At 39.0% G+C, this 115,343-nt stretch carries 110 protein-coding genes and 2 tRNA genes (1 of these 112 running past the window's edge); 74 read left to right on the top strand and 38 right to left on the bottom strand.

Annotation, left to right across the window (positions count from 1 at the left end; genetic code table 11):
• Nucleotides 1-535 carry the 3' portion of a sodium-dependent transporter gene (locus AC1M9C_RS11790; RefSeq protein ID WP_481953766.1) on the top strand. The gene continues 950 nt to the left of window position 1, outside the view, so the window shows 535 of its 1,485 coding nt (coding positions 951-1,485); the start codon falls outside the window, past its left edge; its stop codon occupies nt 533-535.
• A gap of 1 nt (nt 536) precedes the next feature.
• Nucleotides 537-647 (top strand): methionine/alanine import family NSS transporter small subunit, encoded by a 111-nt coding sequence (locus AC1M9C_RS11785; protein WP_081403317.1) that lies wholly within the window; start codon nt 537-539, stop codon nt 645-647.
• Between the two features lie 94 nt (nt 648-741).
• On the opposite strand, the gene rsmB is transcribed toward AC1M9C_RS11785, so the two are convergent.
• Nucleotides 742-2,037: a 16S rRNA (cytosine(967)-C(5))-methyltransferase RsmB gene (gene rsmB / locus AC1M9C_RS11780; RefSeq protein WP_481953765.1), complete on the bottom strand. Its 1,296-nt coding sequence runs from the start codon at nt 2,035-2,037 to the stop codon at nt 742-744.
• Nucleotides 2,034-2,996, bottom strand: a complete 963-nt coding sequence (gene fmt / locus AC1M9C_RS11775; RefSeq protein WP_481953764.1) for a methionyl-tRNA formyltransferase — start codon at nt 2,994-2,996, stop codon at nt 2,034-2,036. Before fmt ends, rsmB begins: the two co-directional genes overlap by 4 nt.
• A 381-nt stretch (nt 2,997-3,377) precedes the next feature.
• Here fmt and ilvD point away from each other — a divergent pair, with 381 nt between their 5' ends.
• The 4 genes from ilvD to AC1M9C_RS11755 all read left to right on the top strand — a co-directional run bounded on the left by ilvD (nt 3,378) and on the right by AC1M9C_RS11755 (nt 8,943).
• Nucleotides 3,378-5,207 carry a dihydroxy-acid dehydratase gene (gene ilvD / locus AC1M9C_RS11770; protein WP_180000371.1) on the top strand — a complete coding sequence of 610 codons (1,830 nt, stop codon included), beginning with the start codon at nt 3,378-3,380 and terminating at the stop codon, nt 5,205-5,207.
• A 258-nt stretch (nt 5,208-5,465) separates the two neighbouring features.
• Entirely contained in the window at nt 5,466-6,788 is a 1,323-nt protein-coding gene (locus AC1M9C_RS11765) for a hypothetical protein (RefSeq protein WP_481587757.1), read from the top strand.
• Nucleotides 6,781-7,068 (top strand): chorismate mutase, encoded by a 288-nt coding sequence (locus tag AC1M9C_RS11760; protein WP_481953769.1) that lies wholly within the window; start codon nt 6,781-6,783, stop codon nt 7,066-7,068. Before AC1M9C_RS11765 ends, AC1M9C_RS11760 begins: the two co-directional genes overlap by 8 nt.
• Before the next feature lie 171 nt (nt 7,069-7,239).
• Nucleotides 7,240-8,943 (top strand): putative bifunctional diguanylate cyclase/phosphodiesterase, encoded by a 1,704-nt coding sequence (locus AC1M9C_RS11755; RefSeq protein WP_481953763.1) that lies wholly within the window; start codon nt 7,240-7,242, stop codon nt 8,941-8,943.
• A 56-nt stretch (nt 8,944-8,999) separates the two neighbouring features.
• On the opposite strand, the gene AC1M9C_RS11750 is transcribed toward AC1M9C_RS11755, so the two are convergent.
• The 3 genes from AC1M9C_RS11750 to AC1M9C_RS11740 all read right to left on the bottom strand — a co-directional run bounded on the left by AC1M9C_RS11750 (nt 9,000) and on the right by AC1M9C_RS11740 (nt 14,023).
• Nucleotides 9,000-10,295, bottom strand: coding sequence for a solute carrier family 23 protein (locus tag AC1M9C_RS11750; RefSeq protein ID WP_481587755.1), 1,296 nt, complete (start codon nt 10,293-10,295; stop codon nt 9,000-9,002).
• A gap of 303 nt (nt 10,296-10,598) precedes the next feature.
• Nucleotides 10,599-13,289: a phosphoenolpyruvate carboxylase gene (gene ppc / locus AC1M9C_RS11745; protein ID WP_481953762.1), complete on the bottom strand. Its 2,691-nt coding sequence runs from the start codon at nt 13,287-13,289 to the stop codon at nt 10,599-10,601.
• Between the two features lie 116 nt (nt 13,290-13,405).
• Entirely contained in the window at nt 13,406-14,023 is a 618-nt protein-coding gene (locus tag AC1M9C_RS11740) for a TetR/AcrR family transcriptional regulator (protein WP_481608138.1), read from the bottom strand.
• 142 nt (nt 14,024-14,165) lie between these two features.
• Here AC1M9C_RS11740 and AC1M9C_RS11735 point away from each other — a divergent pair, with 142 nt between their 5' ends.
• The 4 genes from AC1M9C_RS11735 to dnaJ all read left to right on the top strand — a co-directional run bounded on the left by AC1M9C_RS11735 (nt 14,166) and on the right by dnaJ (nt 20,135).
• The gene (locus AC1M9C_RS11735; RefSeq protein ID WP_481953761.1) at nt 14,166-15,281 is read left to right on the top strand and encodes an efflux RND transporter periplasmic adaptor subunit; all 1,116 of its coding nucleotides are present in this window, start codon (nt 14,166-14,168) and stop codon (nt 15,279-15,281) included.
• Nucleotides 15,278-18,412 (top strand): efflux RND transporter permease subunit, encoded by a 3,135-nt coding sequence (locus AC1M9C_RS11730; RefSeq protein WP_481953760.1) that lies wholly within the window; start codon nt 15,278-15,280, stop codon nt 18,410-18,412. The genes AC1M9C_RS11735 and AC1M9C_RS11730 overlap by 4 nt, the downstream gene beginning before the upstream one ends.
• Before the next feature lie 135 nt (nt 18,413-18,547).
• A complete protein-coding gene (locus tag AC1M9C_RS11725) occupies nt 18,548-18,925 on the top strand; it encodes a hypothetical protein (RefSeq protein WP_035268802.1) in 378 nt (125 codons plus the stop codon).
• Between the two features lie 94 nt (nt 18,926-19,019).
• Nucleotides 19,020-20,135 (top strand): molecular chaperone DnaJ, encoded by a 1,116-nt coding sequence (dnaJ, locus tag AC1M9C_RS11720; RefSeq protein WP_035268804.1) that lies wholly within the window; start codon nt 19,020-19,022, stop codon nt 20,133-20,135.
• 248 nt (nt 20,136-20,383) lie between these two features.
• On the opposite strand, the gene AC1M9C_RS11715 is transcribed toward dnaJ, so the two are convergent.
• Genes AC1M9C_RS11715 through ubiG form a run of 3 tightly spaced genes read right to left on the bottom strand, consistent with a single transcriptional unit; the run spans nt 20,384 to nt 22,554 of the window.
• Nucleotides 20,384-21,130 carry a YciK family oxidoreductase gene (locus AC1M9C_RS11715; RefSeq protein ID WP_035268812.1) on the bottom strand — a complete coding sequence of 249 codons (747 nt, stop codon included), beginning with the start codon at nt 21,128-21,130 and terminating at the stop codon, nt 20,384-20,386.
• A 24-nt stretch (nt 21,131-21,154) separates the two neighbouring features.
• Entirely contained in the window at nt 21,155-21,841 is a 687-nt protein-coding gene (locus AC1M9C_RS11710) for an HAD family hydrolase (protein WP_035268813.1), read from the bottom strand.
• The gene (gene ubiG / locus AC1M9C_RS11705) at nt 21,838-22,554 is read right to left on the bottom strand and encodes a bifunctional 2-polyprenyl-6-hydroxyphenol methylase/3-demethylubiquinol 3-O-methyltransferase UbiG (RefSeq protein WP_035268814.1); all 717 of its coding nucleotides are present in this window, start codon (nt 22,552-22,554) and stop codon (nt 21,838-21,840) included. Before ubiG ends, AC1M9C_RS11710 begins: the two co-directional genes overlap by 4 nt.
• Before the next feature lie 182 nt (nt 22,555-22,736).
• Here ubiG and AC1M9C_RS11700 point away from each other — a divergent pair, with 182 nt between their 5' ends.
• A complete protein-coding gene (locus AC1M9C_RS11700; protein WP_180000355.1) occupies nt 22,737-23,354 on the top strand; it encodes a thiol:disulfide interchange protein DsbA/DsbL in 618 nt (205 codons plus the stop codon).
• Nucleotides 23,355-23,381: 27 nt separating this feature from the next.
• Here AC1M9C_RS11700 and AC1M9C_RS11695 read toward each other — a convergent pair whose 3' ends face one another.
• Nucleotides 23,382-24,026 (bottom strand): TetR family transcriptional regulator, encoded by a 645-nt coding sequence (locus AC1M9C_RS11695; RefSeq protein ID WP_180000353.1) that lies wholly within the window; start codon nt 24,024-24,026, stop codon nt 23,382-23,384.
• Between the two features lie 176 nt (nt 24,027-24,202).
• Here AC1M9C_RS11695 and AC1M9C_RS11690 point away from each other — a divergent pair, with 176 nt between their 5' ends.
• Together AC1M9C_RS11690 and AC1M9C_RS11685 are read left to right on the top strand one after the other, a co-directional pair.
• Entirely contained in the window at nt 24,203-25,225 is a 1,023-nt protein-coding gene (locus AC1M9C_RS11690; RefSeq protein WP_481953759.1) for a flavin reductase family protein, read from the top strand.
• 33 nt (nt 25,226-25,258) lie between these two features.
• Nucleotides 25,259-26,401 carry a fatty acid desaturase family protein gene (locus AC1M9C_RS11685; RefSeq protein WP_481953758.1) on the top strand — a complete coding sequence of 381 codons (1,143 nt, stop codon included), beginning with the start codon at nt 25,259-25,261 and terminating at the stop codon, nt 26,399-26,401.
• Nucleotides 26,402-26,416: 15 nt separating this feature from the next.
• Here AC1M9C_RS11685 and AC1M9C_RS11680 read toward each other — a convergent pair whose 3' ends face one another.
• Together AC1M9C_RS11680 and AC1M9C_RS11675 are read right to left on the bottom strand one after the other, a co-directional pair.
• A complete protein-coding gene (locus tag AC1M9C_RS11680) occupies nt 26,417-26,656 on the bottom strand; it encodes a transposase (protein WP_481953757.1) in 240 nt (79 codons plus the stop codon).
• Entirely contained in the window at nt 26,598-26,999 is a 402-nt protein-coding gene (locus AC1M9C_RS11675) for a transposase family protein (protein ID WP_481953756.1), read from the bottom strand. Before AC1M9C_RS11675 ends, AC1M9C_RS11680 begins: the two co-directional genes overlap by 59 nt.
• 142 nt (nt 27,000-27,141) lie before the next feature.
• Between AC1M9C_RS11675 and AC1M9C_RS11670 the strand changes: the two genes are divergently transcribed.
• From AC1M9C_RS11670 to AC1M9C_RS11655, 4 genes are all read left to right on the top strand, one after another.
• Complete coding sequence (locus AC1M9C_RS11670) at nt 27,142-27,720, top strand: DJ-1/PfpI family protein (RefSeq protein ID WP_481953755.1); 579 nt, start codon at nt 27,142-27,144, stop codon at nt 27,718-27,720.
• Between the two features lie 204 nt (nt 27,721-27,924).
• Nucleotides 27,925-28,641: a ribonuclease PH gene (rph, locus tag AC1M9C_RS11665; protein WP_481953754.1), complete on the top strand. Its 717-nt coding sequence runs from the start codon at nt 27,925-27,927 to the stop codon at nt 28,639-28,641.
• A 146-nt stretch (nt 28,642-28,787) separates the two neighbouring features.
• A complete protein-coding gene (locus tag AC1M9C_RS11660; RefSeq protein ID WP_481953753.1) occupies nt 28,788-28,919 on the top strand; it encodes a hypothetical protein in 132 nt (43 codons plus the stop codon).
• A 30-nt stretch (nt 28,920-28,949) separates the two neighbouring features.
• Complete coding sequence (locus AC1M9C_RS11655) at nt 28,950-31,181, top strand: phosphocholine-specific phospholipase C (RefSeq protein ID WP_481953752.1); 2,232 nt, start codon at nt 28,950-28,952, stop codon at nt 31,179-31,181.
• Between the two features lie 61 nt (nt 31,182-31,242).
• Here the strand turns inward: AC1M9C_RS11655 and AC1M9C_RS11650 are convergent, their stop codons facing one another.
• Nucleotides 31,243-33,573: a DUF6351 family protein gene (locus AC1M9C_RS11650; RefSeq protein WP_481953751.1), complete on the bottom strand. Its 2,331-nt coding sequence runs from the start codon at nt 33,571-33,573 to the stop codon at nt 31,243-31,245.
• Between the two features lie 434 nt (nt 33,574-34,007).
• Nucleotides 34,008-34,853 carry a carboxylating nicotinate-nucleotide diphosphorylase gene (gene nadC / locus AC1M9C_RS11645; protein ID WP_092767971.1) on the bottom strand — a complete coding sequence of 282 codons (846 nt, stop codon included), beginning with the start codon at nt 34,851-34,853 and terminating at the stop codon, nt 34,008-34,010.
• Between the two features lie 144 nt (nt 34,854-34,997).
• Between nadC and ampD the strand changes: the two genes are divergently transcribed.
• Both ampD and murJ read left to right on the top strand, forming a co-directional pair.
• Entirely contained in the window at nt 34,998-35,567 is a 570-nt protein-coding gene (ampD, locus tag AC1M9C_RS11640) for a 1,6-anhydro-N-acetylmuramyl-L-alanine amidase AmpD (protein ID WP_481953750.1), read from the top strand.
• Nucleotides 35,568-35,635: 68 nt separating this feature from the next.
• The gene (gene murJ / locus AC1M9C_RS11635; protein WP_481953768.1) at nt 35,636-37,189 is read left to right on the top strand and encodes a murein biosynthesis integral membrane protein MurJ; all 1,554 of its coding nucleotides are present in this window, start codon (nt 35,636-35,638) and stop codon (nt 37,187-37,189) included.
• Nucleotides 37,190-37,263: 74 nt separating this feature from the next.
• Here murJ and bamJ (AC1M9C_RS11630) read toward each other — a convergent pair whose 3' ends face one another.
• From bamJ (AC1M9C_RS11630) to AC1M9C_RS11610, 5 genes are all read right to left on the bottom strand, one after another.
• Nucleotides 37,264-37,953 carry a BamJ family beta-barrel-assembly machinery protein gene (bamJ, locus tag AC1M9C_RS11630; RefSeq protein ID WP_481953749.1) on the bottom strand — a complete coding sequence of 230 codons (690 nt, stop codon included), beginning with the start codon at nt 37,951-37,953 and terminating at the stop codon, nt 37,264-37,266.
• A 47-nt stretch (nt 37,954-38,000) separates the two neighbouring features.
• Nucleotides 38,001-38,708: a BamJ family beta-barrel-assembly machinery protein gene (gene bamJ, locus AC1M9C_RS11625; protein WP_035267750.1), complete on the bottom strand. Its 708-nt coding sequence runs from the start codon at nt 38,706-38,708 to the stop codon at nt 38,001-38,003.
• 182 nt (nt 38,709-38,890) lie between these two features.
• The gene (locus AC1M9C_RS11620) at nt 38,891-41,077 is read right to left on the bottom strand and encodes a polysaccharide biosynthesis tyrosine autokinase (protein WP_481953748.1); all 2,187 of its coding nucleotides are present in this window, start codon (nt 41,075-41,077) and stop codon (nt 38,891-38,893) included.
• Between the two features lie 17 nt (nt 41,078-41,094).
• Nucleotides 41,095-41,523 carry a low molecular weight protein-tyrosine-phosphatase gene (locus AC1M9C_RS11615; protein ID WP_092767959.1) on the bottom strand — a complete coding sequence of 143 codons (429 nt, stop codon included), beginning with the start codon at nt 41,521-41,523 and terminating at the stop codon, nt 41,095-41,097.
• The gene (locus AC1M9C_RS11610) at nt 41,523-42,626 is read right to left on the bottom strand and encodes a polysaccharide biosynthesis/export family protein (RefSeq protein WP_481953747.1); all 1,104 of its coding nucleotides are present in this window, start codon (nt 42,624-42,626) and stop codon (nt 41,523-41,525) included. Before AC1M9C_RS11610 ends, AC1M9C_RS11615 begins: the two co-directional genes overlap by 1 nt.
• A 270-nt stretch (nt 42,627-42,896) precedes the next feature.
• Between AC1M9C_RS11610 and tviB the strand changes: the two genes are divergently transcribed.
• From tviB to galE, 17 genes are all read left to right on the top strand, one after another.
• The gene (tviB, locus tag AC1M9C_RS11605) at nt 42,897-44,195 is read left to right on the top strand and encodes a Vi polysaccharide biosynthesis UDP-N-acetylglucosamine C-6 dehydrogenase TviB (RefSeq protein ID WP_481953746.1); all 1,299 of its coding nucleotides are present in this window, start codon (nt 42,897-42,899) and stop codon (nt 44,193-44,195) included.
• Nucleotides 44,196-44,227: 32 nt separating this feature from the next.
• Complete coding sequence (locus AC1M9C_RS11600) at nt 44,228-45,172, top strand: Gfo/Idh/MocA family protein (RefSeq protein ID WP_092767955.1); 945 nt, start codon at nt 44,228-44,230, stop codon at nt 45,170-45,172.
• A gap of 14 nt (nt 45,173-45,186) precedes the next feature.
• Nucleotides 45,187-45,768 carry a UDP-2-acetamido-3-amino-2,3-dideoxy-D-glucuronate N-acetyltransferase gene (gene wbpD, locus AC1M9C_RS11595; RefSeq protein ID WP_481953745.1) on the top strand — a complete coding sequence of 194 codons (582 nt, stop codon included), beginning with the start codon at nt 45,187-45,189 and terminating at the stop codon, nt 45,766-45,768.
• Nucleotide 45,769: 1 nt separating this feature from the next.
• On the top strand, nt 45,770-46,867 hold the full coding sequence (locus AC1M9C_RS11590; RefSeq protein WP_481953744.1) for a DegT/DnrJ/EryC1/StrS family aminotransferase: 1,098 nt from the start codon (nt 45,770-45,772) through the stop codon (nt 46,865-46,867).
• Complete coding sequence (locus tag AC1M9C_RS11585; protein ID WP_481953743.1) at nt 46,864-48,090, top strand: MATE family efflux transporter; 1,227 nt, start codon at nt 46,864-46,866, stop codon at nt 48,088-48,090. Before AC1M9C_RS11590 ends, AC1M9C_RS11585 begins: the two co-directional genes overlap by 4 nt.
• Nucleotides 48,074-48,616, top strand: a complete 543-nt coding sequence (locus tag AC1M9C_RS11580; protein WP_481953742.1) for a CatB-related O-acetyltransferase — start codon at nt 48,074-48,076, stop codon at nt 48,614-48,616. Before AC1M9C_RS11585 ends, AC1M9C_RS11580 begins: the two co-directional genes overlap by 17 nt.
• Nucleotides 48,617-48,664: 48 nt before the next feature.
• The gene (locus AC1M9C_RS11575) at nt 48,665-50,005 is read left to right on the top strand and encodes an O-antigen polymerase (protein WP_481953741.1); all 1,341 of its coding nucleotides are present in this window, start codon (nt 48,665-48,667) and stop codon (nt 50,003-50,005) included.
• On the top strand, nt 49,998-51,197 hold the full coding sequence (locus AC1M9C_RS11570; protein ID WP_481953740.1) for a glycosyltransferase: 1,200 nt from the start codon (nt 49,998-50,000) through the stop codon (nt 51,195-51,197). The genes AC1M9C_RS11575 and AC1M9C_RS11570 overlap by 8 nt, the downstream gene beginning before the upstream one ends.
• A gap of 99 nt (nt 51,198-51,296) precedes the next feature.
• Nucleotides 51,297-52,523, top strand: coding sequence for a glycosyltransferase family 4 protein (locus tag AC1M9C_RS11565; RefSeq protein ID WP_481953739.1), 1,227 nt, complete (start codon nt 51,297-51,299; stop codon nt 52,521-52,523).
• Between the two features lie 16 nt (nt 52,524-52,539).
• Nucleotides 52,540-53,484, top strand: coding sequence for an NAD-dependent epimerase/dehydratase family protein (locus tag AC1M9C_RS11560; protein WP_481953738.1), 945 nt, complete (start codon nt 52,540-52,542; stop codon nt 53,482-53,484).
• Between the two features lie 7 nt (nt 53,485-53,491).
• Nucleotides 53,492-54,505: an MraY family glycosyltransferase gene (locus tag AC1M9C_RS11555; protein ID WP_481953737.1), complete on the top strand. Its 1,014-nt coding sequence runs from the start codon at nt 53,492-53,494 to the stop codon at nt 54,503-54,505.
• A complete protein-coding gene (locus AC1M9C_RS11550) occupies nt 54,498-55,019 on the top strand; it encodes a PglD-related sugar-binding protein (protein ID WP_481953736.1) in 522 nt (173 codons plus the stop codon). Before AC1M9C_RS11555 ends, AC1M9C_RS11550 begins: the two co-directional genes overlap by 8 nt.
• Nucleotides 55,020-55,083: 64 nt before the next feature.
• Nucleotides 55,084-56,958 carry a polysaccharide biosynthesis protein gene (locus AC1M9C_RS11545; protein WP_481953735.1) on the top strand — a complete coding sequence of 625 codons (1,875 nt, stop codon included), beginning with the start codon at nt 55,084-55,086 and terminating at the stop codon, nt 56,956-56,958.
• A gap of 51 nt (nt 56,959-57,009) precedes the next feature.
• Nucleotides 57,010-57,888, top strand: a complete 879-nt coding sequence (gene galU / locus AC1M9C_RS11540; protein ID WP_481953734.1) for a UTP--glucose-1-phosphate uridylyltransferase GalU — start codon at nt 57,010-57,012, stop codon at nt 57,886-57,888.
• Between the two features lie 13 nt (nt 57,889-57,901).
• Nucleotides 57,902-59,158 carry a nucleotide sugar dehydrogenase gene (locus AC1M9C_RS11535; RefSeq protein WP_481953733.1) on the top strand — a complete coding sequence of 419 codons (1,257 nt, stop codon included), beginning with the start codon at nt 57,902-57,904 and terminating at the stop codon, nt 59,156-59,158.
• Nucleotides 59,158-60,831 carry a glucose-6-phosphate isomerase gene (gene pgi, locus AC1M9C_RS11530; RefSeq protein WP_481587726.1) on the top strand — a complete coding sequence of 558 codons (1,674 nt, stop codon included), beginning with the start codon at nt 59,158-59,160 and terminating at the stop codon, nt 60,829-60,831. The genes AC1M9C_RS11535 and pgi overlap by 1 nt, the downstream gene beginning before the upstream one ends.
• Nucleotides 60,824-61,843: a UDP-glucose 4-epimerase GalE gene (gene galE, locus AC1M9C_RS11525; protein WP_481953732.1), complete on the top strand. Its 1,020-nt coding sequence runs from the start codon at nt 60,824-60,826 to the stop codon at nt 61,841-61,843. Before pgi ends, galE begins: the two co-directional genes overlap by 8 nt.
• A 39-nt stretch (nt 61,844-61,882) precedes the next feature.
• On the opposite strand, the gene AC1M9C_RS11520 is transcribed toward galE, so the two are convergent.
• The 3 genes from AC1M9C_RS11520 to AC1M9C_RS11510 form a co-directional block, all read right to left on the bottom strand.
• Nucleotides 61,883-63,253, bottom strand: a complete 1,371-nt coding sequence (locus AC1M9C_RS11520; protein ID WP_481953731.1) for a phosphohexomutase domain-containing protein — start codon at nt 63,251-63,253, stop codon at nt 61,883-61,885.
• Nucleotides 63,254-63,525: 272 nt separating this feature from the next.
• A tRNA-Gly gene (locus AC1M9C_RS11515) sits at nt 63,526-63,601 on the bottom strand.
• 47 nt (nt 63,602-63,648) lie between these two features.
• Nucleotides 63,649-63,721, bottom strand: a tRNA-Gly gene (locus tag AC1M9C_RS11510).
• 227 nt (nt 63,722-63,948) lie between these two features.
• Between AC1M9C_RS11510 and AC1M9C_RS11505 the strand changes: the two genes are divergently transcribed.
• The 5 genes from AC1M9C_RS11505 (at nt 63,949) to AC1M9C_RS11485 (ending at nt 66,807) form a co-directional block, all read left to right on the top strand.
• Nucleotides 63,949-64,257, top strand: coding sequence for a BolA family protein (locus AC1M9C_RS11505; protein WP_481953730.1), 309 nt, complete (start codon nt 63,949-63,951; stop codon nt 64,255-64,257).
• Between the two features lie 26 nt (nt 64,258-64,283).
• Nucleotides 64,284-64,676, top strand: coding sequence for a SirB2 family protein (locus tag AC1M9C_RS11500; RefSeq protein WP_180028969.1), 393 nt, complete (start codon nt 64,284-64,286; stop codon nt 64,674-64,676).
• Between the two features lie 79 nt (nt 64,677-64,755).
• A complete protein-coding gene (locus tag AC1M9C_RS11495; protein WP_481587765.1) occupies nt 64,756-65,592 on the top strand; it encodes a ParA family protein in 837 nt (278 codons plus the stop codon).
• Between the two features lie 35 nt (nt 65,593-65,627).
• Nucleotides 65,628-66,017, top strand: a complete 390-nt coding sequence (locus tag AC1M9C_RS11490) for a hypothetical protein (RefSeq protein ID WP_481593780.1) — start codon at nt 65,628-65,630, stop codon at nt 66,015-66,017.
• A gap of 199 nt (nt 66,018-66,216) precedes the next feature.
• Complete coding sequence (locus AC1M9C_RS11485; protein WP_092767920.1) at nt 66,217-66,807, top strand: LysE family translocator; 591 nt, start codon at nt 66,217-66,219, stop codon at nt 66,805-66,807.
• Between the two features lie 75 nt (nt 66,808-66,882).
• Here AC1M9C_RS11485 and AC1M9C_RS11480 read toward each other — a convergent pair whose 3' ends face one another.
• On the bottom strand, nt 66,883-67,530 hold the full coding sequence (locus AC1M9C_RS11480; protein WP_035268957.1) for a DedA family protein: 648 nt from the start codon (nt 67,528-67,530) through the stop codon (nt 66,883-66,885).
• A 198-nt stretch (nt 67,531-67,728) separates the two neighbouring features.
• On the opposite strand from AC1M9C_RS11480, the gene AC1M9C_RS11475 reads away from it, so the two are divergent.
• The 7 genes from AC1M9C_RS11475 to AC1M9C_RS11445 all read left to right on the top strand — a co-directional run bounded on the left by AC1M9C_RS11475 (nt 67,729) and on the right by AC1M9C_RS11445 (nt 73,393).
• Nucleotides 67,729-68,145 (top strand): DoxX family protein, encoded by a 417-nt coding sequence (locus tag AC1M9C_RS11475; RefSeq protein WP_481597744.1) that lies wholly within the window; start codon nt 67,729-67,731, stop codon nt 68,143-68,145.
• A 233-nt stretch (nt 68,146-68,378) separates the two neighbouring features.
• Nucleotides 68,379-69,947 (top strand): glutamine-hydrolyzing GMP synthase, encoded by a 1,569-nt coding sequence (guaA, locus tag AC1M9C_RS11470; protein WP_481953729.1) that lies wholly within the window; start codon nt 68,379-68,381, stop codon nt 69,945-69,947.
• Between the two features lie 243 nt (nt 69,948-70,190).
• Nucleotides 70,191-70,520 carry a hypothetical protein gene (locus tag AC1M9C_RS11465; RefSeq protein ID WP_481953728.1) on the top strand — a complete coding sequence of 110 codons (330 nt, stop codon included), beginning with the start codon at nt 70,191-70,193 and terminating at the stop codon, nt 70,518-70,520.
• A 110-nt stretch (nt 70,521-70,630) separates the two neighbouring features.
• Nucleotides 70,631-71,581: a pirin family protein gene (locus AC1M9C_RS11460; protein ID WP_481953727.1), complete on the top strand. Its 951-nt coding sequence runs from the start codon at nt 70,631-70,633 to the stop codon at nt 71,579-71,581.
• Between the two features lie 22 nt (nt 71,582-71,603).
• Complete coding sequence (locus AC1M9C_RS11455; protein ID WP_481953726.1) at nt 71,604-72,002, top strand: OsmC family protein; 399 nt, start codon at nt 71,604-71,606, stop codon at nt 72,000-72,002.
• 136 nt (nt 72,003-72,138) lie between these two features.
• Entirely contained in the window at nt 72,139-72,780 is a 642-nt protein-coding gene (locus tag AC1M9C_RS11450) for a glutathione S-transferase family protein (RefSeq protein ID WP_481953725.1), read from the top strand.
• A gap of 1 nt (nt 72,781) precedes the next feature.
• Complete coding sequence (locus AC1M9C_RS11445) at nt 72,782-73,393, top strand: alpha/beta fold hydrolase (protein WP_481953724.1); 612 nt, start codon at nt 72,782-72,784, stop codon at nt 73,391-73,393.
• Between the two features lie 47 nt (nt 73,394-73,440).
• On the opposite strand, the gene AC1M9C_RS11440 is transcribed toward AC1M9C_RS11445, so the two are convergent.
• The 3 genes from AC1M9C_RS11440 to AC1M9C_RS11430 all read right to left on the bottom strand — a co-directional run bounded on the left by AC1M9C_RS11440 (nt 73,441) and on the right by AC1M9C_RS11430 (nt 76,844).
• Nucleotides 73,441-74,049 (bottom strand): SPOR domain-containing protein, encoded by a 609-nt coding sequence (locus tag AC1M9C_RS11440; RefSeq protein WP_035268975.1) that lies wholly within the window; start codon nt 74,047-74,049, stop codon nt 73,441-73,443.
• A 132-nt stretch (nt 74,050-74,181) separates the two neighbouring features.
• Nucleotides 74,182-75,972, bottom strand: coding sequence for an arginine--tRNA ligase (gene argS / locus AC1M9C_RS11435; protein WP_481610225.1), 1,791 nt, complete (start codon nt 75,970-75,972; stop codon nt 74,182-74,184).
• Nucleotides 75,973-76,241: 269 nt separating this feature from the next.
• On the bottom strand, nt 76,242-76,844 hold the full coding sequence (locus tag AC1M9C_RS11430; RefSeq protein WP_180028962.1) for a hypothetical protein: 603 nt from the start codon (nt 76,842-76,844) through the stop codon (nt 76,242-76,244).
• 297 nt (nt 76,845-77,141) lie between these two features.
• On the opposite strand from AC1M9C_RS11430, the gene AC1M9C_RS11425 reads away from it, so the two are divergent.
• The 4 genes from AC1M9C_RS11425 (at nt 77,142) to AC1M9C_RS11410 (ending at nt 84,051) form a co-directional block, all read left to right on the top strand.
• A complete protein-coding gene (locus AC1M9C_RS11425; RefSeq protein WP_035268988.1) occupies nt 77,142-78,842 on the top strand; it encodes an NAD-dependent malic enzyme in 1,701 nt (566 codons plus the stop codon).
• 157 nt (nt 78,843-78,999) lie between these two features.
• Nucleotides 79,000-81,915 (top strand): type VI secretion system Vgr family protein, encoded by a 2,916-nt coding sequence (locus AC1M9C_RS11420; RefSeq protein ID WP_481953723.1) that lies wholly within the window; start codon nt 79,000-79,002, stop codon nt 81,913-81,915.
• Nucleotides 81,908-83,662, top strand: a complete 1,755-nt coding sequence (locus AC1M9C_RS11415) for a glycoside hydrolase family 19 protein (protein ID WP_481595195.1) — start codon at nt 81,908-81,910, stop codon at nt 83,660-83,662. Before AC1M9C_RS11420 ends, AC1M9C_RS11415 begins: the two co-directional genes overlap by 8 nt.
• Nucleotides 83,659-84,051, top strand: a complete 393-nt coding sequence (locus AC1M9C_RS11410) for a hypothetical protein (protein ID WP_481595194.1) — start codon at nt 83,659-83,661, stop codon at nt 84,049-84,051. The genes AC1M9C_RS11415 and AC1M9C_RS11410 overlap by 4 nt, the downstream gene beginning before the upstream one ends.
• 52 nt (nt 84,052-84,103) lie before the next feature.
• On the opposite strand, the gene AC1M9C_RS11405 is transcribed toward AC1M9C_RS11410, so the two are convergent.
• Nucleotides 84,104-85,024 (bottom strand): Dyp-type peroxidase, encoded by a 921-nt coding sequence (locus AC1M9C_RS11405; protein WP_481953722.1) that lies wholly within the window; start codon nt 85,022-85,024, stop codon nt 84,104-84,106.
• Nucleotides 85,025-85,184: 160 nt separating this feature from the next.
• On the opposite strand from AC1M9C_RS11405, the gene AC1M9C_RS11400 reads away from it, so the two are divergent.
• Nucleotides 85,185-85,805, top strand: a complete 621-nt coding sequence (locus AC1M9C_RS11400) for a LysE family transporter (RefSeq protein WP_481589356.1) — start codon at nt 85,185-85,187, stop codon at nt 85,803-85,805.
• 33 nt (nt 85,806-85,838) lie between these two features.
• Nucleotides 85,839-86,321: a hypothetical protein gene (locus AC1M9C_RS11395; protein WP_481953721.1), complete on the top strand. Its 483-nt coding sequence runs from the start codon at nt 85,839-85,841 to the stop codon at nt 86,319-86,321.
• 17 nt (nt 86,322-86,338) lie between these two features.
• Here AC1M9C_RS11395 and znuB read toward each other — a convergent pair whose 3' ends face one another.
• From znuB to AC1M9C_RS11380, 3 genes are read right to left on the bottom strand one after another with little or no spacing between them, the layout of a single operon-like run.
• Entirely contained in the window at nt 86,339-87,139 is an 801-nt protein-coding gene (gene znuB, locus AC1M9C_RS11390; protein WP_481953720.1) for a zinc ABC transporter permease subunit ZnuB, read from the bottom strand.
• Nucleotides 87,140-87,142: 3 nt separating this feature from the next.
• Complete coding sequence (gene znuC, locus AC1M9C_RS11385) at nt 87,143-87,931, bottom strand: zinc ABC transporter ATP-binding protein ZnuC (protein WP_481953719.1); 789 nt, start codon at nt 87,929-87,931, stop codon at nt 87,143-87,145.
• A complete protein-coding gene (locus tag AC1M9C_RS11380) occupies nt 87,910-88,401 on the bottom strand; it encodes a transcriptional repressor (protein ID WP_481953718.1) in 492 nt (163 codons plus the stop codon). The genes znuC and AC1M9C_RS11380 overlap by 22 nt, the downstream gene beginning before the upstream one ends.
• A gap of 138 nt (nt 88,402-88,539) precedes the next feature.
• On the opposite strand from AC1M9C_RS11380, the gene AC1M9C_RS11375 reads away from it, so the two are divergent.
• The 13 genes from AC1M9C_RS11375 (at nt 88,540) to AC1M9C_RS11315 (ending at nt 99,942) form a co-directional block, all read left to right on the top strand.
• Nucleotides 88,540-89,382, top strand: a complete 843-nt coding sequence (locus AC1M9C_RS11375) for a metal ABC transporter solute-binding protein, Zn/Mn family (RefSeq protein ID WP_481953717.1) — start codon at nt 88,540-88,542, stop codon at nt 89,380-89,382.
• 169 nt (nt 89,383-89,551) lie between these two features.
• Nucleotides 89,552-89,944: an ATP synthase subunit I gene (locus AC1M9C_RS11370; RefSeq protein WP_035268179.1), complete on the top strand. Its 393-nt coding sequence runs from the start codon at nt 89,552-89,554 to the stop codon at nt 89,942-89,944.
• 111 nt (nt 89,945-90,055) lie between these two features.
• Nucleotides 90,056-90,931 carry a F0F1 ATP synthase subunit A gene (gene atpB / locus AC1M9C_RS11365; protein WP_035268181.1) on the top strand — a complete coding sequence of 292 codons (876 nt, stop codon included), beginning with the start codon at nt 90,056-90,058 and terminating at the stop codon, nt 90,929-90,931.
• An 80-nt stretch (nt 90,932-91,011) separates the two neighbouring features.
• Entirely contained in the window at nt 91,012-91,266 is a 255-nt protein-coding gene (gene atpE / locus AC1M9C_RS11360) for a F0F1 ATP synthase subunit C (protein ID WP_035268188.1), read from the top strand.
• Nucleotides 91,267-91,304: 38 nt separating this feature from the next.
• Nucleotides 91,305-91,775 (top strand): F0F1 ATP synthase subunit B, encoded by a 471-nt coding sequence (locus AC1M9C_RS11355; RefSeq protein ID WP_035268191.1) that lies wholly within the window; start codon nt 91,305-91,307, stop codon nt 91,773-91,775.
• Nucleotides 91,776-91,786: 11 nt separating this feature from the next.
• Nucleotides 91,787-92,323 carry a F0F1 ATP synthase subunit delta gene (locus AC1M9C_RS11350; protein WP_035268194.1) on the top strand — a complete coding sequence of 179 codons (537 nt, stop codon included), beginning with the start codon at nt 91,787-91,789 and terminating at the stop codon, nt 92,321-92,323.
• 47 nt (nt 92,324-92,370) lie between these two features.
• The gene (gene atpA, locus AC1M9C_RS11345; RefSeq protein ID WP_035268197.1) at nt 92,371-93,915 is read left to right on the top strand and encodes a F0F1 ATP synthase subunit alpha; all 1,545 of its coding nucleotides are present in this window, start codon (nt 92,371-92,373) and stop codon (nt 93,913-93,915) included.
• Nucleotides 93,916-94,004: 89 nt separating this feature from the next.
• Nucleotides 94,005-94,874 carry a F0F1 ATP synthase subunit gamma gene (gene atpG / locus AC1M9C_RS11340; protein ID WP_035268202.1) on the top strand — a complete coding sequence of 290 codons (870 nt, stop codon included), beginning with the start codon at nt 94,005-94,007 and terminating at the stop codon, nt 94,872-94,874.
• Nucleotides 94,875-94,900: 26 nt separating this feature from the next.
• Nucleotides 94,901-96,295 (top strand): F0F1 ATP synthase subunit beta, encoded by a 1,395-nt coding sequence (gene atpD, locus AC1M9C_RS11335; RefSeq protein WP_035268203.1) that lies wholly within the window; start codon nt 94,901-94,903, stop codon nt 96,293-96,295.
• Between the two features lie 26 nt (nt 96,296-96,321).
• Nucleotides 96,322-96,741, top strand: coding sequence for a F0F1 ATP synthase subunit epsilon (locus tag AC1M9C_RS11330; RefSeq protein ID WP_035268205.1), 420 nt, complete (start codon nt 96,322-96,324; stop codon nt 96,739-96,741).
• A 205-nt stretch (nt 96,742-96,946) separates the two neighbouring features.
• Nucleotides 96,947-97,594, top strand: coding sequence for a hypothetical protein (locus tag AC1M9C_RS11325; protein WP_481953716.1), 648 nt, complete (start codon nt 96,947-96,949; stop codon nt 97,592-97,594).
• Nucleotides 97,578-98,033, top strand: a complete 456-nt coding sequence (locus tag AC1M9C_RS11320) for a hypothetical protein (RefSeq protein ID WP_481953715.1) — start codon at nt 97,578-97,580, stop codon at nt 98,031-98,033. The genes AC1M9C_RS11325 and AC1M9C_RS11320 overlap by 17 nt, the downstream gene beginning before the upstream one ends.
• A gap of 541 nt (nt 98,034-98,574) precedes the next feature.
• The gene (locus AC1M9C_RS11315; protein ID WP_481953714.1) at nt 98,575-99,942 is read left to right on the top strand and encodes an NAD-dependent succinate-semialdehyde dehydrogenase; all 1,368 of its coding nucleotides are present in this window, start codon (nt 98,575-98,577) and stop codon (nt 99,940-99,942) included.
• A gap of 35 nt (nt 99,943-99,977) precedes the next feature.
• Here the strand turns inward: AC1M9C_RS11315 and AC1M9C_RS11310 are convergent, their stop codons facing one another.
• On the bottom strand, nt 99,978-100,424 hold the full coding sequence (locus AC1M9C_RS11310) for an AAA family ATPase (RefSeq protein ID WP_481953713.1): 447 nt from the start codon (nt 100,422-100,424) through the stop codon (nt 99,978-99,980).
• A gap of 93 nt (nt 100,425-100,517) precedes the next feature.
• Between AC1M9C_RS11310 and AC1M9C_RS11305 the strand changes: the two genes are divergently transcribed.
• Nucleotides 100,518-100,967: a hypothetical protein gene (locus tag AC1M9C_RS11305; RefSeq protein WP_035268213.1), complete on the top strand. Its 450-nt coding sequence runs from the start codon at nt 100,518-100,520 to the stop codon at nt 100,965-100,967.
• A 6-nt stretch (nt 100,968-100,973) separates the two neighbouring features.
• Here the strand turns inward: AC1M9C_RS11305 and AC1M9C_RS11300 are convergent, their stop codons facing one another.
• The 4 genes from AC1M9C_RS11300 to AC1M9C_RS11285 form a co-directional block, all read right to left on the bottom strand.
• Nucleotides 100,974-101,987 (bottom strand): pirin family protein, encoded by a 1,014-nt coding sequence (locus tag AC1M9C_RS11300; RefSeq protein ID WP_481953712.1) that lies wholly within the window; start codon nt 101,985-101,987, stop codon nt 100,974-100,976.
• 89 nt (nt 101,988-102,076) lie between these two features.
• On the bottom strand, nt 102,077-102,661 hold the full coding sequence (locus AC1M9C_RS11295) for a hypothetical protein (protein WP_481953711.1): 585 nt from the start codon (nt 102,659-102,661) through the stop codon (nt 102,077-102,079).
• Between the two features lie 194 nt (nt 102,662-102,855).
• On the bottom strand, nt 102,856-103,398 hold the full coding sequence (locus AC1M9C_RS11290; RefSeq protein WP_481953710.1) for a glutathione peroxidase: 543 nt from the start codon (nt 103,396-103,398) through the stop codon (nt 102,856-102,858).
• A 116-nt stretch (nt 103,399-103,514) separates the two neighbouring features.
• Nucleotides 103,515-104,036 carry a hypothetical protein gene (locus AC1M9C_RS11285; RefSeq protein ID WP_092767874.1) on the bottom strand — a complete coding sequence of 174 codons (522 nt, stop codon included), beginning with the start codon at nt 104,034-104,036 and terminating at the stop codon, nt 103,515-103,517.
• Nucleotides 104,037-104,375: 339 nt separating this feature from the next.
• Here AC1M9C_RS11285 and AC1M9C_RS11280 point away from each other — a divergent pair, with 339 nt between their 5' ends.
• A complete protein-coding gene (locus AC1M9C_RS11280) occupies nt 104,376-105,284 on the top strand; it encodes a DMT family transporter (RefSeq protein WP_481953709.1) in 909 nt (302 codons plus the stop codon).
• 385 nt (nt 105,285-105,669) lie between these two features.
• Here AC1M9C_RS11280 and tsaC read toward each other — a convergent pair whose 3' ends face one another.
• From tsaC to AC1M9C_RS11265, 3 genes are read right to left on the bottom strand one after another with little or no spacing between them, the layout of a single operon-like run.
• On the bottom strand, nt 105,670-106,239 hold the full coding sequence (gene tsaC / locus AC1M9C_RS11275) for an L-threonylcarbamoyladenylate synthase type 1 TsaC (RefSeq protein WP_035268223.1): 570 nt from the start codon (nt 106,237-106,239) through the stop codon (nt 105,670-105,672).
• A 47-nt stretch (nt 106,240-106,286) separates the two neighbouring features.
• A complete protein-coding gene (gene dprA, locus AC1M9C_RS11270) occupies nt 106,287-107,483 on the bottom strand; it encodes a DNA-processing protein DprA (protein WP_481587698.1) in 1,197 nt (398 codons plus the stop codon).
• 14 nt (nt 107,484-107,497) lie between these two features.
• Entirely contained in the window at nt 107,498-108,649 is a 1,152-nt protein-coding gene (locus AC1M9C_RS11265) for a LysM peptidoglycan-binding domain-containing protein (RefSeq protein ID WP_179999911.1), read from the bottom strand.
• A 122-nt stretch (nt 108,650-108,771) separates the two neighbouring features.
• Here AC1M9C_RS11265 and def point away from each other — a divergent pair, with 122 nt between their 5' ends.
• The 4 genes from def (at nt 108,772) to AC1M9C_RS11245 (ending at nt 113,058) form a co-directional block, all read left to right on the top strand.
• A complete protein-coding gene (gene def, locus AC1M9C_RS11260; RefSeq protein ID WP_035268228.1) occupies nt 108,772-109,302 on the top strand; it encodes a peptide deformylase in 531 nt (176 codons plus the stop codon).
• 71 nt (nt 109,303-109,373) lie between these two features.
• Nucleotides 109,374-109,844: a DUF2946 domain-containing protein gene (locus AC1M9C_RS11255; protein WP_481587762.1), complete on the top strand. Its 471-nt coding sequence runs from the start codon at nt 109,374-109,376 to the stop codon at nt 109,842-109,844.
• Nucleotides 109,845-109,914: 70 nt separating this feature from the next.
• Nucleotides 109,915-111,960 (top strand): TonB-dependent copper receptor, encoded by a 2,046-nt coding sequence (locus tag AC1M9C_RS11250; RefSeq protein WP_481953708.1) that lies wholly within the window; start codon nt 109,915-109,917, stop codon nt 111,958-111,960.
• 168 nt (nt 111,961-112,128) lie between these two features.
• A complete protein-coding gene (locus AC1M9C_RS11245) occupies nt 112,129-113,058 on the top strand; it encodes a metal-dependent hydrolase (RefSeq protein WP_035268234.1) in 930 nt (309 codons plus the stop codon).
• A 41-nt stretch (nt 113,059-113,099) separates the two neighbouring features.
• Here the strand turns inward: AC1M9C_RS11245 and AC1M9C_RS11240 are convergent, their stop codons facing one another.
• A complete protein-coding gene (locus AC1M9C_RS11240) occupies nt 113,100-114,308 on the bottom strand; it encodes an oxygenase MpaB family protein (RefSeq protein ID WP_035268237.1) in 1,209 nt (402 codons plus the stop codon).
• Nucleotides 114,309-114,392: 84 nt separating this feature from the next.
• Between AC1M9C_RS11240 and AC1M9C_RS11235 the strand changes: the two genes are divergently transcribed.
• Nucleotides 114,393-114,995 carry a TetR/AcrR family transcriptional regulator gene (locus AC1M9C_RS11235; protein ID WP_035268244.1) on the top strand — a complete coding sequence of 201 codons (603 nt, stop codon included), beginning with the start codon at nt 114,393-114,395 and terminating at the stop codon, nt 114,993-114,995.
• The last annotated feature ends 348 nt before the right edge of the window (nt 114,996-115,343 follow it).

Genomic DNA, 115,343 nt, shown 5'->3' with positions numbered 1-115,343 from the left:
CTTCTTGTTCTTTGCATCTTTAACAGTTGCAGGGATTACATCCATGGTCAGTATTCTTCAAGTTCCAATCGCAGGTTTCCAAGACAAGTTAGGATGGTCTCGTAAGAAGGCTGTGACGATTATTGCAGGTGGTTCAGCGATTGTTTCAACATTATTGTTCTCAACTCACAGTGCGATTACGTTTGTCGATATTATTGATTACTTTGCCAATAATATTGGTATTGTCGCGGGTGGCTTATTATCAATCGTATTAGTGTCATGGTTCCGTCGCCCGTTGTTAAAGCAACTTCAAGAACATGTAAATCAATATTCTAGTATTAAGCTAGGTGCTGGTTGGAACTTCATGTTGACTGTAGTTACGCCAATCTCATTGTTAGCTGCGCTATTGATGACCTTGAAGTCAATATTTACTGAAGGTTATGGCGGTTATCCAATTGAAATTCTATTGCCAATTGGTGGCGGTGTAGTTGCAATCTTTGTGTTCTGTGCGGTTGTTTTTAGTCGACTAAAAGACAATGGACCTGAGGAGAAATAAGATGAATACTTCTGCTTTAATGATGCTTATTATCTCAACAGTGCTGTTATGGGGTGGTCTTATTTTAGCCATGATTCATTTGGCAAAAAACCCTGATGAGCTTGAAGATTAAATTACTTCAGATAAATATTAAAAAAGCCATGACATGAGTCATGGCTTTTTTAATATGTAGGTAAATTAGAAATAAACTATCTTAAAAAATAGCATTAAATCTTTTGAATTAAACAATAATAGAATCCATCCCCATGACCTTGTTGTGGCAATAACTGACGGCCGTGAATTTGTTCAATTCCCCAATTTACATTTAATTTGATTTCTTGAGCATCTGCATGCGTGTTGAAGAAATCAATCATTTGGTGTTCATTTTCAGCTTTCAAAATCGAGCAGGTAATATAAAGCATTGACCCGCCAACTTTGAGTTGTTGCCACATATGATTCAGAATCTGTTTTTGAAGAGCAACCGTTTGTTGGATATCGGTAGATTGGCGAAGTAAACGAATATCTGGATGACGTCGTACAACTCCAATAGCAGAACACGGTGCATCAAGAATAATACAGTCAGCCTGTTCAGGTGCAGACCATACCGTAGCATCAGCAGTCAGTATTTCCACTGGTGCATACTGATTAAGAGCAAGACGCTCTAAGTTTTCACTTACGCGGCTTAAACGCTTTGTGTCGTGATCGATCGCATACAGCTTTTTAGGACGATAACACTCTAAAATATGTGCTGTTTTTCCACCTGGAGCCGCACATGCATCAATTACGATCTTATCATCAAGATTCGGCAACAAGGTCGCGCAAAGTTGAGCATGTTCATCCTGAACAGAAAAACCACCTTCTTCAAAGCCAGGGAGATGAGGAATATGCACGGATTGATCTAAGATAATGCCGACATCGGACCATTCACATGGATGAGCATCAATCCCTTCTTCATCAAGAATATCTAAATATTCCTCACGGCTTACCTGTCGTTCATTTACACGTAGTGTCAAAGGCGCAGCCAGTTTAAGCTCAGCTGAAAGCATTTCAAGATACTCTGGCCAATCTTTTTTCAAACGCTTAAATAGCCAACTAGGTAAACCATGGGCTTGGTCTAATGCTTCGCCGAATTCTTCAGTTTCACGTGAAACACGACGTAGAATCGCATTCACGACGCCACTTAAAGCCTCAAAACCAAGTTGTTTGGTGGCTGTTACCGTTTCTGAGATAGCCGCATGTGCTGGAATACGCGTGCAAAGCAGTTGATATAAACCTAAATATAGGCAGCTTTCAACGGTTTCATTGTTGAGCGGTTTAGTCAGAAGAGGGAGAGTAATTGCTTTAAGTGCATGCCATTGGCGTAAAGTGCCTAAAGTCAATTCATGAAATAAGGCCCGATCACGCTCACCAACCAATGAAAGATGTTGGGAAAGAACAGAGGTGAGGGATTGCCCATTCTGAACGGCCAGTAATGTTTTAATCACATGCCCGCGTAAATTTAAATGAGAAGATTGTTGGCTCATGCGAAGATCTGTCCTGGCTGCAATTTTTGACTTTGTAGAATTTGTGCAGCATTGAGCGCTTTACCGCCTGGCCACTGAAGTTGAGTGAGGCAAATCACTTGATGATCACCACACACAACGTGAACACCATCCTGATCGACAGCGATGATTTCACCGATTTGTTGAGTTGATGGAGTAAGTGGAGAAAGTTTCGAATTCCAAATGCGTAAATTGTTGGTTTCATCAATAGGTGTGAAAGCTACGGGCCAAGGATTGAAAGCACGGATATTACGATCAATCGTCACAGCATCATTTGCCCAGTTAATTTGAGCTTCAGCCTTCGACAGTTTATGAGCATACACTGTAAGTGATTCATCTTGAACTTCACGTGTATCTAAATAATGCTTTAAAGTGTCTTCACTTTCTAAAACAGCTAGAGTGGCTTCAGCCCCTTGTTGAGCCAGTTTATCATGTAAGGTTGCGGAAGTATCTTCAGCCGTAATAGGACAGATCGTTTTAAACATCATGTCACCAGTGTCTAGACCAGCTGCCATTTTCATGATCGTAATACCTGTTTCAGTATCACCTGTCGCGATAGCGCGTTGAATAGGGGCTGCACCTCGCCAGCGAGGCAATAAGGAACCATGAATATTCAAGCAGCCGTATTTAGGTGTATCTAAAACGACTTGAGGCAAGATTAAACCGTATGCTGCAACCACCATCACATCAGCACTGAAAGACTTGAGTTCAGCTTGAGCAGCCAAACCTTCCTCAGTCGACGATTTAAAATGTAAAGGTTGGTAAACAGGAATATTGTGCTCAAGCGCCAATTGCTTTACCGCTGACGCTGTTAGTTTTTGTCCACGTCCTGCTTTACGGTCTGGCTGCGTATACACAGCAACAATTTCATGAGAAGTCTTTAGCAAAGCTGCTAATGCACTCGCTGCAAATTCAGGGGTTCCCGCAAAGATGATTTTCACTCAGACACTTCCAAAACAATATAAAGAACATTATATGCCAAAAGCGATTTTCGCCCAAATAAGGTCGTAATTTGAAACGTTTTCATGTGCATTTTGTGCTTAAGGTGTGATTAATAAAATTTATGTATTTTTAAAAAAAGATTCATGAAAGTTTTGTATTACGATTTCAGATAAGGGTTTATAGTAGATCACATCTCTTACATCGATTTAGATCGTTGAGGGCAAATCAGACCTATACGAACAATTGGAAGCAATGGTTAACTGTTAATCAGAAAGCTGTCATAATAGAAGTAAGGTTCAACTGATTTAGCCTTATATTTCAGTATCATTTAGCCAGATTGAATACATATTCATCGAGCTCAGCTTAAGTTGGAAATAAAAATGCCTGACTATCGTTCGAAAACATCAACACACGGAAGAAATATGGCGGGTGCACGTGGCTTATGGCGTGCAACTGGAATGAAAGACGAAGATTTTGGCAAACCAATTATTGCAGTAGTCAACTCATTCACACAATTCGTACCGGGTCATGTGCATCTTAAAGACTTAGGTCAGCTTGTTGCACGTCAGATCGAACAAGCGGGTGGTGTAGCTAAAGAATTTAATACAATCGCAGTAGACGACGGTATTGCAATGGGTCACGACGGAATGTTGTATTCATTACCATCGCGTGACTTGATTGCTGACTCAGTCGAATACATGGTCAATGCTCACTGTGCAGATGCAATGGTTTGTATCTCGAACTGTGACAAAATCACACCAGGGATGTTGATGGCGGCAATGCGCTTAAACATTCCTGTGGTGTTTGTTTCAGGCGGCCCGATGGAAGCTGGTAAAGTCCAAATTCGTGGTGGTGAACAAGCGATTGACCTTGTGGATGCCATGATTGTTGCTGCAGACGACAACTACACAGATGAAGAAGTAAAAGCATACGAACGTTCTGCATGTCCAACTTGTGGTTCATGTTCAGGGATGTTTACTGCAAACTCAATGAACTGTTTAACAGAAGCATTAGGTTTATCTTTACCGGGTAATGGTTCAACACTTGCAACGCATGCCAACCGTAAAAAATTATTTGAGCGTGCGGGTCAGTTGATTGTTGAAATCACAAAACGCCATTACGAACAAAACGATTACAGCGTATTACCTCGCAACATTGCCCCTAAAGCTGCTTATGAAAATGCCATGACTTTAGATATCGCGATGGGTGGTTCTACCAATACAGTACTTCACTTATTAGCGGCTGCGCATGAAGCAGAAGTTGATTTTACAATGGACGATATCGATCGTTTATCACGTAAAGTGCCTGTACTGTGTAAAGTTGCACCTGCGGTTAAAAATGTTCACATGGAAGATGTCCATCGTGCAGGCGGGATCATGTCGATCCTTGGCGAATTAGACCGTGCAGGTTTGTTAGATACTTCTGTACCAACCGTACATGAAAAAACATTGAAAGATGCTTTAGATAAGTGGGACATTATTCGTACTGAAAATGAAGAGGTATATAACTTCTTTAAATCAGCACCGGGCGGTGTACCAACACAAACAGCATTCTCACAAGACCGTTACTACACACGTCTTGATGGCGACCGTGAAAATGGCGTGATTCGTAATGCAGAACATGCTTTCTCTAAAGACGGCGGTTTAGCAGTCCTTTACGGTAACATCGCACTTGATGGTTGTATCGTAAAAACGGCTGGTGTAGATGACTCGATTTTGAAATTTAACGGTACAGCACGCGTATTTGAAAGCCAAGATGATGCAGTAGAAGCAATCTTAGGCGGCAAAATCGTAGCAGGTGACGTGGTTCTGATTCGTTACGAAGGTCCACAAGGTGGTCCGGGTATGCAAGAAATGCTGTATCCAACAAGCTACTTAAAATCAAAAGGTTTAGGTAAAGACTGTGCACTTGTGACTGATGGTCGTTTCTCGGGTGGTTCATCAGGTCTTTCAATTGGTCACGTGTCTCCAGAAGCGGCTGAAGGCGGTGCAATTGCTTTAGTTGAAGATGGCGACCGTATCGAAATTGATATTCCAAACCGTACGATTCACTTAGCAGTTGCTGATGATGTATTGGCAGCGCGCCGTGAAGTGCAAGAAGCTAAAGGTTGGAAGCCTGCGAAAGAGCGTCCACGTAAAGTATCTAAAGCACTGAAAGCGTATGCAATGCATGCAACAAGTGCTGCAAAAGGTGCGGTACGTGACATCTAATCTGCTTATAAACTAGATCGATCATGATTCAAAAGCATCCTTCGGGATGCTTTTTTAATCAAGAAAAGTTTGAATTTCATCTGAAAGCGTCAATTACATTAATGACAATATTTGATAGAAAGGTCATAAATATTGATCAATTCTCTTTGTCTTGATATAAGTTTTGCTCGCGTTCAAACTTTTTTAGTTTTAGAAAAAGCGATGAATTCGATACTTTGAGCACATAATTTACCAGTAAAATCATCTGAGGCACATCTCATGTCATTGTTACGCCGTTGGTTTGATCCGCTACGATCGAGTTGGTTTTATCAGAAACCAAATCGTCAAGAGGTCTTGTCAACTGAGCAGGGTTTAACGATCTATCTTCGTTTAGATGATGTGTATAGTTATCTTGCAGTCCAGCAATTGGCACAATTAAATGACATTTTAAAAGATGAAATTAAGCCGTTAAAAATTGTTATCTCAGATACTGCTGCTGAAGCTCCAAATGATATGAGTCCTGAAGAGTGGCAAGATTACAGTCTACGTGATGCCCAAATTTTAGCGTACCAGCATCGTTTCGGATTCGATAATGAAAAGCCTGAAATACCAAGTGCTGAAGCGATTCAACAGGCAGAAACGATTTTACGAAATACACCATTAACAGGTGAAAATTTTCTCTATTTATTGGAAGATGTCTTCCATATGTTGTGGCAACAGCAATATGGAAAATTACGTACTTTGTATGTCATGGCCAGTCGACATCGAAAAGAACAACAAATCGCTGAGCGAACTTTTGATCACACGCCAGTTTTAGCAAGCTTTTTTGAGCTCGGTGATCGTCGGTATCATGCGGTAGATGATTTATTAAGATTGACCCGCCGTTTAAAACAACAAAAACTCTTGACTGGTAATCCTATTTTTCTCATCAATCATATTGAGTGGCGGGAACACCTAATGAATGATGCTGAGGAATTATCTGAGATTCAGGCGATGAATCCTGAGTTGGACCTCTATATTGCATTAGAAGATCCGATCTCTTGGTTATTGTTAGCTTATATTAAAGAAGAACTTGCCGATTATTACGATATCCAACTTACCGTTTATCCATTGCAATATCAGGGACGAGATTTATTTGATTGGAGTTTGGCAACGCGTTTATCTAAACGAACAGAAGTAAAATTCACGCCGTTTTGCCGACCGACTCAGCAGGCGACATATGAAATAGCACGATTGTTTTACAGTGTGCCTGAGGATCAACGTCTTGATGCAATGTATGAAATCTTGCAGGCTGTTTGGAGTAAAGGTAAAGATCTATCGTATCGACCTCATATTCAAGCCTTAAAACAGAGCTTGAATATCACGACGCTCACTGAAGAGTCGATCAGTCAAAAGCTAGAAGAAAATCAATTACTCTGTGAGATGAAATCACAACCTGATTTACCAGTGCTTGAGCTTCGTATCGATGGAAAGAGTTATGTGTTTAATAGCTTATATCGTGTATGGATGATTGAAAGTATTTTCAGTAATGTGTTAGAACAAAAGTACAAAAGTGAAAATGAATCTGAACACAGGGATACCGAATCAATTGAAAATCAATAAAGAAAAATGCGAAACCCTTCAGCAAGCTCGAGCACAAATAGATTCAATTGATCAAGCTATAACAGAATTAATTGGTTTACGCCAATATTACGTAGATCAGGCAGTGCGATTTAAAAGAACTATCCAAGATGTACAGTCTCCTGAACGTGTTGAAATAGTGATTGAAAAAATACGTGAATTGTCTACAAAGAATGGTGTGGATCCATTAGTCATGGAAAAAATATATCGAGAGATGATTCAACACTTTATTCAAAGAGAGTTAAAAGAAATACGACCATAATAGTCGGAATTCTTAATAAGAATGAGGAACTTAGTTTCCTCTTTTATTCATTGAAATTTACAAAATATATAGCCGATTTGTGAACTGGTTCAACAAAGCTTAGTGTTACAAAAAATAATATTAAGTTAACATTTGGATACATCACTTTTTAGACTGACGGTCGAAGGCGCTATGGATACCCAGTTACAATTAGAAAAAATAGTCAAGGATCTTGAAAACTATAAAGTAGCCATTGATGCACATTCAATTGTTGCCATAACAGATGCACGTGGCGTCATTACTCATGTCAATGAGAAGTTTTGTAATATCTCACAGTATTCTTATGAAGAGCTGGTCGGATCAACACATAAAATTATTAATTCAGGCTATCACCCGAGAAGTTTTTTTAAATATATGTGGAAAGCCATTTCGAGTGGAGAAATTTGGAAAGGCGAAATTTGTAACCGAGCTAAAAATGGTTCTTTATATTGGGTTGAAACAACGATTGTGCCGCTTAAAGATAATAATGGCGTTTTACAAAACTATATCTCCATTCGAACTGATATCACACAGCTAAAAAATTCCGAAGACCATGCACGTTATATGGCATTACATGATGAATTAACGGGATTGCCTAACCGCCGTTTTATGCAAGAACGCATGTTGGAGGTGATTGAATCATGTAAACAAAATGGTACACATAGTGCACTCATGATGTTGGATTTGGATAACTTCAAAAATATTAATGACACGTTAGGACACGATCGTGGAGATGACCTACTCAAAATGGTCTCGGTGCGCCTTATGGAGTGTGTGGCACAGCAGAATGCAATTGTCCGTCTTGGTGGAGACGAGTTTTTAATTATTCTTTCAGATTTAAATCCAGATGAAACGATTGCTAATCAAGCAGTGATGCAAATCGCTGATAAAGTTCGTGCTGCATTAAATGAGCCTTTCGTATTAAAGGATAATAAAATCCATACTAGCTCTAGTATCGGAATTTTTATTTTCCGTAATTCAAAATTGCCAAAAAATGAGTTGCTTAAGTACGCCGACATGGCGCTGTATCAAGCTAAAGAAAATGGTAAAAACTGCATATGTGTTTTTGATCCTGAAATGGAACAAAGTGTTATTGCTAAAGCTGCTTTATTAAATGATTTAAGATTAGCTTTATTACGAGATGAGTTCCAACTTTATTATCAGATTTTAGTAAATCGTGAAGAGGAAGTGATTGGGTATGAGGCCTTGCTACGTTGGAGTCATCCTGAACACGGTTTGATTTTACCAGGTCGATTTATTGAAGAAGTGGAGAAAACTGATCTCATACATGATGTTGGTAATCGTGTATTAGTATTAGCATGCCAACAGTTAAAAGATTGGAGCCAATACCCAGAATCTTCAAACTGGACGATTTCAGTCAATATTAGTGTCGAACAATTCCGTAAGACTGACTTTGATAAAAATGTGCTTCGGATTATTGATGAAGCAGGAATTGATCCAACATTATTACGTTTAGAACTCACTGAAAGTATGTTCTATACCGATATGCATAACTCAATTGAGAAAATGAAAAAGCTCATCGAGCGTGGATTAAGATTCTCTATGGATGATTTTGGAACAGGATATTCTTCATTGAATTACCTCAAAATGCTTCCACTGGATCAACTCAAAATTGATCGTTCATTTGTAGAAAATATTGTCGGTAATCCACGCGATATTGCTATTGTGAAAACGATTATTGATTTAGCACAGATTCTCGATCTGAATGTGGTGGCAGAGGGTGTAGAAACTGAAGAGCAGTTCCAAGTTCTGAAAGAAAATGGCTGTAATACGTTTCAAGGCTATTATTTTGGTCGACCTCAACCGATTGAAAAAAATCTTAAAATACTTAATTAGAATAAAAAATTAAAAAAGAGAGCATTAAGCTCTCTTTTTTTATATGCGATAGATTTTTAGTTAGACTTTCCACCTAAGCTAAAGAACCAATTCAGGAATAATGCAGCAAAGGTAGCCGTTCCAATACCACCTAAATTGAAGCTACCAAATTGAAGCGCAAAGTCACCAGTACCTAAGATCAGCGTGATCGCAGCAATCATGAGGTTTTTATTTTTAGAGAAATCGACACGATGTTCGATCCAAATTTTAGCACCAGCTATGGTAATTAAACCAAACACCACAATTGATGCACCGGCAAGAATCGCAGTTGGAATGGTTTGAATAATTGCACCAAATTTTGGTGATAAGCCAAGGAAAATTGCGAATACACCTGCGATGGCAAAAATAATCGTGGAATAGACACGTGTCACAGCCATCACGCCAATATTTTCACCATAAGTGGTCATGCCTGGAGCACCTACACCACCGGCTAATGATGTTGCAACACCATCGGCTACAAACGCTTTTCCAATATGTGAGTCTAGATTTTCACCAGTCATGGCAGAGACAGCTTTGATGTGACCTAAGTTTTCAGCCACTAAAATCAAAGCTACAGGAGCAATGATGAGCATCGCGTTCGTACTGAACTCAGGAGCATGAAAGTTAGGAAGACCAAACCATGCAGCTTGTGTAATCGGCGCGAAGTTAATTGGAGTACCGTAACCCATGATATTCGTAATAACAAAATATACGATATAAGACAGCACCAAACCTACAAGTAAAAGTAGGCGTTGTAGCATCCCTTTGGTGAATACTGCAATTGAAGCCATACACATGACAGTAATCAATGCCATCCACATATTAAATGGATTACCCGCGACACTTTTTACCGTTACCGGTGCAAGATGCAGACCGATGATCATGACCACAGAACCTGTTACGACAGGAGGCATGAGCTTTTCAATCCATCGAGTACCTGTTGCCATCACCAGAAAACCAATTAAGGCATAAAGTACACCACAGGCAATAATTCCCCCAGCAGCTAATGCAATATTCGCATTTGCTCCAGCACCGGCATAGCCCGTTGCCGTGATGACTACACCAATAAAAGCAAAGCTTGAGCCTAAATAACTGGGCACTCGACCGCCAGTGATGAGGAAAAATAACAGGGTACAAATACCTGACATTAATATAGCAAGATTAGGATCAAAACCCATTAATAATGGTGCTAAAACTGTCGCACCAAACATGGCAAAAGCATGTTGAATGCCAAGAACTACACTTTGCGCAGGAGGTAAATATTCGGTCGTGCCAACAGGACGCGTATCAATATCATCCGTGAAGGGACGCCATTTAGGAAACCAACTGGTCATAAAGTGAGCACTCAATAGTTAAATTGTGCACATCATACGCCTGTTTTATGAGAAATCATCTGTTTCTTGAAAAATTATTAAAACTAATGGTCTGACTTTTATTAAATTTTTACCCATCGGTAAAAAAAATATGTTTTAAAAATAAAGTAAAATCAGCCTATTGCAATTCAGCTATATCAAAAAAATCTATATCCATATTGAGTAAAAAATTTATAGGTGCTTTGTTGTCATTACTGAAAATTAGAATAAAGTCTTTAAATTGCTCAAGCCCATAAAGGTACTTGAGCATAGACAGTCGTGAAATCAACCCGTATTACGTAATCCAGCAGCAATACCTGCAATACTTACCATTAATGCATGGTCAACCTCAGTTTGTTCGACAGTTCGTTCAGCTAAATATTCGCGACGTCTTTTCATGAGTTCTGCTTGTAACAGGTGTAATGGAAGGAGATAGGGTTTACGGATCTTCATGGCTTGATCAAGAACTTCATTAGAACTGAGTAATTTAGATTCACCTTTCATCGCCAATAAAGTTTGTACTGCGTCATGTAAGCGTTGGCGTAGTTCCGCACCCAATACTTTAAGATTTTCATCTTGGGTGAGATGAGATTCATAATACAATGCAACATTGCTATCTGATTTAGATAGCACCATCTCCAACATATCAATTAAAGTTTGGAAATAAGGCCATTGTTCTAACATTTCATCTAGCTCAGCTTTGTGACCTTCTGAAATGACTTGATTGATGGCTGCACCAGTACCTAACCATGCTGGAAGCATTAATCGAATTTGAGTCCATGCAAATACCCATGGAATTGCACGTAAGGATTCAATACCACCGCTGATTTTTCGTTTCGCTGGTCTTGAACCCAAAGGTAGCATCTGTAATTCAAGCTCTGGCGTCACGGTTCTTAAATATTGGACAAAATGAGGGTTTTCGCGGACTGTTTGACGGTAAACATTCACAGAGAGTTCCGTCATTTTGTGCATCAACTCGCGCCATGCTGCCTTGGGTTCTGGTGGTGGCAGTAAAGTCGCTTCAAGGGTAGCTGCGGTATAAATCTCTAAATTTTGCAGTGCGATTTCTTCTAATCCAAATTTGAATCGGATCATTTCGCCTTGTTCGGTCACACGGATTGCACCTGAGATTGAGCCAGGTGGTTGTGAAAATAGTGCTTGTTGGGTTGGAGCACCACCACGACTAATTGAGCCACCACGACCATGGAACAAAGTGAGTTGTATACCATGTTGTTTGGCAATAGCTGTTAACTCTTCTTGTGCACGGTACTGAGCCCAATTCGCAGACATGAAACCTGCATCTTTTGCTGAGTCAGAGTAACCAATCATGACCTCGTGCTTGTTTTGAATATGTTGTTTGTACCAATGCATACTGAATAAAGTATTCATGGTCGAAGCTGCGCCATCTAAATCTTTTAACGTTTCAAATAATGGAACTACACGCAGAGGTTGCTTAATACCTGCTTCTTTTTGGAGTAATAGAACCGCCAAAACGTCACTTGGATATTCCGCCATTGAAATAATATAAGCACCTAGACTTTCAGCAGGTTGTTCTGCCAAAGTTCGCATGGTAGCGAATACTTCTTGAACATCAGGATGCTCAATAAGACTTTGAGCAGATTCATTAAGATGCTTAGGAAGTAAAGGGCGTTTGCTTTGCAGTTCTTGTAATAAGAAGTTTTGACGGGCTTGTTCAGTCCATGTCTCAAAATTGCCAAGTCCAAGATACTCAGTAATCGCTGAAATTGCTTGACGATGACGACCTGACTCTTGGCGAATATCTAGTTTTAATAACTCAATACCGAAACAATTCACGCGATAAATAAAATCGAGTAACTTTCCTTGAGCAATACCGGAAAGGTTTGAATCGACTAATGAGCGATAACATAACAATAATGGCTGCAATAACTCATCTTTGTGATGAATAATCTGGCTACGATCCACATCAGAATGTTGACCTTGTAATTTTGCAGTGAGCCATTCTCTTGTAATTTTTAAGCGTTCACGTGTTGTTCTTAAATATTCACGATAAGGCTCTGGATGAGGCTGACCTAAGGCAGTCTTTAGTTCATCACTGCACGCCTGAACAGAAAGCTCCCAACGTAAATCTTCAATATCTCGGAGGTAGAGATCCGCGGCTTTCCATCGAGATAACCATAAAACTTCTTGAGTCACTTTGTGTGTGACATTTGGGTTTCCATCTCGGTCACCACCCATCCAAGATGCAAACCGCACAGGTGCAATATCTAAAGGTAAAGCTTGAGAACAATGCTCTTGAACCAATTGATTTAATTCACGGACAAACTTAGGAATAGCGTTCCATAAAGTTTGCTCAATGGTAGTAAAACCCCATTTTGCTTCATCAATTGGGGTTGGACGATGTTGGCGAATTTCATCGGTTTGCCATGCTGAACAAACCAATTGTTTTAATTCAGAAAGAACTTGAGCGCGCTGTTTGGGGGTCAGCTTTTGCTGATTAAACTTAGATAAACACTCGTTGATCCCATCATATTTTTGGATCAAGGTGCGACGACTAACTTCCGTAGGATGTGCGGTGAGTACAAGCTCAATATTTAGCTCACAAATTTGTTGATAAAGGGTTTCCGCTGAAATCAGCTGTTGTTGAAATTTTTCAAAAAGGGGAATAAGGACATTCGCTGCAGCGCCGTTTTCATCAAACTCATTTTGGCGACGGCTACGTACCACATGATATTGTTCTGCAATATTGGCAAAGTTCAGAAAATGTGAAAAAGCACGTGTGAGTGGAAGAATCTCATCATCTTTTAAACTTAAAAATAAACTTTCTAATTGTTTTTCAGCTTCGCTATCACCATCACGTGCACCTTTCGCGAGTGCACGAATTTGTTCAACTTGATTAAACAAATCTTGTCCAGCTTGTTCTTTTAAAGTCTCTCCTAAAAGATTACCGAGTAAGCGTACGTCTTCACGTAATGGAGCATCAATTTGTTGAATCATTTTTTTCTCCTTTTCTTGTTCTTTTGACTATACCGCTTATTCATGACATGCCAAGCGATTGCAAAATAATTTAAAGAAAATTAGGTGAAAAATACGCCATTTAAGAATGGAGAGAGCTATTTTTTGTATTTCAGCATAAATAATTCGATGGCTTGATGAATAATTTCATCACATTCTGCTTCACTGGGAACCTGACGAACACCTAACAATACTTCATGATGTCGATGCCCTAAGAGTAAAGAAAGGAGCAAATGTGTTTGCTTTTCAGCATCATCTTTCTGGATAAATCCGTACTCAATCGCTTGAGCAAAAAAATCAGTCCAAACCACAAATAACCGCTTATGAGATGCATTATAAAAAGGTTCAGCCAAAGGATTTTGCTCTGCTGCCAATTCTAATAATAAATGCTCAAGCTTAATGGCTTCAGGAAGATTGACAATTTGCAGCGCTAAACTACATACCTGATAGAAGTCTTCTAAAAAATTGGATTCAGGGTGTAATTGGATTCGCCGAGCATTGATTGATTCTTCGCACGTTTCTGCAATTGCATAGGTAAATAACGATTCTTTATCTTGAAAATGGTTATACACCGTCAGTTTAGTCACGCCAGCTTCTTTGGCAATTTGATTCATGCTTGAACCATGAAAGCCCTGTTTTAGAAACAAACGTTTAGCTGCCTCTAATATTTGTTTCTTTTTAACTAAATCCTTAGGACGTCCAATATTCATTTGCACAAAAAAATCCAAAAAAAACAGTTTAGGTCATACCTTGAAAAATGATTTTTAATTACTGTACCATGCGGTATATTAATTAAAAAATAATCAAATTAATATCCCTAATTTGATTTGCCTAAAAATTGACATAAGAGCAGTGCACATGAGTCCTCAAAAATTTGCCACATACAGTTTAATGCTCATTTGTAGCGTGATACTTACCGCGTGTAGTAAGGATAAACCCACAGAGGAACAAATTCCATTTGTGATGGTTGCCCAGCCGAATACTTCCCAAGATGAACTGAAAAGTTATGCAGGAGAAGTTCAGGCGAGACAGCAAACGGCATTGGCTTTCCGTGTTGGAGGACAAATTACTGAACGCTATGTTGATGTTGGGGATCGAGTCAAAGTCGGGCAAGTCTTAGCAAAATTAGATGTGAAAGATGCTCAACTGCAGTTAAATGCTTCAAAAGCTCAGTTAGAAAGCGCGCAATCTGCAGCCAAAATTGCCGAAGAAGAATACAAACGCTTTAAGCAGTTATTACCTATTAATGCGGTGAGTCGTTCGCAATATGATGCCGTAGAAAATCAATATAAATCGGCCATGTCCAATTTAAAACAAGCACAATCAAATTATGCAGTGAGTAGTAATCAGACGGGATATAACCAACTCATTGCCAATAAAAATGGCGTCATCACTGAGCGTAGTATTGAAGTTGGTCAAGTGATCGCAGCAGGGCAGGCAGCATATCAACTGGCGATAGATGGTGATCGTGAAGTGGTGATTGGTGTGCCAGAACAAGCAGTATCAGAAATTAAAACAGGTCAAAAAGCTTGGGTTACGCTGTGGTCAAAACCAGAGGAGCGTTTCGCCGCATATGTGCGTGAAATTTCACCTGCTGCCGACCAATCTAGAACATTTAGTGTCAAAGTTGCTTTGACTGAAGGGCGTTCAGCAATTCAACTTGGACAAAGTGCGCGAGTATTTTTTTCAAATACCAGTTCAAATGTGATTAATGTTCCTTTGACCAGTGTATCTGCAACAGAAGATCAGCCTTATGTTTGGGTTGTGAATACAGATCACAGTATCCGTAAGGTGAATGTTCAAATAGGTGCTTATGGTCGTGATACGGTACCTGTGACCCAAGGTTTAAAAGCTTCTGATTGGATCGTGGTTGGCGGTGTACACTTACTGCGAGATAAACAAAAAATTAATCCGATTGACCGTCAAAACCGTGCAGTAAATGTGAAAGCAGGACAAGTTGGAGCGAAAATATGAACTTTAACTTGTCAGAATGGGCGTTAAAAAATAAGGGACTGATCCTTTATTTCATGATTTTGATGGGAATATTGGGTGTTTATTCCTACTCAAAACTATCACAAAGTGAAGACCCTCCATTTAGTTTCAAAGTAATGGTGGTTCAAACCTATTGGCCAGGTGCGACAGCGGAAGAAGTTTCATTACAAGTAACTGATCGCATTGAAAAAGAATTAATGAGTACGGGGCTCTATGATCGTATTGCAGCCTATTCTCGTCCTGGTGAATCAATGGTGACCTTTGTTGCCAAAGACTCGCTGCGTTCCCATGAATTACCGAATGTTTGGTATCAGGTTAGAAAAAAAATTGGAGATATCAAACACCAACTTCCTAGCGGTGTTCAAGGTCCATTCTTTAACGATGAATTTGGTGACACCTTTGGGAATATTTATGTCTTAACGGGTGATGATTTTGATTATGCCGTGATGAAGGAATATGCCGATCGCTTACAGCTGCAACTACAACGTGTGCAAGATGTCGGGAAAGTTGATTTAGTCGGCTTGCAAGATCAAAAAATTTGGATAGAAATTTCAAATACGAAAACCGCTCAATTGGGTATTCCAGTTTCTGCAATTCAAGAAGCACTACAAAAACAAAATACCATGGCGAGCGCAGGTTTCTTTGAAACAAGCTCAGATCGTATTCAAGTGCGTGTCAGCGGACAATTGAAATCAGTCGAAGATCTCAAGAACATGCCATTACTGGTTGGTGATAAGACCATTCAATTGGGCGATGTGGCTGAAGTTTACCGTGGCTTTAGTGAGCCAGCTCAACCACGTATGCGCTTTATGGGTAAAAATGGTATTGGTATTGCGGTGTCTATGCGTAAGGGTGGTGACATCATTGCGCTAGGGAAAAATCTAGAAAAGACCTTCAATGATCTACAACAAACTTTACCTTTAGGGATGGAACTTAAAAAAGTTTCAGATCAGCCTGTAGCGGTGCAACGCAGTATTCACGAATTTATCAAAGTGCTCGCAGAGGCCGTGATTATTGTCTTATTGGTCAGCTTCTTCTCTTTAGGTTTCCGTACAGGATTAGTGGTCGCTTTCTCTATTCCCTTGGTCTTGGCAATGACGTTCGCAGGCATGAATTTCTTTGATGTTGGACTGCACAAGATTTCTTTAGGCGCGTTAATTTTAGCACTTGGACTTTTGGTTGATGACGCCATCATTGCAGTTGAAATGATGGCCATTAAAATGGAACAAGGATATAGCAGATTAAAAGCCGCAGGTTTTGCTTGGAAGTCGACTGCATTTCCAATGTTAACGGGGACGCTGATCACTGCAGCTGGATTCTTGCCGATTGCCACTGCTGCGTCGAGTACAGGTGAATACACTCGCTCAATCTTCCAAGTTGTAACCATTGCTTTAGTGGTGTCATGGTTTGCAGCGGTACTGTTTGTTCCTTATTTAGGTGACAAATTACTGCCTGATTTTAATCAAATGAATCAGAAAGCCCCGTGGTATCAACGCTTATGGGCAAGATTACGTCAACAACCAGAGCCACAACCCGTCGTTCAACACCATGGTGAGCATCATGATCCATATCAAACCAAGACGTATCAAAAATTTAGATCTTGGGTTGAGTTATGTATTACTTATCGTAAAACCGTTATTGCTGCTACGGTTGCAATATTTGTCTTGTCAATTTTGATGTTCAAACTTGTTCCACAACAATTTTTCCCACCATCAAACCGTGCCGAAATTTTAGTGGATCTAAAACTAGAGGAAGGCGCTTCTCTAACAGCGACAGAAAATGCGGTTAAAAAAGTAGAAAAATTCTTGTCGACTCAAAAAGGGATCGATAATTACGTCGCTTATGTTGGTACAGGTTCTCCACGTTTCTATTTGCCTCTTGATCAACAATTACCTCAGGCGAGTTTTGCACAATTTGTGGTTTTGGCTTCCTCATTAGATGAGCGAGATGAGATTCGCAAGAATCTGAGTGAAGAAATTAGCAAGTTATTGCCTGAGGTACGGACGCGTGTATCGCTATTGGAAAATGGACCACCAGTCGGTTATCCAATTCAATACCGTGTTTCTGGTGAAGATTTAAATACTGTTCGCCAACGAGCACAATTAGTGTCACAAGCAATCAGTGAAAATCCAAATACCGCCAATGTTCACTTAGATTGGGGTGAGCCGAGTAAAATTATTTCACTTGAAATTGATCAAGATCGTGCGCGTCAGTTAGGCGTATCTAGCTTAGATTTGGCGAATTTCTTAAATAGCTCAATAACAGGGGCTGCGATTAATCAGTATCGTGAGAAACGGGAGTTGATTGATATTCGTTTACGTGGCGATCAAGCGGAACGTGTTGATGTGGCATCGTTACAAAGTCTCGCTGTACCGACGAGTCAGGGGACAACAGTTCCATTGGCACAGATTGCAAATATCCAATATAAGTTTGAAGATGGTCTGATTTGGCATCGTAACCGTTTGCCGACCATTACTGTGCGCGCAGATATTCGGACTAAACTCCAACCAGCTACTGTGGTTGGTGAATTAACTGAATCTATTGAGAAAATTCGTGCCGAACTTCCAAGTGGTTATCTGGTAGAAGTGGGAGGCACTGTGGAGGAATCTGCACGTGGGCAAACTTCAGTAAATGCTGGCATGCCGTTATTTTTGGCTGTGGTCTTTACCTTGCTCATGATTCAGCTCAAGAGTATTTCACGTTCGTTTATTGTTTTCTTGACCGCGCCTTTGGGTTTAATTGGCGTGGTATTGTTCCTGTTAATATTCAATAAGCCTTTCGGGTTTGTGGCGATGCTAGGTACCATTGCTTTATCTGGAATGATTATGCGTAATTCGCTTATCTTGATTGATCAGATCGAGCAAGATATCAAAGCGGGTCATTCTCAATGGGAAGCGATTTTAGAAGCGACAGTACGCCGTGCCCGTCCAATTATTTTGACTGCATTGGCTGCTGTGTTGGCGATGATTCCGCTTTCACGCAGTATCTTCTTTGGTCCAATGGCGGTAGCAATTATGGGTGGACTCATTATCGCAACATTATTAACGCTGTTCTTCTTGCCAGCACTCTATGCGGCATGGTTTAAAGTAAAAAAAGAGTCAAAAACCGCGTAGTTTTATGTGAATACTAGGTGCGAAGCATTGAAAAATTCAATATAGTAGTCCCTAGTTTTTAACACAAAATAACACAGTGGGCTGAGTACATAAAAAAACTGAATGTGCACTCGGTTGAGGTATAAAAAAGCATCCATGGGGCGAGACAATTTAACAAGACATCGTCGATTAATTACGATGTCTTATGTATTCATGTTTCTTGCATTGTTCACTGGTATCAGTGCTGCAATCGCCTATTTTTTAGCGCAAAAAGTGGCTCAAGCGCAAGACGCTGAAGTCTGGATCCATGCTCAAGCATTATGGATTGCACGAAATGTTGTGCTATTCATGATGATGGCCGCATTTGCTGCTCTTTGGTTTATTCCTGCCTGCTTTATCTATTGGGATAGTGTGTTATGGGTGAAAGGGTGTACGGTGATTGGTGTCATTTTTACCACAATTGCATGGCTATTTCTCCTAAATGCATGGCTAAAAGGCTTAGTGAAATATCTCCAGAAAAAAGCCGCTTTTTAAAATAATGATTTAATTTACTTGTAATCTCGGAATATGACCCCAACATATTCCGCAGAGAAGTCATATCAAATTTTTTTGTGGAGCATCGCCAGACATGGCTAAACGTGATTATTATGAGGTTTTAGGGGTTTCTAAAACAGCTAGTGATGATGAAATTAAAAAAGCCTACCGTAAGTTGGCGATGAAATATCATCCAGACCGTAACCCTGATAATGCTGAAGCAGAAGAAAAATTCAAAGAAGCTGCTGAAGCGTATGAAGTTTTATCTGATAGTGAAAAACGCAGCATGTATGACCGCATGGGACATAATGCATTTGAAGGCGGCTTCGGTGGCGGCGGCGGTGGTTTCGGTGGCGGTTTTAGCGCTGAAGACATTTTTAGTCAGTTTGGTGACATTTTCGGTGGCGCGTTTGGTGGCGGCGGTCGCCAACAGCGTCAAAGACGTGGTTCAGACTTACGTTATGTGCTTGAGCTCAGCTTAGAAGAAGCTGTACGTGGCGTAAAAAAAACAATCACTTTTACTGCGCCAGCACCATGTGAAGTGTGTGATGGTAAAGGTTCTAAAAACCCGAATGATGTTGAAACCTGTAAAACTTGTCACGGGGCTGGCCAGGTCCGTATGCAACAAGGTTTCTTCTCAGTTCAGCAAACGTGTAGCACTTGTCGCGGACAAGGTAAGATTATTAAAAATCCTTGTGGCACTTGTCATGGTTCAGGTGTTAAAGATCGTCAACAGACACTTGAAGTTACCATCCCTGCAGGCGTGGATAATGGCGATCGCGTTCGTTTAACTGGAAAAGGTGAAGCGATTCGTGATGGTCAATCAGGTGATCTATACGTAGAAGTTAATGTTCGTGAACATGAAATCTTCCAACGTGATGGCGCGGACTTGTATATGGATGTGCCGATTAGTATCGCTGATGCTGCATTGGGTAAAGAAATTGAGATTCCAACCCTTGATGGTCGTGTGAACTTGAAAGTACCTGAGGGAACACAAACAGGTAAAATGTTCCGTTTACGTGGCAAGGGTGTAAAACCAGTACGCACAAGTATGCAAGGTGATTTACTTTGCCGTATCGTGATTGAAACACCAGTCAACTTAACTGCACGTCAACGTGAACTTTTAAAAGAGTTACAAGAATCTTTAGATGGTGCGGACAGTAAATCTTCACCTAAAAAGAAATCATTCTTCGATCGTTTATTTGACTGATAAGAATGAAATAAAAGCCCGACATTATTGTCGGGTTTTTATTAAGTTATAAATACTTAAGACGCTTAAAGCAAAGTAAGTGATACTACCATTAGATAATTTCTTAGTTTATGGGTGTATTCAAAAGTTGTTGAGACTTATTTGTTTAAGCTTTTAAAATCTAAAGGTAAATTTTTTAATAGGTTTTGTTAGAACTATAATTTAAAAAAAGAGGATCTGAAGATCCTCATCATGTAATTTTGAAAAAACTAATCCTGAGCATCAATACTCTGACCATTCATACCTATACTGTCTTCGCCCATTAAATATAAATAAGCTGGCATGATTTGTTCAGGCGTTGCCAATACTTTCGGATCTTCATCAGGATATGCTTTAGCACGCATAGCTGTTCGTGTTGCACCAGGATTAATGCAGTTATAACGGATATTTGGATAGACATTTTCTTTTGCAAAAATTTGACTGACCGCTTCAATGGCAATTTTTGAGACTGAGTATGCGCCCCATTTCGCACGTGCTTCACGACCGACACCTGAGCTTGCAAAAACAACAGAGGCATTTTGAGATTTTTCTAATAATGGAAGTAAATGTTGAGTAAGAACAAAAGGTGCTCTTAAATTTACAGCCATTACATCATCCCACACTTCAGCAGGGTAGTGGGCCAATTCAACGCGCTCACCTAAAATCCCAGCATTGTGCAAAATACCATCTAAACGACCAAATTGTTGGTCAAGCGTTTCCACAAGACGTTCGTAATCATATGCTGTTGCAGTAGAAAGTTGCAGTGGCAAAATTGCAGGTTGAGGAGCACCTAAACTTTCAATTTCGTCATAGATCACTTCTAACTTGTTCAGCGTTCTACCATGAAGAACGACGGTCGCACCATGTAAAGCATAGCTCAACGCTGCTGCGCGTCCAATGCCATCACCTGCACCCGTAATTAAAATTACTTTATCTTTCAATAAGTCTGGGCGAGGTTGATATTCTGAATATTTCATGTGCGACCTCCTTCATTGTTCTAATTAAGCTGTTTTTTGGTGAGATTCGATCAATTCGATTAAGTGTTGATGTAATTCTTGTACATCATTCACTATACAATCTGCCTGCCAAGAATCTAAGTCATCTTTGTGTTCTAATGGTAAATATCCGTAAGCAGCCAAAATCGTGTACATATTTGCGCTTCGACCTGCATCAATATCACGTGGATGATCACCAACATAAATGCATTGTTCAGCTGGAACATTAATTTGTTGAGCAGCGAGATACATTGGTTCTGGGTCAGGTTTAGTGTGCTTAACATCTTCTGGGCATACGAGAACGGCACAACGTTCAGTTAAGTTTAAGGCTTGAAGTAGTGCCTCACTCAGCCAACGAGGCTTGTTTGTCACAATTCCCCATGGAATATCCCGTTGTTCCAAGTCCTCAATTAAAGGATACATTCCTGCAAAAAGGTCTGTATCCACAGCAATATCAGCACCATAGATATCTAGAAAGCGCTGACGATGTGCAAGGAAAATAGGATCATCAACCTGTAATTCAGGATAAACCAATTTCACCATCGCCCGAGCCCCCTCGGAGACCTGAGTTCGGATCAGGGCTGCATCTACGATCTCTCGACCTTCTTCACGACACATTGCTTGAATAATACGAATAAAATCCGCAGCAGTGTCAATTAAAGTCCCATCTAGGTCGAAAAGTACGGCCTTCATTCATTCACCTCATTATGGGTGTAAACCATATAGTTCACATCGACATTTGGGGCTAACCAATAATGTTTAGTTAATGGGTTGTAATGTAAGCCTGTCATATCTTTAAGTTTTAAACCTGCGTTACGAATATCATGCGCTAATTCAGAAGGTTTAATAAATTTATGATAGTCATGAGTTCCTTTTTTCAAAAGACGTAACACATACTCTGCACCGATAATCGCAAATAAATATGATTTTGGATTACGGTTAATTGTGGAGAAGAATACATGACCGTTTGGTTTCACCAGTTTTTGGCATGCTTGAATGATTGACGCTGGATCTGGTACATGTTCCAACATTTCCATACAAGTTACGACATCGTATTGACCAGCTTGTTCTTCAGCCAATTGCTCAACTGGAATTTGACGATATTCGATATTGGTTACGTTTTCTTGTTCTGCATGCAGACGTGCGACATTTAATGGTGCTGCGCCCATATCGATACCGAGGACATCGGCACCACGGCGTGCCATGCTTTCAGCCAAAATACCGCCGCCACAGCCCACATCTAGGACTTTTTTGCCACTAAGACCACCTGCATGTTCATCAATCCAATTCAATCGTAGTGGATTGATTTGATGGAGAGGGCGAAACTCAGAGTGTTGATCCCACCATACCGCAGCAAGTGCTTCAAATTTAGCAATTTCTTGTGGGTCAACATTCAGTTGAGTCATTACAGCCACCTTAGCAAAGTTCGTTTTAATGGGTAGAATTTATATCAGATCTTAGTGTATCGCTAATTCCAAAAAAAGCGATAAATCTTGTAAAAAAGTTCACAGAATCAAAACGATTTTCTCATATTTGTTTTATAGTGAAACCATATGCTAATCAAAATGATTTAGAGGATAAAAACTTAATGAAAAAGGTTGTTTTTAGTGGCGTTGCCGCTGCGGTGCTGATGGCACTTTCAACTGGTGCAATGGCGAACTTTGTTGAAGGCAAAGATTATACGGTCGTGCAAAACCCAGGAAAGGTTGATGTCGCTGGTAAATTGGAAGTACGTGAGTTCTTTTGGTATGGCTGTGGCCATTGCTTTACTTTAGAACCTCATATGCAATCTTGGTTACGTAAAATTCCAAAAGATGTGAATTTTGTCCGTACACCTGCTGCAATGAACAAAGTGTGGGAACAGAATGCACGTGGCTACTACGTTTCTGAAGCACTTGGTGTTCGTAAACGTACACATTTGCCTTTATTCCACGCGATCCATGACAAGGGTCAGCAGATTTTTGACCAAAAATCACAAGCGCAATTCTTTACGAAGTATGGTATCCCAGAAGCGAAATTCAATAGTTTATATAATTCTTTCGCAATTACTGCCAAAGTCTCTCAAGCGAATAAATTAGCGCAACAATATCAATTGACGGGTGTGCCAGCTGTTGTAGTAAATGGGAAATATGTCGTACAAGGTGATAATGGCCGTGTGTTACAAGTGGTTGATTATCTATTGGATAAAGAGCGCAAAGCTAAATAATAGAAAACCCGCATTGAGCGGGTTTTTTTATGCCTCAGTAGTATTCCAATTCAAAATCCCTTTAAAGATTAATCGTATTTGGGTAATGGACTGTTTTTTGAGTACCAGTTTTTGTAATTCAAGCTCCATACCTGAATATTGACGGCCCAAGCTAATCCAAGACATTGCCCATGTGAAACATAAATTAATTAAAATATTCGACAACATTTTTAGATCATCAGCTTGATGAAAATTTTGTACGATTTCGAATTTTTGTAGGTCATTGGCCAAATCAGAATTTAGAAACTCAATTTCACGAGCAATCGCACGTCTTACCACTTCAGAACCCCCCCAGCGCTCTGCGATCATAAAAATCCAAGGTTGGGTATTTAAATCGATGGCTTCAAAAAAAAGTTCCATGCTGGTTTCGGCTTTCGCATCTGGGTGGGCTAAACCTTGACCGAGCTGATGAAGTACAGTTTTCAAATATAACGCGACTTGATCCACTAATTCTTGGCCTAATTCATCCATATCTTGAAAATGTCGATAAAAGGCTGTTGGGACCAAACCAACCTCACGTGCAACTTCACGCAGACTAATACTGCTAAATGAACGGCCAGATGTGCTTAAGCGCAAAGCGGCATCCAGTAAAGCCTGACGACTTTGTTGTTTACGTTCATCGCGTATAGACATCTTAAAACCTGAGAAGTGAAGTCGAGATGAGTCTATCAAAAAAATATAAAAATTAAACGACGAATGTCAGTGAACATGTGTTGACTCAATTTCAAAATCAATATAGTGTACACATGTTCACTATTAGAACACTTGTTCACTCAATTAAATTGAAATACAAAAGAGGAACGTTTGAGATGAGTAGTTATCTGTCATATCGTCCTGAATGGATTCGAGAAGATTTCGTCGATTTTATCGCTGAAAAAATACATCCCACTTTGGCTTGGAAAAAAGTCAAAGCATCGCTCGTGAGTCGTCAGGCACTTAGTCACGATTTCTATGAAATTCATTTATGTCCAAATCATAATTTCGATTTTCAACAGATTGAGGCAGGGCAAAGTGTTTTAGTGACAGTCGTAGTTGCAGGCGTGCGTCTACAACGTAGTTATTCGATTGTGGAAATTTCTGCGACAGGCAATGTGGTGATTGCTGTCCGAGCTCAAGGATTAGTGTCGAATTGTTTAAGTCAATTAGAGATAGGTTCTGTCGTGGAAATTTCTCAAGCGCAAGGTGAGTTTACGCTTGAGCCGACTCAACAGCCAATTGTGTTATTGGCGTCGGGGAGTGGCATTACCGCGATTTATGCGTTGCTTACGAAGGCTTTAAACACGTTATCTGTGCCTATCGATTTAATTTATTTCTGTCGAGATGACGCGTTCCACGTGAAACTACAACAGCTCGCTTCAAAGCATGATCATTTTAATTATCACTATTTTAATACACGCCAACATAAACAAAATCTGACATTGGAGTTGTTAGAGCAGTTAGTACCAAGTTTTAGGCAAGCACAGATTTATGCATGCGGTGCAACTTCGATGATGCAAGCTGTAAATCAAATTTGTCATGAAGAGGGGATCAGCAATCAGCTCAAACAAGAGTTTTTTCAAATCCGTATAGATGAAGAAATTGAAAAACAATCCGTCACGTTTATCCGTAGTCAGAAATCGTTTGAAGCTCAAAAAAGTTTATTGGTGAGTGCTGAAGAGGCTGGATTAAGACCCGCTCATGGATGCCGAATGGGTATTTGTAATGCATGTGTCTGTAACAAAGTTAGTGGCGCTACTAAAAATATGCTCACAGGTGAAATTGAACATGAGCCAAATCGACAAATTAAATTATGTATTAGTCAGGCAGTAAGCCCTGTTGTGATTAATTTGTAATTTAACGGTATCGTATAAGACTGGAGAAAAATAATGAATATGTCACTTAATACAATATGGCAATCAAAATCTAAACATCTGACCGCTGAGCAAATTGAAGCATTTGGACAACGCGTTGAGCAGATCCGACTCAGTATTATGAATGATTTGGGTGAACAAGATGCCAAATATATTTATAAGATTCGCAACTTTGTTCGCTATAGCGAGATTGGCTCACGTGCATTGCTGATGTTTGGTGGTTGGATTCCACCTGTTTGGTTGGTAGGTACAGGATTACTAGGTGTGTCCAAAATTGTTGAAAATATGGAACTTGGACATAATGTGATGCATGGTCAATTTGACTGGTTGAATGATCCTAGTTTAAACGGTGCGACATATGACTGGGACACCATCTCAACAGGCGATGACTGGAAATATACCCATAACTATGTACATCACACCTATACCAATATTGTGGGGATGGATCATGATGTAGGTTATGGTCTACTTCGTGTTTCAGCATCTCAACCGTGGGAACCAAGATTTTTGTTGAATATTCCATTAGCGATTCAATTGATGGTGTTATTTGAATGGTATGTCGGTGTTCAAAACCTACACTTGGAAGACGCGCTTGTTTATAAAACCAAATCTTGGAAACAAGTGTGGAAAGATGCTGAAAAATTAAGAAAAAAAGTACGACGTCAGGTGGTAAAAGATTATGTCTTTTTCCCCCTTATCGCTGGTCCAAATGCGCTTCCTGTCTTCGTAGGCAATGCAGTTGCAAATGTGATTAGAAGTTTATGGTCATCTGCAGTGATTTTTAATGGTCATTTTACTGAAGATGCAGAAACATTTGAGATGGATAATACCGAAAATGAAACGCGAGCAGAATGGTATTTACGTCAAATTCGAGGTTCAAGTAACTTTACGGGAACATCATGGCTGCATATTTTGAGTGGTAATTTGAGTCATCAAATCGAGCATCATTTATTCCCTGATATGCCTGCAAATCGCTATGCAGAAGCTGCGCCAAAAATTAAAGCATTATGTGAGGAATATGGCATTCACTATAATGAAGCTAACTTTATGAAACAATTCTGGAGCGTTTGGGTTCGTTTAGCTAAATGTTCTTTACCAAATGATAAGACAGCTAAAATTTCTCAATCTATAAGAAAATTAAGAGGAATATTTGCTTGAGTACCACTATTTAGTTTAATTCATGAAAGGCATGGAGCATTGATCTGCAAGAATAAAAGCACCTTTAGGAATCTGATACAGGTTGCGTTTGAAGAGCTCGAAATCATGTACTGCACCACGACTCGTGCATAAACTCAGAACTTGCTGTGTTCTATAATGGATAATGGCTTGTACTTTAAAAGTATGTGCCTTCTTCTTACCACCATAGCTTTTCTTCTGTTTTTTTAGGTCTTTGTATTGGAATTTCTGTGGCATCTACGATCACCACATTCCAGTCGATACCTTCGCCTTCAGGCAAATTATTGGGTAAATTAAATAGATTGGACTTGATCAGGCAATCCTCTACGTGGCGGACGATTCTTGAAGCAGTAGGCTCTGATACACCATAACTCGTTGCGACATGAAACAATTTTCGATATTCACGCCAATAACTTAAGCACAGAAGGATTTGATCTTCTACACTTAACTTAGATGGTCTACCTTTAGCAGGTACAAGCATTTTTAGCTGTTCAGTCATTAAATCAAAGGTTGACCATGAGATGCCTGTATATCGCTTAAACTGTGTTTCAGAAAGCTTCTTTGAGTCGATGTATTTCATTCGCAATTTATGCATGAATATTTAAAATTATTCGGTACAAATAGTCAGCAAGGGATAGATCTTTTTTTGATTTATGAAAGAGATCTAGTATCTTATTTCTGAGTACTATTATTTCGAAAATTAAAAGTATAGATGTGAAAAAATGAATATTGGAATCTTATTATTTGATGAGGTTGAGGTCTTAGATTTTGCAGGGCCCTATGAAGTCTTTGCTATTACTACAGATAATCATAATAAAAAGCTTTTTAATGTGTTTACTGTGGCACAAAAACATGAAATTAAAGCAAGAAATGGTCTTGCAGTAAAAAGTGATTACCTCTTAGACAACTGTCCATCTATAGACATTCTCGTGATCCCTGGAGGATATGGTGCTGAAACAGTCGAGCTATATAATACTCATCTATTGAATTGGATAAAATTAAAACACGAAACGTCAAATATCACATTCTCTATTTGCACGGGAGCATTCATCTTAGCGGAGGCAGGGCTACTAGATGGGCTAAATGCTACTACTCATTGGATGGATATTTCACGTCTAGAGGCAGAATACCCTAAAATTACAGTTATAAAAGATGTTAGGTTTGTAGATGAAAATAAGATAATAACTTCTGCTGGGATATCATCAGGGATCAATGCTTCTCTATATGTCGTATCTAAAGTAACGAATAGAGATGTTGCATTGAATACAGCAAGAAGAATGGAATTTGAAACTGACTTATAGATTTTCTAAAATTAAAATAAGACACCTTATGCGAAGTTGGATTAAATCGCTTTTTCTTTTGCTCTCAATGAGCTTTTAGGTATGACTTAATTCTTTCAAAATTTAAGTTTGTCAGATTTAAAACACGGACTTATAACAAAGTCAGATGCCATCAATCTGCTATAATGTGCCCAATCTTTTTTTAAGTAAAAATTAGGACGTATTATGCGTATTGACCAGCGTGCATTAGACCAGTTACGTGACGTTAAAATTACTCGAAACTATACACGTTATGCAGAAGGTTCAGTTTTAGTTGAATTTGGTCATACCAAAGTTCTTTGTACTGCCAGTGTTGATAATTCAGTACCGCGCTTCTTGAAAGGAAAAGGCCAAGGTTGGGTGACTGCTGAATATGGCATGTTGCCACGTTCAACCCATACACGCAGTGACCGTGAGGCAGCTCGTGGTAAACAAAGTGGACGTACTCAAGAAATTCAACGCTTAATCGGTCGTAGCTTACGTGCTATGGTGGATTTGAAGAAATTGGGTGAAAACACGATTACAATCGACTGTGATGTTATTCAAGCTGATGGTGGTACACGTACTGCGTCTATTACAGGTGCTGCGGTAGCCTTGATTGATGCTATGAATTCATTACTTGAGAAAAAGAAAATCAAACAAGATCCACTCAAAGGTTTGGTGGCTGCAATTTCTGTTGGTATTTATCAAGACGAAGTACTACTCGACTTATGTTATGAAGAAGATTCAAACTGCCAAACAGATTTGAATGTGGTGATGACTCAGGAGGGTGAGTTTATTGAAATTCAAGGTACTGCGGAAGATAAACCGTTCACGCGTACGCAATGTAACGCAATGCTTGAAATGGCTGAGAAAGGCATTCAAGAGTTAATTCAAAAGCAACAACAAGCACTAGGCTGGTAATTCGCATTTGATTGCATGCGTTGATTGTAAAAAAGCACCTTGATAGAGGTGCTTTTTTTATTTCATAGATTTGCAATTGAAGCTTCATTGCAGCGTCACGAAAAAAGCGTATCACTGAGTTCGCATAAAACGAGAAGGATAACTACATGCGAGCTTATTTTTTTATACTCATCCTTACACCAAGTATTTTGTTAACAGCTTGTGGGGGAGATGATGATAACCAAACATCCAAACCGCAACCTTCAGATCCAAGCTGTGAAATCCACTGTGCTCCATAACCATAACAAGAATAAAAACAGGATAATTGTATGAACCGTCGTGACTTTATTTTAAATTCGACCAAGACATTATTGGGTGCATCTGCATTAGCGAGTTTTCCGCTGAGTATTCAAAAAGCTTTAGCAATTGATGCAAAAGTGGAAACTGGCACTATTCAAGATGTGAAACATGTGGTGATTTTGACTCAAGAAAATCGTTCTTTTGATAACTATTTTGGAACATTCAAAGGAGTACGTGGTTTTGGTGATCGATTCACCATTCCATTGAGTGGTAAAAGAGCGGTGTGGGAACAGTATGATGCCAACAAAAATAAAATTTTGCCTTATCACCTAGACAGTTCATTGGGCAATGCTCAACGTGTTTCGGGCACACCTCATTCATGGAAGGATGGTCAAGCCGCTTGGGATTGTGGGCGTATGGGCAATTGGGTGGAACATAAACAACCTCAATCCATGGGTTATTTTAAGAAACAAGAACTCGAGTTCCAGTTTGCGCTGGCGGAAGCATTTACTTTATGTGATGCCTATCATTGTGCCATGCACGCGGGAACTAATCCTAATCGTAAATTTATTTGGACGGGGACCAATGGGCCAACTGCTGCAGGTGTCGCGAGTGTAGTCAATGAGTTTGATAGTATTGGCTCATCAATGATCGGTTACGACTGGACCACGTATCCTGAACGATTACAGCAGGCTGGGATTAGTTGGAAGGTTTATCAAAATATGCCCGATAATTTTACGGATAATCCTTTGGCTGGATTTAAGCAATATCGTAAAGCCAATGAATTATCTGGTAAGCCGGTTAGCCATGCCAATATTTTGTCGCCTGAATATGATGAGCGTATTGATCAACGGCAATCTCTCTATAAGGGTATTGCCAATACGATGCCTAAGGACGGCGGTTTATTAGGAAAATTTAAACAAGATATCTTAGAGGGTAAATTGCCACAGGTGAGCTGGGTGGTCGCACCAGCAGCGTATAGTGAACATCCGGGACCATCAAGTCCTGTTCAAGGCGCGTGGTACATTCAAGAACTGTTAAACACTTTAACGGCAGATCCAGAGTTATGGAGTCAGACGGTTTTACTGGTCAATTTTGATGAAAATGATGGTTTCTTTGATCATGTACCATCGCCATCTGCACCATCAAGAGAAATCAATGAAGCAGGTGATATCGTTAAAGTTCATGGTAAAACCACGTTATCAGAACAAGAGATATCATATGAATATTTCAATCACCCACGTGTATCAGGTTCGACAGCACAGCCTGAATTAAAATTTAAAAATGGTAAGAATGAAAACTTCTGGCATGGTGTGTATGGTCCAGGAGTACGTGTTCCTATGTATATCATTTCACCATGGAGTCGTGGGGGATGGGTCAACTCTCAGGTATTTGATCATACCTCAATTATTCAATTTCTTGAGCAACGTTTTGGCGTGCAAGAGCCTAATATTAGCCCTTATCGTAGAGCGGTCTGTGGTGACCTTACGTCGGCGTTTGACTTTAAGACACCTAACTTTAATATTCTGCCAACACTCAATGGGCAAAGAACAAAACAAGAAGCTGACAATACGCGTCATTCGCAAGAGCAACTGAGCAAGGTTCCAGTCCCAGCAAATCAACAATTTCCTGTGCAAGAATCTGGAATACGTCATTCTCGAGCATTACCTTATTTATTACATACCAGCGCGCGCGTACAGGTTGCAACCCGAAACATACAATTGATTTTCGCAAATGGTGGAGAACAAGGTGCGGTTTTCCATGTCTATGACAAACTAGATTTAAATGCCATTCCTCGACGTTTTATGGTGGAGGCAGGCAAACAGCTTGAGGATGTTTGGGAGCTAGTAGATGATCAATATGATCTTTGGGTACTTGGACCAAACGGTTATCATCGAGCATTTAAAGGAAATCTTCACCATCAAATTGAAAGAAATCATTTGCCAGAAATTCGAATTTGCTATGAAGCTTGTCAACCTAAAATAATTTTAAAAATACGGCATGATGGTACTGAAGCCGTGGAGATGATGGTCAAGGACAATGCGTACTACAATCAAAAAATGTGGACTGTCAAAACTCAATCGAATGAGGCTGAACTTCATCTCGATTTAACGGAGTCTTGGGGATGGTATGATTTTAATGTTGTGATCGCCCAACAGCAGAGAGAGCAGGCTTATGAACGTCGATTTGCTGGACGTATTGAAACAGGGCAGCATACATGTACCGATCCTATGATGGGATTATTGCAACCTAAATCTTAAACACGAAGTAAAAAAAGCCGTGAATGTTCACGGCTTTTTTCACAATTGAAAAATTCAGGTATTAAGACAGTCGAAATGAATTAGAGATCCAACCTTTCGGAAGTTGAGGCATTATAAGCTCCTCAGGGCGATTTGGATCTTCATCCAGTTGCTTACCACCATAAATGACATCATTGATCTGTCCATTTTGATTTTGATAGGTTAACCAAGGATAGGTTTTACCAAACCCAACAGGATCTTGGGTGTAATCACAAACACCATCTGGAAAAACTTTTTGTAATCGAGCCCATTGCTCATCTGTAAAGTTAATATTGGGGTAAAGACGACGTGTGAGTGGTTGTAGTTTACATTTATTGGCGTAGGTACTAATTTGATCACCTGCTACCATTCGCGGTGTTTTATAGACGGGTACACGAAGATTATTGCAGAATCCAGATCTTCGAATCGTTCCTAATGTGATACATGAGTCGTTAAGATTTACTTTATTGCGAGTGAGTTTCTGTGGCAGAGGTAAATTGCTTGTATCATTTTTTACGCGATCTAACCATTGGTTCATATCATCGAAACTGATTTCTAAACATTTAAGATCGCCAATCATAATGGTATCACCTCCATACAGAAGCTGATTGTTATGATGTCCATGTGCTTTGTCTAAACGTGCTCTAATCGCGAATGCTCGGTAAGCATCATGGAAGATCGCTGGATCTGGACCACGACAATCAATAATCGCCACTTGATCTAAATTATTGGCAACATTGATTAAACCAGTTCGATAAGCATTTTTTAAACCTTGCTCCGTGGCATATAACCGTTCGGGAATTGGATTAATATCAATATCAACTCCACCGAGGCGTTCATTTAATAAAACAAATTTTTCAGCATTGATCACACCATCAAATAAGGTTTGAAGCCCGTATTGCACACCGACATTATCAATTGGTAGGTTAGCAAACCCAATATTGCGTTGATTTTCGACGGCACTCCAAATTTGTCTAAGCTGTTGTGTATTTGGATCAACTTCAGTTGGATTTCTGAGACCCAACAAATTTACAGCAGCCTCTTGAATTGAACAGCGTGTCCCATTCGGATTTGAGGTGGCATTGTACAGTTGTGTTTCTGATATTCCGCTACAAATTGTATTTGGTCGAGCAACATCGAATTGCGCAAGTTCACTGACATAACCATTAATCTCAGAAATATGACCTTGAATATGGTTAATTTGATGAGGGAGGAAAGAGCGGCCTTCTGCTGTTTTAAAATAATTGATCATAATATGATAATCAGCAAACTGAGACGCTGTACTCCATGCATCAGGGAAGGAGCACGTTACTAACAAACCTTGGTATACACCTGGATAAGCATTAGCTACCCATTGAGATGCGAGCGCGCCACCTGAACAGCCTTGTCCAATCGTGTAGTCTAAAGTGCCGTATTGTTCGATAAAACGTTCTTTGGCCATAATGATTGATTCAGCTTGAACCGCCAAATTACAGTTATGTCCACTGTTGGATAGCGCCGTAGACATGACGCCATAACCTTTGCCCAAAGCCTTGATGGTAATATCTGGCAAAATAGAACTTGATGTCGCAACCACGGTAGGCGCGGTTGCAGACTGATAATCATTTCCGCAACTTTGCCCATGGGTTACTAACAGCTTATTATTAAATTGGGGTTGTGGATTCAACGCAGTCCAAGGCTGATTAGGATTATACAATACAGCAAACCGATATTCATCACGATTTTGATAGCCGACTTCTTCTCGAATGATAAATGGCACTTCTACGCCTGTATCGGTCTTAATTTTGGAAATTAGACCCGCCGAAGGTGGTTTCTCAGGATTGTAGGTCTGTAAAGTTCCGACCAAATTCCGATAGTAGTAATTATATTGAACAGGTTTACGACAAAATAAATCAGTCGAGCCGTTGGTACAGGTCCATGGATTAATTTGAGGTCCAGATAAAAGAGGGCCTGTGGTACTGAAATTTTTTAAATATAAATTTTGAATTTCATTTGGTGTTTCAATTTTAAGTAGATTTTCCCCTAACCGTAATCCATCTAATAGCACTCTATTCTGAGCATTAGAAAAGCGAGATTTGATGTCCTGTCCATTTAAATGAATGCTTATATTTGAGTCATTAAAATTAATCGATGGGTCTAATTCGATCAATACATCATTATCTGTCACAAGATCGGGGCGAGTTGATAAAACAGTCACGAATTCTTTTTCAAGTTTATTCGTTGGATTGTCAGGATCAGTTGGATTGGTCGGAGTTGGCTGTGATCCATTACCACCGCCTGAATTCCCCCCAGATTCGCTGGAGCTTTTACAACCGACGAGTAAGCTGCTACTAATCGCGACGCTTAAAAGCGTATAGATCATTTGCGTTTTCATGTGATTTCCCTAATGTACAACATGGTGGATGCAATCGATCCGATGACTGCATTTCTTTTTATTTATTCACTGACATTCAGCATGGTCTATGTGTTGACACCCTCCTATTATTTAGACAATGCGAACTCATGGGTTTAATTGTATTTATTGGCTTCACTATGAATGAAAATTAGGCAGCATTCCATGACAGAAAATTGAATAATTGTAAAATTAAGGCAAATAAATAATTGAAATTTAATGATTTACTTTGCATTCTATAGGTTTAGTGTGATTTTGATTAAAAAATAATTTTAAAGCGTGGAAGGTATCAACTAGGACCATATAAATTCAAAATTTTTTGTATTTATGAAATAAAGTTAATGTAGCATCACAGTTTTAAGCAAATAAAAAAAGGAGCAAAGCCCCTTTTTTATTGAGAGATAGGATTGAATCAATTAAGCGTTAAAGCGCATAGATAAATCGATGGCTTTGACATCTTTAGTAAGTACACCCATTGAAATAAAGTCGACGCCTGAAGTAGCAACTTCACGTAAGTTGTCGATGGTAATATTACCTGATGCTTCTAATTTACAACGACCAGCCACATGCTTGACTGCATCAATCATTTGTTGTTGGCTGAAATTGTCCAACATAACGATATCCGCACCAGCATCTAAAGCTTGGTTTAACTCATCCCAAGTTTCAACTTCGACTTCCACAGGTTTACCTGGTGCAATGGCATGTGCTTTGTCGATTGCTTGCTGAATGCCACCTGCAGCCATAATATGGTTTTCTTTAATTAAAAAAGCATCGAATAAACCTAAGCGATGGTTTTGACCACCTCCTACACCCACCGCATATTTTTGCGCAATACGTAAGCCTGGTAATGTTTTACGTGTATCCAGTAGTTTGGTATTTAAACCTTCCAAATGTTTCACATATTCAGCCGTTTTTGTAGCAACAGCAGAAAGGGTTTGTACAAAATTAAGTGCTGGGCGTTCAACGGTTAACAGACTGCGTGCTGAGCCGGCAAGTTTTAAAAATGCCTCATTGGCTTGAACTTGATCGCCATCTTGCTTTAACCAAATCACATCAACGCTTGGATCATAGGCTTTAATTAAAGCATTCACCCACGGTTGACCTGCAAGAATCATCGTTTCGCGACTGATAATGGTTGCTGTTGCTTGTTCATCTTCAGGTGTCAGCAATGCGGTGATATCACGCTCACCAATATCTTCTTGCAATGCTTGTTGGATATTGATTTGAATTGATTGTTCAAGCAAAGATTGCGGTATGCTCATAAAATCCCTATTGTAGGCACCAGAAAAATGAGCAATATATTACCATTGCACCTCAAGTAATGGTGCTGTTTTTTTCGTCCAAGTCTTTTCAAAGATGAGCGTGGATGAATTGTCATAAGTTGCAAACACGGATTGAGATCACACATGTCGAATGTACCCAAGCTTCAAGTGGTAGATGGTGTATTACAAGGTGCAAGATTTATTGCTTCACCAAATTTTAATCAAAGACCAGACGATACTGACATTCAACTGGTGGTCATCCACAATATTAGCTTACCGCCCTCACAGTTTGGAGGAGGCTATATTGAGCAGTTTTTCCAAAATAAATTAGATTGGGATGCACATCCTTATTTTAAAACCATTGAAGGGATGCAGGTCTCAGCACATTTGTTGATTTTAAGGTCAGGCGAAATTTTACAGTTTGTTAATTTTAAAGACCGTGCTTGGCATGCAGGACGCTCTACGTACATGGCAAATCCAGAATGCAATGATTATTCGATTGGCATTGAACTCGAGGGTAGTGATGATCAAGATTTTACGGAACAACAATATCAAGCTTTAGTTGAGGTCGTGGCAACACTTCAACACGCTTATCCTAAAATTAAAAGTCATATCGCAGGGCATTCAGATATTGCACCTGGACGAAAGACCGATCCAGGACCGCATTTTCAATGGGCTTATTTTAGAGATCAATTAAATCAACGAAAAATATGATGCTTTGTCGAATGAAATAACAATTTAAAAGCGAAGTTTTATTACAATATCGTCAATCTTTTTAAGTGGTGAATATGATGGCGCTTTGGCGATCCACCTTTATTGTGAGTGCAATGACCATGTTGTCTCGTGTCATGGGGCTTATTCGAGACATGGTGCTGTTAAATGTGTTCGGGGCAGGTAAAGACTTCGATACTTTTGTTGTAGCGTTTCGTATTCCCAACTTTTTTAGGCGTCTTTTTGCCGAAGGTGCATTTTCCCAAGCATTTATTCCTGTTCTCACAGAATATAAAACCACCAAACTCCATGCTGAAGTTCAGATCCTAATTAGTCGGGTATTCGGATGTTTGCTTACCGTGATGACTGCATTAACTGTGCTGTGTATGATTGTTGCACCTGCGATATTGTATGTTTATGCGCCAGGATTTCATGCCGATGCAGCCAAATTTGATTTATCAGTCGACTTATTCCGTCTCACCATTCCCTACCTGATGTTTATGTCGCTGACGGCATTTGCCAGCAGTATCTTAAACAGCTATGGCTCATTTACCACACCCGCATTTGCGCCAGTGTTGTTGAATATTGCTATGATTGCAGGGGCTTTGTGGTTATCTCCACATATGGAAACACCCATTATGGCATTGGGTTGGGCAGTGGTGTTTGCTGGCATTTTGCAATTAGCCCTACAAATTCCGGAACTGTGGCGCAAAAAACTCCTGATCCCACCTAAAGTTGATTTTAAGCACGAAGGTGTCGAGCGTATTTTAAAATTAATGTTGCCTGCACTGTTTGGGGTTTCAGTCACACAAATTAATTTACTACTCAATACCATTTGGGCGTCTTTTATGCAAAATGGTTCTGTGTCATGGCTTTATACTGCAGAACGGATGACCGAATTGCCTTTGGGCTTAATTGGTGTAGCCATCGGAACGGTGATTCTGCCTGCACTCTCTGCGCGTAAAGCTGAACAGGATCAAACTAAATTTAAGGCCATGTTAGATTGGGCTGCACGTGTCATCGTATTTGCTGGTATCCCAGCCAGTATCGCTTTATTTATGTTGTCTACACCGATTATTCAAGCGCTGTTCCAACACGGTGCTTTTGATGCACGAGCGACAGAAATGACCGCTTTGGCATTACAATGTATGAGTGGTGGTGTCTTGGCATTTATGTTGATTAAAGTCTTTGCTCCTGGATTTTATGCGATTCAAGATACCAAAACCCCAGTACGTGTTGGCCTAATGGCAGTTGCAGCCAATGCCATCCTCAATGTAGTTTTTATTGGTATCTTCAAATGGATGGGCTGGGAAGAACTCCATATGGCATTGGCGTTGTCATCTACAGGTTCTGCTTTAGTCAATGCCGGGATGCTATATTTCTATTTACACAAACGTGAAATATTCCGATTTGGTCCGCATTGGAAAAAATTATTTTTCCAATTTATGGTCGGTAACGCCGTGATGATCGCAGCTTTATGGTATGGTCTAAGCTGGTATAATCCAGATGTAGCACCGTGGATGCGTGTATTTGAAGTGCTTGGTCTCTGTGTATTAGGTGTGGTTGCCTATGTAATGGGTTTATTTGCGACTGGCTTTAGACCAAGACAGTTAAAACACGGCTAATGCTTCAAACAGACTCTCAATAAAAACATAAAAAAACATCGCTTCCGCGATGTTTTTTATAAGTCATGTGAACATTAAGGCAAAACTTTTAAAAGTTCGACATCAAAGATTAAGGTGCTGTTCGGCTCTATCGCATCGCCTGAACCGATCTCACCATAGGCCAAATCAGCAGGAATAAAGAAGCGGTATTTAGCACCTTCCTTCATGAGTTGTAAGCCTTCAGTCCAACCCGGAATGACTTGACTCACTTGGAATTCCACCGCTTGATTACGTGCGATCGAACTATCGAATACCGTCCCATTGATCAAACGCCCTTCATAATGAACTTTCACTTTAGACGTCGCTTTAGGTGTTTTGCCTTGACCTTGCTGAATCACTTGATATTGCAGCCCTGTTGGTCGTGTGACAATACCTGCTTTTTTGGCATTCTCTTGTAAAAATTGCTGCCCAGATTTTAAATTTTCTGCAGCCAATTTTTGAAATTCGATCAGCTGTTTGGATTCACTCTGCTTTTTGTATTTGGTTAAAGCCTGCGCCATTTCTTGATCGGTTAAACTCGATTTTTGACCAGTTGAGCCTTGTTTCAATCCTTCAATAAAGGCATCCAAATTAATATCTTTTAATGTATCCGCATTAGTGCGTCCCATCACATAGCCATAGCTATATCCGAGCTGATCTTTCTCAGTACTTTTATTGCTAATGTTTGCCGCAAATGAGGCAGAGCTGAGGATCAGCAGACTGCTTAATATAGAGATTTTTTTCATCATTCAAATCCAAAAAAGGAGAGCTGAGGGCTCTCCTTTTGATTAACTTATTTGACTTCGATTAATTCAACATCAAAAATGAGCGTGCTGTTTGGTGGAATCGTACCAGGAACACCCTGTTCACCATAAGCCAGATTTGATGGAATATATAAGGTTGCTTTACCGCCTTCCTTCATCAATTGTAGGCCTTCGGTCCAACCAGGGATGACCTGATTCAACGGAAATTCAATCGGTTCACCACGTTCAACCGAGCTATCAAAGACTTTGCCATCAAGTAATTTACCGGTGTAATGCACTTTAACCACGGAGTTTGCAGCAGGTTGTTTGCCTGTACCTTCTTTGCTGACGAGATACTGCAAACCAGAAGCAGTTGTTTTAACATTCGGTTTTTTTGCATTTTCAGCAAGGAAGCTATTGCTTTGTGCATTGGCAGCTTTAGAGTCTTCGACTTTCTTTTCTTCTAATTCTTTTTGTAAAGCCACATAAGCAGTTTGTAGTTCTTCATCGGTATAGGCACGTTCTTTTTTAGCATGCGCTTCACGGACACCGACAATAAACGGATCAATGGCAACTTCAGGAGGAGTTTGGCTGGCAACTTCATAACCCAGTGCATAACTGATTTTATCAATCGGTTTTGCATCAGCAGTCATGCTAGAAACTGTCGCAGATGTCGGATGTTGACTTGCATAATAAACAGGGACGAGCGCAGCACCGCCTAAAACGACAGCAACAGCGATGGGTAAAGCTTTACTCATGAGATTTCCAATTTTTTTCAATTATATGTGCGACATTCTAAAATCGCGGAACCAAAACAGCATAGCGTCAATTCACTTTCAGCGATATAGAATTTCAATGAAATCAACAAAATTTCACAAATATACAGTGTTTGATCGGCATAAAAAAAGCCTGAATAGATCAGGCTTTTATTCAACAATAATTAATCATTGTCCTTTGAGGCTTTATACGCATACGCATAGTTATAACCATAGCCATAACCTGCCGCATTACGTTGAATGTCATTTAGAATAAAGCCATTCACTTTAACACCGGCTTGTTCGAAACGATTGACTGTGATTTCGAGTTCTTTCATTTGTGTCTTCGCATAGCGAGCAATGACCAAATTCACACCTGCATATTGCGAAATGATAATACCGTCAGTCACCGCAAGTACAGGTGGCGTGTCAATGATCACATGATCAAACTGTGTTGAAAGTTGTTCAAGCAACTGTTTGAATTTTTCAGAACTCAACATCTCAGATGGATTGCTCGGACTCTTACCACGAGTGATCACACTTAAACCAGCGACTTCAGTGTCTCGAATAATATTTTGTAGAGAGTGCTGATCTGTCATGTAATCAGTCAAACCTGGCTGTGTTTCAATATTGAAATATTTGTGTAGATAACCACGACGTAAGTCAGCATCAATAATCAAAACACGTTTGTCGGCTTGCGCTAATATTGTTGCTAAATTGGTTGAAATAAATGATTTACCCACTTCAGGTGCAGGACCAGAAATCATAATCACATTATTTCGAGCTGAACTCAGCGCAAAATGAATCGCCGTGCGCATACTGCGTAAACTCTCAATCGCAATATCATCGCTATTCTTAATGGCAAGAATTGGGATTTTCTTATGCTTTTTCAGCATCTTAATGCGGCTTTCTTGCACGGGAGAACGCGGTACTGTTGCATACACTGGCAGATCCAATTCATTTTCAATTTGACTTGAGTCTTTAATGCCTGAACGCATCATATTACGTAACAGCGCCAGAAGTGTCCCGAGAAAACCACCAAGGAAGATCGACAAAATTAAAATCTGTAATTTTTTAGGTTTAATAGGTTCAATTGGTTCTACAGCAGTATCAACAATACGAACATTGCCAATTTCCCCTGCTTTCGCAATGCGAAGTTGCTGGTACGAATTAAGCAATGCTGTATATAACTGTTGCTTGACTTCAACTTCACGGAATAACTGTAGATAGCGACGTTGCAAGTCAGGGAGTTGTTTTAATGTGCCATCCAATTCATTAATTTTTTTATTGATCGCGCCAAGTTGAGCGTTCATTTGTTGCATGATTGGATGTTCATTGGTGTATTTCGCACCCGCTTCAGCGACTTTTTGCTCAAGTTCTGCTTTTTGTGTTTCTAAGGCAACACTTTGCGTAAGATACAATTCAGATTCTTTGGTGACATCAACCGTATTAAAGCCTTGACGGAATTTGTTAAATTCACGTTCGGCGACATCCAGTTGTTGTTTTAGTTCTGGGAGTTGTTCATCCAAGAATTTCAATGTTTGCGCAGTTTCTGCAGAACGACGTTCTACATTTTGCTGACTATACGCATTTAAAATCGTATTCAGGACTTTTGTAATATGTTCTTTATCTTGACCTTGATAGTTTAGCCCTAGAACACCAGTCATTTTCCCTTTTTCAGCCACTGAATAGTTAGCCAAAAGTGATTTCATCGCAGCAGGCAAAGACTGTTTGGTGATGAGATACCGGTCATTCAATTGATCTTGTGTACGAATCTCAACTTTCCATACGCCATCACGGGTAGAGCTTTGATTGAGTTGGTTTACTGAACCTTTTAGCACCACTTCTTCGGTTTTTATATCCGTCAGGGTAAATTGTTTCTCAGTAAAATTAAGTGCCAATGCACGGTCACGAAATTTCTGAGGAACATGGAAATGGGGAATCGCAAAAGATTGTTCGTCATCGTTAAAAATCACAGATTGACGTGAATAATTGGTCGAATAGTCATGTGGTGCAAACAACCGATCGAAAAATGAGTTTTGAGTACCTTCAATTTTTAAATCAAGATTCAATTGATTGATTACTGAACCGAGGACTAATCGAGATTTCAAGATTTCAATTTCTGCTTGAGCGGGTTGTTTCTGCTCAATCATACTTGAGAGATCACCCAAAAGTGCAGCTGATGTACCTTTACTTTCTTCAACTTGGACCAAAGCATCAACAGAGTAGGTATCTGGTGTTGTACGCAAGTAGAGTAGGGCACAGACCAGACTCAAAATCACACACAAGGCAATCAGTTTCCATTGTGCGATTAATGAAAAAAATAATTCTTTTAAATCAATTGTATCTTCGGTATTCGCGGTTTGACTCATAATCTTTATTCAAAATATTAAAGGTGTTTTTTCCAATCAGCGATACAATCCTGAATCAACTGACAGGTGTCATTAAAGAATGCTTGATCGTGTTGGTAAGGATCCGCAATATTTTTTTCACGCCAGTGCCCCAAGCGAAAGGTTTTTCCTTTTGCGTATGGCCATGTTTGTTCGATATGCTTCTGTTGGTTCTGGCTCATGACAAGAATCAAATCCGCATTTTTGACCAATTCAGCATTCAGTTTACGCGCCACATGATCTTGCATATTTATACCGAAATTTTGCATACATTGTAATGCTTTATCATCTGCAGGATGACCAACTAAGCCTGAAATCCCAGCAGAGTGAATTTTTCGATCAGGGTACGCATCTTTTAGGAAATACTCTGCCATGGGGCTTCGACAGATATTTCCAATACAGACCACTAAGATATTTTTAAAATTCATCAATTCCCCAAACGATCTAAATTATATAAAGCATTGGAAAAAGGAATAACCTGGTTGACCACACGTTGCCAGCGCGTTAGACCCGTTGCATCGACATAAACAATATCATTACTTTGCATTTTAAACTGATTAGCGAGACCAAAATTAGCAATACTAGACAGATCCATATGGAAGATTTCAGTCATCGGAGAGTCAGCTTGACTGCGTACTACATAAATACGGCTGCTGCTCGCAGACAATGGATTTAGCCCTAAGCTCTCCCCAATCACATCACTTAAAGTCATGCCTTGATCACGCATTGGAAGAGATTGGTTTTTACCTGACTCACCCATCACATAGATTTTTTGATTTTCGCGTGAGTTCACGTAAATCGTATCATTGGCTTGAACCAAAAGATTGTGTAGCGAAAACCCTGCTTTCTCCAGCTCAATCGAATTTAAATTATAAGTTTGACCATTTCGAACCAGACTAATCGATGTATTTGCACCGAATTGTGTATTGACACCACCGGCTAAACCAAGCGCAGTATAGATACTGGTGGGTTGGTCATTCAGGGAATATTGACCACCTTTCATGACATTGCCTTGTACCGAATAGCGTTGACCTTGATAAGACAAAACTCGAGCAATAACATCTGGGGTTTTCAAATAACGTGCAAGTAATTGACGAAGTTCTTGATTGACTTGATCTAAACTTTTGCCAGCCGCTTTATACCGTCCAATAATTGGAAATTGAATATAGCCACGAGAGTCGATTTGATAGCCGTTAGATTTAATGGCTTCTTCATTATTAATGGTATTGGTGGGCGGTGTAATTTCTGGATATGCCCATAGATAAATGGATAATACGTCACCAGCACTGAGTAGATATTGTTTTTGATTTTGTAGAAACAAATGTCCCAAATCTTGGTGAACATTGACTTGTGCAGGTTGAACAGCAAAAAGGGACTCTTGAGTGAGTTTGATGACATTGACTTGCGTGCCTAAGTCGGTCTGAAAAACACCTTCTTCTGGCAAATCATAGGTTTGCAGACCTGAAGTCACAGCGCAACCTGTAAAACTTAAGCTGAGTGCTAATAATAAACTATAGCGGTAGTAACTCACTCGAATTCCTATCATTTTTTAATTAGTAGAATATTTAAAATAGATTCAAAAATCTAAGCTGATATTTGTTGAGCTATATTATAGGAATAAACCTATAACGCCTAGCGCCAATGTGAATATAAAACCGTTTTTTGTTGCTTGATTGTGATTAAGATCATGGAGTTATGTAATTATTTTTTTCAATTGTGATCATTTTACATCAATATTTAATTTGGGATCTGTTATATTAGGCGCCGTTAAATTGATATTAAATACTATAAGGTATAACGGATGCTTAATGTATCGAACTTAAAAATAGCAGTGATTGGTTTAGGTTATGTAGGCCTGCCATTAGCAGTAGAATTTGGGAAGAAAATACCTGTTGTAGGATTTGATATTCATCATAAACGCGTTGATGAGTTAAAAAGTGGTCAAGATCACACATTGGAAGTTTCACCACAACAATTATCGGAATCAAAACAATTAAGCTTTTCAGCGGATTTAGAAGATTTAAAACAATGTAACTTTTTTATTGTGACAGTCCCAACGCCGGTGGATGAAGCAAACCGTCCTGATTTAACTCCTCTAAAAAAAGCCAGTGCGAGTTTGGGGCAGGTGATTAAAAAGGGGGATATAGTTGTCTATGAATCTACTGTTTATCCAGGAGCTACAGAGGAAGTTTGTATTCCAGTATTAGAGCAAGTGTCTGGCTTGAAATTTAACCAAGACTTCTTTGCTGGTTATAGTCCTGAACGTATTAACCCAGGCGATAAAGTAAATACGCTGACTAAAATTAAAAAGATAACCAGTGGTAGTACACCTGAAGTAGCTGAATTTGTTGATCAAGTCTATTTGTCCATTATCACAGCAGGAACACACAAAGCATCAAGCATTAAAGTAGCTGAAGCAGCGAAAGTCATCGAGAATACACAACGTGATATTAATATTGCTTTAGTGAATGAGCTCTCCGTGATATTTGATCGATTAAATATTGATACTCTAGATGTATTAGAGGCAGCAGGAAGTAAGTGGAATTTCTTACCTTTCCGTCCAGGTCTAGTCGGTGGTCACTGTATTGGTGTTGATCCATATTATTTAACACACAAAGCGGAAGAGGTAGGTTATAACCCGCAGGTGATTTTAGCGGGTCGTCGTATTAATGACGATATGTCTCGTTATGTTGCTCACTCTACGATTAAACGCATGATTCAAAATGGCATTGATGTCACTACAGCAACTGTAGGTGTATTAGGTGTAACTTTTAAAGAAAATTGTCCCGATATTCGTAATAGTAAAATTGCAGATGTTATTAATGAATTTAAACAATGGAATGTTAACGTGGTTGTTTGTGATCCTTGGGCGGATGCAGAAGAAGTTAAGCATGAATACGGTATTGAATTAGGTGTCGTTAACTCTGAAAATCAGGTGGATAGTTTGGTTGTCGCTGTGGGACACAATGAGTTTCGTCATATGACGGCTACTCAACTACGCGAATTTGTCCGTGGAGATAAGCCCGTTTTGGCAGATGTGAAAAGCTTATTTGATCGCGAGCAATTAACTGCTGAAGGCTTTACAGTATTCCGTCTCTAATATTATTTAGATGTTTGAAAGAAGTTTATAGAATGAAGAAATTTGCCCTTATAGGTGCGGCAGGATACATCGCACCACGTCACTTAAAAGCAATTAAAGAAACAGGTAACACTTTGGCTGTTGCAATGGACGTAAATGATTCAGTAGGGATTATGGATAGTCATTTCCCTGAAGCTGAATTCTTTACTGAGTTTGAAGAGTTTGAAGCTTATGTAGAGGATCAAAAGCTCAAAGGTGAAAAACTGGATTATGTTGCGATTTGTTCACCGAACTATTTACATGCGCCCCATATGAAGTATGCCTTAAAAAACGGCATCGATGTAATTTGTGAAAAACCATTGGTTCTTAATTCAGAAGATCTTAATTTATTGTCTGAATATGAAAAACAATATGGTGCTAAAGTAAATTCAATCCTTCAGTTACGTTTACACCCATCCATTATTGCTTTACGCGATAAAGTACAAGCTGCGCCAGCAGATAAAGTATTTGATGTTGATTTAACTTATCTGACTTCACGTGGTAAATGGTACTTAAAATCCTGGAAAGGTGTTGATAATAAATCAGGTGGTGTAGCAACCAATATTGGCGTGCATTTCTATGACATGCTGCATTTTATCTTTGGTAAAATTGTAAAAAATGAAGTTCATTACCGTGATGAAAAAACTGCATCAGGTTATTTAGAATATGAAAGAGCACGTGTTCGTTGGTTCTTGTCTATCGATGCAAATAATTTGCCGTCGAATGCTGTAAAAGGTGAAAAGCTAACTTACCGTAGTATTACGATTGAAAATGAAGAACTCGAGTTTTCAGGTGGCTTTACAGATTTACATACTCAGAGTTATCAACGTATTTTGGAAGGCAAGGGCTACGGTGTGGAAGAAAACCGTGCGGCAATTGAAACAGTGGAAGTCATTCGTGTTGCTCCTATTGTGGAAAATCCTGCGAATCCGCATCCATTATTAGCAAAAGTAAAATAATTCAGGGAATGATTATGAGTTTTTATCAACATGAAACAGCGATTGTTGATGAGGGTGCGCAAATAGGAAGCGATTCGCGAGTTTGGCATTTTGTTCACGTATGTGGCGGTGCTAAAATCGGTCAAGGCGTATCTTTAGGACAAAACGTATTCGTTGGCAATAAAGTCGTGATTGGCGACCATTGTAAAGTTCAAAATAATGTTTCGGTATACGATAACGTGACTTTGGAAGAAGGCGTTTTTTGTGGACCAAGTATGGTGTTTACCAATGTTTATAACCCACGCTCTTTAATTGAACGTAAAGACCAATATCGAAATACATTAGTTAAAAAAGGTGCAACACTAGGTGCAAACTGTACGATTGTTTGTGGTGTAACAATTGGTGAGTACTCGTTTGTTGGTGCTGGTGCGGTCATTAATAAAGACGTACCGGCATATGCATTGATGGTAGGTGTTCCAGCAAAACAAATTGGTTGGATGAGTGAGTTTGGTGAACAATTGGATTTACCTTTAACGGGCAATGCAGAATCTGTGTGTGCACATACAGGTGCGATATACCGTTTGTCTGGTTGCACTGTAACTAAAGAACAGGCATAAAATGATTGAATTTATTGATTTAAAAGCTCAGCAAGCTCGTTTAAAAGATAAGATTGAAGCGGGTATTCAAAATGTTTTAACCCATGGTCAATATATTCTTGGACCAGAGGTTGCAGCGTTAGAAGAAAAACTTGCTGCTTATGTAGGTGCAAAATACTGTATTACATGTGCAAATGGAACCGATGCCTTGCAAATTGCCCAAATGGCGTTTGGTATCGGTCCAGGTGATGAAGTGATTACGCCCGGTTTTACCTATATTGCAACCGCTGAAACAGTTGCAATATTGGGTGCGACTCCCGTATATGTCGATGTCAATCCAAATACATATAATTTGGATGTTGAACAATTAGAGGCAGCGATTACACCACGTACTAAGGCGATTATTCCTGTTAGTCTATATGGTCAATGCGCTGATTTTGATGCAATCAATGTAATTGCTGCGAAATATAATATTCCTGTTATTGAAGATGCTGCGCAAAGCTTTGGTGCAACCTATAAAGGTCGTAAAAGTTGTAACTTAACTACTGTGGCTTGTACAAGTTTCTTCCCAAGTAAGCCTTTAGGTTGCTATGGGGATGGTGGTGCGATCTTTACTAATGATGATGAGCTCGCAAAAGTGATTCGTCAAATTGCACGTCATGGTCAAGACCGTCGTTATCATCACATTCGTGTTGGAGTGAATAGCCGTTTAGATACTTTGCAAGCTGCGATTCTATTACCAAAATTAGAGATTTTGGATGAGGAAAGACAAGCTCGTCAATTTATTGCTGAAACATATAATATGTTGTTTAATGAAGCAGGTATTGAAACTACGCCATTTATTGAGTCATATAATCAAAGTGCTTGGGCACAATATACCATTCAAGTTGAAAACCGTGATGCTGTACAAGAGAAGTTGAAAGAGTTGGGTATCCCCACAGCAGTACATTATCCAATTCCATTGAATAAACAGCCTGCTGTTGCCAACAGAGATGTTTATTTACCAGTTGGAGATGTACTTTCTGAAAAAGTCATTAGTTTACCTATGAATCCCCAAGCAATTCAAATTATAAAAAGTAGTGATGTGCTACAATATTTGGCTAAATCGAAGCATTTATGATTAGGAAAATTGGTTTTTCATTAATAATTCAAACGTTCGGAACCTTAAGCTCTTTGTTTTTGGTATGGTTAATTACCAATAAACATGGTATTGAGCTACAAGGTCAGTTCGTTTTAATTAAATCATGGATTGACTTAGCTGTTGTGGCAGCCTGTTTTGGTTTGCCTCAAAGTTTTATTTATGGTGTTAATCAACTAAATATTTCATTAGAACAACTGGAAAAATTTACATTAAGATATATATTTTTTATTTGCTTTATTTGCTTTATAGCAACTTATACTTGGTTTGAGTATATTCAAAAACAGGAATTTTTAAACATTTGGAGTTATTTTTTTATAGCTGTTAGTGTTTCATGCCTAACTGGCTATAATTTGATGAGGGGGTTATTTTTAACCATTAATGATGGTAATAAGTTTGCATATGTAACTATTGCACCAGCAATAACATTATTTTTGATTTTTGTAATATATTCTTTTTTTTACCGAGATAATATTAATTTCCCTTTAATATATATATTTTCCACACTATTAGCATTTGTTTTTGTAGCAATTAATTTGAAGAAAAATGAAAAAAAAACAGATTCTTTAATTTTTAGGAGGATTCCATGGTCTAAGTTGGTGGATAATGGATTCAGTGTTTTTATTCAATCGTTGGCTAGTACATTACTTCCTTTGGGAATATATTGGTTGATGAGTACATATGGTTTTAGTAAAGGAGAAGTAGGTTTATTTAGTATAGCTTTATATATATATATATTATTTACCTTGCCATTAAATATGGTTGCTCCTCTGTTTTTTAATAAGTGGTCAAGAGTCAGCGATATTGATTTGATTAAAAAAGAATTATTTAAATTTTTTAAGATAAGTTTTTTTCTAATTCCTGTTGTATTAGTATGTTATTGGTTTTTACCTAAAATACTACCTGCTATATTTGGTGATCAGATTGGTGGGGTTATAATGCCTACTAAAATACTTCTTTCTGCAATCATTGCTTTGTATTTAAATAACTTATTGACTTGTTTTTTAATGTCGCAAGGTTACTTTAGAAGTATATCAATAATTTATGTGCTTAAAACATTATCTTGTTTGTGTATTGTTGGCTTGTTAATGTTTTTTGAATACAAAACATTAAATTCTATAGCATTTTCATTAGTTGTAGTCGAGTACATAATATTATTGATATTTTGTTTTATTTCGTGGAGAAAGTGTGCGACTATTCAATAATATTTTTTTGTTATTTTCTTTAAAATTACTTTATATTTGTGGTTTTATTAAAGCTTCATGTCTAGGGGTGAAATTAGGTAAAGGTGCAAAGATACATCCTAAAGCGGAATTAAGAGGTGTCAAATTTATTGGTAATGCTCAAATTGCAAGTAGTGTACATATGGGTAAAGGAAGTTATATAAACTCTGGAATTATATCTAATGCACTAGTAGGTAAATATGTGTCTATTGCATACAATGTGCTAATAGGGCCAACGGAGCATAATATAAATTTACCTTCTATGTCTCCGTATTCACCTAAGTTAAAGGAATTATCTTTATCATCAGATTTGCCTGTTAGAAAGGTTATTATTGAAGATGAAGTCTGGATAGGTGCAAATACTGTTATATTACAAGGAGTGACTATAGGATATGGAGCGGTCATTGCAGCTGGGGCTGTAGTGACAAAAAATGTTCCTTCGATGGAGATTTGGGGGGGAGTTCCAGCTAGAAAAATTAAAAATAGAGTAATTGATCTAACTGAATAGTCCTTAATATTTAGCATTCTCTGTATCTCTCTATAAGTTAAAATTAATATGATAGCATTTACATATTTTATTTTTTTAATATCTATTTTAAGTATATTTTTGATAGATAAATTAATAGTCAATAGAAAATGGCATGATCCTTTATATGTTTTTCTATTGTTGATAGTTTTGTATGTATCACCACTTACATTGCGGTATATATATGATTTACCTATTGAAGGTAATGTGACTCAATATTTTTACGATTTGAAAAATATTTATCCATATTCATTAATAGTTACGACAATTTGTGTTGTGCTTTTTTATAGTTCTTATAGATTAACTTCATCTAGCATACTTGCCAATATAATTAAAAAAAAGACAAATTCAATTGAGAACAAGGTTCTTAATTTTTCATTTTCAGGTTATTTTTTGCTCTCGTTAGGCATGATTTTATTTTTTGTATTATCTATTCCTTACGGAGGGCCTTTGAGTGTTCTTTTGCTGGGATATGGTGTAACTGAGATATTTTCTGTAAACCCTTTGTTAGCTTCTTCTCTTTCTATAATTAGCACATCTTCTATAATGTTTCTTTGTGCTTATGTTAAAAGCAAGCAAAAAAAAGATCTTATTATTTCTATTTTTATCATTGTAAGTACTATTTTGGTACAAATTATATTAGCACGTCGCTCAGAAATTGCGGTGTGGGCTTTAACTTATATAATTTTTTACTCGGTTTTGATTAGACATATTTCTTTAAAAAAAGTATTACCAATAATATTATTAGGATTTATTTTTTTAAATATTTTGGGTTTCGCAAGACAGGCGAATTATGAGTCTATTGAAACGTTTACATCTAGTTTTAGTCAGCAATATGATAATTTAGAAAATGATAAATCAGGTATGTTTTATACTTTGACGACTGGGCAGTTTGTCATACCATACGAGACAGTACCTATGCTTATGGAGAAATTACCATATTCAGAAATGAAATATGGTATGACTTTATTTGATATATTTTTGCAATGGGTGCCTAGAGCAATATGGAGTGACAAGGGTTATGGTAATGGGGTGTGGTATTATCGTACATATTATGATCCAAGTGCATTACCTAACGAAGGAAGACAATTCTTTTTCTTGGCTGAGGGCTATCTTAATTTCGGTTTGGCTGGAATTTTTCTTTGGTCAATTTTATGGGGGTGGTTTTGGAAAAACATTAGTCTATTTATAAGATTTCAAGCTCATGTTTCTATATTTGGAGCTTATTTGTATGGGTCTTATACAGCTAGTATGATTACTTTAATTGCTAGTGACTCCGTTGGAATTTTTGTAGCATTTTTTAAAACTAAACTTATATGGTTTTTTATAGGCTATTGTATTGCATATTTTGGAAGGAAAAAACATGGTTAAAAAAATATTATTTTTAACTTCTTCATACCCGTTTGGTAAAGGAGAAAGTTTTATTAATCCTGAGTTAAATAGTTTTTCAAAATATGCAAAAGTAATTGTTATCCCAACTTATCCTAGAGGGGAGCTGAAAATAGATAAATTATTGGCTAATAATTTAGAGTATTGGAGTTTACAATTATTGAGCTTTAGATATATATTACCATTTGTTTTTTTTCTTATTTCAAATCCTCACGTTTTTTTTAAACTCATATTTAGTTGTATAGATAAGTCTGTATTTAAAACATTAAGAAATTTTTTATTAATTCCAAAGTCCATATATATATATTATCAAATTAGAAAAAAAAATATTGATTTTATATATGCTCATTGGTTGTCAGCACCGACTCAGCTTGCCCTTCTATTACACTTAATGACTAATATTCCTTTTGGTGCAACAGGCCATCGTTGGGATCTTATAGATGCAAACAATTTTGATGTGAAATTTAAGTATGCGGATTTTATCAGGCTAATTTCACGTAAGTCTACAGATTTTATTAACAAAGATATTGTGGAAAAGTATAACAGAAAAATAAAAAATATATATTTAGGATTATCTCTACCTATTTTTTGCGAAAGAAAAATAGATTATAGTGATAACGTAAGAATATTGTGTATTGGTAACCTTATTCCAGTAAAAGGCCATAAATATTTAATTGAAACAATTAGTATTTTACATAAAAAAGGATATAAAGTTTATTTGGACTTAATAGGTTCAGGTGATTTAGAAGAGCAATTAAAAAATCAAATAATATCTTTGCAACTTCAAAGTTATATTAATTTATTAGGAGGTTTACCTTACTCTGAAGTTCAAAATAAATTAAAGATAGAGGGGTATAATCTCTACTGTCAACCTAGTGTTGATTTGGGTAATGGTTGTCATGAAGGCATACCTGTTTCATTAATGGAGGCTATGAGCTTTGGTATTCCTTGTATCGCCACTGATACAGGTTCGATATCTGAATTAATCCAAAATGATGAAACAGGTTTGTTGGTTGAAGATAAAAATTCTATTGCGTTAGCAGATGCAATACTAAGGTTGTTAATGGATCCTAAACTTACAGATACTATTATTGTTAATGCTTTTAAAAAATTATCAACTGATTTTAATCAGGAGCTTAGTAATCAAAAATTATCTAGTTTGATGAATTTGTAATTAAATTATGTTGTTATAATTCTCATTTCCATAGTTAGTAATTTTTTTATCATTTTAAATTATATAGTTGAGATAATTTTTAAAAAGGCATTTGAAAATATGATTCAGAAAAGTACTTTTTGGATAATTAACCAATACGCTTCCACTCCTGGAACAGGAATGGGGGGGCGTCATTATTATTTAGCAGAAGAGCTAGCTAAACAAGGCCATCAAGTTTTTTTAATTGCGAGTAGTTCTAGCCATTTACTTCGTAAACCACCATTGTTTCAAGATGATTTTAAAATTGAAAAAATTTCTGAAAATATGCAGTTTGTTTGGGTTAAATTGCCTGAATATACTGAGGCACATAGCAAACAACGTGTTTTTAATTGGTTTATTTTTTCAAATAAAATTAGACAGCTTCGAACGGTTATTCAAGACAAACCTGATTTAATTTTATTTTCATCACCTTCACCTATAGGGTATCTTGGTTCAAAATGGCTCGCCAATTTTTATAAATCAAAATATTGTTTTGAAGTAAGGGATATTTGGCCTTTAACATTGTTAGAATTAGGTGGATATTCAAAAAAACATCCTTTCATTCGTTTGATGCAATGGATTGAAGATCGTGCATATCAAAAATCCGATTTTGTAATTTCTAATTTATTTAATGCTGTTGAACATATGCAGTGCAGAGGAATGGAGAAGGGGAAATTTCATTGGATTCCGAACGGATTCTCACTAGATGAAGTAGCCAATCCAGAGCCTTTAGATGTTGAAATTAAAGCATTATTACCTAATGATAAATTTATTGTTGGTTATACTGGGACGATTGGTGTTGCAAATGCAATTGATACTCTAATAGATGCTGCGGTTTTTAGTCGCTACGATGAAAATATTCATTATGTTTTAGTTGGTGGTGGGAAAGAGAAACAAAACATGCAAGAAAGAGTGTCGAGTTTAGGCTTAACCAATATCACGTTTATTGATCCTATCCCTAAAAAACAAATTCAATCAATGTTGGCTCTTTTTGATGCATGTTATATTGGTTGGCATAAAAATTCACTTTATCGTTTTGGTATAGCACCAAATAAATTGCCTGAATATCTATATTCTGGGCGTCCAATTATTCATGCTTTTTCTGGTAAAGGTGATCCAGTGATGTTGGCTAAAGCAGGTCTAACGGTTGAGGCTGAAAATCCACAAGCAATTTTTTCATCTATATGCTTCATTAAAAATATGACTCAAGTTGAAAGAGATCAAATGGGGATGAATGGTCATCGTTATGCAACTGAAAATTTACAATATAAAAAATTATCTAGCAAAATTTTAGAATTAATTAAATAGTGTAAGCAGAGAAAATATGAGAGTTTTAGTAACAGGTGCCTCTGGTTTTGTAGGGCAAACATTAATACAAGAACTACATCAGAATAGAAGCTTAGAGTTAATCGTCTTATCAAGAAAAGCGGTAAAGACACTACCTAGTGATGTCCGTCAATTAATTGGTGATGATATTTTTTCAATACAGTGGTCTGAAGATATTGATGTTATTATACATTTAGCAGGTCGTGCGCATATTTTAAATGAAAAAGTGACAGATCCATTGAGCGAATTTCGTAAGGTGAATGTAGAAGGTACTTTGCAATTAGCACGTCAGGCTTTAGATAAAAAAGTAAAACGCTTCATATTTATGAGTTCAATTGGTGTGAATGGTTCTGTGACGCTGCAGGAACCATTTACAGAAGATGCTTTACCACAACCTCATGCAGATTATGCGGTTTCTAAACTAGAAGCTGATCAAGAACTTAAAAAGCTATTTGCTGGTACAGATACAGAGCTCGTTATTATTCGCCCACCTTTAGTTTATGCTGCTGATGCACCAGGTAACTTTGCCCGGTTACTCAAATTGGTTACAAGCAATTTACCTTTACCTTTTGCTGGCACAAAAAATAAACGCAGCTTTATCGCGCTTGAAAATTTGGTAGACTTTATTCCAATCTGTATTGAACATCCGAATGCAGCCAATCAAACATTTCTAGTAGCAGATCAAACACGTATTTCAACACGTGAACTAGTCCAATACTTAAAGCAAGGCATGGGGAAACCCGCACGTTTTATTTATATTCCGCAACCACTTATGAAACTAGGCGCAGCATGTGTTGGGAAATCCAAACTCTACGAGCAGTTATTTGAATCACTAGAGGTCGATACTGCAAAAGCTCAGAAGTTGTTAGGATGGAAAGCCCCTCTGACTACCCAACAAGCCATGCTACAAGCTGGCCGAAACTACTTAAAAATGAAAGAGTAATTAACGTATGTCAATTTTTGCATTGATGATGGTATTTTTTGTACTGACATTATTATTCACAGGTTATATGCGTCATTATGCTCTTAAGAAAAATATTATAGATAATCCTAATGAACGTAGCTCCCACAGTGTACCCACGCCGCGCGGTGGTGGGGTTGCGGTGGTATGTAGTTATTTACTGGCACTCGTAGTGTTAATTTATAGCCAACAAGTGACAGTACATTTGGGCTTAACCCTGATGGCTGCAGGGTTTGTTATCGCTTTACTGGGCTTTCTCGATGACCATGGGCATATCAACTCCATGCTACGTTTAGCAATCCATTTTTTAGTCGCAATTGGTGTTGTGATCAGCTTAGGTGGCTTTGCTGAAGTGACTGTTTTTAATGGTCTAGAACTTGGCTTTATCGCCAATATTATTGCGGTATTATTTTTGGTGTGGTTGCTCAATCTATATAACTTTATGGATGGTATTAATGGTATTGCGAGTATTGAAGCAATCTCAACCACATTAAGTATGGCAATTATATACTATGTTCTTAGCCCATCTTTAAATACTGATATTCTTTTATTACTCGCAGTATCTGTATTTGGCTTTTTATTATGGAATTTTCCCAAAGCTAAGATTTTTATGGGGGATGCATGTAGCGGCTTTTTAGGGCTAACTTTGGGTATTTTGGCCCTTATTGCTTTAAAAGAAAATATAGCTCTGTTTTGTGCATGGATTATTTGCCTGGGTGTTTTTATTGTAGATGCAACATATACACTTGTTAAACGTGTATTGAGTGGCTACAAAATGTATGATGCACATCGAAGTCATGGCTATCAAATTTTATCACGCAAATGGGGAAGTCATACGCCAGTGACCATAAGTGTTGTGTTTATTAATATCTTATGGCTATTCCCAATCGCTTACTTCACAGTTCAAGAATATTTTGTTATGCCTGAACTGGGTGTTTTAATTGCTTATTTACCTTTGGTACTCATAGCAGTTTTCCTAAAAGCAGGGAATCCTAATGCCTGAGCAAAATACAACTTTACCTGAATTACTCATTCTAGGTGCTGGTGGTTATGGTCAAGTATTGGCTGAAGTCGCACAATTGTTAAATCAGTGGTCTAATATCTATTTTGTGGATGATCAATGGCCGAACAAGAGGGTAATCAATGGAATTAAAATTGTTTCGAATATTGTGGGTTTAAAAGAATGGATTGAAAATAAGTATGTTGAGGGCATTGCTGCTGTAGGAAATAATGAAATTAGACGTCAATGGCATGAAATTCTTATAGCGCACGATATACCTTTGGCTACTATCATACATCCAAGCGCAATTATCAGCCCGAGTGTAAAAATTGGAAAGGGAGTTTCAATTATGGCGGGTTGTATATTAAGCTCCAATGTGATTATTAAAAATGGTGTCTTATTAAATTTAGGTGTACTTCTCGACCATGATGTTGTGGTCAGTGAATATGCACATTTAAGTGTTGGCGTTAAATGCGCTGGGGGAGAATTAATTGAAGAGAATGCGATTTTGAAGTAATACATTCATATATTCAAATCATTCATCAATTAATGCATGACGATCAATATGAAAGAAGGTTTATGTGAAAAATTTAATTATAAGCTTGGCAGCGAGTTCTAGAGCATTAAAACAAATATTTTTAGTGGCTTTAGATTTGTTTATTTTTCCTATTCTGATTTGGCTGTGTTACGCCATTCGCCAGTTTGATTTAGGCGTAGAAGTTGTGCCGAATCTGGCTTTTGGATCTCTTTGGGTATCTTTAATTGCAGTCAGTGCGTTAGGCTTAGCACGAATCTATAGTTTTATCGTAAGAGCCTTTAACGAAGCCTTCATTTTTCAGTTGGGTTTAGCGACAACACTCACTGTTTTAGCACTATACGCTTTAGCTTATTTTACTCATGCATTTATTCCGACCTCAATTCCGTTGATGTTTGGATTTATGATGTTTGCATGGATTTGGCTCAGTCGAGGGATCATTAGAGCCCTGGTCAAATATGTATTACATGCTGATATTCCACGAAAAAGAATTGCGATTTATGGGGCTGGTTTTGCGGGTCAACAAGTCGCAGCTATGCTGAACAATTCTGATGAGCATTTACCTGTGCTTTTTTTAGATGATGATGTCACACTTGCCGCAAAAAATATTGGTGGATTAAAAGTCTATCATGCAGCGGATGCACAAAAAGTGCTGAATAAGCATCAAGTGAATGAAATTTTGATTGCTTTGCCTTCGGTGGGTCGTCAACGTAAAACAGAAATTATAAAAAATTTAGAACCCGCACATTTAAAAATTACTGAAATTCCAGGACTTACAAAGCTTGTTGATGGTGAAATACGACTGTCTGATATTCAAGAAGTCGATATTATTGACTTGCTCGGTCGTGATCCTGTACCTCCTGTGAGCCATTTGCTCTCAAAAAATATCACCAGCAAAATTGTGATGGTTACTGGTGCGGGTGGATCGATTGGGTCTGAGCTATGTCGTCAAATTATCAAGAACCAACCTAAGCTGTTGGTGTTATACGAACTGACAGAGTTTGCGCTGTATAGCATCGATAAAGAATTACGTCAAAAAACAGAGTTAACCATTATTCCGATTCTCGGTACGGTTCTAGATCAACAAAAACTCGAGCGTGTCATCGCACAATATCAAGTACAAACTGTTTATCATGCAGCAGCTTACAAACATGTCCCTTTGGTGGAATGTAACCCGATTGCAGGTGTAAAAAATAATGCAGTCGGTACGGCCTTTAGTTTAAATGCCGCTGTACGAAATCAAGTGGAAACATTTGTCCTAATTTCAACGGATAAAGCGGTTCGTCCTACCAATGTCATGGGGGCTACTAAGCGTATGGCGGAGCTCTATTGTCAAGCGATGGCAGAGGCTCAAGATCATACTCAGGTGAGTATTGTGCGTTTTGGAAACGTGCTCGGCTCATCGGGTTCAGTGGTTCCGCTTTTCAAGCAACAGATTGCGAAGGGTGGTCCAATTACAGTGACCCATCCTGACGTCACGCGATACTTTATGACCATTCCAGAAGCTTCTCAGTTGGTGATTCAAGCCGGTGCTTTAGGTGAGGGTGGAGACGTATTCTTGTTGGATATGGGAGAGCCAGTCCGTATTCAAGATTTGGCGCGACAAATGATTTCACTCAGTGGATTAACGGTTCGTGAAGAAGGATCACAAACAGGTGATATTGCGATTCAGTATTCAGGTTTACGTCCGGGTGAAAAGTTATATGAGGAATTGCTAATCGATCAAGAGGATACATTGATTACCGAGCATAGTCGGATTCTAAGATCGTTTGAAAAATCGTATCCTTTAGACGAAATTTTACCCGTATTTGACCGTTTCTATGATTTAACCGCAACACATGAAGATGTTGATTGGGTGTTAACTCAACTAGAATACTATGTAGATGGATATCAACGCGGTGCCGAAATTCGCGTTAACTAAAATAATTGCAAATTGACATTTGCAATTATCAAAATTTTGAAGAGTTGTATTATGTCAATTAAGAAAGCAGTTTTGCCTGTAGCAGGTCTTGGGACACGTTTTTTACCTGCGAGCAAATCGATTCCTAAAGAAATGGTCACTGTGGTTGATCGTCCTGCGATTGAATATGTGGTCAAAGAAGCGATTGCTGCGGGCATTGAACAAATTATTTTAGTCACACACGCTTCAAAAGCATCGATTGAAAATTATTTTGATCGTAGTTTTGAGCTGGAAACCACCTTAGAACAAAAAAAGAAATTTGATTTACTCAAAGAAATTACCGAAATTTTGCCCGCGCATGTGAGCGTGATCAGTGTGCGTCAGCCACAACCCTTAGGTTTAGGGCATGCCGTACTCTGTGCAAAAGATGTGGTAGGTGATGATGATTTTGCCGTACTTCTGCCTGATGTTTTAGTCAAAGATTCGTCAGCGACTAATGACTTGAGCCTAATGATCCAGCGATATAATGAATCACAAGCATCACAAATTATGGTTGAAGCTGTCCCTGACCAGATGGTCGATCAATATGGGATTGTGGATGTGGCTGAGTCACCGCTTGAGGGACAAAGTATCCAAATGCAAGGGATTGTAGAAAAACCTGCAGTGGGTACAGCACCATCGAACTTATCTGTGGTAGGCCGTTATATTTTGCCTGCAAAAATCATGCAATTGCTTGAGCAAACACCAAAAGGGGCGGGCAATGAAATCCAACTCACCGATGCAATCGCGATGCTTCAACAAACAGACGTGGTAGAAGCCTATCGTATGAAAGGTCAAACCTTTGACTGTGGAAGTAAGCTGGGTTATTTAAAAGCGGTATTGCATTACGGTATGGATCACCCAAGTTTAGGCGAAGCTTTTAAAGTCATGATTAAAGATTTAAAAATTTAAAACGAGCATCGCTATGAATATTGCAGTATTTGGTCAAACCTTGTATGCAGGGGTGATGGCAGCATTGTTGGCTGAATACGGCCATCAAGTCTTCTGGTGTGAGCTTTTAAAAAAACCAGCATCTGAACAGGTGTATGCTCAAGATCAATCTGTACAACAGCTGCTTGAGAAATTACATCAGACTGGTGCAATAAAATACTGCACATTTGCAGCGATTCCCCTTGATGTGGATGCCTATTTTTTTAGTTTTAATCCGACCGAGCAATTGCAAGGCATTGAAATACTCAAAGCCCTCAAACAACGCACAATCAGTCATCCTAAATTAATGATTAATGCATCCACATTAGGTTTACATGGAACCCAAAAGTTTGCTGAACTATTGCCTGAAGATGATTGGGTTTATGTACCAGATGTGATCCAAGAGGGTAATGCATTACGTAGCCTGACGCAAACCTCACAACTGGTCGTTGGTTGTGAGAGTGAGCGTGCTAAGCGTGTATTACAAGAGTTATTACGACCGCTTTTTCCACGTGAGCAACAATATTTATTTATGCCGGTTTTAGATGCGGAATTTACCAAGTTAAGCGTATCTGGCATGCTGGCGACCAGAATCAGTTATATCAATGATTTAGCTGTTGTGGCTGAGAAATTGGGGATTGATATTGAGCATGTGCGCCAAGGCTTAGCGGCAGATAGTCGCATTGGTCCTTCTTATTTATATCCAGGTGCAGGGTTTGGTGGGGAAAATTTCTCGCATGATGTACAAACCTTGGCGAGTACTGTTTCTGGTAGTGGGGCTAAGAGTCAGCTCTTAGCACAAGTCTGGGAGATTAACGAACAACAAAAGGAAATCCTCTTTCGAAAATTATGGAATCATTTTCAGGGGGATCTGAAAGACAAAGTCGTGACGATTTGGGGGGCTTCTTTTAAAGAAAATACGGCTCGTATTCAACAATCCCCGATTCATGCCATGTTAAAAGCTTTATGGGCACAAGGGGTGATCGTGAAACTTCATGATCCACAAGCCTTGAGTGAAATTGAAAAGGTATATGGTCAGCGCGATGATTTAATTTATTGCCAAGATCAATATGAAGCAGTAGATGATGCGCATGCGCTTTGTATCCTCACAGCGTGGAAACAGTATTGGTGTCCAAACTATCAAATCCTTAAGAAAATCATGCAACATGCTTTAATTTTAGATGGTCGTAATATTTTAAATCCCGAATATGTGAAGTCGCAGGGCTTTGCTTATAAAGGAGTAGGGCGTTAATGGAACAGCCAAATCAGGAATGTAATTCAGTCGCTGTTGAACAAGCGCTTTCTAATCTCGAGCTTTTAAAAAAACAAATTGCACGTCAACATTTACGTGATTTTTTTCAGCAAGATTCTAATCGCTTTCAAAATTGTGCGATTCATTTCGAGCCACTCATTTTTGATTATAGTAAGCAGCGTGTTGATCGATCTGTGCTGGATGCCTTGGTCAATCTAGCTCAAAGCTGTGACTTATCGGGTTGGATTAAGCGCTTATTTTCTGAAGAGCGAATCAACTACACAGAAAGTCGAGCAGCCATGCATTGGGCATTACGTTTGCCGCAAGATCATGCTGAGCATTCACAGATCGCCAATCAAGTGCATCTGCAACTTGATCGTATGTATGCTTTGGTTGAGAAGATACATATGGGGCAGTATCGTGGTGCATCAGGTGAAGTGATTCAAGATGTTGTCAATATTGGGGTGGGTGGATCAGACCTAGGTCCATTGATGGTCAGCCATGCGCTCTCGGATTTTAAACAAACCACTCAAAAGCCATTGAATGTGCATTTTGTGTCGACTATGGATGGAAGTCAGTTGTCTGACTTGCTGCATAAACTGCGTCCTGAAACCACGCTGTTTATTATTTCTTCCAAGTCATTTGGCACCATTGATACTTTATCCAATGCGCAAACGGCGCGCTTGTGGCTCGAAAAAGCATTGGGTGAAGAGCTTGCTATTCTAAAACACCATTTTATTGGGGTGTCAACCAAGCCTGAGAAAATGACCGAATGGGGAATTTCCCCTGAAAACCAGCTGTTGCTTTGGGATTGGGTGGGTGGTCGTTATTCACTGTGGTCATGTATTGGATTACCAATCGCATTAAGTATTGGCGTAGAGGGGTTCAAGCAACTGCTCGCAGGGGCCTATGCGATTGACCAACATTTTCAAAGCACCGCCTTTTCACATAATATTCCGGTGTTGATGGGATTGCTAGGAGTGTGGAATAGTAACTTTCTAGCAACGAAAACCCATGCAGTTTTACCCTACGATGGACGACTTAAATATTTTGCTGCGTATTTGCAACAATTGGAAATGGAGTCCAATGGTAAATCTGTACAACGCAATGGTGAGAAGACTACGTTAGATACCTGCCCGATTGTATGGGGTGAAGTCGGCCCCAATGCGCAACATGCTTTTTATCAGTTACTGCATCAGGGCACACAAGCGGTCAGCAGTGATTTTATAGCACCCATCAAACGTTATAATGGTGACCAATATACCTATGTGGATAATGCCGAGGCGCTTAAGCAACAGCATTATCTCGCATTATCCAATTGTTTGGCGCAGTCACGATTATTAGCCTTTGGCAATGATGCTTTAAATCCTCAAGAGCTTGAGGATTTACCGCTCTATAAACAATATGAAGGTAATCAGCCCAGCACGACAATATTGATGGATGAGCTCAATCCTTATAGTTTGGGTATGTTGATTGCTTTGTATGAGCATAAAGTGTTTGTGCAATCTGTCATTTGGAATATTAATCCTTTTGATCAATGGGGTGTTGAAAAAGGCAAGGAGATTGCCAATCAACTATTGCCGATTTTAAGTGGAGAACAAACAGATGTATCGAATCTTGATGCGTCGACACAAGGTTTAATTCAGATCTTAATGGGAAAAGACAATGTCTAAAGTTTTAGTGACGGGTGGTGCAGGATATATTGGTTCGCATACCTGTGTTGAATTGTTAAATGCAGGATATGAAGTTGTTGTTCTTGATAATTTATCGAATAGCTCACCGGAATCTTTGAATCGAGTTCAAGCTTTAACGTCTAAATCTTTAGAATTTATCGAGGGTGATATTCTTGATCAAGCCATTTTAGATCAAATTTTCCAAAATCATCAGATTGACGCCGTGATTCATTTCGCAGGCTTGAAAGCGGTAGGTGAAAGTCAGCAAATCCCATTGAAGTATTTCGAGAATAATATTTCTGGCTCGATTAGCTTAGTCAAAGCGATGGAACGCGCCAATGTTTTTAATTTAGTCTTTAGCTCTTCTGCAACGGTGTATGACGAAGCCAATGTATCGCCACTGAATGAAGAGATGCCGACAGGCATGCCAAGTAATAACTATGGTTATACTAAACTCATTGTTGAGCAGTTATTGCAGAAACTCGCACAAGCCGATGCGCGTTGGTCGATTGCTTTACTGCGTTATTTCAACCCTGTCGGTGCGCACAAAAGTGGTCAAATTGGTGAAGATCCACAAGGCATTCCAAACAACTTAATGCCTTATGTGACTCAAGTGGCTGTGGGTCGTCGTGAAAAACTATCAATTTTTGGTAATGATTACGATACCGTCGATGGCACGGGTGTGCGTGACTATATCCATGTGGTGGATTTGGCGAATGCCCATTTATGTGCACTAGAAAATCGTTTAAATGCACAAGGCTGTCGTGCTTGGAATATTGGGACAGGCAATGGCTGTTCGGTGCTGCAAATTAAAAATACCTTTGAAAAAGTGAATGGTATTGAGATTCCTTTCGAATTTTCACCGCGTCGTGCAGGGGATGTCGCAACATCATTTGCAGATAATGCGCGTGCAGTTGCTGAATTGGGTTGGACGCCAAAATTAAATTTGGAAGATATGTTGGCAGATAGTTGGAATTGGCAAAAACAAAATCCAAATGGCTATCGTGAATAAAAAAATGGAGCGTTACAACGCTCCATTTTTTATGCGGTTTTAAGCCTGAATGAGTTGAGTGAGCTCATCGATATAAGCTTGCATCGGCTTTGGATTTTTGTCTTTACGGCTTTCAATATTTAAACGGAGTAAAGGCTCTGTATTTGAAGCACGTACATTTAAACGCCAAGCACCAAAATCTAAACTGACGCCATCCGTTTCATCAATTTTGGGTTTTTGGTCAGCAAAATGATCAAAGATGTTTTGAATGGTTTCTTTTGTGTCCGCAACTTTAAAGTTAATCTCGCCAGAACAAGGGAACTTTTCAATCATTTCCTCAACCAGAGCAGAGAGAGGTTTTGCCGTTTCAGAGACAACTGAGATTGCTAATAACCATGGAATCATGCCACTGTCGCAATAGGCAAAATCACGGAAGTAGTGGTGTGCTGACATTTCACCGCCATACACTGCATTGTGTTCACGCATTTTATCTTTAATGAAGGAATGGCCAGATTTCGATTGCACAGCTTCGCCTTGATATTGTTCAACGATATCGAAGGTATTCCACACCAAGCGCGGATCATGCACAATTTTTTCACCTTTTTGTTTCAGTAAAAAGGCTTGTGCCAAGAGACCGACGATGTAATACCCTTCAATAAATTGACCTTTTTCATCAAAAAGGAAACAACGATCAAAGTCACCATCCCAAGCGATGCCCATGTCAGCATGATGTTGCAGTACAGCATTGGAGGTACTTGCACGGTTTTCGACTAAGATGGGGTTGGGAATACCATTTGGGAAGTTGCCATCTGCTTCATGGTGAATTTTGATGAATTCAACTGGAATATTCAGGGTTTTAAATTTTTCTTCGATCGCATCGATCACATGACCTGCAGCACCATTCCCCGCATTGACCACGAGTTTTAAAGGTTTGATTTTTGTAGGGTCAATATAGGTCATCAAATGATCAATAAATTCGGGCAAGATATTATAATGCTGAGTTGTACCTTTGATTTCGACTTCTTTAAACTGATTTTTTTCAGCAAGAAGTTGGATATCATTTAAACCCGAGTCTGCACCAATCGGACGAGCATTTTCGCGTACAAGCTTCATGCCGTTATAGTCCATTGGGTTATGGCTGGCTGTTATTTCGATCCCGCCTTGCACATCAAGATGGAATGCACCGAAATAAACTTCCTCAGTCCCCGTCATGCCTAAATCTAAAACATCAACGCCGGCATCATTTAGACCACGAATGGTAGCTTGTTTTAGGTCTTCACTGGTTAAGCGAACATCACATCCAACCACTACTTTTTGAGGTTGATAAATTTCGCCATAAGCACGTCCAACACGGTATGCGATATCTTCATTGAGTTCTGTGCCCAATTTTCCGCGGATATCATAGGCTTTGAAACAGGTTAATTTTTCCATGTTAAGGTTCTAATCTATTGAGCAAATTGAATACGAAAATTATAGCGATTTTGATCTAAGTACGGCATGGGTTGAGATGAAAAATTACATTTAAATTCAGTAAATTAATTTACGTTATGATGCTTATTGTTGGTTGTAAATCAAGCAGCGCTCATAAGTGGATGAATTTTTTTGGAAAAAATGTAGTGAAACTTTATTGGATGTAAAAAATTGAATATATAAAAATTTAATAATAAAAAAGCCCTGATTAATATCAGGGCTTTTTTTGAATCTGGAGCGGGAAAGGAGACTCGAACTCCCGACCCCAACCTTGGCAAGGTTATGCTCTACCAACTGAGCTATTCCCGCGGAGTCTATCAATTTTTTAAATGAAAAAACTGAATGAAAAAATTTTGAGCGGGAAAGGAGACTCGAACTCCCGACCCCAACCTTGGCAAGGTTATGCTCTACCAACTGAGCTATTCCCGCATGCCGTGTATAATACAGCATGAAAAATCAGGGTCAACAACTTTATAAAAAAATATCGTGTGATTGAATAAAATTAAAGCATTTCAATGTATTTCGCTTAATTTTTGATTGGTCTTAAGCTCAAGATCAAAGCGAAACTCTCCAATGGCGGTGTAGTTTATTTACTTTTTATTCTAAAACTTCACGGTATACTGCTGGCAACCAATGAATGCGTGTGGAATGTAAGCATGACTTTAGAGCAACAATTAATTGAACGTTTACAACAATTGTCTCCTGTGCACTTGGACGTGGTGAATGAGTCATCAGGTCATGGTGGCTATTTCCCTGGTAAAGAATCGCATTTTAAAGTCACTGTTGTAAGTGAAGTGTTTCAAGGCTTACGTTTAGTACAACGCCATCAAAAAGTATATGCACTGGCGGGTGACCTATTGAGTCCAGGAAAGATTCATGCTTTGGCGATTCATGCTTATGTGCCAACTGAATGGACTGGTCAAGCGCCAAATAGTCCTGAATGTGCATATGCACCGAAAGCTTAAATTTTAAAAGTAGGAGAGTGGCTGAAATGGATACACACTTAGTCATTAAAATCGTGCATATGTCGAGTTTGCTCTTGTTGATCATTGCTGTATTAGCACGTGCGACAACCTTATATTTTGGCGTCGAAAATCAACAACCCAATCCGAAAGGACGTAAGGCTTATGTTGCGCTTCAACATTTGGCATTTACTTTGGTCATTGGGACAGGCTTGATTTTATTGTTTTTGAATAATTTTCAAGTTCAGCCTTGGTTCTATGCCAAAGTGGTCTTAGTGATCGTAATGTTATCTTCATTAATTAAAGCATACCGCCAAGATGCGTCTGTACTGTTAATTCAACGTCGTGCGGGGGTATTGATTAGTTGTGTCGCATTTATGGCCATTATTGGCATTGTGATGATTAAGCCAACTTTCGGTTAATTGTTAGACACAATCGCATAGGCTCTCACCCCTCTAGGTTAAACTTCATCTATAAAGTGAATTGAGCCTAGAGGGAATGATGCGTACACGTGTGGTGTTTAATCAAAAAGGTGGCGTTGGTAAATCCAGTATTACAGTAAACTTGGCTGCACTGAGTGCACATCAGGGTTTTAAGACACTTGTCATTGACCTCGATCCTCAGGCCAATTCCAGTCAGTATCTATTGGGGGATGATGCGACTTATAATGCCGATAAACCTGCACTAGAACCCAATATTGAAAATTTTTTCGAAGATGTATTGGCGAATCAGTCGAGCAAAGGTTTGATTGGTCAAGCCATTGGAAATTTACTCAAAAATAAAAATAAAGGCTTAGAAGCCTATATACATCAGTCACCATTCCCATCTCTCGATGTTTTGCCTGCAAGTCCCTCGCTTGGTGCTTTAGAGCATAGCCTCGAATCCAAACATAAAATTTATAAGCTGCGTGATGCGATTCAGCATCTAGCAGGGACTTATGATCGGATCTATATCGATACACCGCCTGCATTTAATTTTTTTACTTTGTCGGCATTAATTGCAGCAGACCGAGTGTTGATTCCATTTGATTGTGATGTCTTTTCTAAGCGTGCTTTAAACACGTTGATTGAAAACATTATAGAAACTCAAGATGATCATAATGATCGCTTGGAAATTGAAGGTATCGTCGTTAACCAGTTTCAAGCGCAAGCAAAGCTTCCTCGTGAAGTGGTACAGCAGCTTAGAGATGAACAACTACCTGTGCTCAATGCGATGTTGCCACCGTCGGTATTAATGAAAGAGTCTCATCATAAAAATATGCCGTTAATCTATTTAAATACAGATCATAAATTGACGCAGGCCTACCAATCATTGTTCAATGAAATCGAGAATAAATAAGATTTGAGAAGAGTATGAACTCACGCGCGATGAAAATGGTCATGCAACTTAGTGCATTCGGTACGGTTGCTGTATTGATGACTGCTTGTGCGACAACGGTTAAACCGAGTTATGTTTCTCCGACGCAATATCAAGCATTGAACTGTGTACAACTTGGTGCTGAATTCAATCGTATTCAGCAGTACATCAATAATGGTGTACAACCGCCTAAACGTACAGGTGTTGGCGTTGGTCTAGGTGTTGGTGGTGGCTGGGGCCGTGGCGGTTGGGGCTTTGGTCCTTCAGTTTCCGTCAATATGGGACAGTCATCGAATACCAAAAATACTGAATTGTCGCGATTATATGGTGAGCAAGATGCGATCTCACAAGCGGCAACATTTAAAAATTGTCCTTATGTTCCTAAGCGTCAACAGCAAGCTCAGTAATTTAAAAGGGCTGTTCAAACTGAGCTTGAGCAGCTTTTTTTTAGCAAAATGTTTCAATGTAAATTTATTAAAATCAATATTTTATAAAATTATTAACTGAAAATAGACGCGACATTCATCATTCCTTCACTTTAAAAACTTGTCTTTAAATTCGTTTTTCGTTTAAGGTGTGCCTCCTCTAAATCTCTGATTTTAATCTATGGTAGAAAGTTGGCTTTATATTTTTGCAGTGTTCGCGGTATTACTTATTCCCGGTCCAACCAATGCATTATTGGCTAGCGCAGCACATCACCATGGCGTATTAAAAGCATTCTATTTCGTACCTCTTGAATTACTGGGTTATATCTACGGCATTAGCATTTGGGCACTGTTGGTGCATTTAACCCTACCAATTTGGCCGATGCTGATTCATATCTTACATTTGGTGAGTGCAGTTTATGTGATTTGGATGGCTTTTCATTTATGGAAAGCTTCACACCTTAAGCAATTGAGCCAAAAAAACATTCGAATGAGTCGCAGTCATCTTTTTAAATCGACTCTGAAAAATCCAAAATCTATTTTGTTTGCAGTTGGTATTTTTCCAGCATGGACTTGGGATTCTTTTCAAAACTATTTTTTAGTTTTGGGTGTATTCACCTTATGTTTAATTCCATGTGCTTTATTTTGGATGTATTTTGGTCGTAAAGTCTTGGCAGGGAATCAGACGGTGGTCAGCGCAGATCGCTTATACAAAGGTTCTGCCATGTTACTTATGCTCAGTATGTTACCTGTCATTATTGGATTTTTCTAAGCCATTCAATATTTTGTAGTGATAAAAAAAGCAGATTCTTGGTGGGGAATCTGCTTTTTTTGACGTCTAAGATGATTACATCATTTCGGGATTTTTCTTTGGGAAAAACTTGTGGCGAATAAAGCCAATGATCCCCGGCAATACGCTTAGAATAATGATTCCGAAAATTAAATGGGTGAAATTGTCTTTCACGATCGGCATATTACCGAACAAGTAACCCAAGGTGATAAACGAAGAAATCCACAAGAAAGCACCAACGACATTGTAAGTAATGAAGTATTTGTAGTTCATGCTTCCTGCACCAGCGACGAAGGGTGCAAATGTACGCGCGAATGGGACAAAACGCGCAAAAATAATGGTTTTACCGCCGTGTTTTTCGAAGAATTTTTGCGTATAAACCAAATGTTTTTTATTGATAAATCGAGATTCAATCTCAAAAACACGTGGTCCGATATATTTTCCAATATGATAATTTAAGGTATCACCCAATACTGCTGCCGTGAATAACAACACGCCCAAAAGCCACGGATCCATTGCACCTGTTGAGGCTGCTAAAGCACCTGCTGCAAACAGTAAACTGTCCCCGGGTAGAAAAGGCATGACCACTAAGCCCGTTTCTACGAAAATAATCAGGAATAAAATTCCGTAAATCCAAATGCCATAATTGGTAATAAATTCAAGTAGATGATCATCTACATGCAGAATAAAATCGATTAAATCCATGAGGGGTGAACTGAGCAAAAATGTGTTCAAATGCTAACAGCCATCGGCGCTGATGTCAGTAGTCAATTGATTTAAATTATAGGTGAATTATTGTTCTGATTATGCAACGCTGATTCTTTGTATTGATTATTTATCCTAAAAATAAAAGCTACTAGTCTAGGGTCATTACCAAAAACAAAACATAGATAGGTCAACCCAATGTTTAATCCAAATCAAGTGATTCAAAAAATTGTTGCTCAACCCACAGTGCATGCAACTTTAACCTTCGTCGCACGTGTCCTTTTAGCATATATCTTTATCGTGGCGGGGTGGGGCAAACTCGCAGGTTATAGCGCGACAGTTGGATATATGGAAGCGATGGGTGTGCCAGGTGCATTATTGCCAATAACCATTTTGGTTGAACTGGGTGGAGGCTTAGCACTGTTGTTTGGGGTGCAAGCACGATTATTCGCAGCAGCTTTAGCTGGTTTCAGTTTAGTTACCGCATTTCTTTTTCATGGTACACCTGAAGATTCGATACATTTCATGAAAAACTTTGCTATGGCGGGTGGTCTAATCTTTCTCGTATTGCATGGTGCAGGTCAATGGAGTGTTGATCAGCGTTTTGAAAAATAAATGACGAATACGTAATGCAGGTGAAATGAAAGAATTATTCGCCTGCTGCATCGTGATCTGAATGTAACTCCAAGGCTTGCATGATCAGAGCAATCGACTGAAATTGTTGAATAAAAAGACAATATTTAATAATAATGTATTGAAATATAGAGAGATTTGAATAGTGTGCGTAAGCTTAATAAAAATGATAGAATAGCGCGCTAATCCTTCGTTAGCCTTTCATAGTTGTTATCATGACTACCAATACTCAAATTACCGAAGATCGTATCCTGATTTTGGATTTCGGCTCTCAATATAGCCAATTGATCGCACGTCGTGTACGTGAATCAGGCGTATATTCTGAAATGTATGCTTTTGATATGTCGGAAGAGGACATCCGCGCATTTAATCCAAAAGGGATTATTCTTTCAGGTGGTCCTGAGAGTGTTCACGTTGAAGGCAGCCCACGTGCGCCAGGAGTTGTGTTTAACTTAGGCGTACCAGTATTGGGTATCTGTTACGGTTTACAAACGATGTCTGCTCAGTTGGGCGGTAAAGTTGAGCCGGGTACAGTTCATGAGTTTGGCTATGCTGAAGTCGATATTAAAGTACGTGATGCTTTAATTGGCGATCTTGAAGATTCAGCAGACAAATTGAAAGTATGGATGAGTCATGGCGATAAAGTGACTCAAATTCCAGAAGGTTTCCAAATTACTGCAAGTACACCAAGCTGCCCAGTGGCAATGGTGTCTGACGAAGCTCGTCGTTTCTACGGTATCCAGTTCCACCCTGAAGTAACCCATACTGCTAAAGGTAAAGAGTTACTTGAGAACTTTGTACAAAAGATCTGTGGTTGTCGTAGCCTATGGAACTCTGAAAACATCATTGATTTGCGTGTTGAACAATTACGTGAACAGATTGGTGATCAGAAGGTTCTTCTTGGTCTTTCAGGTGGTGTAGATTCATCTGTTGTGGCTGCATTGCTTCACAAAGCAATTGGCGATCAATTGACATGTGTATTCGTTGACAATGGTCTTCTTCGTTTAAATGAAGGGGATCAAGTGATGGAAATGTTTGCGAAAAACATGGGTATCCGTGTGATTCGTGCTGATGCTGAACAACGTTTCCTTGACGCTTTGGCAGGTGAAGTTGATCCTGAAGCAAAACGTAAAATCATTGGTCGTGAGTTCATCGAAGTATTTGCTGAAGAAGCACGTAAGCTTGATGGCGTGAACTTCCTTGCGCAAGGTACGATTTATCCTGATGTGATTGAATCTGCTGCAAGCAAACAAGGTAAAGCACATGTGATTAAATCACACCATAACGTGGGTGGTTTACCCGAAGATCTCGCTTTTGAATTGGTTGAGCCAATTCGTGATTTATTTAAAGATGAAGTACGTCGTTTGGGTACAACTTTAGGTTTACCATTTGAGATGCTTTATCGTCACCCATTCCCAGGACCAGGTCTTGGTGTTCGTATCTTAGGTGAAGTGAAGAAAGAGTATGCTGACATTCTTCGTTTAGCTGATGATATTTTCATGCAAGAACTTCGTGCAAGTGGTTGGTATGACAAAACTGCACAAGCATTCGCTGTATTCCAACCAGTGAAATCTGTGGGTGTAGTCGGTGATGGTCGTCGTTATGCATGGGTGATTGCACTTCGTGCGGTTGAAACAGTTGACTTTATGACGGCTCGTTTTGCGCATCTTCCTTATGATCTTGTTGATAAAATTTCGACGCGTATCATGAACGAGATTGCAGAAGTTTCACGTGTTGTTTATGACGTATCGTCTAAACCACCTGCTACGATTGAATGGGAGTAATTTAGGGCTTTCAAGAAACAACGTTTCTTGCCTAAATTACGCCAAGGGCTGTCCCAGCGGCAGTGGGGGATTTCGGACAGCATGGCTGTCCGCTTGAATTACCCAAGCGCTGCGTGCGCGGCAGTATCTAAATCAAGACATATCCCAATAGAAAGGACGCTTAGGCGTCCTTCCTATTTTTTTATCTAAAATTTAATTTAGAAGAATTCTATATTTTAAGAATTAGTCAAAATACGTAAAGCATTGGAAGTCATTAGCCCAAATAACGTTGTTTTAAGAAATTCCCCAAACTCTTGCTGTGGCAATGCAAGCAATTTGATTGCTACTTACTTAGAATCTAAAGGATATGGTGAATTTCAATATATTTTAGGAAAAAATATAAAGGAAACAGAAAGTTATGCTTGGCTTTTAAATGTAAGAAGTAGATATATAGTTGATCTAACAGCAGATCAATTTGGATTGGATAAAATTATTTATACATTAGAGCATGAGTATCCTTTATCACAGTTATTTCCAAAACAATTAAATCAAGGGCGGGCAAGCATTCTATTTTTAATACATACAAAACTCTAATTGTCCTACCTATAGTATTCAGCGTATTAAGTCTAAGGTGGTTCAATTTGCATGACCTTGTTAATATCTATAACAAAGATAGCCATTTGCCAAACTTTTAGGATAACGACATGACCAATAATACTTATACCGAATTGTCTCATTCAGAAGACTGTGAAAAGCACGCCAACCAATTTATTCAGGAATTTCCACTGCGCCGTGCAGAAATTGGTCAAGGAACAGTGATCAAACGCGCTTTACCAAGTCGCCATAAGCGTATGATTGGCGCATGGTGCTTCTTAGATCATGCAGGTCCTGTGACATTTGAAGCTGGACAAGGTCTAGATGTTGGACCACATCCACACATTGGTCTACAAACCTTTACTTGGATGATTGAAGGGACCATGTTGCATAGCGACAGCTTAGGGACAACAGATCAGCTGATTCAGCCCAAGCAAGTCAATCTCATGACAGCAGGTCGAGGTATTTCACATACTGAAGTCGCGCCAGCGAATGAAACAAAAATGCATGCTGCCCAACTTTGGATTGCATTGCCTGATGACAAACTTACCATCGATCCAGCTTTTAATCACTATCCTGAATTACCCGTGGTTAATCAGTCAGGTATCGAATTTACGGTATTGGTCGGTGAGTATCTAAATACAGTATCACCAGTCAAAGTACATACTGAGCTTTTAGGTGTTGATTTATTTGCGCAAGCAGCCACAAAGGCACGTTTACCTTTAAATCCAAAGTATGAATATGGATTCATGGCGCTTGAAGGTACAGCAACTATTAATGGTCATCATTTAGATGAAGACAATATGGTGATTTTAGAGCCAGGGCTAGAATATGTGGAAGTAGAAATCCATGACAAGAGTCGTGTACTGCTTTTGGGCGGTGAGCCATTTGAGTCGCCAATTTTATTATGGTGGAATTTCGTTGGACGTACGCAAGAAGAAATCAAAATTGCACGTGATCAATGGATAGCAGAAGATCCACGTTTTGGGTCAATTCCATCATACCAAGGCGAGCGTTTGAAAGCTCCGATATTGCCTGATAGCATGCGTCCATCTAAATAATAAGACAAAGAAGGAAAATAAAATGGCAACGATCGCAAATGCAAAGGTCACCACACTACCTGAAAAATGGGGTGGTGAAATTCAATCTAGTCAGCACACATTTCTCACCGATAAACCTGAATCATTCCAAGGTTTAGATCGTGGGCCTGCACCGTATGATTTTATTTGTTCAGGATTAATTTCCTGCACAATGATCACATTACGGATGTATGCAGAGCATAAAGGACTGGATTTAGGCGAATTTACTGTTGAGGCAGATTTTAAAGCCAATAAAGAAGGGCAGGAATGGATTGAGCGTCGTTTAAGTTTTAAAACTAACTTGGATGAAGCACTACAAGAAAAAGTTTTAAATGTGTGCCAAAAAACACCCGTCACTAAAACATTGCTCAGAAGCGTCGAAATTAAAACAACAATTGTTTAAATATAGACAACTTAATAGGCATCAACATTCTGTATTTTTGTAATTTACAGCTAAAAAGAAGACATTTTGTGTAAAGCAGGATGTCTTTTTTTTATTCAAAATGGCTATATAGAGAGAAATAAAATTAGGTGGTCTTATGCTGACATTACATCATTTAGAAAAATCACGTTCTTCAAGAATCATTTGGGCGCTAGAAGAGTTGGGTGCTGAATACCAAATTCAACATTATAAAAGATTGCCAACTTACGCCGCTCCACCAGAATTGAAGAAGGTTCATCCTTTGGGGAAATCACCAGTGATTACTGATGATAATTTAGTAATCGCAGAATCTGCGGTGATTTTAGACTATCTGGCTGATCGCTATGATACACAGCATCAATTTAAACCCCAGTCACAGCCTGATTTAACACAATATCAGTATTGGATGCATTATGCTGAAGGTTCATTAATGCCACTTTTAGTGATGACCTTAGTTCTCTCGTTTGTACCTCCTAAAGTACCTTTTGTGATTCGACCAATTGCCAATAAAATTATTGATGGGGTGAGTGATGGATTTATACAACCGCGTCTCGCTGAACATATTGAATTTTTAGAACAGCATTTGGCGCAACATGAATTTTTTACATCTCAGTTTTCATTTGCAGATATCCAAATGAGTTTTCCCTTGATCGCGATGGATGAACGCTTAAATGGAAAATATCCGAACATTCATGCCTATGTAAAACGCATAAAACAAAGACCTGCTTATCAGCGAGCGGTTATCAAGGGTGGTGATTAAGATGGCGGATCAAGCAGTGAAATTAATCTTCCTGCCCGGAGCATCTGGCAGTACTGCATTTTGGAAACCTGTTCAATCACATTTTGAATCTGAGTACGACACGCATATCATTGCTTATCCCAGTTTTGGTGAATATCCTGATCATCCACATGTAAATTCAATGTCAGATTTACAAGATTATGTATTTGATCATCTTCAACACCCAAGTATTCTGATCGCTCAATCTATGGGTGGGGTCATTGCTGTTCAAGCGGCGTTGAGGTATCCAAAATTGATTCAAGGTTTGGTGTTGGTCGCTACGTCAGGTGGCGTTGATTTAACACCATTTCATGTTAAAGATTGGCGTGCAGAATATCAAAATGAATATGAAGTGCCGCACTGGTTTATTGATGATGAAACCAAATTAGATGAACGGCTTGCTGAAATTGAATGTCCTGTACTATTAATCTGGGGCGGAGATGATGACATTAGTCCTGTCGCAGTAGGTGAGTATTTAAATCACGCTTTTAAGTATTCAGAGCTGAATGTGATCCCGAACGGACAACATGACTTAGCTAAAGTTTATGCGCCAGAGTGTATTTCTTTTATTCAGCGCTACTTAGCAAAATTTTAGGTTTGCTCTAGACTAAAAAGGATGCTAATCGCATCCTTTTTTTATAATTATCGTTTTACAACGATTGAATCAATACCGCTGTGTTGTAGGGTTTGCTGAGCGATGACAGCAGCTTCTTGAGAGTCATAAGGTCCAGAGACAACCCGATACCAGGTTTGACCGCCTTCCGTGGTTTTAATGACATCTGCAGATAAGCCGTTGAGAATAATTTCAGCACGACGTGCATCAGCACTGTCTGGATCTGGATAACTTCTGACTTGTAAAAGGTAGCTACTTGCCACGGGTTGAGGTTCTGCATTTTCAATCAGTTCACCCTCGGTCGTTGTAGCATCAGCAACCACAGGTGCTTCCACGATGACAGGTGCGGTGTTCACTTGCTGATTTTCAGGTACAGCTTGATCGGGGATTGGAGTCACTTGTTGTTGAGGCAATAAATCGTAGAAGCGATAATCTTTATTCGTATCTTCTTGATAATGTTCAGATTGAATATCATTGCTTTTTGGTTGGACTGGCGCCCACGGTTTCCATAGCATTAAGGCTACGGCAAAACTCAGTACAATTAAAATCAGAACAAGCATACCTAACCATTTTGGTATTAATGGTTGTTTGGGTTTGTTAGGTCTTTCTGATACACCACGCTGCGTTTTTCCAAACACTTGGAAACCTCTCTTATTTTAAGATCATGCAATGGAAAATTGGATTACCATCACATGGAATTTTTATCTCATTTTTTTCAATAATAAAAGTCTAAAGAGGTGAATCTTTTAAAAAGATTCACCTTCGATGACTTACATACTTTCAGGTGCAGAAACGCCTAAAAGCTCTAAACCATTTTTCAATACTTGACGAACATTTACCGATAACAACAAACGTGCTTGGGTCAGATCAGCATCATCACCGAGTACTTTATTTTCGTTGTACCAACCATGGAACAATGCTGCAAGTTCTTTTAAGTAGTTACCTACTTGATGCGGTTCATGGCTGTTTGCAGCACGTGCAATAATTTCAGGGTATGCTGCAAGTTTTGCTAAGATTTCAGTTTCAGCTTCTAATTCAAGCTTTGCGGCAAAACCACGCGCAGTGGTCGCATCGAAGTTGATGTTCAAGCTGCTTGCTTTTTCTAGCATACGACAAATACGTGCATGAGCATATTGAATGTAATACACCGCATTGTCTTTACTTTGAGAAACCGCGAGATCTAGATCAAAGTCGATGTGCTGTTCAGACTTACGCATGACATAGTAGAAGCGAGCTGCGTCGTTGCCGACTTCTTTACGTAGATCACGCAATGTGACGAATTGACCTGAACGAGATGACATTTGAACCATCTCACCACCGCGCCATAGGCTGACGAATTGTACTAATAACACAGTCAGTTTTTTTGAGTCATATCCCATCGCATCAATCGCTGCTTTTACACGTGCGATATAACCGTGGTGGTCTGAACCCCAAATATCAATAATGTCAGTATAACCACGCTGAAGTTTATTCAGATGGTAAGCAATGTCAGAAGCGAAGTAAGTGGTTTGACCATTACGACGTTTTACAACACGGTCTTTTTCATCACCAAATTCTGTTGATTTGAACCAAATGTTGCCATCTTTCTCATAGAGGAAGCCGCGTTGATCAAGTGTTTGTAATGCTTCTTCAATTTTTTCAGTCAATGATGCTTCACTAAACCATTGGTTGAAAGTCACACCAAATTCACCAAGATCATCTTTAATATCATCAAGAATTGCTTTTAACGCAGCTTGATGAAAAACGCGATAACCTTCACCTATTAACGTCTGCGAGTTAAAAATTAGACCATCAATGTGTTTTTCTTTATCGCCAGAAATTACAACCTTGTTACCTTCGGCATCAAGTTCTTCAGCATACTGCACATCTTCTGGCACATCTTTATAAACATCAGCTACAGGGCGAACATATACATCGCCGTCTTGATCAATAATGCTTTGTGCGATTTCTTTGACATAGTCGCCTTGGTAAGCATTTTTAGGGAATACTAATGTTTGACCAGTTAACTCAAGGTAACGTAGATAAGTAGACGTCGCTAAAATGTCCATTTGACGACCAGCGTCATTCACATAGTATTCACGATCCACTGTAGCACCAGTTGCTTCAAGTAAATTCGCAACCGTCATGCCATATGCTGCGCCACGACCGTGACCCACATGTAAGCTTGATGTCGGGTTCGCAGAGACAAACTCAACTTGGATTTTTTTCGTAGCATTTACTTGTGTACGACCAAAATCATTAGCTTGTGCCTGAATAGCATCAAGAACAGCAAAACGTTGGTCTGCATTCAAGAAAAAGTTGATAAAACCAGGACCAGCGATTTCCGCTTTACTGATATCCGCAACTTCTGGCAGTGCAGCAAGAATTTTTTCTGCTAAATCACGAGGCTTCATACCTGCAGCTTTAGACGCGATCATTGCGATATTCGAAGCGAAGTCACCATGGCTTCGGTCTTTGGTTCGCGTTAAGTTTCCGCTGTTGTTAAAGTCAGATGGGAGGACCCCTTCAGCTTGAAGAGATTGCACTGCATGATCGAGAGCTGCTTGTATTGCCGTATTCATAATTTATCGAAAAATTAATGTCGCAGAAAAACGACAAATATAGCAAATTTAGCGCTCATTAGCGAAGCAGATTTGCGTTGAATAAAACTTATCCGACATAAAAAATAATAAAATCAGTTTTTTTAATCACTATGCGCTATTTGCAGAATTAACGATGATGAAATTAATCTTTTACATCTAATGCATATCGATGATTGAATTGAGCCTGATTGTCTTTATCTCATTTAATGTGAATTTAAATAGAAATCAGGCAATTTTATGACTCGAAATTAAGCCATACACGTGACAGGCTTATTTAGTAATTCTGCTTTACCATTTTGGAAAGTGTATAACTTAGATGCATGGAAGATTTTAATGGTTTTGGCCTTTTGAGCAGCAGTTTGAAATGTCGCTAATTTTTTTTGATTCGCCAAACTAAAAGGATTTCCGTAATTCTTATTGTCGAGTAGTACTTGGATCGTTCCAACTTCAGGCTGAAGACTATTTAAAATTTCTGATCCTTCCGCATTTTGTATGCTGAGACTTGGTTTTTGGACACTATTCTTACAATTTAAGCGCAGGAACAGCATGTGACCATCAACTGCTTTGTTTTGTAAGTCATAAATTCCTTGAAGGTCATTTTCGATATATACCCACTGACCAATCGGCATATTTTGTTTAAGTTTCTCAATTTGCTCGAGTGTTGTTTTACTAATATCGACAATGCCTTTTTTATCAATTTCAGGGGTCTTATCGGCGCGTGCTAAACCCACCATTGAAAGTGCTTTATCACCGACCTTTGAGGTCGTGTCAGTGATGGTTTGGCAACCCGTTACATTTAGCAGTGAAATAATAGTTAATGGCAAAATGGCAATTTTAGCTGTAATTTTCATGTGGATCTAATAATGAAGTAAAAATACGATTGAATCCGATATTAGCTGAATCGTTCAGATTAGTTTGCAAAAAAAAGTTAATAAACATGAATAATACATTTGAAATGTGACAGTTTTATCTAATTTTCTATCAATAGAATGATGGATTGAAGTTATAAAATTTAAAAATACTGCCAATATTATTATCAATTTTATAAATATACATTTGTCTTCATTTCGGCTTAAGCTATTTCTTAAATAAATGGTAAAAATGAAATGAAAAAGGTCTGAATTTAGGCCTGATCCATGAGATTAGAGATGACAACTGAACACACTGAAGTAAAACACCCTCTTTATACCCCTTATGCTGGCTTTACTTTGCTTGAACTACCTCTTCTTAATAAAGGCTCTGCGTTCACTGAGGAGGAGCGAGCGAGTTTTAATCTAAACGGTTTGCTGCCTCATGTGATTGAAACGATTGAAGAGCAACACCAACGTTCATATCAACAATTTACGTCATTTCATGACGACATTAATAAGCATATTTATCTGAGAAATATACAAGACACCAATGAGACTTTGTTTTATCACCTCATAGAAAATCATTTATCAGAGATGATGCCGATTATTTATACCCCAACGGTAGGTGAGGCTTGCCAACGATTTTCTGATATTTACCGCCGTCATCGTGGTGTATTTATTTCATATCCTGATCGTGCCAACATTGACGATATTTTACAAAATGTGAATAAGAACAACGTCAAAGTCATTGTAATCACAGATGGTGAACGCATTCTTGGTTTAGGTGATCAAGGGATTGGTGGGATGGGAATTCCAATCGGAAAATTATCTCTCTATACCGCATGTGGTGGTATTAGCCCAGCGTATACATTACCCATTACATTGGATGTAGGAACCAATAATGCACAGTTGCTAAATGATCCAATTTATTTAGGTTGGAATCAGCCTCGTATTAGTGGCGATGAATACTATGACTTTGTGGATGACGTACTTCGTGCGATTAAACGCCGTTGGCCAAAAGCTTTGATTCAATTTGAAGATTTTGCTCAAAAAAATGCAATGCCATTGCTGGAAAAATATCGTAATCAATATTGTTGTTTTAATGATGATATTCAAGGCACTGCTGCTGTTGCAGTCGGCAGCTTAATCGCAGCAAGTCGTGCTGCAGGAAAGCAATTACGTGACCAGAAAGTGGCATTCTTGGGTGCTGGTTCAGCGGGCTGTGGTATCGCTGAGCAAATCATTGCGCAAATGGTGGCTGAAGGTTTGAGTGATGCTGAGGCAAGATCAAGAATCTATATGGTCGATCGTTTTGGATTATTGACCGATAATCAACCAAACCTTTTAGATTTTCAGCGTAAACTGGTTCAAAGTTCAGAAAATGTATCCGCGTGGGCTGATGCGGAAGGCATCATTTCATTGCTAGATGTTGTAAAAAATGCACACCCGACTGTGTTGATTGGTGTTTCTGGACAACCGGGTCTGTTCACTGAAGAAATTATTCGAACTATGGCATCCAATTGCGAGCATCCTATTGTATTGCCATTGTCGAATCCAACGTCGCGTGTAGAAGCCGTACCAGCAGATATTATTCAGTGGACGGACGGTCGCGCTTTGATTGCAACTGGTAGTCCATTTATGCCAGTTAATTATCAAGATAAGCTACACAATATTTCTCAGTGTAATAACTCTTATATTTTCCCAGGGATTGGCTTAGGGGTGATTGCTGTGCAGGCAACGCGTGTTACAGATAATATGCTGATGGCATCAAGTATGGCGTTAGCAGATTGCTCTCCAAAATTGCAAAACCCTGACGACGACTTACTTCCTGATCTCAATGATTTGCAGAAAGTCTCCCGAATCATCGCGTTTAAGGTTGCAAAAGCGGCAATTGAGGATGGTGTTGCTTTGCCATTGAGTGATGAGCTGATCGAAAAAAGTATTGAAGATAATTTCTGGAAACCTGAATATCGCCGCTATAAGCGAATTCCATTTTAAAAAACTTGAATTTTCAATATAAATTGATTGGAAATAAATAGGAATCAATGCGTTGGTTCCTATTTTTTTTGTTTAGAATAATTACAATATTTAAAAGCAAGATCGAGCGGAATACGCTACAATTTTCAAAAATCATAATAATAGCTTTAATCATTCTATGCTCAATAATATCAATTCAATTATAGAAGGCTTGGGTCTGAGCCCGCAAAAGCGCGCGTTACATATTAAATTTTCTAATCCAATATTAGATAGCCAAGTTTTCATTCAACGAATTCAGGGTCAACACTTTATTAATCAAGGCTTAAAAGCTGAAGTATTATGCTTATCGACGAATGCGCATTTACAACTTAAGCAATTCATTGGTTGTTTAGTGGCTGTCGATCAAGTTACGGATCTTGGAAAATTAGCTCGGACTACTGGGATCGTGACAGGGGTGAGCCAAGGTCAAAGTGATGGAGCGTTGACCTTATATAAGTTGACTGTTGAAGATGCAACTTCACTTTGGCACAAACGCCGTAACAGTCGCGTATTTATGAATAAATCCGTGGTCGAAGTGATGGAAATCCTCTTTGAAGAATGGCAAAACAAAAGCCCACTCTTTGCCTCTAGCCTCAGCCTAGACCACAGTGGATTACAACAACAATACGACATCCGACCCTTTATCATGCAAAGCAACGAAAGCGACTACGACTTTCTGACTCGCTTACTACGCAGTGAAGGCATTAACTGGCTCATTGATGAAGCCCAACCGATTGTACCGAGCAACAACAGCCCGATCGAAGCACAAAAGCTCCGCCTGATTGATGACAACAGCCAATACCAAGCGCTTAACCGACGCAACATCCGCTACCACCGTAGTGATGCGACAGAACAATTTGATACCATCAACAGTTTTATTGGACAACGCAGCCTACAACCCACCGCAGTCCACCTACAACGCTGGCAAGCCACAGCCCTCGAACAAGAAGAAGGTGCAGGCTCAGTCCAAAGCAAACACCAACACAGTGACCACCAAGACAATGCCAGCCTAGGCCTCGAACAAGCATGGCACATCAGCCCTGCATGGATCCAAGACCTCAAAGGCGAAGACCAAGCCACCGCATCAGGCAACAGCCAAGTCGAAAAACTCAACCAACACCTTAGCGACTACTACGCTGGACAAAGCAAACAATTCATCGCCAAAGCCAGCGTCAGAGACAGCCAAGTCGGCTACTGGTTCAAACTCGATGGCCATCCAGAAATTGAACAACACAGCGGAGCTGACCAAGAATTCCTCATTGTTGGCAAACGCTACTACAACCAAAACAACCTACCCAAAGACTTAGACCAACAAGTCCAACAACTGCTACAACGCAGCCAATGGACGCCAAAACACAAGACAAACACCAACCAAGCAACCCACACGGACCAAGAACGCCAAGCCAGCGAACTCATCCTACAACGACGCAACATCAAAACCGTACCCGAATACAACCCCTTACAACATCGACCCAGCACCCATCCCCAACGCGCCAAAGTGGTGGGACCTGCAGGAGAAGAAATCCATGTCGATGAATGGGGACGTATCAAAGTACGCTTTCTGTTTACCCGAGCAGAAGACCACCAATTTGATGGTGGTGCCGGCAGTAACAACAACGATACCGATTCAGCTTGGGTCGATGTACTGACCCCATGGGCAGGCGAAGGTTATGGCGCACGCTTCCTTCCTCGAATCAATGAAATCGTGGTTATCGACTTCTTTGACGGCAACATCGACCGCCCCTTTGTGGTGGGCCGCCTACATGAAGCCCAACGCAGCCCAACCCGATTTGACAGTCAAGGCCAATTGCCGGACACCAAAAAACTCGCAGGGATTAAAAGTAAAGAAGTCCAAGGCGAAGGCTATGGACAACTCCGCTTTGATGACACCACAGGACAAATCTCCACCCAACTGCAAAACACCCACGGTGCGAGCCAACTTAACCTAGGGAATCTCAGTCATCCCAAAGCAACCGCAGAAAGTGAAGGACGCGGCGAAGGCTTCGAACTTAGAACCGACCAATGGGGTGCAGTACGAGCGGGCGAAGGCATACTCATCTCCACCTACAAACAAGAACAAGCCAAAGCAAACCATCTCGATGCAAGCGAAGCCAAACAACAACTCGAAAGTAGCTTAAACAATGCCAAAGCCTTAAGTGAAGTGGCAAAGAATCAACAAACTGATCCACTGAGCTTACTCGAAAACCTACAGGGCTATCTCAAGAACTTAGAGAGCGAAGACCAAAGCAAAGCCGCGGCTTTCAAACAAGCGATCATGCTCTTGGCTTCACCAAGTTCAATTGCCGTAGAAAGTAACGAAGACATCCACCTCAGTGCAGATGGGCAGATCAACCAGATTGCGCAAGGAAGCATTAACACCAGCACCCAAGACAGTATCATCGGACATGCCAGCAAGAAGATCAGTTTATTTGCAGCGCAAGAAGGGGCACGACTGTATGCAGGCAAAGGCAAGATCGAGATTCAAGCGCAAGGGGATGGTGCTGATCTGATTGCAAGAAAGGGTGTGCAGATTATTTCGACGGAAGATCGAATTGAAATTAAAGCGGCAAAAAAAATAGTGTTGATCGGGGGCGGCTCACAGATTGAAATTAGCAGTTCGGGAGTTTTACCTACCACAGCTGGCAAGTTTGAAGTCAAAGCTGGACAGCATTTATTTACAAGGGGGGCAAATATTATTTCTGAAAAGTATGCTTTACCAAAGATACAAACTCCTTATAGTAATCAAGTGGATTATAAGTGGGGAAAAAGCTCATTAGGTAAAAAGGAAATCTACGTTCTAAATAAAAATAATGACAATTTATTAAAAACTAATTTTGGATTTTTAGATAGTGAAAAAGAAATTAGCTCTTTACGTTTTTATACATCAGAGTCAGAGAGTTTCGTAGCTTTAGGCTTTAATTCTAACTATGTAACTTTAAAACAGAAGGGTCAAGTTGAAGAAAATATAGATGAATTACTAGAAGAAATAGATGATTTCAATGAGTCAGTAGATTTTGATAGTGTTTATGCTAAAGAGGATTTAGAAGATGAGTAATTTAGTCACACTTGTAGCTAAATTTTATGATCATTCTGGTCGATATTTAATTAATTTAAATGTACAGTCTAGGTATAAAGGCTCTTCTAGAGCAAATAGTCAGAAAACAGACTCTAATGGGTTATTTATTTTTCAGGCATCTCCAAATAGAACTGTAGAAATTCTTGTAAAACCTCCAAACTCTGAAAGATATACTATTTTTAAAACGGTAAATAGCTCAATCAAGTCTTCAACTAAATTGCCAATAATAATCAAATTACCAAAAACTCTCGAAGAATATCAAACCAGGTTATTATCAAAACCTGATAATGGTATGGTGGTTACTTTATTTAAAATTGTTGATAGCAACGATAAAGTTATGACTAACTTTCCTGTTAAATCAAGACCTAAGGGAAGGGCTTCTTCTTATGAACGTTACACTAATCAACATGGTATTGTGGAGGTAGTATCTTCTCGTAATAGAGATATTGAAGTTTTAGTGCTAAAACCAAATGATCAATTTGTTGTGAAAAGTTCAGTTAATTCAAAAAATGGTTCATTACAACCGATTATAATTAAATTAGATGATTCTTATGAAAAGTTTAAAAGTACATCTATTTTGCACTTGTTGGATCGAGATGGGAGTGATTTTTTAGTTCAAAAGACAAAAGTTGAAATGCTATTAGTTCATTCAGGTCAAAAGCAAATTTTATCTATATCAAATGGTAAAATGCCACTTATAACAATGGTAGGTCAGCAGTTGAGATTCACTGTTTTTAAACCTGATGGCAAAGCATTGGAGCCTGTTAACTACTTCGCAAAAAGAGTTAAAGAAAGTCCTGTTGAATTACATTTAGATGTTGATATATCTAATGGGAATACTGCTCAAGGAGATCCAAATGTTACTAGAACGCTAAATAGTGGTGAATGTGCATGTAATAGGGATATTACAATTAGTGAATTTAAAACAATAACAAATAGTTCTACTGCATTAGAGTTCTTAAGCGATCTTAATGAGCAATTTAAGAAACTTAACATGAATAATTGCTTAGAAAAAGCTCACTTTATCGCACATACATTACATGAGACTGCTGGCTATCGTCTTCTAGAAGAAGGATTAGGAGGAAAACCGGAGAGTAGTGTTTATGATGGTTACAAAGGACGTGGTTTGATGCAGATTACGTACAAGTCAAATTATGAGGGTTATGGAAAGGCTGTTAATGAAGATTTCACAGAAAATAATAAACATCGAATTGCTAAGGAAAAAAAACATGCAGTTGGATCAGCAGTTTGGTATTGGCATCACTCTAAAGCAGGGAATTTATCACCGCATGCTATAAAAAATGATCTAATCGCGACCTGTGCATTAATTAATGGAGGATATAATGGATTTGATGATAGGTTGTCTTATTATAAAAAGGCAGTAGATGCATTTAAAATTAAAAAATGTACTAACATTGAACAGGAAGTTGTAAGACGCTTAGATGATTATACTTCTTTTGAACAAAGTTATATTTACTCTAAGAGGGCAGGTGAGTGTTTTGGGTGGGGATTATGGAATGATCCTCAAGCCAATAAAAAGGGAAAATCAAAAAATGTAGAGCAAGCAAAAAAAGGATATGCTCGATTCCTTGAAATGAGCAAAGATCAAGCATATCCTTTTGGTACTACAAAGGATAAAAAGGGTAACACAATAAGTCGTAAGCGATATGGCTATAGTGCAGATGCAGCAAAATTATTAGCTACTAAAAGGTTAGAAGAACTGTGAAAAAAATCTTATTTATTTATTTTATTCTCGTATCTTGTACTCAAAGCTATTCAAAAAGTAATGATTATTATTGTTTTTCAAATAAGAATACAGTTTTACTGATACCAAGTGACTACCCTAATTTACAATATGTAAAATATTATCCTTATTTAAAGAATATAAAGATATCTAAACCAGTTAAGACTGTAGAGGAAGATATGGGTGAAAACTCTAAACCTGAAATCTACCGTACAATGAATGAAATTATAAATGGTAAAGTTTCAGGGCAATATACATTTATGTCTCAAGGGTATTTATTATACGATGTTACTTATAAGAATTTTAAGACAAAGAAAATAACTCAATTCAATAAAATATCTTTAGAAATCAAGGATATTAACTGCTTGTAGTATTTAGTGATTGTAATATTAATAAAGCCGACGAGAGTCGGCTTTCTATTGTTTAATCTTCCAATACCTTTTCTAGCAACTCTTCACTTGGGGCAAAATAATAAGCTCCGTCTAAAGGCGCAACAAAGTGCAATAAGCGATCATGAATACCATCGCCACTAGTTCCAAACATACGTGTCAGCATGCGATCAATACGTGTTAAATCTTTCGTATAAGCGATAAAATACAAACCTTGATCACCACGTCCATCGCCATACGGTAAAGAATGACGAAGAATTTCAAGCTCCTCACCTTCATCATCTTCAACAACGGTTCGAGCCACATGTGCATTGTCAGGTTTAACATCGTCATCAAGCTCTATGCTTTCGAGTTTGGTGCGCCCAATCACTTGCTCTTGTGCATCAACTTTAAGTTTTTTCCATTTATCTAGATCATGACGATAACGTTGAGCAAAAACGAATGAGCCATCAGTGAAAATTCCTGTATTTTCACCTAGTAAAGCTGTTTCAGCACGATCATCTGGAAATTGAGGGTTTTCGGTGCCATCAATAAAACCAGTTAAATCTCGACCATCAAAATTTCGGAAGCACACGCGCTCATCTAAAACCTCAACCAAATCCTGAATTCCTTCAAAAAAAGCTTGGCTTAAGGCAAAACAAATATCAGTGCGCTGTGCTGCGATATGGATTAAAACATCAGCAGGGACCACAGGCATGGTGAAAGAGCCTTGAATTGGTTCAAGCTGTTTAAAACCTTTTGGTTGGTGAGGGTAAAGTTGTGACCAAAGTTCTGGTCCAAAAGCCACCGCAGTTTTAATTTGAGCATGAGGATGTTGAGTAATTAAGCGATCACGAGTCGTAAAGAGATCTTCAAGTTTTTCTTTTAGTTGATCTATTGATAAATCTTTTAAACGCAAAGTGATAAAGCGAGCATGATCTGAAGGTAATGGTAAGATTACGGATTGGGAAGTCATTCATGGCTCCTGAAATTATAATATCCTAATTTTGCTGATCACATTGTGCCTGATCATCATAGTGCTGAACAGACAGACGTTTAAAAAAACATTCAAATTTTAAATCTTAAAAAAGTCGAATTGTCATATAATCTCATCAAAATAAATCTCCCAAATCGTTATGTCTTATCAAATGTGGTTTGCCTACATGCTTGCATGTTGGGTTATTAGTATTTCGCCTGGTGCAGGTGCTATTGCATCAATGTCTAGTGGTTTGAATTATGGATTCAAACGAGGTTATTGGAATGCAATTGGTCTGCAGCTTGCACTTTTGGTTCAAATTGGAGTTGTCGCTGCGGGAGCAGGCGTACTTTTTGCTACGACTCCTTTGGCATTTTTGATCGTCAAATGGTTTGGGGTTGGGTATTTATTATATTTGGCATATTTACAGTGGAAAGCCCCAGTACAGTCCATCGAAATTCAGACTGATTTAAAGCAAAAGTCAGCGATGAAGCTAGTAATCAGCGGTTTCTTTGTCAATATGAGTAATCCAAAAGCAATTGTATTCTTATTGGCAGTATTGCCACAGTTTCTGGATCTTTCAAAGCCTCAATGGCCACAATACCTCATCATGGCTTGTACAATGATTGCTATCGATCTTATCGTTATGGCTGGATATACAGGTCTTGCAGCGAAGGTATTGCGTTTACTTAAATCACCTCGTCAACAAAAAGTGATGAATCGTACCTTTGCAGGTTTATTTGCAGGTGCGGCTTTTTTATTGAGTTTAGTGCATCAATAAGACACAATAAAATAACGAATGAGGGTTATTTTATTGAAAATTATAATATTAATTTTGACTATTCTGTTGGGGCTCGGCTTAATTTCAACCCCCTATATCTGGGCGTATTTTTATTTACAGCCTGAAAGTGTGTGGGAATGGATCAAGTTTGTGATGTGGGGCGCGGGTGTTGGCATATGCGCCACATTTGGTCTTACAGTGATTTTAATTTTGATCACCACCCTTATAAAAAAAATGATTGTGGATGATACTTCGCAATATAAGATGTTTTTCAAACAAATGGTTTATTTGATGTGGATCAATGTGGTCTTATTTATCACGGCTGCAATCGGTTTACTATTCGAATGGTTGCCTTTCTATATTGTTGAATATTGGTTTATGCCTGAGACCTTTTTTGGCTTTTGGCATGTGATATGGATAAAAGGCCTCATTAATTTATTGGTTATGGTGGTTTTTTTATTCTCTTGTTATATCTTTCTCTGTCTTCATAAATATTTTATAAAGAAGCAAGATTAATGAATAGCCCAAATAAATCAGGCTATTTTTTTAAATTTTTGAATGATAAAAATTACAGCAAATACGATTGCCATGGTTAATACAATGCTTAAACCTGTCGCAATATTTAAACCCGCACTCGACCATAAACCCACAGTCACACCAATTTGAGCCACAATAAAAGACCATAGCACCATATGTTTAGGTGAGTGTGCTAAAAGTCTTGCGGTTAATGCAGGTATAACCAATAAAGCACCCATGAGTAATGAGCCTACTGCACGTAACGCTAGTACTGTAAATAAGGCAAGAAGCAGCATAAAAATAAGGCGCTGCCATTTCGCATTCACACCTTCACTTACCGCAATATCAGGATCAATCGCAATTTGAATTTGAGATTGCCAACTTTTACAGAGTACAGAGAGTGCAATGACAATCACCAGTGCAAATGTCGGTAAGTCGGACCAAGATATTGTTAAAAGATCGCCAAATAAATAACTGAGCAACTCCGGTCTTAGCGCAGGGAGGTGTTGGATGACCAATAGTCCTGAGCAAAGCAGCGTTGCTGAACATAACGCAAGTAATGCATCGTTGGGCAGGCGAGGATCATGTAATACCCAAAGGACTGCGACCAAGAGTAACGCGGTAAACGTAACCCCCATCCATAAGGGGAGGGTGAGTAAGCCAGCAATCGCCACACCCAAGAGAGTTCCATGCGCCATTGTGTCTGCAAAGAATGACATACGACGCCATAACATAAGACAACCAAGCGGTGCAGTTAGAAACACTAACAATGTTCCCATAATCCATGCGGGTAATAGAAGTTGTAACCATTCCATCATGATCTAAGCTTCCGGTTCTGGATGAATATGGGGACGAGGATCATGTTGACATGGCGTTGCTGTATCACCATGTGCACAATGATCGTGATGATGTTGGTAGAACACCCGATTAGTGCCGAAAATAGCCTGATACTCAGGGTCTTGTTGAATATTTTCAGGTAAACCGCTACAGCATATATGTTTGTTGAGGCATACCACTCGCTGTGTACCTTGCATCACCCATTGCAAATCATGAGAGACGATTAAGATTGAGCAACCGTAGCGCTCAGGTAGACTTCGAACATAATCATAAAGTTCAGCTTCAGATTGAATATCTAAACCTTGCATCGGTTCATCGAGTACTAATAAGTTGGGTTGACGCAGCAGAGCGCGTGCTAAAAGAACACGCTGGCGTTCTCCACCAGATAGCTGTTGGACTTTCGAGTCTTGTAATTTTGAGATCCCAGTATCTCGAATAATTTCTTGTTTAATCGCAAGATCACACTTTTCTAAATCAAGTAAATCTTTCACGCGAAGTGGCAAGCTGTGGGATGGATTGAACTTTTGAGGGACGTAAGCAAGTTTTAAGGCTTTATGATGTTTAATTTGACCAGAATTGGCCTTCACAATTCCGAGAATCACTTTGATAAGCGTAGATTTACCCGCCCCATTGGGGCCAATGAGGGTAATAATTTCTTTGTCATGAATCTGAAAGTCAACATTTTTTAAAATGTCTCTTTCATCAATTCGCACATTAATTTGCTGCAATTCAATTAATGGCAATGCAGAACTTACTGAGAGCACTGCTGACATAATCCTGAAATCTCAATAATGCTATGCTGAGCCTGAAAATGATCAGAGGAAGCCAGTTGATCAAGTTGTTGAATCAGACCAAGAGCTGAAGCCTCTTTCACTGTATTGCATTTAGAGCAAATGAGAAAAGCTGCTTGATGTCCAGCACGAGGATGGCAGCATGGAATATAGGCATTAATTGAAGTTAAACGATGAATAAAACCGTTTTCGAGCAAAAAATCGAGGGTGCGGTAAACGGTTGGAGGTGCTGCTGGACGTTCAGCATTACCTTTTAATTTTGCCAACAAGTCATAAGCGCCCATAGGCCCTGAGGCAGTTAAAATTAACTCTAAAACTTCTTTGCGAAGCGGAGTCAATTTAGCACCTGAAGCAGCACAGCTTGCTTCAGCTTCTAATAAACGAGCTTCAACATTCGGGTGATCATGCACACCGTGTAAAGTATCATGATGTTCGTGTGAACATGCGCTCATGGACTGACCTCAAGACTTCGAAAAGGGAAGGGGATATCTCATAAATAGTATCATGAGACCTTGCAACTTACGAACAGCATAGGCATTTTTAACTGTTTGTTATATTATAACGTCAAAATTCGAGTGGTAATTAATTTCATGTTGCGTCTGCTAGCACTATGCTTTACAGCATTATTCACAACCTTGGCTTGGGCACAAGCACCCTTGGTGGTTTCGACACACCCAGTGTATTTGATTGCAAAAGAAATCACTCAAGGTATTGAAGAACCAAAATTGTTGCTAGAAAATCAAACAGGGCATGATGTTCATCTGACCCCTGCGCACCGTAAATTAATTCAGGATGCTGGATTGGTTATTTGGCTTGGTAAAGCGCATGAAGCGCCATTAGAGAGTATTTTGGCGAAAAACTCTAAAGCAGTTGCCTTATTGAATACAGGAATATTGCAAACATTGCCGCTTAGAAATAGTCGAGGGGACGTAGTAAAAGGAACTGTCGATACTCATGTATGGTTAGAACCAAATAATGCAGTTCGTATTGGCTTTTTTATAGCGGCATTACGCTCACAACAACAACCTGAGTTTAAAGACAAGTATTGGAGTAATGCTAAACTTTTTGCACATGAGATGCTGAAAACCTCACAAAGTGTAAAACTCAATCATGGTGTTCAGCCGTATTGGTCATTACATGATGCATACCAATACTTGGAGCGTGCGCTGTTGCTAAAATTCGCTGGTGCGATGACAGAAGACCCACATATGGCACCTACAATTGCTCAAATCAAATATTTAAAAGACAATCGCCCACAGCAAAAGATGTGTCTTTTGGCTGAAACTGTAGCTAATAAGAATCAATATAAGTCTCTAGGTCATGTGAATTTTCTCGCAGTTGATGAGAGTTTTACTAAACATCAGAATTTTATAACAGCATGGCAGACTCTAGCGATACAAGTACGTGCATGTGTAGAAAAAGCACAAAAGTGATGTAAAAACAGCCGATAATTGTATAAGTGCTCAGCAATAAACGATCTAAAAATACCAGACTTAGGTCGGGAAAAGATTGCATGTTCAGGGGTGTAACTCTATAATGCCTGCGATTAAAAATAATCATCAGCTAAACTTGTCAAGCATTATTGCTGTGAGTGGATAATAAATGAGCCGAACTAGTCGCTTGATTGACCGACGATTAGCGAAAGCTTTAGTCATCTTGCAAGCATGTATGATACCTGTTTCAGCCTTGATAGCGTGGGTCTTGAAAGACTCGACTGCGGCTTTGAGTGCAGCATTAGGTGCATTCGTATGTTGGCTAGCCAGTTGTTATTTTTCATGGCAGTCGTTCAGAGCTGCAGGTGCAAGAGCTTCGAAACAGGTTCTATCGAATATGTATCGGGGGTTGCTCGGTAAGTTTGGAATTGTGATTGTTGGCTTCATTTTGATTTTAATCAATGTGAAACCGTTGTCAGCGGTCGCATTGTTTTGTGGTTTCATACTCGTTCAGACCATGTCGTGGGTCGCACCTTTTTGGGCGTCGCGTCTATCAAAATGAGTTGAATCGCAACGAAAAATTGAAAAGTTTTTTAGATGTTTAACGAGATATCAAGCAGCACGCGATATTCGTTAACTCTAATTTGTATTTGACATTAACCAGGTGTGATTTATGGCTGCTGAAGAACATACCCTTACCTCGTCTGAGTATATTCAGCATCACTTAACGAACATGACCTATGGTAAAGCACCAGATGGTACGTGGAAGTTAGCTGAGACTGCTGAAGAAGCGAAAGAGATGGGGTTCACTGCTATTCACTTGGATTCTATGGGTTGGTCAATCGGCCTTGGCGTCATTTTCTGTTTGTTGTTCTGGTTAGTAGCGAAAGCTGCAAACTCTGGTGTTCCGACCAAGTTCCAGGCTGCAATTGAAATGATCGTTGAGTTTGTTGACTCAAGTGTTCGTGATACCTTTCATGGTAAATCACGTTTAATCGCGCCTCTAGCTCTTACCATCTTCGTGTGGATTTTCCTCATGAACTTGATGGACCTTATCCCTGTTGACTGGATTCCTTATACAGCTCAACACATAATTGGTGGGCTATTCGGTATCGACCCGCATCATGTTTACTTCAAGATCGTTCCATCTACTGACCCTAACGTAACCCTTGGTATGGCGTTATCAGTATTTGCGTTAACTATTTTCTATAGTATCCGTGAAAAAGGTCTTGTCGGTTTCGGTGCAGAATTTGCGCTTAACCCATTCAATCCAAGTAACCCATTTTTAAAAGCATTATTAATTCCAGTAAATATTCTTCTTGAATTAGTAACTTTTATCGCGCGTCCAATTTCATTGGCTCTCCGTTTGTTCGGTAACATGTATGCGGGTGAATTGATCTTCATTTTGATCGCATTATTACCGTTCTGGATTCAATGGGCGTTGTCTGTGCCTTGGGCAATCTTCCATATTCTTGTTATCACGTTACAAGCATTCATCTTCATGATGTTAACGATCGTGTATATGAGTATGGCTAGCGAGAAGCATTAATTAATATTTGCTCGACTACACTATGTAGTTGGGCTAAAGTTTTTTTGTTTGATTTAAACTCAACCTCTGAGGATTTTTTCATGGATTTAGTAGTTGGCTTATCTGCTGTTGCAGCTGCTCTTTTAATCGCGTTCGGTGCTTTAGGTACTGCGATCGGTTTTGGTCTTTTAGGTGGTCGCTTCCTTGAAGCTGTTGCTCGTCAACCAGAATTGGCTCCACAACTTCAAACTCGTATGTTCTTAATCGCGGGTCTTCTTGATGCTGTGCCTATGATCGGTGTTGGTATTGGTTTGTTCATTATCTTTGCAAATCCGTTCATCGGCCTAGTAGGTTAATTAGCTAAATTCCGAAATCAACTATTTGAGGAATAGCAATGAATATTAACTATACTCTGTTTGGTCAAGCGATTGCGTTTGCGATCTTTGTCGCATTCTGTATGAAATTCGTTTGGCCTCCACTAATCAATGCGATTAGTGAGCGTCAGCGTAAAATTGCTGATGGCTTAAATGCAGCTGAAAAGGCGAAAGCTGATCTTGCAGATGCGCAAGCTCAAGTTAAAGCTGAATTAGATGCAGCAAAAGCACAAGCGGCTCAATTGATCGAACAAGCGAACCGTCGTGCGGCTCAATTGGTTGAAGAAGCTCGTACTCAAGCATCTGCTGAAGGTGAGCGTATTCGTCAACAAGCGAAAGAAGCTGTTGACACAGAGATCAATGCTGCTCGTGAAGAATTACGTCAACAAGTTGCAGCTCTTGCTGTTGCTGGTGCAGAGAAAATTCTGAACCAACAAGTTGATGAAGCAGCTCACAATGCCATGCTTACTCAGCTGGCTGCTAAACTTTAAGCGAGGCGATTATGGCTGAACTCTTGACGTTAGCACGCCCGTACGCTAAAGCAGCATTTGCTTTCGCTTCTGAGCAAGGTGCAACTGACAATTGGTCAAATGTGTTACAAGTGCTTAGTGCTGCGGTGCAAGATGAAGCATTTTCCGCTTACTTGAGTCGCCCTGAGCTTACTCCTGTGGAGCAAGTAAGTTTATTTGCTAAGGTTTTAGGTGCAGATCAAACTGCTGAAGTGTCTAACTTTTTGACACTTTTGGCTGAAAATGATCGTTTAACTTTGTTACCTGAGATTGAAGCAGAGTACGAACTTCTTAAATCACAAAATAACAATGTGGTAGATGTCGTGATTGAATCTGCATTACCACTTTCTGCTGAACAAGAGCAATTACTTGCATCTGCGTTAGAGAAACGTTTCAACGCTGCTGTAAATGTTTCAGTAGAAGTTAACCCAGCGTTAATCGCAGGTGTTGTTATTCGTGCAGGCGACCAAGTGATAGATGATTCTGCGCTTAATAAGCTTGAAAAAATGCGGACTCGTCTTCTTGCATAATTGCGTAAAAAGAAGACTGAACTTAATAAAGATTGAGGTATAGCGCAATGCAACAACTGAATCCATCCGAGATCAGTGCGCTCATTAAACAGCGTATCGGCGATCTGGACACCAGCGCGACCGCTAAGAACGAAGGAACCATTGTTATGGTTTCCGACGGTATTGTGCGTATTCACGGCCTTGCTGATGCAATGTACGGTGAAATGATCGAATTCGACGGCGGCTTATACGGTATGGCACTGAACCTAGAACAGGATTCAGTGGGCGTCGTTGTTTTAGGTAACTACTTAAGCCTTCAAGAAGGTCAAAAAGCTCGTTGTACAGGTCGTGTATTAGAAGTTCCGGTTGGTCCAGAACTTTTAGGCCGTGTAGTAGATGCTTTGGGTAACCCAATTGATGGTAAAGGCCCAATTGATGCAAAATTATCTGATGCAGTTGAAAAAGTTGCACCAGGCGTAATTTGGCGTCAATCGGTAGATGAGCCTGTACAAACTGGTTATAAATCAGTTGATACAATGATTCCAGTTGGTCGTGGCCAACGTGAATTAATCATCGGTGACCGTCAAACTGGTAAAACAGCAATGGCGATCGATGCGATCATCGCACAGAAGAATTCTGGCATTAAATGTATCTACGTTGCAGTTGGTCAAAAACAATCTACTATTGCAAACGTTGTACGTAAGTTAGAAGAAACTGGCGCTATGGCGTATACGACTGTTGTAGCAGCAGCGGCAGCGGATCCAGCAGCAATGCTTTTCCTTGCTCCGTACTCTGGCTGTACAATGGGCGAATACTTCCGTGACCGCGGTGAAGATGCGTTAATCATTTATGATGACTTATCTAAACAAGCAGTTGCGTATCGTCAAATTTCATTGCTTTTACGCCGTCCACCAGGTCGTGAAGCTTACCCAGGTGACGTATTTTATCTTCATAGTCGTCTACTTGAACGTGCTTCTCGTGTATCTGCTGACTATGTTGAGAAATTCACTAACGGTGAAGTTAAAGGCCAAACTGGTTCATTAACTGCATTACCGATTATTGAAACTCAAGCGGGTGACGTATCTGCATTCGTACCAACGAACGTAATTTCGATTACTGATGGTCAGATCTTCTTAGAAACATCATTATTCAACGCAGGTATTCGTCCTGCTGTGAACGCGGGTATCTCTGTATCTCGTGTTGGTGGTTCTGCTCAAACTAAGATCATCAAAAAATTGTCTGGTGGTATCCGTACTGCTTTAGCACAATATCGTGAATTGGCTGCGTTTGCTCAGTTCGCTTCTGACCTTGATGAAGCAACTCGTAAGCAACTTGAGCATGGTCAACGTGTAACTGAATTAATGAAGCAAAAACAATATGCTCCATATTCAATTGCTGACCAAGCTGTTTCTGTATATGCATCTAACGAAGGCTACATGGCTGACGTAGAAGTGAAGAAAATTGTAGACTTTGATGCTGCATTAATTTCTTACTTCCGTTCTGAACATGCTGCGTTAATGCAACAGATCGATGAAACTGGTGATTGGAACAAAGACATCGAAGCAGCATTCAAAGCTGGTATTGAAAGCTTTAAAGCGACTCAAACTTACTAATTTTCAAACTGTTGAAATTTAGTGTCGGTTTGGTTCACGGAATCAACCTTCGAGGGCTCGAAAGGGCCTTCGAATACTAGGTTAAGCGTATGGCAAATTTAAAAGAAATTCGCGCCAAAGTAGCTAGTATCAAAAGCACGCAGAAAATTACTCGCGCGATGCAGATGGTAGCAGCTTCTAAGATGCGTCGTGCGCAAGAGCGCATGGCTCAGGGCCGTCCGTATGCCGAAAATATGCACCGTGTAATTGCTCATTTAGTACAAGCGAACCCTGAATATAAACATCGTTATATGGTTGAACGCCCAGTTAAGCGCGTTGGCTATATCATCGTGTCATCAGATCGCGGTCTTGCTGGTGGTTTGAACATTAACTTGTTCAAGAAAGTGGTAAAACACGTTCAACAGCAACAAGAGCAGTCAATTGAAGTTCAATTTGCTTTGATTGGTCAAAAAGCGGTTTCGTTTTTTAAAAACTACGGCGGTAAAGTACTTGGTGCAACCACTCAAGTGGGTGACACTCCAAGTCTTGAACAGTTGTCTGGTTCTGTACAAGTCATGTTGGATGCATACGATAAAGGCGAATTAGATCGCATTTATTTGGTGTCTAACGGCTTTGTAAATGCCATGACTCAAAATCAAAAAATCGAACAACTTGTTCCTTTAGCAGCTGCTGAAGACGACAAGACTCTTAACCGCCAATACGGTTGGGATTATATCTATGAACCAGAAGCTGAAGAGCTTTTAAACGGTTTATTGGTTCGTTATATCGAGTCTGTGGTATACCAAGGTGTGATCGAAAACATCGCGTGTGAGCAATCTGCTCGTATGGTTGCAATGAAAGCTGCAACGGATAACGCGGGTGAATTGATCAAGAACCTACAACTTATTTATAACAAGCTGCGTCAAGCCGCGATTACTCAGGAAATTTCTGAGATCGTTGGTGGTGCCGCTGCCGTTTAACATTATTTTGAATTGAGGAGACAGCAATGAGTAGCGGTCGTATCATTCAGATCATCGGCGCGGTTATCGACGTCGAGTTTGAACGCAACAGTGTTCCTAAGATCTATGACGCTCTTCAGGTTGATGGCACTGAAACTACATTAGAAGTTCAGCAACAACTTGGTGACGGCGTTGTACGTACAATTGCGATGGGATCTACAGAAGGTCTTAAGCGTGGTTTGAACGTAACTAACACAAACGCCCCGATCTCTGTACCAGTTGGTCCAGCGACGCTTGGTCGTATCATGGACGTTCTTGGTCGCCCGATCGATGAAGCTGGTCCTGTTGCAACTGAAGAGCGTTTACCGATTCACCGTCAAGCGCCTTCTTATGCAGAACAAGCTGCTTCTACTGACCTTTTAGAAACTGGTATTAAAGTCATTGACTTACTTTGCCCGTTCGCTAAAGGTGGTAAAGTTGGTCTGTTCGGTGGTGCCGGTGTTGGTAAAACTGTAAACATGATGGAGTTGATCAACAACATCGCTAAAGCGCACTCAGGTTTATCTGTATTCGCTGGTGTTGGTGAGCGTACTCGTGAAGGTAACGACTTCTATCACGAGATGAAAGACTCTAACGTTCTTGACAAAGTAGCAATGGTTTACGGTCAGATGAACGAGCCACCAGGTAACCGTTTACGCGTAGCGTTAACTGGTCTTACTATGGCTGAGTATTTCCGTGATCAAAAAGACGAAAACGGTAAAGGCCGTGACGTATTATTGTTCGTAGACAACATCTACCGTTATACACTAGCAGGTACTGAAGTATCAGCACTTCTAGGTCGTATGCCATCTGCAGTAGGTTACCAACCGACACTTGCAGAAGAGATGGGTGTTCTTCAAGAACGTATTACTTCTACTAAGTCTGGTTCGATTACATCTATCCAAGCTGTATACGTACCTGCCGATGACTTAACGGATCCATCTCCAGCGACTACGTTCGCTCACTTGGATGCGACAGTTGTATTGAGCCGTGACATCGCTTCACAAGGTATTTACCCTGCGATCGATCCACTTGACTCTACTTCACGTCAATTAGATCCATTAGTTGTTGGTACTGAGCATTACGAAATCGCTCGTTCAGTTCAAAACGTTCTTCAACGTTATAAAGAATTGAAAGACATTATCGCAATTCTTGGTATGGACGAATTGTCAGAAGAAGACAAGCTTACTGTATACCGTGCACGTAAGATCCAACGTTTCTTCTCTCAACCGTTCCACGTAGCAGAAGTGTTTACTGGTGCTCCTGGTAAACTTGTACCGCTTAAAGAAACTATTCGTGGCTTTAAAGGTCTTCTAGCTGGTGAATACGATCACATCCCAGAACAAGCGTTCTATATGGTTGGTGGTATTGACGAAGTTATTGCTAAAGCCGAGAAACTTTAATTAGCTACCTAATTTAGGAGGTTCTCATGGCGACTATGCAATGTGACGTTGTAAGTGTTAAAGAGTCTTTGTACTCAGGCACTGTAACTATGCTAATTGCTAAAGGTGCTGGTGGTGAGTTAGGTATTATGCCTGGCCATGCTCCACTAGTAACTTTACTTCAACCGGGCGCGATTCGCGTTCAGTTGGAGAATGGTACAGAAGAATTAATCTATGTATCTGGTGGTGTTCTTGAAGTTCAACCGCACGTTGTTACGGTTCTTGCAGATACTGCAGTCCGTGCAGAAAACTTAGATGAAGCTGCAATCGTTGAAGCACGTAAAAATGCTGAAACTTTGTTAGCAAATCAAAAGAGCGATTTGGACGCTGCTGCTGCTTTGGCTGCGCTTGCAGAAACAGCTGCACAGTTGGAAACCATCCGCAAAATCAAAAACCGCGCTCAATAAGAGACGGTTTGAGATTGAAAAACCACCCGAAAGGGTGGTTTTTTTTATATATATCTATTTAGAATATGATTCATTTAACACTTTATTGAAAATCTGTTATAAATGTTTATTGTACAGGTTAGTTTAAATAGCTTCTCAAAAATGACAAATGTTTAATTATTAATAGTTAAAAATAAATTTTCTATATAGCAGTTAGGTTTAAGACATGATTAAAAAGTTTGTATTTACTATATCAATCCCTATTGTGCTATTTGGTTGTTCTGTCACTACGACCCCAAATGGAAAGCAGGTAGACATGTTACCGCTTATTTCAGATAAAAATAGATATTTAAATGTAGATGATAAAAATTTGAGTAAAGCAGAGAAGCTTGAAAATTATTCAAATCAGCTATCTGAATTTTATGGTAAGCAAAATAGTGCATATATTAGAGTTCTACCACGTCCTTCATATCAAACAAATGATCGGTTTACCCCTATCCCATTCATGGTTTATGAAATTGACTCCAATCCAGTGAAAATATTCGAAAATACAATGTTTAATCCAAACAATGTTCGGATAACAGAATATGCTCAACATGATCTAAGAATTCCAATTGGAAAGCACGATTTAATTATTGTAAATGGGCTTGGGAATTCACGTTGGTTTACAAAGATAGATGAAGTAAATTTTGAAAAAGATAAGAAGTACGTTATTGGTGCAGATGTGAAAAAAGGGCAAAATGCTCAAATTTTTATAGCAGAATACGAAATAGATAATCGATTTAAAGTCGTAGAACCCGAACACTTCATTATTAAAAAGAAAATTATCGAAAATATACCAATAGGGAATTTAAAAAGTGTCAAAGTTTATTAAAACTCCATTCACAGTCATTATGATTTCAATACTTGGTTTACACGGATGTGTCAGAATGATGTATCCGACATCTGAGACGGAATTAATGAGCAAATCGATCAATGGAGGAGTAATTACCGATTTGGAGATAGATTATGTTCAAGCCTATGCGAATTTAAAGCAGGCGTATAAACAATGTGTTGAAATCAAAGATGTAAATGGTTCATTAACTGTGAATTCATATTTAGATCGCGATAAAAAGATGGGTACTTTTACGGGTAATTTGCCTTATGGGGCGCTTTTCTTTAAAACGACTTTAGAAGCTACGAGTGAGAATTCAACAAAAATAACTTATTATGCGACAAAAATGTCAGCTTTGAATCAAAAATTGTTTCATAAGCGCATTGAGCAAGATCGTATTAGAGCTTTGGGTCAGGATAATAAATGTAATAAAAATTAGATATCCTTTTTGAGATGGGGGTGTATGTAAACTCCCCATTCCCAACAATCTTTACCTTAAAAATCTGATCAAGCCCTTCATCTAAACTCGGTACTTCTAGCTTTTGATAAATCGCTCGAACACCCAATTCAGGAATATTAGTCTTACCTTCAAGGTAGCTATTACTCTGTTAAGTACAATTTAAATCTGTTTCAAAATAATAAGAAACAACTTCAAAACTGCTTATTAAGAAGCTGAGTTTAAAACAGCACGTTCTACTTTGATTGATATTGTTGATCACCGTCTTACTAGTTGAAGTTAAACAGTAGGAGTTATGTACATCTACTTATAACTTTACCAAGAACTACGTAACGATTTGCACCAAACTGTAAACGATGCCTGAGTTGAATAAAAATAATGCTAAGTTGATTGATGTAAACAAAATTTTTGAGCACTTTTAGCTTATCTAGAGTTTGCGCAGCTAACGCGCACTTCAATGAATACGCTTAAATCAATACATAGCATTGAACTGTAAATTTTTATTGGCATGAAGGGAAGAATTATGAGTTATCAATCCATTAACCCATTTACCAATACTGTATACAAAGAATATCCATCACACCAACAACAAGATATTGATCGTGCTTTGGATTCAGCCGAATCTATTCTTAAATCAGATTGGGTAAAAAATGTAGATGAGCGCGTAAAAGTTTTACAACGTTTGGCAGCATTATTTAGAGAAAAAAAGAGTGAATTAGCCAAGCTCATTACTTTAGATATGGGTAAGCTCATTGAACAAAGTGAAGGTGAAATCGAATCCTGTGCTCAAATTGCTGAGTACTATGCAAAAAATACTGAACAATTTCTGAAATCAGTCCCCTATAAAACTGAGTTAGGCGAAGCTTGGGTGGAGCATCATCCATTAGGTATTATCATGGCTGTCGAACCATGGAATTTCCCATTTTATCAATTGGTCCGTGTATTCGCACCAAACTGTGGTATTGGAAATCCTGTATTGGCCAAACATGCAGGTATCGTTCCACAATGTGCTGAAGCATTTGAAAAACTCGTATTAGAAGCAGGAGCACCTAAAGGTGTTTGGACCAACCTATTTATCAATACCGATCAAGTCGCAGATATTATTGCAGACAAACGTGTGCGCGGTGTTGCATTAACTGGTTCAGAAGGAGCGGGTAGTGCCGTCGCTGCGCAAGCAGGCAAACACATTAAAAAGTCTACGCTTGAATTGGGTGGGAATGATGTATTTATCGTGCTGGATGATGCGGACTTAAACAAAGCGATTGAGATTGGCTGTAAAGCACGTGTAAATAATACAGGACAGGTGTGTACTGCAGCAAAACGATTTATTTTGCATAAAGACATCGCTGATCAGTTTAGAACGGGTTTAATTGAAGCATTTAAAGCGCTGAAAATTGGCGACCCATTAGATCGTAGTACCACATTGGGACCACTCTCATCGGAAAGTGCGCTTAAAAACTTGATTAAACAAGTGGATAAAGCAGTTCAGCAGGGTGCAACGTTGGTTATCGGTGGCAAAGCAATTGAGCATGATGGTTATTTCTATGAGCCGACAATTTTAGAAAATATTAGTCGAGATAATGAAGCTTGGTACGAAGAATTCTTTGGGCCAGTTGCTCAGATTTATGTTGCGGAAAATGAGGATGAAATCGTTGAAATTGCCAATGACTCTAATTATGGTCTTGGAGGTGTAATTCATTCTCAAGACATAGAGCGTGCAAAAAAATTAGCTTCTAGAATTGAAACAGGAATGGTGTGGATCAATTGGTTAACAGATACTGCTCCAGAATTACCATTTGGTGGCGTAAAGAATTCTGGTTATGGTCATGAACTGGCAGATTTAGGTTTTCAGGAATTTGTACAAAAAAAATTAGTGGTGGTGAAACAATAAAGTCTTTGAAATAAAGCGATCTTCGGGTCGCTTTATTATTTGGAGTCTAATATTAAATGGTGGTATTCACCTGCACCTTTTATCTTAATATGATGTATTTCATCAAACCCTTCTTGAAAATCAGGTACTTCTAACTTCTTATATGTTGCTCGAACACCGACTTCAGGAATATTGGCTTTACCGCTTCGTTGACCATTGCGTTCTAGCGTACTTTTTAAATCTGTTTCAAAGTAATATGAAATGACTTCAAAACCTGCTGTTTTGGCACGTTGAATATAACGAGCACGGTCTGCTTTGGTTGGGTTGGTATTGTCGATCACCGTTTTGGTTTTAGAGGTTAGACATGCTTCAAAGATCATGTTCTCCCGATGGCGAGTTTTTAGCATGTCTAAGTTAATTCTTAAATGTGAATGCGCCAAATGTAAAAGATAGTAGCTTGATTTGCCTGAAGCTTGAACTCCAGTGAAGATGATCAGTTGCATGGTTCAATTACATTAAAAGTATAAAGCTGAATTAAATCACGGCTTAGACTTTGCTACAATTCAGGTATAAGTCTAATAAATCCAAATAAAATAATGTATGGTCAAAGTCTAATTATCGCGCTAAGCATATTCACCTTCAGTCAGCTCACCGCATGTCAAAATTATTATTTAAGTCAGCCCAATGAACCTACTGAAGCGGCCTTGGTTGCCAACTCGTATAAAAATGGTTTAAGTGCTGAAATCGAGTTGGATTATCTCAGCGTATTTCAAAATCTGAGACAAGCATATCGTCGATGTATCGGTTTCACACGTGATGATGACCTAGTCTTTACTGAAAATAAGCTTGAAGAGCATATTGAAATGGCAACCCTATTTGCTCGAACAGAACGTGGTGAATATGTTCATAAGGCAACTGTAGAAAAGTTATCACCTACATTGACAAGATTTACCTTGTATTTGCCTCAACGTTATCCTTTTCCCAATGCGCGTTTTGAACAGGATATTAAACGAGCATTGGGCAAAGATGAATACTGTAATATTTAAACCTTGTTAAGCCCCATCTGAACTCATTTGTTCAGGATATTCCTTGCGTTTACCACCTTCATAGCTGGCAAAACGAGGTGTTTCACGTGAAAACGTTGGAGCATCGCTTGGCCAAGGCCAGTCACCAAAATGGGTCTCACGATATCGTTTGAATGCAACATCAAGTTCTTCTTTGCTGTTCAATACAAAAGGCCCTCGCATTGCAACTGGTGCACCAATAGGTTCACCTTCTAACCATAAGATTCTCGCTTCTTGATCACCTGCTTCAAGTTGAATTTCGGTGTCAGCTTTAAGCTCTACAAGATGTTTGAATTGAATGGTTGAATCAGCAATATTTAAAGTTGAACCCTGATAGAAGTAAGCAAATCGAGTGGAGGTCGCGGTGGTAGCTGGAATTTCAAGATGTGCGCCAGCTTCTAAAGTAATTAAGTATATATTCACTTTATTTTCTGCTGCAGCTGCCCAAGAATGTGGTGGGCGACTTAATGCATTTTGATTTTGATATTGTCCTGAAATAACTCGTACATCAATGCTGCGAGACTGGTGATCAGTCGCTTTCACATGTGGAATTTGTTCACGCCAAAACATTTTGTAATCAGCAGGTTGTTTTTTTTGTTCTGGAGATGAGTTAAACCAAATTTGAAATAATTCAAAAGGATTCTCTCGATCCTGATGGATTAATGGGAACATTTCACAGTGTTCAACACCATTTCCCGTACTTAGCCATTGCACATCGCCTGCAGCATATCGTCCACCATTACCCAAGGAATCAAAATGATCGACATAACCTTGTTCCACTAAAGTAATGGTTTCAAAACCCGTGTGTGGATGTTCGGGAAAGCCGGGAACAACACTACCATAATACATATTGAATTCTTGATTGATTGCAGGATGAACTGGTCCCATTTCAGCATTCCCGGCAGGGTAGTGATCAATATGATGAGCAGTAAAGATGAAAGGATCTTTTAAATCTAAACGAAAAGTAATAGGAGTTATATTATAGATGGGTGAGGTAGACATGCCGACTCCATGATATTTGAATTATTTAAGATCCAAATTAAAGAGAAATCCCTCACTCCACCATCTCTATTTTGTGAGAATAATGTATATCAATCCTCGGCTCGATTATTTTCTGTAGATGATCCGGACTGAGTCAAAAGCATACTGGCTAATTTCACCATTTCACCTTGGATATTACCCATTTGCTTTTCTAAAGCTGCAAAATCGATGTTGTTTAAATTCACTTGGCCGTTTAGTAATGGTGAAGCTAATACATTTTCATTTGCCGTTAAAATATTAGAACGAATCTGGGCAATTTCTTGGCTTTTTAGGTCAAGTCCTGTCAACGCATCGTTAAAGCCCAGTAATTGAGATTTCAAACTTTGCACTGACTGATCTAACTTTTGTGGATCTTTATTATTTACAGCTTCTTCTAAATCAGATTGTAGCTGTTGAATTTGCTCAATATATCCACCTGCTTTCAGCTGTACATCTGCCACATCACGTACAATATAAAACATATTGCCTGACTTTAAGTCAGCTGGATCAGTGACTTGGACAGGAGAAGATTCTTCAGCATTAGCTGCTGTTGATTCCTTTTCTTGATCGGGTTGTGGTTGCGGTTGACAACCTAACATCACGAGACCGAAGCCAAATAATGCAAAAGGGGTAATAATGCTTTGAAATACTTTCATTAATAAAACCAAATCGTTAATCACTTCATTCCAAGATACGATACAAATATGAGTTAAATCTGAATATTTGCAAAGCAATAACAAAAATTTTGATGTGAAAGAGTAACTTATGATTTTGACAGATTAATGAAGATATTTATTGAATTGAATAAGAAATAATCAAGTGACAAGATCGTCACTTGATCTTGATGAGATTATTTCGCCAGTTCAGCATTAATTGCATCAACAATACGCGCATCATCTGCAGTGATGTCTGGTGCAAAACGAGCAACGACTTCCCCTGTTTTTGAAACTAAGAATTTCTCAAAATTCCATAATACTTCAGGGGGATTATTAGGCGTTAAACCATAATCAACCAGATCTTTCCGCCAAGGCCCCTCACCAAGACGCTCTGGAATGGCATTTGTTAAAGCTTCATATAGCGGATGTTTATTCTCCCCAACCACTGGAATTTTCGCAAAAAGAGGGAAGTCCACTTGATAATTCACTGAACAAAATTGTTCAATCTCTTCATTGCTTCCTGGTTCCTGTTCAAGAAAGTCATTGGAAGGAAAACCAAGAATTTCGAATCCTTGTTGTTTTTTTTCACTATAGAGTTTTTGCAGACCTTCGTACTGTGGCGTAAGGCCGCATTTAGATGCTACATTCACGATCAATAATACTTTGCCTTCGTATTGCGATAAATCAACAGCCTGACCCTGAATTCTATTTACTGGAATGTTATAAACTGAAGCCATTTCAATGTCCTAATCATAAAGTACTTAAAATATGTAGATTGAAAATACCATGGCATATAGATCTCACCAAGGTGTCTACAGTGAAAAAAAACAGGCCTGACGGCCTGCTTTATGAGTTAAGATTTTGTCCCGACTTGGTTTTTAAGATTCTGCATGTCCTGTAATAAGCTTTGTTGTAACTCAACAGCTTTCTTTTGTAGTTCAGTGATTTCATTCATATCAGGCTTTTCTTTAACACCTGCTTCTGCGAGGTCCAATCCAAGCTCATTCGATTCTTTCATTTTATCTCGAAGAGATGCACCTTCAGTACTTTTGAGCGCAAGTTTGTCTAGATCATCATTAAATTGATCCACATAGTTATCCATCTTCTCAACCACTGCGTCTAATTCAGCTTTATTATTGTTTTGCGCAGCTTGTGTCACTTCGTTTTGAAATGCCAAAGCCTCTTGAGCTTTTGTATTTGAAATTTGATCCAGTAAATCTAAGTCATGTTGAATATCTGCATTTACATTGGTACTTAATGTATTGCTTTGAACTGTTTCAGCGGCAGTAGGTGAGGATTGATCGTTAGACTTTTTATCACAAGCGGTTAGAAAAACAGCTGTAGTGCATAGTGATGCAATGAGAAGTTTTTTCATAATTTATCCTTTTTATATGCTCGGTTCAATGCACTCACATTCACGATGAAGCACATTGAAAAATATTCAGTTAACCCGTTGATGGGAAAATTCAAGCATTTACGATCTCATAGCTCACACACAGCTTCTAGTGTTGTTTTGTAGAGGAATCCCTGTAAAAAAGTGAAAAGTGTTTTAAAATAGAACAGCACTCTACTTAATTTTTTAAGTAAAAATATTAGACTTAGATGGCTGTTCTGCAGTCATTAACAATGAGGGGGGTGTGTTTCATGGAATGAAAAAGTCTAAAAATTGATGAAATCTTGATCTTAACGATTAAATAAAAATTAGGATGAAAATATGACATTTGAAAAAAAGCATTTGCTCTGGGCTCTATCATTGCCAGTCATTGCTGTATTGATTTGGTCGTTGAATATAGCCATTACACGATATGTTGCAGAGTATATTTCACCTGTCAGTATTAGTTTTTATCGTTGGATTATTGCCTTTTTGATTTTAACACCCTTTATTCTACCTAAAGTCATCAAACAGCGTACTTTGGTACGACAAAATATAGTGAAATTAGCAGTGCTGAGTGCATTTGGTATGGTGCTTTATCAGGGGTTAGCTTACACCGCAGCACATTACACGACTGCAACCAATATGGGCATAATTAATGCCTTTATTCCAATTTTCACCATTTTTGTTTCACTGATGATTTTAAAAGAGTTTCCAACTCGATTTGCAGTGGTGGGTAGTATTTTATCATTTATCGGCCTGATTTATGTTATCAGTCAGGGGCGTCTAGATACACTGATTCATCTGGGTGGGCATTGGGGCGACATGATTATGATCGTCGCGGTATTCTTCTATGCTTTTTATGGTGTATTTCTCAAAAAGTGGCAACTCGAGCTCCCTTTAATGATTAGTCTTTATATTCAGATTGGTTTTGCAGTGTTGTACCACTTACCATTCGTTGCCGTATTGGGTCTCGATGCAATTGATCTGGATAACGGCTTGAGTGTGTTATATGCGGGAATTTTCCCTTCGATTATTGCGCCGTTAGTATGGATGTTGGCTGTTCAACATTTAGGCCCAAATCGAACCAGCATCTTTATGAACTTAATGCCAATCTTTACCGCCATCATTGCTTATGTTTGGTTAAAAGAAGCATGGACGATTTATCACAGTTTAGGCGGAATCGGGATTTTGATAGGTATTGCTTTAGCACAGAAAAAAACTTCATTCATAAAGGCTAAGAGTGTTTAAAAAACAGACAATCGATTTATTTTTTTATTATACTTAAAATCTATAAAAGCTTATTGATCTAAATTAACTATCATTAGGCTTTTTAAAAAGTAAAATTAATAATTAAAAATAGGTACTTAATTATATCAATTGAACTAATAAATAATCTTTATAAGAAAAATGATGATTTGAAACTCTAAGTCTTAGTAATTGTGTAATATTTTTTTTTGTAGCATAATATGCGTACTGCAGAGAAAGCGATAATACACTCTTTTTCTGTACAGATGAATTTCTGAACCCTCTGGATGTGATTAGCACATCCTTTTATATGCTCAGTCAATACCTTTATGACTGAGCTTTTTTTTGTCTTAAATAATAAGTTTTAAGTCTCAGCATATCATGCTTTTTAAGCACGAATGACATCACCAGTTTCTGCATCTAATATTCGGCTAGGTTCTTGGCTCAGGCCTAAATCTCCATTTAAATAATTTAATTCAGCACCAAAGTACTGATTGACTTCTTGCAATGAGCGAGCGGGGTCTAAACCAGCAGGATTTGCACTGGTTGAAACAATAAACCCATCAAATGCGTTGCACAGTGCGATGCAAAGAGGGTGGTTGGTGACTCGAATAGCAACCTTAGGATGTTTGCCTCGAATCCAAAGTGGTATTTGCTCATCAGCAGGGAGAAGCCATGTTGTGGCGCGATCTTGATAAGATGTTTGTGACCAACTTTCAATTACCGCATCACGGCGGTCTTGAGGAAGCTTTGATAATAAATGTTCAACCTGACTGACTTGACCAGCCAGTAAGATCACCCCTTTTTCGATAGGGCGTTGTTTTAATCTTAAAATTTCTTTAAAAGCATTTTCATTAAAAGGGTCGCAACCTAAGCCCCATACTGCTTCTGTAGGATAAGCCAAAACTTGACCTTGTTTTAGACATTGAGCAGCCTCAGCAACTGAGGTTGTTAACATAAGCGTTCACCATTCTCTTGATTAAAAGACTATTGTGAACCTTAATTTTAATTACGGCAACGAAGGTATAACCCAGATTGTTGAATACAGCGTCCTAAAAGTTCTAACTCCATCAAGTGACTGGTGAGTGTCGCTGTGTCTAAATCAAGGGTTGCAGCAATTTGATCGAGATCGCGTCCAACCCAATCTAATTGTTGAAATACAGCTAACAGATGTATAGGAATCGAATGCTCATCATCCTCATACTTACTTAACTTTGGATGGTCTACTGAATGAACTATTTCGTCATTTTGGAACTCATTAGGATTGTTTTTTCGTGACAGAGATGCTTGTTGATGTTGCCATTGAGTCGGCAGGGCTAAATCTTCAATGATCTGATCAGGATGATCAACTAAGATGGCACCTTCACGAATCAACTGATGGCAACCTTGATGAAATTCACTATAAATATGACCTGGAATTGCAAAGGTCGTTTTACCTTGATTTGCAGCAGCTTGGGCCGTAATTAATGAACCACTGCCCAATTGAGCTTCCGCTACCAATATTCCTAAACTTAAGCCACTTACGATTCTATTTCTGCGTGGAAAATTATGCTGAAGCGGTTTTGTACCGGGTAAAAACTCAGAAATGATGGTCCCGTTCTGCTTCAAGATTTGATCATGTAATGGGCGATTTTGTGATGGGTAAATTAAATCTAATCCTGTACCGATAACGGCGATTGTTCTGCCATGTTGCAAAGCACCCTGATGGGCTGCTTCATCAATCCCTTGTGCTAATCCACTCGTGATATAAAAACCTTGATCACTCAGATAATACGCAAAATCATATGCGACTTGTTTGCCATGTGGACTTGGTTTACGGCTTCCAACAATGGCAATTTGTGCTTCAGATAAATGTTGTGCTTTACCTTTCCCAAATAAAATTGGGGGGCGGTCATGATAGGGCATCAATTGCTGAGGGTAGTCTGGATCTTGCTCAGTGAGTATAAAATCAGAATGTTGATGAATTTGATACAGAATTCGCTCAAATTCTTGTTGCTGTTGATCAGAGAAAAATTGAGATGCACGCTCGATATGGTTTTTATGTAAGTTGAGCTGATGCCATTGATTTAGATGATTTTTCTGTACAGCATCTTGAGCTGAACCAAAATGCTGAACAAGTTTTTGATAAGCACTGAGTGAATGTTGAACGAGATACCAGAGTTTAATATAAGCCAACTGATGGTCGTTAATCTCGTTCAACATATCCGCACCTAATTTTAATTTTCAACCATTGGTGATGGTTCTAATACAGCACCTACTTTAATTGGAAGTGCGCTGTCTAGCACGTAAGCGTAACTTAATTGATCGAAAGTTTTAAAAATCATTAAGTTGCCCACACGCTGATTAGGCAGTTGAATATTTTCTTTGGTCTTCGGGTCTTTAACCACTTCGCCTTGTTGGAAAATACTTAACACGTGACCATTTTTTGCACCGTGAACGTTTCCTCGGTTAATGGTGACAACACTATGTTGAGCTGCTGTACCAATAGAACCCATAACACGAATCACTTGACCGCCTGGCTGAATATCCGTTGTTGCCGTTGGATAGAAGAGGCTTGGTAATTCATTTTGAAATTTAGGTAAAACGTAATCACCGCGACGAACTTCGGCATTAAAACTTTGTTTAAGCTCTAAGGTTGAAATTTCATTTTCGTTGGCAACAGCGACTGCAGTAGCTACCTCAATCAGTTCAAGTGCACCTGTGTATTTTTTCCCTTTTTCATCTAAGAAAACATACGGTTCAGCTTCACGATAAACACCGTAGCTTTGTCCAGGGTTAATCCCTTGACCACGTGCATAAACTGTTTGACCTTCCCCAGCAACGATACGACGATCTGCCGAACCGAGAATATAAGGTGTGCTTTGCAAAGCATCAGGCGCAACGATAATACTTCTTTCTAGCCAAGGTTGAATATCATCCAAGGGAATAATTGGAATGGTATTCCCTAAGCTTTCAACACGTACTTGAGGTTTTAGATTGATAGCACCAAGATGACGACGAATAACGCCTTCACAACCGTCACCTTCATCTTTACCAATCAGTGGACGCCCATCTAATGTACAGAGTAGTAAGCGATCACCTGGGTAGATCCAGTGTGGATTTTTGACATGTTTATTGGATGCCCAAATTTCTTTCCAACGCCAAGGTGAGCGCAAAAATTTACCTGAAATGTCCCACAAAGTGTCGCCTTTTTTGACCACATAAACGTGAGGAGCACCGGCCTTAATCGATGGTGGGCTTACATTTGGACTGGCTTGTGTCATTTGCGCGGTAAACAAGCCCGCACTAATGCAAATTGCAAGTGAAAGGCAGCGTTTCTTTAACCCCAGAGCATGTGAAAAAGCCATGCCATTGAAAACCTTTTTCATTATCATAATTCCTAAAATTATGTATCTATTTGCGCTATAATACGCATATTACACGTATTATTTGATGAAGCATTAACTTCATTTAATTTTTAAGATCAATGGCATAGCCGGTGAGGAGCAGCATGGCCTTATTACCAATTTTAAGTTTTCCTGATCCCCGTTTGCGTACTATTGCCAAACCTGTAGAGGAAGTGACGGATGAAATTCGTCAACTTGCTGCAGACATGTTTGAAACCATGTATGAAGCACCAGGTATTGGTCTAGCTGCAACCCAAGTTGATCATCATATTCAGCTTATCGTCATGGACTTGTCTGAAGATAAAAATCAGCCGATGGTTTTTATTAATCCTAAAGTCACCCCATTAACTGAAGATACCCAACCTTATGAAGAGGGTTGTCTATCAGTTCCACAAATATACGATAAAGTTGAGCGTCCGTCACGCGTCAAAATTGACGCAATTAATTTAGAAGGGCAAGCTTTTGAATTAGAAGCTGATGGTCTTTTGGCAGTATGTATCCAGCACGAAATGGATCATCTGAACGGGAAATTATTTGTTGATTATCTATCTCCTTTAAAACGCCAAAGAGCGCGTGAAAAGGTAGAAAAAGTCGTTCGTCAGCGTCAAAAAGAAAAAGTTGCTGTAAAGCGTTAATTTTCTAAGAACTTTAAATATATTGATAAAGCCCAATTTCGATTGGGCTTTGTTATAATTGCTCAAATTTTATTTGGAATGACAATTTGTTCCGCAATGGGTTGCTGCTGAGTTTCGCAGCAGTATTATTACAGATCGCTGTTTTTCTTCAGCCTTTGCTTCCAGCGCAATATCAAATTGCGCCGGTCTGCGAAACGATCACCCGTGCCTTATTCGAACAGCCTAATCATTCTAGTATTACAACGCTCGCTCATCATGCTCATCATGGTTCCACTTCACATGCGTTACATGAACATCATGAGTCTAAGCGCTATGTTGAATCCTCGCATAGTGGGCACGATCATCATGACCCAAACCATCAATGCCAATACTGTACTGTATTTGGTAATTTGATTTTGCCACCTGAGCTGAATGTTAAAGAAGTTTTTGTACGTTTGAATATACGTTTGATCGCATTCCAAAAAGCGTTCAAACATATTTATTTCGACTTACAGCGTTTATTCCTTTTACCTCAAGGTCGGGCACCACCACTCTTTTCTTAAATGTTGTCTTTATTTTTAGGGTCTTGAATGACTCTAGCATTGTCATATTTAAATTTTGAGTGAATATATCATGGCTCAGCCAAAATTCTATTTACAGCCACTAGCGGCTGCGATTTCCATTGCCTTTATTTCGCAAACTTCATTTGCTGAAGTCCAATCTACAGCGTCAAATACAACACCTGATACACACACGACGAACTTAGCGCCAATTGTTGCTACAGCTCTACAAGGTAATGATGCTAATGGCTTGATTGTACGGGCAAACCCGAAGCAACCCATTCAGCCTATTCCTGCGTCGGATGGCGCAGATTACTTACAAAGTATTGTAGGGTTTAGCAGCGTAAATAGTGGTGCAGGTACGAATGGTGATGTGACCTTTCGTGGAATGTTTGGATCACGAATCAAAATTCTAACAGATGGAACTGAAAATTTAGGCGCATGCCCGAGTCGTATGGATTCACCGACTTCGTATATCTCACCTGAGAGCTATGATCGAATCTCGGTGATTAAAGGTCCACAAACTGTGCAGTATGCCAACACAGGTTCAGCAGCCACTGTGATTTTCGAGCGACGCCCAGAACAATTGAATGATGAAAAAAATTATCGAGGTCAGGCAAGTGTATTAATGGGCTCTTTTGGGCGTTTAGACCAAAATATTGAGGCAGCGGCAGGAGATGAACAAAAATATATTCGAATCAATAGCAACCGATCAGTTTCAAATAGTTATCAAGATGGTAATGGGGCGACCGTGCCATCAGATTGGAAACGATGGAATGCAGATTTAGCATTGGGCTGGACACCTAATGCAGATACATGGATCGAGGTAACTGGCGGTAAGGCTGATGGTGAGGCTGTATATGCTGGGCGAGATATGGATGGTTCTAAATTTGCCCGCGAGAGCTTGGGATTAAGATTTGAGAAAAAGAATCTCTCAGAGGTAGTTAAAAAAGTTGAGGCGCAAGTCAATTACAACTTTAATGATCATGTGATGGATAATTTTAGTTTGCGTGATGTTGATGGCGCGGATCGCGCTATGAATGTGACACGTCGTACTTTGAATGCACGTTTAGCCACAACGATGGAGTGGGATAAAGCAATATTCATTACGGGTGTTGATACTCAGAATAATCAACATGCTGGTGGAATGTATCATTCAAGCATGCCAATGATGAATACTCCACTGACAGAGGATATGAAGTTTCAATCTTATGGCGGGTTCACTGAATTATCATATCCATTGAATGATCATAATAAGTTGGTCACAGGTGTTCGGGTTGATCAAGTTAGGATTAAAAACTTAAAAATGGTTCAAGAACGTCAGGAAACATTACCAAGTGGTTTTATACGGTTTGAAAATCAACATCCAGAGCATGATGCTAAAACCTATATTGGTCTAGGCTATGTAGAGCGCGTACCAGATTATTGGGAGTTATTTAAGACAGATTACCAAGGCAATGCTGTTGCTACTTTCAAGGATTTAGAAACAGAAAAAACCTTACAGTTGGATGTTGGATACCAACATAATCACGGGGCACTCAGTTCATGGGCATCAGCTTATGCCGGTTTGATTAATGATTTCATATTATTGAATTATGACCCAGCAAAAATGACTGGTCATGGTAAAAATGCTGCTGATTCTAGAAATGTTGATGCGACAATCGCAGGGGCAGAAGCTGGAATAGGTTATCAATTTAGTGATGCTGTTCAGGCAGATCTTAGTGCGATGTATGCTTGGGGAAAAAACACAACTGATCATCAACCTTTACCTCAAATATCTCCGCTGGAAGCACGTGTAAATTTAAGATATGTGCAAGAGCGCTTTAACTTAGGTTTATTGTGGCGTGTGGTAGATGGGCAGGATCGTGTCAGTATTAATCAAGGTAATATTGTAGGTAAGGATTTTAAAACGAGTTCAGGTTTCTCAACGCTGTCTTTAAATGGCACTTATCAAATTCATCAAGGTGTCGATTTGAGTATTGGAATTGATAATGTTCTGGATAAAGTCTATACGGAACACTTAAATAAAGCAGGTAGTGCTGGATTTGGTTTTGCACAGAATGAACAATTTATTAATATAGGACGTAATTATTGGGCGCGTGTGAGTATGAAGTTCTAGTCATATTCAGTTTATTTGACGTATTAAGCCTAACACCCATTTAGATCGCCGTCTGAATGGGTGTTTTCTTTAAAATTGTCAGACATAAAATATGAATGTCCTTAAATGATATTGTGATGAGGTTATCATTATTTTAAAAATAATAAAAAAGATGTAATGGATAATAAAATGACAACAATGAGTCAAGTTCATCAACTACATGGTCGTAAAGTAAAGTTTGATTTCAATCATATTCCAAAGCATTGGATTGAAAATGACCCTGTTTCTACCCATATGTTGAATACAGCACATATGATTTTACCTGCGGGTGAGTTTTGGTTTTGCCGTGTATTTAATAAAGCTTTACCGTTCGTCAAAGACGAACAATTAAAAGCAGATGTGAAAGGTTTTATTCAACAAGAGGCGATTCATGGTCGTACTCATCAACACGCACAAGTTTATTTTGATCAACATGGATTAGATGTAAAGCCGTTCATTCAACGCATGCATTATCTTTTTGAAATCCTTTTAGGAGAAAATCCAGTAGGTATCAAAATGATGAAAAAAGTGGTTGGTGAAAAACGTTGGTTAATCTTCCGACTGGGTGTGATTGCAGCTATTGAGCACTATACTGGTGTGGCAGGGCAGTGGAGCTTGGACAATACTTCATTGGATAAAGCCGATCCAATCATGGCTGATCTATTCCGTTGGCATCTTGCAGAAGAAGTTGAACATCGTACGGTTGCGTATGATTTGTTTAAACATATGTTTGAATCAGAGTTTAATTTTCAAATTTCAAAAAATGCTTTGATGACCTTTATCTTCCCTATTATGGCAGCGGTTTGGGTTGAAGGCGGCAAAACAATTTTGAAACAAGATAAAGATGCAGGTAAGTTTAGACATATGGGTACTTTAAGACTCATTATGCAAATGGAAAAAATTAGCCGTAAGACTGATCATATTCCTACCTTCAGTCATTTAACTTTAGCTACTATCCGTTGGTTTAGTCCAAAGTTTCATCCAGTGCAAGAAGGTAATACTCAACAAGCTTTGGATTATCTAGCACGTTCTCCATCAGCACTTCGAGCTGAGCAAGAGGCAACATTAAGAATGTCTTAAAAATATACATGAAAAAACCGAGCCTTAGCTCGGTTTTTTATTTATTGATGCATACTTGCCAGCTGTTTTCCTGCATTTTGATATAAATCGAGAGCTTGTTCTTGTTGTGATCGCCCTTTACGCTGTAAATAAAGATCAAGCTTTGGTATTTTTTTTGCGCCAGCATAAATCACAGTATTTTTGGTCAGTAGGTACAGTGGATACCACGGCAGTATTCGAGGTTTAAGCCCTAAATTTTTCATTTTTTTACGGCCCATAAAGATTTGGGTAACGTCTAAGTGGTTCTGGTAGGCTTTTTTCTGCATGAAACGTTTAAAATGTTTATATTCGCGTTCAAATGGTTCTTTGGATAGGCTTACTGCAAGCTGACGACTACTTTCATCCACTTGAGGATGAGCATAATTCATCCATTGCAATAATTTCCAGCCTTCAGACTCTTTATCAATCAGCCATTGTTCGTCAACACCCATTAACCAGCCTGTATATTTCCAAAAATGCATAATCGCATCGACTTCACTTTTGGTTGGAAAAATACCGATTGCTCGAATACCTAAAAGCATCACACCGCTGAAAGCAATATTTGTCATTGCCTGATCATATTGGTTAATCGGCATTCCCCAAATATCCCAGTCCCAATCTTTGGATTTTTTTAGATGGTAGCGAACTAAAGAATGGATGAAACGCACAAAAATTGTTGAAGTAAAGCCATCATTAAAGCGTTGAAATCCATTCGGCTTAGTAACATCTAGCCACCATTTATGCGTTTCTGCTAAGCGCTTGCCTGCATATTTGCTTAGAGCACCTGTTAAAATCAAAGGTTGATTGAAGCCAGGGTATTGATATCCAGTCATTAGGGCGAGATCACGCATAATAAAAGTGACATTTGCGCCTAAACGATGCGTGAATTGAATTGCACGATCAATTTTTTCTTGATCAAACCAAACAGGCTGTTGTTCCACGAGATCAAAGAATGCTTTGATTTCAGGGACTGGTTTGGGAAGAGCATCTAAGCCTTGATATAACGCCGTTTCAAAAAGCTTTCGATTTTCGCGTGGATTGGTCATCACCCAATCCATTAAGCGATCCATCGGCACATCACCCGTATGTAAACTTTCATTTAACTCTAAATATTCAGCATAAGTTGGAATGAAGTTTTGATCGGTCATTTTATGTAGAAGCTTAGACAATAGATCGCTACGCTTCATTCGCTCATATGAAGCCATACGTTTTGGAATGCTTAAATTTGACATGGTGTAATTAATCTGGTTATTGTTTGATCAAAGATTAATATGAATATTTATTCGCATTCAATTCGCATTATTAGAATGGCAGCTATGAGAAAAAGACCCCAACAACAAAGAGCAAAGCTGGTAGTCGATAGTATTTTGGAAGCGACTCTGATATGCATTTCTGAAATGGGCCTAGATCAAGTCACTACGCCAAAAATATCTGAAAAATCAGGGGTGAGCGTAGGCTCTATCTATCAATATTTCGAAAATAAAGATCAGATAATTTTAGAATTGTTACGCCGTAAGAGTGAAAACTTAGGTTTGTCACTTAAAGCGCTGGCGATGAATCAAGAAGAAATGGATTTAAAAACCTTGGTCGATGTTAGTCTTCAATTCGGATTTGATGTAATGAGAGAAGATAATGGTTTCTTCTTTGAAGTCCTGAAACATTGGCATGGCTACAATAATTCAGAAGCAGCAAAGGTTCTAGAAAAGCATTTTTTTGAAGTTGGTTTATATGTATTTAATCGTTTCTATCGTCATTGGGACTTCGAAACACTTAAGCATAAATCTTTTGTGATTATTAATAGTACCTTGTTCACAATGATGAGGTTTGTAAGTAACAATGATTTTCTTATTTCAGAACAACAGCTTAAGAGAGAACTAAGTGCAATGATTTTGTCTTATTTAGACAGTGATAAGAGTTAAAAGCTCATACAAATAAAATTATATATAAAAAACATATAGTTAATGTGTCATTGGTTTATTAACTATACAAACAAATAGAAAAAATTGAAAAAGTAGTTGCGTAAGAAAATAAATGGCCTATAATGCACATCCATCGGCGGTGATGAAGATTAAAACTTCTGATAAAACAGTGATTTAGCTAAGATTGGTTGAGTTGGGTTTTGGAAAGAAAGTTTAAAAATAATTTGAATTACTGGTTGACTCTTTAGAAATAAAGAGTAATATAGCCGACCTAGCTTGATGCTGACGAAGCATTAAGAAGATCATTAAGAGATTATGAAGAACAACTTGTGTGGATTTTTACTGGTT

The sequence above is a fragment of the Acinetobacter sp. 24-47-39 genome, from assembly GCF_056783825.1.
The sequence above is the reverse complement of the archived record's forward strand: the minus strand, read 5'-3'. Positions and strand labels throughout refer to the sequence as shown.

Bases quoted from the DNA above. Each gene is read 5' to 3' on its own strand.
- AC1M9C_RS11400 (WP_481589356.1), top strand. From the start codon at position 85,185: ATGTCTTATCAAATGTGGTTTGCCTACATGCTTGCATGTTGGGTTATT.
- AC1M9C_RS11735 (WP_481953761.1), top strand. From the start codon at position 14,166: ATGAGTCCTCAAAAATTTGCCACATACAGTTTAATGCTCATTTGTAGC.
- atpD (WP_035268203.1), top strand. From the start codon at position 94,901: ATGAGTAGCGGTCGTATCATTCAGATCATCGGCGCGGTTATCGACGTC.
- rsmB (WP_481953765.1), bottom strand. From the start codon at position 2,037: ATGAGCCAACAATCTTCTCATTTAAATTTACGCGGGCATGTGATTAAA.
- AC1M9C_RS11575 (WP_481953741.1), top strand. From the start codon at position 48,665: ATGATAGCATTTACATATTTTATTTTTTTAATATCTATTTTAAGTATA.
- AC1M9C_RS11570 (WP_481953740.1), top strand. From the start codon at position 49,998: ATGGTTAAAAAAATATTATTTTTAACTTCTTCATACCCGTTTGGTAAA.
- AC1M9C_RS11285 (WP_092767874.1), bottom strand. From the start codon at position 104,036: ATGAAAAAACTTCTCATTGCATCACTATGCACTACAGCTGTTTTTCTA.
- AC1M9C_RS11295 (WP_481953711.1), bottom strand. From the start codon at position 102,661: ATGAAAGTATTTCAAAGCATTATTACCCCTTTTGCATTATTTGGCTTC.
- AC1M9C_RS11355 (WP_035268191.1), top strand. From the start codon at position 91,305: ATGAATATTAACTATACTCTGTTTGGTCAAGCGATTGCGTTTGCGATC.
- AC1M9C_RS11655 (WP_481953752.1), top strand. From the start codon at position 28,950: ATGAACCGTCGTGACTTTATTTTAAATTCGACCAAGACATTATTGGGT.
- AC1M9C_RS11585 (WP_481953743.1), top strand. From the start codon at position 46,864: ATGATTAGGAAAATTGGTTTTTCATTAATAATTCAAACGTTCGGAACC.
- galE (WP_481953732.1), top strand. From the start codon at position 60,824: ATGTCTAAAGTTTTAGTGACGGGTGGTGCAGGATATATTGGTTCGCAT.
- AC1M9C_RS11370 (WP_035268179.1), top strand. From the start codon at position 89,552: ATGAGCCGAACTAGTCGCTTGATTGACCGACGATTAGCGAAAGCTTTA.
- AC1M9C_RS11685 (WP_481953758.1), top strand. From the start codon at position 25,259: ATGAATATGTCACTTAATACAATATGGCAATCAAAATCTAAACATCTG.
- AC1M9C_RS11615 (WP_092767959.1), bottom strand. From the start codon at position 41,523: ATGAATTTTAAAAATATCTTAGTGGTCTGTATTGGAAATATCTGTCGA.
- AC1M9C_RS11725 (WP_035268802.1), top strand. From the start codon at position 18,548: ATGGGGCGAGACAATTTAACAAGACATCGTCGATTAATTACGATGTCT.
- guaA (WP_481953729.1), top strand. From the start codon at position 68,379: ATGACTACCAATACTCAAATTACCGAAGATCGTATCCTGATTTTGGAT.
- znuB (WP_481953720.1), bottom strand. From the start codon at position 87,139: ATGATGGAATGGTTACAACTTCTATTACCCGCATGGATTATGGGAACA.
- AC1M9C_RS11330 (WP_035268205.1), top strand. From the start codon at position 96,322: ATGGCGACTATGCAATGTGACGTTGTAAGTGTTAAAGAGTCTTTGTAC.
- dnaJ (WP_035268804.1), top strand. From the start codon at position 19,020: ATGGCTAAACGTGATTATTATGAGGTTTTAGGGGTTTCTAAAACAGCT.
- bamJ (WP_481953749.1), bottom strand. From the start codon at position 37,953: ATGAAAAAAATCTCTATATTAAGCAGTCTGCTGATCCTCAGCTCTGCC.
- AC1M9C_RS11235 (WP_035268244.1), top strand. From the start codon at position 114,393: ATGAGAAAAAGACCCCAACAACAAAGAGCAAAGCTGGTAGTCGATAGT.
- AC1M9C_RS11415 (WP_481595195.1), top strand. From the start codon at position 81,908: ATGAGTAATTTAGTCACACTTGTAGCTAAATTTTATGATCATTCTGGT.
- AC1M9C_RS11280 (WP_481953709.1), top strand. From the start codon at position 104,376: ATGACATTTGAAAAAAAGCATTTGCTCTGGGCTCTATCATTGCCAGTC.
- AC1M9C_RS11405 (WP_481953722.1), bottom strand. From the start codon at position 85,024: ATGACTTCCCAATCCGTAATCTTACCATTACCTTCAGATCATGCTCGC.
- AC1M9C_RS11550 (WP_481953736.1), top strand. From the start codon at position 54,498: ATGCCTGAGCAAAATACAACTTTACCTGAATTACTCATTCTAGGTGCT.
- AC1M9C_RS11245 (WP_035268234.1), top strand. From the start codon at position 112,129: ATGACAACAATGAGTCAAGTTCATCAACTACATGGTCGTAAAGTAAAG.
- nadC (WP_092767971.1), bottom strand. From the start codon at position 34,853: ATGAGCATACCGCAATCTTTGCTTGAACAATCAATTCAAATCAATATC.
- rph (WP_481953754.1), top strand. From the start codon at position 27,925: ATGCGTATTGACCAGCGTGCATTAGACCAGTTACGTGACGTTAAAATT.
- AC1M9C_RS11500 (WP_180028969.1), top strand. From the start codon at position 64,284: ATGGATACACACTTAGTCATTAAAATCGTGCATATGTCGAGTTTGCTC.
- AC1M9C_RS11505 (WP_481953730.1), top strand. From the start codon at position 63,949: ATGACTTTAGAGCAACAATTAATTGAACGTTTACAACAATTGTCTCCT.
- AC1M9C_RS11290 (WP_481953710.1), bottom strand. From the start codon at position 103,398: ATGGCTTCAGTTTATAACATTCCAGTAAATAGAATTCAGGGTCAGGCT.
- atpG (WP_035268202.1), top strand. From the start codon at position 94,005: ATGGCAAATTTAAAAGAAATTCGCGCCAAAGTAGCTAGTATCAAAAGC.
- AC1M9C_RS11455 (WP_481953726.1), top strand. From the start codon at position 71,604: ATGGCAACGATCGCAAATGCAAAGGTCACCACACTACCTGAAAAATGG.
- tviB (WP_481953746.1), top strand. From the start codon at position 42,897: ATGCTTAATGTATCGAACTTAAAAATAGCAGTGATTGGTTTAGGTTAT.
- AC1M9C_RS11430 (WP_180028962.1), bottom strand. From the start codon at position 76,844: ATGAAAATTACAGCTAAAATTGCCATTTTGCCATTAACTATTATTTCA.
- argS (WP_481610225.1), bottom strand. From the start codon at position 75,972: ATGAATACGGCAATACAAGCAGCTCTCGATCATGCAGTGCAATCTCTT.
- AC1M9C_RS11315 (WP_481953714.1), top strand. From the start codon at position 98,575: ATGAGTTATCAATCCATTAACCCATTTACCAATACTGTATACAAAGAA.
- AC1M9C_RS11325 (WP_481953716.1), top strand. From the start codon at position 96,947: ATGATTAAAAAGTTTGTATTTACTATATCAATCCCTATTGTGCTATTT.
- AC1M9C_RS11450 (WP_481953725.1), top strand. From the start codon at position 72,139: ATGCTGACATTACATCATTTAGAAAAATCACGTTCTTCAAGAATCATT.
- AC1M9C_RS11565 (WP_481953739.1), top strand. From the start codon at position 51,297: ATGATTCAGAAAAGTACTTTTTGGATAATTAACCAATACGCTTCCACT.
- AC1M9C_RS11670 (WP_481953755.1), top strand. From the start codon at position 27,142: ATGAATATTGGAATCTTATTATTTGATGAGGTTGAGGTCTTAGATTTT.
- ampD (WP_481953750.1), top strand. From the start codon at position 34,998: ATGTCGAATGTACCCAAGCTTCAAGTGGTAGATGGTGTATTACAAGGT.
- AC1M9C_RS11495 (WP_481587765.1), top strand. From the start codon at position 64,756: ATGCGTACACGTGTGGTGTTTAATCAAAAAGGTGGCGTTGGTAAATCC.
- AC1M9C_RS11750 (WP_481587755.1), bottom strand. From the start codon at position 10,295: ATGACCAGTTGGTTTCCTAAATGGCGTCCCTTCACGGATGATATTGAT.
- AC1M9C_RS11695 (WP_180000353.1), bottom strand. From the start codon at position 24,026: ATGTCTATACGCGATGAACGTAAACAACAAAGTCGTCAGGCTTTACTG.
- pgi (WP_481587726.1), top strand. From the start codon at position 59,158: ATGGAACAGCCAAATCAGGAATGTAATTCAGTCGCTGTTGAACAAGCG.
- AC1M9C_RS11425 (WP_035268988.1), top strand. From the start codon at position 77,142: ATGACAACTGAACACACTGAAGTAAAACACCCTCTTTATACCCCTTAT.
- AC1M9C_RS11660 (WP_481953753.1), top strand. From the start codon at position 28,788: ATGCGAGCTTATTTTTTTATACTCATCCTTACACCAAGTATTTTGTTA.
- AC1M9C_RS11310 (WP_481953713.1), bottom strand. From the start codon at position 100,424: ATGCAACTGATCATCTTCACTGGAGTTCAAGCTTCAGGCAAATCAAGC.
- AC1M9C_RS11590 (WP_481953744.1), top strand. From the start codon at position 45,770: ATGATTGAATTTATTGATTTAAAAGCTCAGCAAGCTCGTTTAAAAGAT.
- AC1M9C_RS11730 (WP_481953760.1), top strand. From the start codon at position 15,278: ATGAACTTTAACTTGTCAGAATGGGCGTTAAAAAATAAGGGACTGATC.
- dprA (WP_481587698.1), bottom strand. From the start codon at position 107,483: ATGTTGAACGAGATTAACGACCATCAGTTGGCTTATATTAAACTCTGG.
- AC1M9C_RS11520 (WP_481953731.1), bottom strand. From the start codon at position 63,253: ATGGAAAAATTAACCTGTTTCAAAGCCTATGATATCCGCGGAAAATTG.
- galU (WP_481953734.1), top strand. From the start codon at position 57,010: ATGTCAATTAAGAAAGCAGTTTTGCCTGTAGCAGGTCTTGGGACACGT.
- AC1M9C_RS11650 (WP_481953751.1), bottom strand. From the start codon at position 33,573: ATGAAAACGCAAATGATCTATACGCTTTTAAGCGTCGCGATTAGTAGC.
- ilvD (WP_180000371.1), top strand. From the start codon at position 3,378: ATGCCTGACTATCGTTCGAAAACATCAACACACGGAAGAAATATGGCG.
- AC1M9C_RS11300 (WP_481953712.1), bottom strand. From the start codon at position 101,987: ATGTCTACCTCACCCATCTATAATATAACTCCTATTACTTTTCGTTTA.
- wbpD (WP_481953745.1), top strand. From the start codon at position 45,187: ATGAGTTTTTATCAACATGAAACAGCGATTGTTGATGAGGGTGCGCAA.
- ppc (WP_481953762.1), bottom strand. From the start codon at position 13,289: ATGATTCAACAAATTGATGCTCCATTACGTGAAGACGTACGCTTACTC.
- AC1M9C_RS11475 (WP_481597744.1), top strand. From the start codon at position 67,729: ATGTTTAATCCAAATCAAGTGATTCAAAAAATTGTTGCTCAACCCACA.
- AC1M9C_RS11755 (WP_481953763.1), top strand. From the start codon at position 7,240: ATGGATACCCAGTTACAATTAGAAAAAATAGTCAAGGATCTTGAAAAC.
- AC1M9C_RS11420 (WP_481953723.1), top strand. From the start codon at position 79,000: ATGCTCAATAATATCAATTCAATTATAGAAGGCTTGGGTCTGAGCCCG.
- znuC (WP_481953719.1), bottom strand. From the start codon at position 87,931: ATGTCAGCAGTGCTCTCAGTAAGTTCTGCATTGCCATTAATTGAATTG.
- AC1M9C_RS11250 (WP_481953708.1), top strand. From the start codon at position 109,915: ATGGCTCAGCCAAAATTCTATTTACAGCCACTAGCGGCTGCGATTTCC.
- AC1M9C_RS11305 (WP_035268213.1), top strand. From the start codon at position 100,518: ATGTATGGTCAAAGTCTAATTATCGCGCTAAGCATATTCACCTTCAGT.
- AC1M9C_RS11555 (WP_481953737.1), top strand. From the start codon at position 53,492: ATGTCAATTTTTGCATTGATGATGGTATTTTTTGTACTGACATTATTA.
- AC1M9C_RS11675 (WP_481953756.1), bottom strand. From the start codon at position 26,999: ATGAAATACATCGACTCAAAGAAGCTTTCTGAAACACAGTTTAAGCGA.
- def (WP_035268228.1), top strand. From the start codon at position 108,772: ATGGCCTTATTACCAATTTTAAGTTTTCCTGATCCCCGTTTGCGTACT.
- tsaC (WP_035268223.1), bottom strand. From the start codon at position 106,239: ATGTTAACAACCTCAGTTGCTGAGGCTGCTCAATGTCTAAAACAAGGT.
- AC1M9C_RS11490 (WP_481593780.1), top strand. From the start codon at position 65,628: ATGGTCATGCAACTTAGTGCATTCGGTACGGTTGCTGTATTGATGACT.
- atpA (WP_035268197.1), top strand. From the start codon at position 92,371: ATGCAACAACTGAATCCATCCGAGATCAGTGCGCTCATTAAACAGCGT.
- ubiG (WP_035268814.1), bottom strand. From the start codon at position 22,554: ATGACTCAACTGAATGTTGACCCACAAGAAATTGCTAAATTTGAAGCA.
- AC1M9C_RS11445 (WP_481953724.1), top strand. From the start codon at position 72,782: ATGGCGGATCAAGCAGTGAAATTAATCTTCCTGCCCGGAGCATCTGGC.
- AC1M9C_RS11785 (WP_081403317.1), top strand. From the start codon at position 537: ATGAATACTTCTGCTTTAATGATGCTTATTATCTCAACAGTGCTGTTA.
- AC1M9C_RS11375 (WP_481953717.1), top strand. From the start codon at position 88,540: ATGTTGCGTCTGCTAGCACTATGCTTTACAGCATTATTCACAACCTTG.
- AC1M9C_RS11535 (WP_481953733.1), top strand. From the start codon at position 57,902: ATGAATATTGCAGTATTTGGTCAAACCTTGTATGCAGGGGTGATGGCA.
- AC1M9C_RS11560 (WP_481953738.1), top strand. From the start codon at position 52,540: ATGAGAGTTTTAGTAACAGGTGCCTCTGGTTTTGTAGGGCAAACATTA.
- atpE (WP_035268188.1), top strand. From the start codon at position 91,012: ATGGATTTAGTAGTTGGCTTATCTGCTGTTGCAGCTGCTCTTTTAATC.
- AC1M9C_RS11600 (WP_092767955.1), top strand. From the start codon at position 44,228: ATGAAGAAATTTGCCCTTATAGGTGCGGCAGGATACATCGCACCACGT.
- AC1M9C_RS11700 (WP_180000355.1), top strand. From the start codon at position 22,737: ATGAAAAAGGTTGTTTTTAGTGGCGTTGCCGCTGCGGTGCTGATGGCA.
- AC1M9C_RS11715 (WP_035268812.1), bottom strand. From the start codon at position 21,130: ATGAAATATTCAGAATATCAACCTCGCCCAGACTTATTGAAAGATAAA.
- AC1M9C_RS11620 (WP_481953748.1), bottom strand. From the start codon at position 41,077: ATGAGTCAAACCGCGAATACCGAAGATACAATTGATTTAAAAGAATTA.
- AC1M9C_RS11485 (WP_092767920.1), top strand. From the start codon at position 66,217: ATGGTAGAAAGTTGGCTTTATATTTTTGCAGTGTTCGCGGTATTACTT.
- AC1M9C_RS11240 (WP_035268237.1), bottom strand. From the start codon at position 114,308: ATGTCAAATTTAAGCATTCCAAAACGTATGGCTTCATATGAGCGAATG.
- AC1M9C_RS11765 (WP_481587757.1), top strand. From the start codon at position 5,466: ATGTCATTGTTACGCCGTTGGTTTGATCCGCTACGATCGAGTTGGTTT.
- AC1M9C_RS11350 (WP_035268194.1), top strand. From the start codon at position 91,787: ATGGCTGAACTCTTGACGTTAGCACGCCCGTACGCTAAAGCAGCATTT.
- AC1M9C_RS11480 (WP_035268957.1), bottom strand. From the start codon at position 67,530: ATGGATTTAATCGATTTTATTCTGCATGTAGATGATCATCTACTTGAA.
- AC1M9C_RS11265 (WP_179999911.1), bottom strand. From the start codon at position 108,649: ATGAAAAAGGTTTTCAATGGCATGGCTTTTTCACATGCTCTGGGGTTA.
- AC1M9C_RS11460 (WP_481953727.1), top strand. From the start codon at position 70,631: ATGACCAATAATACTTATACCGAATTGTCTCATTCAGAAGACTGTGAA.
- AC1M9C_RS11680 (WP_481953757.1), bottom strand. From the start codon at position 26,656: ATGCCACAGAAATTCCAATACAAAGACCTAAAAAAACAGAAGAAAAGC.
- atpB (WP_035268181.1), top strand. From the start codon at position 90,056: ATGGCTGCTGAAGAACATACCCTTACCTCGTCTGAGTATATTCAGCAT.
- AC1M9C_RS11380 (WP_481953718.1), bottom strand. From the start codon at position 88,401: ATGAGCGCATGTTCACACGAACATCATGATACTTTACACGGTGTGCAT.
- AC1M9C_RS11690 (WP_481953759.1), top strand. From the start codon at position 24,203: ATGAGTAGTTATCTGTCATATCGTCCTGAATGGATTCGAGAAGATTTC.
- AC1M9C_RS11710 (WP_035268813.1), bottom strand. From the start codon at position 21,841: ATGAAGGCCGTACTTTTCGACCTAGATGGGACTTTAATTGACACTGCT.
- bamJ (WP_035267750.1), bottom strand. From the start codon at position 38,708: ATGAGTAAAGCTTTACCCATCGCTGTTGCTGTCGTTTTAGGCGGTGCT.